Annotated in this window: 96 protein-coding genes and 1 tRNA gene; 38 read left to right on the plus strand and 59 right to left on the minus strand. The window is 72.3% G+C overall.

The window, feature by feature from the left end:
* Positions 1 to 87 precede the first annotated feature (87 nt).
* The 3 genes from ACFWRT_RS29070 (at position 88) to ACFWRT_RS29080 (ending at position 2734) form a co-directional block, all read left to right on the plus strand.
* Positions 88 to 723: a class F sortase gene (locus ACFWRT_RS29070; RefSeq protein ID WP_380952009.1), complete on the plus strand. Its 636-nt coding sequence runs from the start codon at positions 88 to 90 to the stop codon at positions 721 to 723.
* 137 nt (positions 724 to 860) lie between these two features.
* On the plus strand, positions 861 to 1850 hold the full coding sequence (gene sph, locus ACFWRT_RS29075; RefSeq protein WP_380951900.1) for a sphingomyelin phosphodiesterase: 990 nt from the start codon (positions 861 to 863) through the stop codon (positions 1848 to 1850).
* 53 nt (positions 1851 to 1903) lie between these two features.
* The gene (locus ACFWRT_RS29080; RefSeq protein WP_380951901.1) at positions 1904 to 2734 is read left to right on the plus strand and encodes an N-formylglutamate amidohydrolase; all 831 of its coding nucleotides are present in this window, start codon (positions 1904 to 1906) and stop codon (positions 2732 to 2734) included.
* A gap of 65 nt (positions 2735 to 2799) precedes the next feature.
* Here ACFWRT_RS29080 and rbsD read toward each other — a convergent pair whose 3' ends face one another.
* From rbsD to ACFWRT_RS29125, 9 genes are all read right to left on the minus strand, one after another.
* Positions 2800 to 3189 carry a D-ribose pyranase gene (gene rbsD / locus ACFWRT_RS29085; protein WP_380951903.1) on the minus strand — a complete coding sequence of 130 codons (390 nt, stop codon included), beginning with the start codon at positions 3187 to 3189 and terminating at the stop codon, positions 2800 to 2802.
* The gene (locus tag ACFWRT_RS29090) at positions 3186 to 4148 is read right to left on the minus strand and encodes a ribokinase (protein WP_380951904.1); all 963 of its coding nucleotides are present in this window, start codon (positions 4146 to 4148) and stop codon (positions 3186 to 3188) included. The genes rbsD and ACFWRT_RS29090 overlap by 4 nt, the downstream gene beginning before the upstream one ends.
* 53 nt (positions 4149 to 4201) lie before the next feature.
* Positions 4202 to 6157, minus strand: coding sequence for an ABC transporter permease/substrate-binding protein (locus tag ACFWRT_RS29095; protein ID WP_380951905.1), 1956 nt, complete (start codon positions 6155 to 6157; stop codon positions 4202 to 4204).
* Positions 6147 to 7787 carry a sugar ABC transporter ATP-binding protein gene (locus tag ACFWRT_RS29100; RefSeq protein ID WP_380951906.1) on the minus strand — a complete coding sequence of 547 codons (1641 nt, stop codon included), beginning with the start codon at positions 7785 to 7787 and terminating at the stop codon, positions 6147 to 6149. The genes ACFWRT_RS29095 and ACFWRT_RS29100 overlap by 11 nt, the downstream gene beginning before the upstream one ends.
* Complete coding sequence (locus tag ACFWRT_RS29105) at positions 7784 to 8800, minus strand: LacI family DNA-binding transcriptional regulator (protein ID WP_380951907.1); 1017 nt, start codon at positions 8798 to 8800, stop codon at positions 7784 to 7786. The genes ACFWRT_RS29100 and ACFWRT_RS29105 overlap by 4 nt, the downstream gene beginning before the upstream one ends.
* A 181-nt stretch (positions 8801 to 8981) precedes the next feature.
* Positions 8982 to 9701 (minus strand): SGNH/GDSL hydrolase family protein, encoded by a 720-nt coding sequence (locus ACFWRT_RS29110; protein ID WP_380951908.1) that lies wholly within the window; start codon positions 9699 to 9701, stop codon positions 8982 to 8984.
* The gene (locus ACFWRT_RS29115; RefSeq protein WP_380951909.1) at positions 9698 to 10201 is read right to left on the minus strand and encodes a cupin domain-containing protein; all 504 of its coding nucleotides are present in this window, start codon (positions 10199 to 10201) and stop codon (positions 9698 to 9700) included. Before ACFWRT_RS29115 ends, ACFWRT_RS29110 begins: the two co-directional genes overlap by 4 nt.
* A gap of 94 nt (positions 10202 to 10295) precedes the next feature.
* Entirely contained in the window at positions 10296 to 11129 is an 834-nt protein-coding gene (locus ACFWRT_RS29120) for an AraC family transcriptional regulator (protein WP_380951910.1), read from the minus strand.
* A 116-nt stretch (positions 11130 to 11245) separates the two neighbouring features.
* Positions 11246 to 11333 (minus strand) — tRNA-Leu (locus ACFWRT_RS29125).
* Positions 11334 to 11496: 163 nt separating this feature from the next.
* On the opposite strand from ACFWRT_RS29125, the gene ACFWRT_RS29130 reads away from it, so the two are divergent.
* On the plus strand, positions 11497 to 12804 hold the full coding sequence (locus ACFWRT_RS29130) for a DUF2254 domain-containing protein (RefSeq protein WP_380951911.1): 1308 nt from the start codon (positions 11497 to 11499) through the stop codon (positions 12802 to 12804).
* A gap of 30 nt (positions 12805 to 12834) precedes the next feature.
* Here ACFWRT_RS29130 and ACFWRT_RS29135 read toward each other — a convergent pair whose 3' ends face one another.
* The 16 genes from ACFWRT_RS29135 to ACFWRT_RS29210 form a co-directional block, all read right to left on the minus strand.
* Positions 12835 to 13935 carry a sugar phosphate isomerase/epimerase family protein gene (locus ACFWRT_RS29135; protein ID WP_380951912.1) on the minus strand — a complete coding sequence of 367 codons (1101 nt, stop codon included), beginning with the start codon at positions 13933 to 13935 and terminating at the stop codon, positions 12835 to 12837.
* A 75-nt stretch (positions 13936 to 14010) separates the two neighbouring features.
* A complete protein-coding gene (locus tag ACFWRT_RS29140; RefSeq protein ID WP_380951913.1) occupies positions 14011 to 15432 on the minus strand; it encodes a nucleotide pyrophosphatase/phosphodiesterase family protein in 1422 nt (473 codons plus the stop codon).
* Entirely contained in the window at positions 15429 to 16604 is a 1176-nt protein-coding gene (gene eboE / locus ACFWRT_RS29145) for a metabolite traffic protein EboE (RefSeq protein ID WP_380951915.1), read from the minus strand. The genes ACFWRT_RS29140 and eboE overlap by 4 nt, the downstream gene beginning before the upstream one ends.
* 7 nt (positions 16605 to 16611) lie before the next feature.
* Positions 16612 to 17460 carry a TatD family hydrolase gene (locus ACFWRT_RS29150; protein WP_380951917.1) on the minus strand — a complete coding sequence of 283 codons (849 nt, stop codon included), beginning with the start codon at positions 17458 to 17460 and terminating at the stop codon, positions 16612 to 16614.
* Positions 17460 to 18098: an EboA domain-containing protein gene (locus ACFWRT_RS29155; protein WP_380951918.1), complete on the minus strand. Its 639-nt coding sequence runs from the start codon at positions 18096 to 18098 to the stop codon at positions 17460 to 17462. The genes ACFWRT_RS29150 and ACFWRT_RS29155 overlap by 1 nt, the downstream gene beginning before the upstream one ends.
* Positions 18092 to 18967, minus strand: coding sequence for a sugar phosphate isomerase/epimerase family protein (locus ACFWRT_RS29160; protein WP_380951920.1), 876 nt, complete (start codon positions 18965 to 18967; stop codon positions 18092 to 18094). Before ACFWRT_RS29160 ends, ACFWRT_RS29155 begins: the two co-directional genes overlap by 7 nt.
* The gene (locus ACFWRT_RS29165) at positions 18964 to 20298 is read right to left on the minus strand and encodes an SCO3242 family prenyltransferase (protein ID WP_380951921.1); all 1335 of its coding nucleotides are present in this window, start codon (positions 20296 to 20298) and stop codon (positions 18964 to 18966) included. The genes ACFWRT_RS29160 and ACFWRT_RS29165 overlap by 4 nt, the downstream gene beginning before the upstream one ends.
* Positions 20295 to 21467 (minus strand): inositol-3-phosphate synthase, encoded by a 1173-nt coding sequence (locus ACFWRT_RS29170; RefSeq protein WP_380951922.1) that lies wholly within the window; start codon positions 21465 to 21467, stop codon positions 20295 to 20297. Before ACFWRT_RS29170 ends, ACFWRT_RS29165 begins: the two co-directional genes overlap by 4 nt.
* 92 nt (positions 21468 to 21559) lie before the next feature.
* The gene (locus tag ACFWRT_RS29175; RefSeq protein ID WP_380951923.1) at positions 21560 to 25279 is read right to left on the minus strand and encodes a ThuA domain-containing protein; all 3720 of its coding nucleotides are present in this window, start codon (positions 25277 to 25279) and stop codon (positions 21560 to 21562) included.
* A gap of 296 nt (positions 25280 to 25575) precedes the next feature.
* Positions 25576 to 26580, minus strand: coding sequence for a sugar phosphate isomerase/epimerase family protein (locus ACFWRT_RS29180; RefSeq protein WP_380951924.1), 1005 nt, complete (start codon positions 26578 to 26580; stop codon positions 25576 to 25578).
* 14 nt (positions 26581 to 26594) lie between these two features.
* Complete coding sequence (locus ACFWRT_RS29185; RefSeq protein WP_380951925.1) at positions 26595 to 27845, minus strand: Gfo/Idh/MocA family protein; 1251 nt, start codon at positions 27843 to 27845, stop codon at positions 26595 to 26597.
* 71 nt (positions 27846 to 27916) lie between these two features.
* A complete protein-coding gene (locus ACFWRT_RS29190; protein ID WP_380951927.1) occupies positions 27917 to 28954 on the minus strand; it encodes a substrate-binding domain-containing protein in 1038 nt (345 codons plus the stop codon).
* A gap of 82 nt (positions 28955 to 29036) precedes the next feature.
* On the minus strand, positions 29037 to 30089 hold the full coding sequence (locus tag ACFWRT_RS29195) for an ABC transporter permease (RefSeq protein ID WP_380951928.1): 1053 nt from the start codon (positions 30087 to 30089) through the stop codon (positions 29037 to 29039).
* Complete coding sequence (locus ACFWRT_RS29200; RefSeq protein WP_380951930.1) at positions 30086 to 31609, minus strand: sugar ABC transporter ATP-binding protein; 1524 nt, start codon at positions 31607 to 31609, stop codon at positions 30086 to 30088. The genes ACFWRT_RS29195 and ACFWRT_RS29200 overlap by 4 nt, the downstream gene beginning before the upstream one ends.
* A gap of 339 nt (positions 31610 to 31948) precedes the next feature.
* Positions 31949 to 33130: an ROK family transcriptional regulator gene (locus tag ACFWRT_RS29205; protein ID WP_018513416.1), complete on the minus strand. Its 1182-nt coding sequence runs from the start codon at positions 33128 to 33130 to the stop codon at positions 31949 to 31951.
* A gap of 148 nt (positions 33131 to 33278) precedes the next feature.
* Complete coding sequence (locus ACFWRT_RS29210) at positions 33279 to 34256, minus strand: beta-ketoacyl-ACP synthase III (protein WP_380951931.1); 978 nt, start codon at positions 34254 to 34256, stop codon at positions 33279 to 33281.
* Between the two features lie 294 nt (positions 34257 to 34550).
* Between ACFWRT_RS29210 and fdhD the strand changes: the two genes are divergently transcribed.
* On the plus strand, positions 34551 to 35393 hold the full coding sequence (gene fdhD / locus ACFWRT_RS29215) for a formate dehydrogenase accessory sulfurtransferase FdhD (RefSeq protein ID WP_380951932.1): 843 nt from the start codon (positions 34551 to 34553) through the stop codon (positions 35391 to 35393).
* Between the two features lie 26 nt (positions 35394 to 35419).
* On the opposite strand, the gene ACFWRT_RS29220 is transcribed toward fdhD, so the two are convergent.
* From ACFWRT_RS29220 to ACFWRT_RS29230, 3 genes are all read right to left on the minus strand, one after another.
* Positions 35420 to 35635, minus strand: a complete 216-nt coding sequence (locus ACFWRT_RS29220; protein ID WP_380951933.1) for a helix-hairpin-helix domain-containing protein — start codon at positions 35633 to 35635, stop codon at positions 35420 to 35422.
* Between the two features lie 54 nt (positions 35636 to 35689).
* Complete coding sequence (locus ACFWRT_RS29225; protein WP_380951934.1) at positions 35690 to 36793, minus strand: bile acid:sodium symporter family protein; 1104 nt, start codon at positions 36791 to 36793, stop codon at positions 35690 to 35692.
* Positions 36794 to 36936: 143 nt separating this feature from the next.
* Positions 36937 to 38028 (minus strand): hypothetical protein, encoded by a 1092-nt coding sequence (locus ACFWRT_RS29230; RefSeq protein ID WP_380951935.1) that lies wholly within the window; start codon positions 38026 to 38028, stop codon positions 36937 to 36939.
* A gap of 324 nt (positions 38029 to 38352) precedes the next feature.
* On the opposite strand from ACFWRT_RS29230, the gene ACFWRT_RS29235 reads away from it, so the two are divergent.
* The 4 genes from ACFWRT_RS29235 (at position 38353) to ACFWRT_RS29250 (ending at position 42842) form a co-directional block, all read left to right on the plus strand.
* Positions 38353 to 39234 (plus strand): LysR family transcriptional regulator, encoded by an 882-nt coding sequence (locus ACFWRT_RS29235; RefSeq protein WP_380951936.1) that lies wholly within the window; start codon positions 38353 to 38355, stop codon positions 39232 to 39234.
* A 285-nt stretch (positions 39235 to 39519) separates the two neighbouring features.
* The gene (locus ACFWRT_RS29240) at positions 39520 to 41319 is read left to right on the plus strand and encodes an AMP-dependent synthetase/ligase (RefSeq protein ID WP_380952010.1); all 1800 of its coding nucleotides are present in this window, start codon (positions 39520 to 39522) and stop codon (positions 41317 to 41319) included.
* A gap of 125 nt (positions 41320 to 41444) precedes the next feature.
* The gene (locus ACFWRT_RS29245) at positions 41445 to 42281 is read left to right on the plus strand and encodes an aldo/keto reductase (RefSeq protein WP_380951937.1); all 837 of its coding nucleotides are present in this window, start codon (positions 41445 to 41447) and stop codon (positions 42279 to 42281) included.
* A 90-nt stretch (positions 42282 to 42371) separates the two neighbouring features.
* Positions 42372 to 42842: an RICIN domain-containing protein gene (locus tag ACFWRT_RS29250; protein WP_380951938.1), complete on the plus strand. Its 471-nt coding sequence runs from the start codon at positions 42372 to 42374 to the stop codon at positions 42840 to 42842.
* Between the two features lie 116 nt (positions 42843 to 42958).
* Here the strand turns inward: ACFWRT_RS29250 and ACFWRT_RS29255 are convergent, their stop codons facing one another.
* Complete coding sequence (locus ACFWRT_RS29255) at positions 42959 to 43900, minus strand: class I SAM-dependent methyltransferase (RefSeq protein WP_380951939.1); 942 nt, start codon at positions 43898 to 43900, stop codon at positions 42959 to 42961.
* A 210-nt stretch (positions 43901 to 44110) separates the two neighbouring features.
* On the opposite strand from ACFWRT_RS29255, the gene ACFWRT_RS29260 reads away from it, so the two are divergent.
* Positions 44111 to 45073: a LysR family transcriptional regulator gene (locus ACFWRT_RS29260; RefSeq protein ID WP_380951941.1), complete on the plus strand. Its 963-nt coding sequence runs from the start codon at positions 44111 to 44113 to the stop codon at positions 45071 to 45073.
* A gap of 42 nt (positions 45074 to 45115) precedes the next feature.
* Here the strand turns inward: ACFWRT_RS29260 and ACFWRT_RS29265 are convergent, their stop codons facing one another.
* Positions 45116 to 45421: a 4a-hydroxytetrahydrobiopterin dehydratase gene (locus tag ACFWRT_RS29265; RefSeq protein ID WP_380951942.1), complete on the minus strand. Its 306-nt coding sequence runs from the start codon at positions 45419 to 45421 to the stop codon at positions 45116 to 45118.
* 64 nt (positions 45422 to 45485) lie between these two features.
* Between ACFWRT_RS29265 and ACFWRT_RS29270 the strand changes: the two genes are divergently transcribed.
* Positions 45486 to 46325 (plus strand): helix-turn-helix domain-containing protein, encoded by an 840-nt coding sequence (locus ACFWRT_RS29270; RefSeq protein ID WP_380951943.1) that lies wholly within the window; start codon positions 45486 to 45488, stop codon positions 46323 to 46325.
* Between the two features lie 67 nt (positions 46326 to 46392).
* On the opposite strand, the gene secD is transcribed toward ACFWRT_RS29270, so the two are convergent.
* The 4 genes from secD to ligA form a co-directional block, all read right to left on the minus strand.
* Positions 46393 to 48771, minus strand: coding sequence for a protein translocase subunit SecD (gene secD, locus ACFWRT_RS29275; RefSeq protein WP_380951944.1), 2379 nt, complete (start codon positions 48769 to 48771; stop codon positions 46393 to 46395).
* A gap of 35 nt (positions 48772 to 48806) precedes the next feature.
* Positions 48807 to 49451 carry a hypothetical protein gene (locus tag ACFWRT_RS29280; RefSeq protein ID WP_380951945.1) on the minus strand — a complete coding sequence of 215 codons (645 nt, stop codon included), beginning with the start codon at positions 49449 to 49451 and terminating at the stop codon, positions 48807 to 48809.
* 35 nt (positions 49452 to 49486) lie between these two features.
* The gene (locus ACFWRT_RS29285; protein WP_380952011.1) at positions 49487 to 50293 is read right to left on the minus strand and encodes a rod shape-determining protein; all 807 of its coding nucleotides are present in this window, start codon (positions 50291 to 50293) and stop codon (positions 49487 to 49489) included.
* Between the two features lie 421 nt (positions 50294 to 50714).
* Positions 50715 to 53006, minus strand: coding sequence for an NAD-dependent DNA ligase LigA (gene ligA, locus ACFWRT_RS29290; protein ID WP_380951946.1), 2292 nt, complete (start codon positions 53004 to 53006; stop codon positions 50715 to 50717).
* Between the two features lie 255 nt (positions 53007 to 53261).
* On the opposite strand from ligA, the gene ACFWRT_RS29295 reads away from it, so the two are divergent.
* The 3 genes from ACFWRT_RS29295 (at position 53262) to ACFWRT_RS29305 (ending at position 56003) form a co-directional block, all read left to right on the plus strand.
* Positions 53262 to 54200: a DUF1996 domain-containing protein gene (locus tag ACFWRT_RS29295; protein WP_380951948.1), complete on the plus strand. Its 939-nt coding sequence runs from the start codon at positions 53262 to 53264 to the stop codon at positions 54198 to 54200.
* An 84-nt stretch (positions 54201 to 54284) separates the two neighbouring features.
* On the plus strand, positions 54285 to 54920 hold the full coding sequence (locus ACFWRT_RS29300) for a DUF305 domain-containing protein (RefSeq protein ID WP_380951949.1): 636 nt from the start codon (positions 54285 to 54287) through the stop codon (positions 54918 to 54920).
* Positions 54921 to 54953: 33 nt separating this feature from the next.
* Positions 54954 to 56003: a LacI family DNA-binding transcriptional regulator gene (locus ACFWRT_RS29305; RefSeq protein ID WP_380951950.1), complete on the plus strand. Its 1050-nt coding sequence runs from the start codon at positions 54954 to 54956 to the stop codon at positions 56001 to 56003.
* A gap of 112 nt (positions 56004 to 56115) precedes the next feature.
* On the opposite strand, the gene ACFWRT_RS29310 is transcribed toward ACFWRT_RS29305, so the two are convergent.
* Positions 56116 to 58347 (minus strand): phage holin family protein, encoded by a 2232-nt coding sequence (locus tag ACFWRT_RS29310; RefSeq protein ID WP_380952012.1) that lies wholly within the window; start codon positions 58345 to 58347, stop codon positions 56116 to 56118.
* A gap of 283 nt (positions 58348 to 58630) precedes the next feature.
* Between ACFWRT_RS29310 and ACFWRT_RS29315 the strand changes: the two genes are divergently transcribed.
* Together ACFWRT_RS29315 and ACFWRT_RS29320 are read left to right on the plus strand one after the other, a co-directional pair.
* The gene (locus ACFWRT_RS29315; protein WP_380951952.1) at positions 58631 to 59413 is read left to right on the plus strand and encodes an MBL fold metallo-hydrolase; all 783 of its coding nucleotides are present in this window, start codon (positions 58631 to 58633) and stop codon (positions 59411 to 59413) included.
* The gene (locus ACFWRT_RS29320) at positions 59410 to 60063 is read left to right on the plus strand and encodes a DedA family protein (RefSeq protein WP_380951953.1); all 654 of its coding nucleotides are present in this window, start codon (positions 59410 to 59412) and stop codon (positions 60061 to 60063) included. Before ACFWRT_RS29315 ends, ACFWRT_RS29320 begins: the two co-directional genes overlap by 4 nt.
* Positions 60064 to 60091: 28 nt before the next feature.
* Here the strand turns inward: ACFWRT_RS29320 and ACFWRT_RS29325 are convergent, their stop codons facing one another.
* A complete protein-coding gene (locus ACFWRT_RS29325; protein WP_380951955.1) occupies positions 60092 to 61297 on the minus strand; it encodes an aminotransferase class I/II-fold pyridoxal phosphate-dependent enzyme in 1206 nt (401 codons plus the stop codon).
* Between the two features lie 191 nt (positions 61298 to 61488).
* Between ACFWRT_RS29325 and ACFWRT_RS29330 the strand changes: the two genes are divergently transcribed.
* The 3 genes from ACFWRT_RS29330 (at position 61489) to ACFWRT_RS29340 (ending at position 64382) form a co-directional block, all read left to right on the plus strand.
* Positions 61489 to 63003, plus strand: coding sequence for a bifunctional phosphatase PAP2/diacylglycerol kinase family protein (locus tag ACFWRT_RS29330; protein ID WP_380951956.1), 1515 nt, complete (start codon positions 61489 to 61491; stop codon positions 63001 to 63003).
* 118 nt (positions 63004 to 63121) lie between these two features.
* A complete protein-coding gene (locus ACFWRT_RS29335; protein ID WP_380952013.1) occupies positions 63122 to 63931 on the plus strand; it encodes a class I SAM-dependent methyltransferase in 810 nt (269 codons plus the stop codon).
* Between the two features lie 97 nt (positions 63932 to 64028).
* On the plus strand, positions 64029 to 64382 hold the full coding sequence (locus tag ACFWRT_RS29340) for a VOC family protein (RefSeq protein ID WP_109980288.1): 354 nt from the start codon (positions 64029 to 64031) through the stop codon (positions 64380 to 64382).
* Between the two features lie 91 nt (positions 64383 to 64473).
* Here the strand turns inward: ACFWRT_RS29340 and ACFWRT_RS29345 are convergent, their stop codons facing one another.
* From ACFWRT_RS29345 to ACFWRT_RS29385, 9 genes are all read right to left on the minus strand, one after another.
* Entirely contained in the window at positions 64474 to 65370 is an 897-nt protein-coding gene (locus ACFWRT_RS29345; RefSeq protein WP_380951957.1) for an arginase family protein, read from the minus strand.
* A gap of 41 nt (positions 65371 to 65411) precedes the next feature.
* A complete protein-coding gene (locus ACFWRT_RS29350; RefSeq protein WP_380951959.1) occupies positions 65412 to 66035 on the minus strand; it encodes a GNAT family N-acetyltransferase in 624 nt (207 codons plus the stop codon).
* Positions 66036 to 66117: 82 nt separating this feature from the next.
* The gene (locus ACFWRT_RS29355) at positions 66118 to 66357 is read right to left on the minus strand and encodes a LapA family protein (protein WP_380951960.1); all 240 of its coding nucleotides are present in this window, start codon (positions 66355 to 66357) and stop codon (positions 66118 to 66120) included.
* A gap of 108 nt (positions 66358 to 66465) precedes the next feature.
* On the minus strand, positions 66466 to 68223 hold the full coding sequence (locus ACFWRT_RS29360; RefSeq protein ID WP_380952014.1) for a CocE/NonD family hydrolase: 1758 nt from the start codon (positions 68221 to 68223) through the stop codon (positions 66466 to 66468).
* A gap of 108 nt (positions 68224 to 68331) precedes the next feature.
* Positions 68332 to 69378 carry a S66 peptidase family protein gene (locus ACFWRT_RS29365; RefSeq protein WP_380951961.1) on the minus strand — a complete coding sequence of 349 codons (1047 nt, stop codon included), beginning with the start codon at positions 69376 to 69378 and terminating at the stop codon, positions 68332 to 68334.
* A complete protein-coding gene (locus tag ACFWRT_RS29370; protein ID WP_380951962.1) occupies positions 69375 to 71390 on the minus strand; it encodes a prolyl oligopeptidase family serine peptidase in 2016 nt (671 codons plus the stop codon). The genes ACFWRT_RS29365 and ACFWRT_RS29370 overlap by 4 nt, the downstream gene beginning before the upstream one ends.
* Before the next feature lie 53 nt (positions 71391 to 71443).
* Positions 71444 to 72802, minus strand: coding sequence for a M20/M25/M40 family metallo-hydrolase (locus ACFWRT_RS29375; protein WP_380951963.1), 1359 nt, complete (start codon positions 72800 to 72802; stop codon positions 71444 to 71446).
* A complete protein-coding gene (locus tag ACFWRT_RS29380; protein ID WP_380951965.1) occupies positions 72795 to 73628 on the minus strand; it encodes a M55 family metallopeptidase in 834 nt (277 codons plus the stop codon). Before ACFWRT_RS29380 ends, ACFWRT_RS29375 begins: the two co-directional genes overlap by 8 nt.
* Positions 73629 to 73680: 52 nt before the next feature.
* Positions 73681 to 74373: a TetR/AcrR family transcriptional regulator gene (locus ACFWRT_RS29385; protein WP_380951966.1), complete on the minus strand. Its 693-nt coding sequence runs from the start codon at positions 74371 to 74373 to the stop codon at positions 73681 to 73683.
* A 150-nt stretch (positions 74374 to 74523) separates the two neighbouring features.
* Between ACFWRT_RS29385 and ACFWRT_RS29390 the strand changes: the two genes are divergently transcribed.
* Positions 74524 to 75285 carry an SDR family NAD(P)-dependent oxidoreductase gene (locus ACFWRT_RS29390; protein WP_380951967.1) on the plus strand — a complete coding sequence of 254 codons (762 nt, stop codon included), beginning with the start codon at positions 74524 to 74526 and terminating at the stop codon, positions 75283 to 75285.
* A gap of 84 nt (positions 75286 to 75369) precedes the next feature.
* On the opposite strand, the gene ACFWRT_RS29395 is transcribed toward ACFWRT_RS29390, so the two are convergent.
* Positions 75370 to 76371: an aldo/keto reductase gene (locus ACFWRT_RS29395; RefSeq protein WP_380951968.1), complete on the minus strand. Its 1002-nt coding sequence runs from the start codon at positions 76369 to 76371 to the stop codon at positions 75370 to 75372.
* A 112-nt stretch (positions 76372 to 76483) separates the two neighbouring features.
* On the opposite strand from ACFWRT_RS29395, the gene ACFWRT_RS29400 reads away from it, so the two are divergent.
* The gene (locus ACFWRT_RS29400) at positions 76484 to 77395 is read left to right on the plus strand and encodes a LysR family transcriptional regulator (protein WP_380951969.1); all 912 of its coding nucleotides are present in this window, start codon (positions 76484 to 76486) and stop codon (positions 77393 to 77395) included.
* A gap of 52 nt (positions 77396 to 77447) precedes the next feature.
* On the opposite strand, the gene ACFWRT_RS29405 is transcribed toward ACFWRT_RS29400, so the two are convergent.
* Positions 77448 to 79850, minus strand: coding sequence for an MFS transporter (locus tag ACFWRT_RS29405; RefSeq protein ID WP_380951970.1), 2403 nt, complete (start codon positions 79848 to 79850; stop codon positions 77448 to 77450).
* A gap of 221 nt (positions 79851 to 80071) precedes the next feature.
* Positions 80072 to 80515: an SRPBCC family protein gene (locus ACFWRT_RS29410; RefSeq protein ID WP_380951972.1), complete on the minus strand. Its 444-nt coding sequence runs from the start codon at positions 80513 to 80515 to the stop codon at positions 80072 to 80074.
* Between the two features lie 149 nt (positions 80516 to 80664).
* On the opposite strand from ACFWRT_RS29410, the gene ACFWRT_RS29415 reads away from it, so the two are divergent.
* Positions 80665 to 81699 carry an Rv2578c family radical SAM protein gene (locus tag ACFWRT_RS29415; protein WP_380951973.1) on the plus strand — a complete coding sequence of 345 codons (1035 nt, stop codon included), beginning with the start codon at positions 80665 to 80667 and terminating at the stop codon, positions 81697 to 81699.
* Between the two features lie 154 nt (positions 81700 to 81853).
* Positions 81854 to 83446 (plus strand): alpha/beta hydrolase, encoded by a 1593-nt coding sequence (locus ACFWRT_RS29420; RefSeq protein WP_380951974.1) that lies wholly within the window; start codon positions 81854 to 81856, stop codon positions 83444 to 83446.
* 16 nt (positions 83447 to 83462) lie between these two features.
* Here ACFWRT_RS29420 and ACFWRT_RS29425 read toward each other — a convergent pair whose 3' ends face one another.
* Positions 83463 to 84029, minus strand: a complete 567-nt coding sequence (locus ACFWRT_RS29425) for an adenylosuccinate lyase (protein ID WP_380951976.1) — start codon at positions 84027 to 84029, stop codon at positions 83463 to 83465.
* 361 nt (positions 84030 to 84390) lie between these two features.
* On the opposite strand from ACFWRT_RS29425, the gene ACFWRT_RS29430 reads away from it, so the two are divergent.
* Together ACFWRT_RS29430 and ACFWRT_RS29435 are read left to right on the plus strand one after the other, a co-directional pair.
* Positions 84391 to 86172: a 3-hydroxyacyl-CoA dehydrogenase family protein gene (locus ACFWRT_RS29430; protein ID WP_380952015.1), complete on the plus strand. Its 1782-nt coding sequence runs from the start codon at positions 84391 to 84393 to the stop codon at positions 86170 to 86172.
* A 91-nt stretch (positions 86173 to 86263) separates the two neighbouring features.
* Positions 86264 to 87079, plus strand: a complete 816-nt coding sequence (locus ACFWRT_RS29435; RefSeq protein WP_380951977.1) for a TetR family transcriptional regulator — start codon at positions 86264 to 86266, stop codon at positions 87077 to 87079.
* On the opposite strand, the gene ACFWRT_RS29440 is transcribed toward ACFWRT_RS29435, so the two are convergent.
* On the minus strand, positions 87066 to 87857 hold the full coding sequence (locus ACFWRT_RS29440) for a restriction endonuclease (protein WP_380951978.1): 792 nt from the start codon (positions 87855 to 87857) through the stop codon (positions 87066 to 87068). The two genes, ACFWRT_RS29435 and ACFWRT_RS29440, sit on opposite strands and share 14 nt — an antisense overlap.
* 133 nt (positions 87858 to 87990) lie before the next feature.
* Here ACFWRT_RS29440 and ACFWRT_RS29445 point away from each other — a divergent pair, with 133 nt between their 5' ends.
* The 8 genes from ACFWRT_RS29445 to pssA all read left to right on the plus strand — a co-directional run bounded on the left by ACFWRT_RS29445 (position 87991) and on the right by pssA (position 96920).
* Positions 87991 to 88797, plus strand: coding sequence for a GNAT family N-acetyltransferase (locus ACFWRT_RS29445; RefSeq protein ID WP_380951979.1), 807 nt, complete (start codon positions 87991 to 87993; stop codon positions 88795 to 88797).
* 356 nt (positions 88798 to 89153) lie between these two features.
* Positions 89154 to 90491: a crotonyl-CoA carboxylase/reductase gene (ccrA, locus tag ACFWRT_RS29450; RefSeq protein ID WP_380951980.1), complete on the plus strand. Its 1338-nt coding sequence runs from the start codon at positions 89154 to 89156 to the stop codon at positions 90489 to 90491.
* Positions 90492 to 90500: 9 nt separating this feature from the next.
* Positions 90501 to 92513 carry a protein meaA gene (locus tag ACFWRT_RS29455; protein WP_380951981.1) on the plus strand — a complete coding sequence of 671 codons (2013 nt, stop codon included), beginning with the start codon at positions 90501 to 90503 and terminating at the stop codon, positions 92511 to 92513.
* Complete coding sequence (locus tag ACFWRT_RS29460; RefSeq protein WP_380951982.1) at positions 92510 to 93484, plus strand: HpcH/HpaI aldolase/citrate lyase family protein; 975 nt, start codon at positions 92510 to 92512, stop codon at positions 93482 to 93484. The genes ACFWRT_RS29455 and ACFWRT_RS29460 overlap by 4 nt, the downstream gene beginning before the upstream one ends.
* Before the next feature lie 2 nt (positions 93485 to 93486).
* Complete coding sequence (locus ACFWRT_RS29465) at positions 93487 to 93990, plus strand: MaoC family dehydratase (protein ID WP_380951983.1); 504 nt, start codon at positions 93487 to 93489, stop codon at positions 93988 to 93990.
* A gap of 49 nt (positions 93991 to 94039) precedes the next feature.
* On the plus strand, positions 94040 to 95245 hold the full coding sequence (locus ACFWRT_RS29470) for an acyl-CoA dehydrogenase family protein (protein WP_380951984.1): 1206 nt from the start codon (positions 94040 to 94042) through the stop codon (positions 95243 to 95245).
* Positions 95246 to 95425: 180 nt separating this feature from the next.
* The gene (locus ACFWRT_RS29475; protein ID WP_093693814.1) at positions 95426 to 96073 is read left to right on the plus strand and encodes a phosphatidylserine decarboxylase; all 648 of its coding nucleotides are present in this window, start codon (positions 95426 to 95428) and stop codon (positions 96071 to 96073) included.
* Positions 96060 to 96920, plus strand: coding sequence for a CDP-diacylglycerol--serine O-phosphatidyltransferase (gene pssA / locus ACFWRT_RS29480; protein WP_380951985.1), 861 nt, complete (start codon positions 96060 to 96062; stop codon positions 96918 to 96920). The genes ACFWRT_RS29475 and pssA overlap by 14 nt, the downstream gene beginning before the upstream one ends.
* A gap of 105 nt (positions 96921 to 97025) precedes the next feature.
* Here the strand turns inward: pssA and ACFWRT_RS29485 are convergent, their stop codons facing one another.
* Genes ACFWRT_RS29485 through ACFWRT_RS29495 form a run of 3 tightly spaced genes read right to left on the minus strand, consistent with a single transcriptional unit; the run spans position 97026 to position 99632 of the window.
* Positions 97026 to 97772, minus strand: a complete 747-nt coding sequence (locus ACFWRT_RS29485) for a PIG-L deacetylase family protein (protein ID WP_380951986.1) — start codon at positions 97770 to 97772, stop codon at positions 97026 to 97028.
* A gap of 22 nt (positions 97773 to 97794) precedes the next feature.
* Positions 97795 to 98424, minus strand: a complete 630-nt coding sequence (locus ACFWRT_RS29490; RefSeq protein ID WP_380951987.1) for a DUF1796 family putative cysteine peptidase — start codon at positions 98422 to 98424, stop codon at positions 97795 to 97797.
* Positions 98425 to 98435: 11 nt separating this feature from the next.
* Positions 98436 to 99632 carry a methyltransferase domain-containing protein gene (locus ACFWRT_RS29495; protein ID WP_380951988.1) on the minus strand — a complete coding sequence of 399 codons (1197 nt, stop codon included), beginning with the start codon at positions 99630 to 99632 and terminating at the stop codon, positions 98436 to 98438.
* A 431-nt stretch (positions 99633 to 100063) separates the two neighbouring features.
* On the opposite strand from ACFWRT_RS29495, the gene ACFWRT_RS29500 reads away from it, so the two are divergent.
* From ACFWRT_RS29500 to ACFWRT_RS29510, 3 genes are all read left to right on the plus strand, one after another.
* On the plus strand, positions 100064 to 100903 hold the full coding sequence (locus ACFWRT_RS29500) for a hypothetical protein (RefSeq protein WP_380951989.1): 840 nt from the start codon (positions 100064 to 100066) through the stop codon (positions 100901 to 100903).
* Positions 100904 to 100958: 55 nt separating this feature from the next.
* Positions 100959 to 103124, plus strand: coding sequence for a bifunctional serine/threonine-protein kinase/ABC transporter substrate-binding protein (locus ACFWRT_RS29505; protein WP_380951990.1), 2166 nt, complete (start codon positions 100959 to 100961; stop codon positions 103122 to 103124).
* A gap of 185 nt (positions 103125 to 103309) precedes the next feature.
* Positions 103310 to 105676 (plus strand): discoidin domain-containing protein, encoded by a 2367-nt coding sequence (locus ACFWRT_RS29510; protein WP_380951991.1) that lies wholly within the window; start codon positions 103310 to 103312, stop codon positions 105674 to 105676.
* A 67-nt stretch (positions 105677 to 105743) separates the two neighbouring features.
* On the opposite strand, the gene ACFWRT_RS29515 is transcribed toward ACFWRT_RS29510, so the two are convergent.
* Genes ACFWRT_RS29515 through ACFWRT_RS29535 form a run of 5 tightly spaced genes read right to left on the minus strand, consistent with a single transcriptional unit; the run spans position 105744 to position 110634 of the window.
* Complete coding sequence (locus tag ACFWRT_RS29515; protein WP_380951992.1) at positions 105744 to 106994, minus strand: ABC transporter substrate-binding protein; 1251 nt, start codon at positions 106992 to 106994, stop codon at positions 105744 to 105746.
* The gene (locus tag ACFWRT_RS29520; RefSeq protein ID WP_380951993.1) at positions 106991 to 108151 is read right to left on the minus strand and encodes a branched-chain amino acid ABC transporter permease; all 1161 of its coding nucleotides are present in this window, start codon (positions 108149 to 108151) and stop codon (positions 106991 to 106993) included. The genes ACFWRT_RS29515 and ACFWRT_RS29520 overlap by 4 nt, the downstream gene beginning before the upstream one ends.
* Positions 108144 to 109034: a branched-chain amino acid ABC transporter permease gene (locus ACFWRT_RS29525; protein ID WP_380951994.1), complete on the minus strand. Its 891-nt coding sequence runs from the start codon at positions 109032 to 109034 to the stop codon at positions 108144 to 108146. Before ACFWRT_RS29525 ends, ACFWRT_RS29520 begins: the two co-directional genes overlap by 8 nt.
* A complete protein-coding gene (locus ACFWRT_RS29530) occupies positions 109031 to 109849 on the minus strand; it encodes an ABC transporter ATP-binding protein (RefSeq protein ID WP_380951995.1) in 819 nt (272 codons plus the stop codon). The genes ACFWRT_RS29525 and ACFWRT_RS29530 overlap by 4 nt, the downstream gene beginning before the upstream one ends.
* Complete coding sequence (locus tag ACFWRT_RS29535) at positions 109837 to 110634, minus strand: ABC transporter ATP-binding protein (protein WP_380951996.1); 798 nt, start codon at positions 110632 to 110634, stop codon at positions 109837 to 109839. The genes ACFWRT_RS29530 and ACFWRT_RS29535 overlap by 13 nt, the downstream gene beginning before the upstream one ends.
* 274 nt (positions 110635 to 110908) lie before the next feature.
* Between ACFWRT_RS29535 and ACFWRT_RS29540 the strand changes: the two genes are divergently transcribed.
* Positions 110909 to 111637 (plus strand): PucR family transcriptional regulator, encoded by a 729-nt coding sequence (locus tag ACFWRT_RS29540; RefSeq protein WP_380951997.1) that lies wholly within the window; start codon positions 110909 to 110911, stop codon positions 111635 to 111637.
* 133 nt (positions 111638 to 111770) lie between these two features.
* Here ACFWRT_RS29540 and ACFWRT_RS29545 read toward each other — a convergent pair whose 3' ends face one another.
* The gene (locus ACFWRT_RS29545; protein WP_380952016.1) at positions 111771 to 112886 is read right to left on the minus strand and encodes a glycerate kinase; all 1116 of its coding nucleotides are present in this window, start codon (positions 112884 to 112886) and stop codon (positions 111771 to 111773) included.
* 135 nt (positions 112887 to 113021) lie between these two features.
* Here ACFWRT_RS29545 and ACFWRT_RS29550 point away from each other — a divergent pair, with 135 nt between their 5' ends.
* A complete protein-coding gene (locus tag ACFWRT_RS29550; protein ID WP_380951998.1) occupies positions 113022 to 113519 on the plus strand; it encodes an NUDIX domain-containing protein in 498 nt (165 codons plus the stop codon).
* Positions 113520 to 113611: the final 92 nt, after the last annotated feature.

Here is a 113611-nt window from a genome sequence, read left to right on the forward strand (position 1 = left end):
GCCCCCCGCGCCCCGGCGCGGGGGGGGGGCCGGGCCCCCCCCCGCCCCGGCGCCCCCCCACGCCCGGTGCTCGCCCCTGGAGCCACCATGCACACCCCCCGCCTCTCCCGCAGGCCCCGAACGGCCGCCCTGCTGACCGCACTTGTCACCTGCGCGGCCCTGACGGCCTGCGCGGGACCGGCACCGTCGGCCGCCGCACCGCAGACGACGGCGTCCGCTCCGGCGTCGTCGTCACCGGCCCCCACGCCCAAGCACGGACAGCCGTCCTCCACAGAGGAATCGGCCGCCCCCACCCAGGTCACGATCCCCTCCCTCAAGATCAGCAGCTCGCTCATGCGCCTGGGACTCAACGCGGACGGCACGGTCGAGGTCCCGCCCGCGGAGAAGGGCATGACGGCAGGCTGGTACACGGGCGGAGCCGTACCCGGCCGTCCGGGGCCGGCCGTCCTGATCGGCCACAACGACACCCGCTTCGGCCGGGCGGTCTTCCACGACCTCAGGGACATCCGCGAGGGCGCCGAGGTTCTCGTCCGGGCCGGTGACGGGAGGCCGCTGAGTTTCACCGTCACGGGCAAGGAGACGGTCAGCAAGAACGCGTTCCCGACCGAGCGGGTCTACGGCGCCACCAAGGGCAGCACGCTGCGGCTGGTGACCTGCGACGGAGCGTTCGACGCGGAGGGCCACCCGGTCGACAACCTCATCGTCTACGCCGAGCCGAGCTGAGGCGCACCGGCCTTCGGCCGATTCCTGATGGCATTCGCCCGGACAGACTCACGGCATCCGATGTCTACCCGTGGGTAACTCCCGCTGCTTTGATGGGTGCCACCCGGTCCGCCCCCACTCATTCAGCAGGAGACCTCGTGCCGCACTCCACGTTCCGCCGCCTTTCCGGCGTGGCCCTCTCCGCCGCGCTCGCCGCCGTCCCGCTGGCCGTGCACACGCCCCAGGCCGCGGCGGCGACCACCGCCGACACCCCGTCGCTGCGGGTGCTCTCGTACAACGCGTTCATCTTCAGCAAGAGCCTGTACCCCAACTGGGGCCAGGACCACCGGGCGGCGGAGATCCCGAAGACCTCGTTCTTCCGGGGCAACGACGTGGTCGTGATCCAGGAGGCCTTCGACAACGGCGCCTCCGACGCCCTGCTGCGGAACTCCGCCGCCCAGTACCCGTACCAGACCCCGGTGGTCGGCCGGAGCAAGAGTGGCTGGGACGCCACGAGCGGCTCGTACTCGGCGACGACCCCGGAGGACGGTGGCGTCACGATCCTGAGCAAGTGGCCGATCATCCGCAAGGAGCAGTACGTCTTCAAGGATGCCTGCGGCGGCGACTGGTGGTCCAACAAGGGCTTCGCCTATACGGTGTTGAACGTCAACGACGCCCGCGTCCACGTCGTCGGCACCCACGCCCAGTCGACCGACCCCGGCTGTTCGGCGGGCGAGGCCGCCCGGATGCGCAGTCTCCAGTTCAAGGCGATGGACGCCTTCCTGGACGCCAAGAAGATCCCGGCCACCGAACAGGTCATCGTGGCGGGCGACTTCAACGTGGACGGGCACTCCGCCGAGTACGCCTCCTTCCTCAAGGACGCGGACCTGACAGCGGCCGACACCAAGACGGGCCACCCGTACTCCTTCGACACCCGCGACAACTCGATCGCCGCCGAGCGCTACCCGAACGACCCCCGCGAGGACCTGGACCACGTCCTGCACCGCGCCGGTCATGTGAAGCCGTCGGGCTGGAAGAACGATGTGATCAAGGAGCAGAGCGCTCCCTGGACGGTCTCCAGCTGGGGCAAGAACTACACGTACACGAACCTCTCCGACCACTACCCGGTGATCGGCTCCGCCAACTGACGCCGGGGATGAAACGATCGGGGCCCCCGCCCCGGCCGTGAAGGACCCGCTCCATGAGCACCGCCCCCCAGCCGTCGTTCCATCTCCTCCCCGGAAGCCCCGAATCGCCGGTACTGCTGCACATACCGCACGGATCCCGGACGATCCCCGAGGAGGTACGCGACGGGATCCTGCTGGACGACGGTGCTCTGGAGCGGGAACTCGACCACATCACCGACGCCCACACAGCCGAACTGGCCTGCCTGGCCGCCGAGTTCTCGCCCGTCCGGCCCTGGTGCCACGTCAACGCCCTCTCCCGCCTGGTCGTCGACCCCGAACGCTTCCCGGACGACCGCGAGGAGATGCGCGCCGTGGGCATGGGCGCGGTCTACACGCACACCACCCATCGCGAACGCCTGCGCGCCCCGGACCTCGACCAACACCCGCTGCTGGAGCGCTACTTCCACCCGTACGCCCGGGCGGTGACGGAGGCGGTCGACACCCGGATCGCCGCCACGGGCCGCGCGGTGATCGTCGACGTCCACTCGTACCCGACGGAGCCGCTCCCGTACGAACTCCACGGCACGGGCCCGCGCCCGCCCGTCTGCCTGGGCACCGACCCGTTCCACACCCCACCGGAGCTACGAGTCCTGGCGGAGACGGCGTTCGCCGGTTTCGGCGGGACGGGCGTCGACAGCCCGTTCGCCGGTACGTACGTCCCGCTGAAGCACTACGGCACGGACCGCCGGGTCACGGCCCTGATGATCGAGATCCGCCGCGACACGTACATGACCGAGCCGGGCGGGCCTGCGGGACCAGGACTCGACACACTGGCGGAGGCGCTGGCGGAGCTGGTGGAGGCGCTCAGCCGGCCTTCTTCCGACCCCGGCACCCGGTGGACTTGAGTATCTCCGGACATCGCCGGGCCATCCAACGGCTGGGGCCGCTCCTGGCGATCGAGGCCGGCCCGTCAGAAGAACACCCCGCACCGCAGCAGCGCGTTCGCGTACGGCCGGGCCTCCCCCGTCCGTACGACCAGGCGGGCCGCCGTCGTGCGGGCCTTCAGGTCGTCGTGCGGGATCAGTTCCAGTTGCGGGAAGCGGGTGTCCAGGAGGCGGGTGGCCTCCGGGTTGGCGTCGCGTACCTCCAGGGCCGCTGTCGCTCCCTCCACCACCAGCTCGTCGAGCAGGCCCTCCAGCACCTCCGCGAACGACGGGGTGCCGGCGCGGAAGGCGAGGTCGACCACGCGGGGGCCGGGTGGGATCGGCATGCCCGCGTCGCAGATCAACACGGTGTCGCCGTGGCCCAGTTCGGCGATGGCTCCGGCCAGGTGGCGGTTGAGGATGCCGGACTTCTTCACAGCGCGTCGACCTCCTCCAGCGTCGGGAAGGACGCCTGGGCACCCCGCGACGTGACGGCCGCCGCCCCCACCCGTACCGCGAACGCCGCCGCCTCCCGCAGGTCGTCGCCCCGGCCCAGGCGCCAGGCCAGGGCGGCGGTGAACGCGTCCCCGGCCCCCGTCGTGTCGACGGCCTCGACCTTCGGGCTGACGAGGTGGTCCAGGGAGTCCGTACGGCTGTCGGCCACCAGCGCGCCCGCGGCGCCCAGGGTGATGACGACCGAGCGCGGGCCCAGCGCGAGCAGGGCCGGGGCCCAGTCGTGCGGGGCCTCGCCCGCGGCCTCGCCGAGGATGTAGCGCGCCTCGTGCTCGTTGACCACCAGCGGGTCGCAGGCGGCCAGCACCTCGTCGGGCAGCGGGGCGGGCGGGGACGGGTTGAGCACGAGGCGGGACCCGGGAGCCAGGCCGTGCGCCGTCTCCGCGACCGTGTCCAGGGGGATCTCCAGTTGTACGGAGACCACCCGGGCGGCCGCCAGCAGCGGGGCCGCCGCCCGTACGTCTTCGGGGGTCAGGCGGCCGTTGGCGCCCGGGGACACCACGATGCTGTTGTCGCCCGAGGGGTCCACGGTGATCAGCGCGACGCCGGTCGGGGCGCCGCCGACCAGGACGCCGTCGGTGTCCACGCCCGCCGTGCGCTGACTCTCCAGCAACAGCCGCCCGTGGTCGTCGTCGCCGACCCGGGCGAGCAGCGCCGTACGGGATCCCAACCGGGCTGCCGCGACAGCCTGGTTGGCACCTTTGCCGCCCGGATGGACGGCCAGGTCGGAGCCGAGCACCGTCTCACCGGGGGCGGGGCGGCGTTCGACGCCGATCACCAGGTCGGCGTTGGCCGAGCCGACGACCAGGAGGTCGTAACGGTCGTCGCTGGGTGCGTCGCCGGGGACGTTTTCGGGGGCGTTGTCGGGCGGGTTGTCGGGCATTTCTCTGCTTCCTGACTTTCGACGGTCGGGCGGGCGGGGCGAAAGGGGCGGGGTCAGGAGAAGTCGGCGACGTTCTCGCGGGTGACCACCTTGACCGGCACCTTCACCGTCTTCTCGACCCGCTCGCCCTTCGCCGCCTTCACGGCGTTCTGGACCGCGATCCTGCCCAGCTCGCTGGGCTGCTGGGCCACCGACGCGTACAGCGTCCCGGCCTCGACCGCCTTCAGGCCGTCCGGAGTGCCGTCGAAGCCGACGACCGAAACGGACTTGCCGGCCTTGCTGCCGAGCGCCTTGACCGCGCCGAGCGCCATCTCGTCGTTCTCCGCGAAGACGCCGGTGATGCCCGGGTGGGACTGGACCAGGTTGGTCATGACGTCCAGGCCCTTGGTGCGGTCGAAGTCCGCGGGCTGCTTGGCGACCACCTTGATGTCCGGGTACGCCTTGAGCCCTTCGGCGAAGCCCGCTCCCCGCTCGCGGCTGGCCGAAGTGCCCGCCGTGCCCTGGAGGATGACGATGCTGCCCTTGCCACCGAGCTTGTCGCCGAGCGCGTCGGCGGCGAGCTTTCCGCCCGCCACGTTGTCGGAGGCGACGAGGGTGGCGGCGTCCGCCTTGTTCACGCCGCGGTCGGCGGCGATCACCGGGATGTCGGCCTTGTTGGCGCTGCGGACACCCGGGCCGACGGCGTCCGAGTCCACGGGGTTGACGATGATGGACGAGACGCCCGAACTGGTGAAGTTCTGGAGCTGGTTGGCCTGCTGGGAGGCGTCGTTCTGGGCGTCGGTGACGGTGAGGTCGATGCCCGCCTTCTCGGCCTCGGCCTGGGCGCCGTCCTTCATCTGCACGAAGAAGGGGTTGTTCAGCGTCGAGAGGGACATGCCGACCTTCGTCGTGCCCCCGGACGAACCGGAGTTGAAGTAGGATACCCCGCCGACGACGATCGCCACGGCGAGCGCCGCTCCGGCGAACCTGAACGCTCCCCTGCGCCCGGAACCCGGTGCGCCGGGCGCCGTTCCGGCCGAGGAGGCCGCACCCGAACCGGCCTTGCGGCGCAGGGTGTCGAGCAGGACGGCGAGCGCGATCACGACGCCGATGACGACCTGCTGCCAGAACGCGGAGACCGAGAGGAGGTTGAGGCCGTTACGGAGGACGGCGAGGATGAGCGCGCCGATCAGGGTGCCGGACGCCTTGCCGACCCCGCCGGCCAGGCTGGCGCCGCCGATGACGACGGCCGCGATGGCGTCGAGTTCGTACCCCTGGGCGGCCTGCGGCTGCGCGGAGACGAGGCGCGAGGCCAGGACGATGCCCGCGACGGCGGCGAAGAGGCCGGACAGCGCGTAGATGACGATCTTCTGGCGCTTGACGCGGAGACCGGAGAGCCGAGCGGCCTCCTCGTTGCCGCCGATCGCGTACATCGAGCGGCCGATGAAGGTACGGCCGAGGATGAGCGCGGTGATCAGGCCCATCGCGATCATCACGAGGACCGGTACGGGGAGCCAGCCGCCGAGCGTGTCGCCGAGCCGGGACACGGAGTCGGGGAACGCGATCGGGCTGCCCTGCGAGATGACGAGCGAGAGGCCTCGGGCGATCGAGAGCATGGCCAACGTCGCGATGAACGGCGGGAGTTTGCCGTACGAGACGAGGGCGCCGTTCACGAAGCCGCACGCGATGCCCGTGGCGATCGCGAGGACCACCGCGAGGACGACCGGGACGCTGGCGGACGTCGCCGACCAGGCCAGGACCGTCGCGGACAGGGCCGCCACCGAACCGACGGACAGGTCGATGCCCGCCGAGACGATGACGAAGGTGACACCGAACGCGAGGATCGCGGTGACGGCCGCCTGGACGCCGACGTTCAGCAGGTTCTGGGTGGTCAGGAAGTCGCCGGAGAGCAGCGACATCGCCACCACCAGGACGACCAGGGCGCTGAGGGCGCCGTTGTCGAGCAGGACGCGGCGTATCACGGAGGTGCCACCCGCGCCCGTGTCACTCTTGAGTGTCTCAGTGGCCACGGGGGCCCTCCTTTTCGGTCTTGGGTGCGGGGTCGGTCTTGGGTGCGGGGTCGGTCTTGGGTGCGGGGTCGGTCTTCGCTGCGGGGTGGTTCTTCGGTTCGGGGTGGTCGTGCGTCGCCGCCGTGCCGACCGCGAGGGCCATGACGGTGTCCTGGGTGGCCTCGGCGGCGGGGAGTTCGCCGGCGATGCGACCCTGGGCCATGACCAGCACCCGGTCGCTCATGCCGAGGACCTCGGGCAGGTCGCTGGAGATCATCAGGACGGCGTGGCCGGATGCGGTGAGCTCGTTGATGAGCTGGTAGATCTCGACCTTGGCGCCGACGTCGATGCCCCGGGTGGGCTCGTCCAGGATGAGCACCCGGGTGTCGGCCAGCAGCCACTTGCCGATGACGACCTTCTGCTGGTTGCCGCCGGAGAGCGTGCGGACGTGCTGGCCGAGGCCGGACATGCGGACGCCGAGCTGCTGGGCGATGCGGGCGGCCGCCGTACGCTGCCCCTTCAGGTCCACAAGCCCGGAGCGGGTCGCGGAACGCAGGGTGACCAGGCCGAGGTTCTCCTGCACGGAGGCGTCCAGGACGAGGCCCTGGCCCTTGCGGTCCTCCGGTACGAGGCCTATCCCGGCGCCCATCGCGGCGGGCACGTCGTGCCGGGTGAGGCGTTCGCCGCGTACGTCGACGGTGCCCGCGTCGTACGGGTCGGCGCCGAAGACCGCGCGCGCCACCTCCGTACGACCGGCGCCGACGAGTCCGGCGAGGCCGACGACCTCACCGGCGTGCACGTCGAAGCTGATGTCGTGGAAGACCCCGTCCCGGGTGAGCCCCTGGACGGACAGCAACACCTCGCCCGTGTCGGGGCGTTCGCGCGGGTACTGCTGCTCGATGCTGCGGCCGACCATGAGCTGGACGAGCTCGTCCTCGGGGGTGGAGGCGGGCACCTGGTCGACGCTGCGGCCGTCGCGGAGAACGGTCACGCGGTCACCGAGCGCGGCGATCTCCTCCAGGTGGTGGGTGATGAAGACGATCCCGACGCCGTCCGTGCGCAACTGCCGGACGATCGCGAAGAGTTTGTCGACCTCTCCGGAGGTGAGCACGGCGGTCGGCTCGTCCATGATCAGGACGCGTGCGTCGAGGCTGAGTGCCTTGGCGATCTCGACCATCTGGAGCCGGGCGATGCCCAGTTCGCGGACCTTGGCTTCGGGTCGCACGTCGACGCCGACGCGGCGCAGCAGCTTCTCCGCGTCCGCCCGCATGCGCCGGTGGTCGATGAGACCGAGGCGGCGCGGCTGGCGGCCGAGGAAGATGTTCTCGGCCACGGTCAGATCGGGTACCAGGTTGAATTCCTGGTAGATGGTGGCGATGCCGAGCCGCTCGGCGTCCTGCGCGCCTGTGATGCGCACCTCGCGGCCCTCGGCGAGGATCCGGCCGCGGTCGGGACGGTAGGCGCCGGAGAGCATCTTGATGAGGGTGCTCTTTCCGGCCCCGTTCTCGCCGAGCAGGACGTGGACCTCGCCTCTGCGCAGGTCGAAGTCGACGTTGTCGAGAGCGACGACGCCGGGGAAGGTCTTGCGCAGACCCTCGATGCGCAGCAACTCGTCAGGGGATTGCACCAGTTGCTTCTCCGGTGCGGTCACCGGTCGCTCCTCTGGTCGGTCGCGTCCTGTCCGCATGAGCGGCGTACGACGAGACGGGCGGGCAGGGTGACGGACTGCGGGGTCCGTCCCTCGATCAGGTCGGCCAGCGCGCGTACGGCGGCGCGGGCCAGGTCCGCGGTCGGCTGGGCGATGGCGGTGATCGGCGGGTCCGTGTGGACGAACCACGGGATGTCGTCGAAGGCGGCGAGCGCGATGTCGTCGGGGACCCGCAGTCCGCGGGCCCGGATCGCGTCCAGCGCGCCGAGCGCCATCAGGTTGTCGGCGGCGAAGACGACCTCGGGCGGCTCGGCCAACGCGAGGAACCCCTCGGTCGCCCGCCGCCCGCTGGCGGCCTGGAAGTCGCCCTGCCCGATATAGGCGTCGGGCAACGCGAGCCCCAGCCCGCGCATCGCCTCCCGGAACGCCTCGACGCGCTCGTTGCCGGTGGTGGTCGCCGCGGGCCCGGCGATGATCGCGAGCCTGCGGTGGCCGAGTCCGTGCAGGTGGGCCACCAGGTCCTTGACCGCCCCCGTACCGTCGGCCCGGACGACGGGGACGTCGATGCCGGGGATCCAGCGGTCCACGAAGACCATCGGCGTACCGCTCAGGGCGACCTCCCGCATCAGCGGGGAACCGCCGTCGGCGGGCGAGACGAGCAGCCCGTCGATCCTGCGGTCGATGAGCGTGCGGATGTGGTGGTCCTGGAGCTCGGGCCGCTCGTCGGCGTTGCCGATGATGACGCTGTAGCCGAGCGCGCGGGCCTCCTCCTCGACGAAGCGGGCCAGCTCGGTGAAGTACGGATTGAGTACGTCGCTGATGACCAGGCCGAGGGTGCGGGTCTGCGCGGTGCGCAGCGAGCGGGCCACGGCATTGGGCCGGTAGCCGAGGGCGTCGACGGCGGCGAGGACGCGGGTGCGCGCCTCTTCGCTGACGGACGGATGGCTGTTCAGCACCCGCGAGACCGTGGCGACGGAGACCCCCGCCTGGGCCGCGACATCTTTGATGCTCGCCATGTCCGGACCACCTCCTTGTGGTTTCCGTACACCTCGAAACCAGGGGCGGACCGCTCGCACGACGCCGTGGAATCGATTACAAGGACGATTGGAATCGATTACATGACTGAAAACAAGACCCTCCTCCGTGTCCGAGACCGGATCGTGACACGGAGGAGGGTGCGCAGGCCGCCGGACCCGCTTACGGGCTCCGGGTCGGCAGCCAGGTGTTGATGACCTCGGCGACCAGGGCGGCGCCGCGGCTGTTCTGGTGGATGTGGTCGGTCGTGAGCACGAGACCTCGGCGCCGCGAGACCGTGTCGAGGCTGTGGCCCGGCACGGCGGTCCGGAGGAGGACGCCGAGGCCGGCCGCCGGCGTCGGTTCCCGGTACGGGATGGGCGGCGGGTCAGCTTGCCGTAGCGCCTTGACCTGGCGTTCGTGGAGCGGGAGGTAGCTCGCGTCGTGGGCGGTGGCGACCTCGGCGATCATCCGGCTGTACGCCTGCGATGCCCGCGCCGGCGCTCCGTCGAGTTCTTGGCCGAGAACCGGGAGCGACAGCAGACCGATCGTCGCGTCGGTCTCCGTCCGCAGCCGTTCGACAACGGCTCCCAGACACTGCTGGAACCAGCCGGCCGACGGACGCTCGGGGAGGTGCTTGCGCTTCATGGTCCGCTCGACGGGGTGGCCGGGGAGGCTCGCGCGGGCGTCGTTGGTCCCGATCAGCACGGTGATCACGTCGGGCGGGTCCGCGGCGACGGGATCGAGGCGCCGCAGGAGGTTGTAGGCGAAGTCTCCGTTGGTGCCGAAGCGGGTGAGCCGCACGTCGCCCGGAGGGCGGCGCCGTTCGAGAAGGTCCAGGTAGTCGACGCTGAGCTGCGCGCGGGTGAGGCTGTCGCCGAGGCACGCGACACGTGTCGTCACAGCGCTTGCGGGCCGGGCGTGCCGACGTGGTCGGTGGGGCGGGCGTCGGTCCGGCGGCGGTTGTCGCTCCGGGGACGGTTGTCGCTGCGGGGACGGTGGTCGGTGCCGAGGCCGGCGGTGACGGTCAAGATGGACGCCGGTCCCGCCATGTCGACCACGTGCCATGCCCCGGCCGGGTTGACGGTGGCCTCGCCCGGCCCGAGGACGACGCGCTCGGCAACTCCGTCCACGTCGCGGGTGACGGTCACGGACCCGGTGAGGCAGACGACCAGTTCGTCACCGGCCGGGTGGCGCTCCCAGTGGTCGCCGGGGCCGTCGCCGTCGAAGATGGCCACCATCCGGCCCTCGGCGCCGTCCGCCGCGACGGCGGCGCTGTAGGCCTGGAGCACCTCCGGGTCCCAGGCGAAGCCCTCGACGGGTTTCGCCCGTGATCCCAGCCCGAGGTGCACGGGGGTGGTCCGCAGGTCGATGGCGTTGCGTTCGTCGTTGATGAGTCTCATGCCGACGATCGTCACAGGACGGCGTCCGGGCGGTCTTGAAGGAAAGGGAACGGGAAGCGGCTCGACGGGTGGCCGGTCGAGCCGGCCGAAACGACTACCCGGTCCCGAGGAGGACTTCGCCGCGCCGCCAGGCCGTCGGCGACCGACCCGTGAACTCGCGCCAGTCCCTTACGAGATGGGCCTGGTCGGCGTAGCCGGAGACGGTCGCCACATCGGCCCACGGGGGCGCATCGTGCGCCGTCGCCAGCCCGTGCGCGTGCTCGAAGCGCAGAACGCGGGCGAAGGTCTTCGGTGTCAGGCCCACCTCATCGCGGAACCGCTCGGTGAGGTACCGGCGGCTCCAGCCCAGTTCCGTGGCGACCGCCCCGACCTGGACGCGGCCCTGCGCCGCGACGAGGCGGCGCCATGCCTCGGCCACCTCGGGACGCACCCGGGACAGGGGGGCTCCATCGGCACGGCCGACGGCTCGCAGGAGCAGCTCGTCCAGCACGGCGAATCGCGCGGCCCATGTCGGGGCCACCCTGAGCCGGTCGACCAGCTCGACGCCGAGCACTCCGAGAAGCTCGTCGAGCGGGACCAGCCGGTGCGCGAGCGCGGCGGCGGGCATCCCGTAGACGGCGCGGGCACCGAGAGGTGTCAGCGACACCTGCACGCCGTGCTGGCGTCCGTCGTGGTGGATCGCGACGGACCGGCTCATCAGACCGCCGGCCACACTGCCGAACCGGGTGACCGGTGACCCGTCGTCGACGCCCGCCCCGATTCCCAGGGGGTCGGACAGGCTGATCACCGCGGTGAGCACCCGGCCCGGCGGCCCGCAGTGCACCCCCGCCGGGAAGCCGCGCAGGTCGAACCCGACGTACGAGCGGACGTACCGCCGCAAGGCGGGCGCCGGACGTGCGTCGATCCTGGTCGCCGTAAGGTCCCGCACACTCGCAGTGTACGAAACAACGCAGTGCACGAAACGCCAGAGTCGACCGAAAACGACGAAGCCGGTCGGAGCGACAAAGTGCTCGCTCCGACCGGCTCCTTCAGGTCAGTTGACCATGGTGTCCGAGGGGGGACTTGAACCCCCACGCCCGATAAAGGGCACTAGCACCTCAAGCTAGCGCGTCTGCCATTCCGCCACCCGGACAAGGTGTCTGTCGTTCGCGGTGTGTTCCCCGCGGCGACATGGAAAACAATACCAGGGGTTCGACGCGCCCTTCACCCGCATATCCGGTGGTCAGTGCGGTGCGGCGGGCCGGTCGGCCTCGGCATCCACGGTCCGTGGAGGCCACGGGGCTACCTTCGCGTCCATGAGTGATCGCGGCTACCGCCGGCCCCGTGCGCTGTCTCCCCTGCGCGAGCATCTGCGCGACACCTTCTGGTCCGCCCCGACCATGGGGTTCGTCTGTGTGTTCGTGCTGTGGCTGGCCGCGTCCGCCGTGGACGAGGAGATCGTCGCGGTTCTCCAGCGGGAGGAGGCCTACGACGAGCTGGGCAGCCTGATGTCCTTCGTCCAGGACGCGAAGACGATCGTCACCACGATCAGCTCGGCGATGATGACCTTCATCGGTGTCGTGTTCAGCATCTCCCTGGTCGCGGTGCAGATGGCCAGCGGGCAGCTCACGCCACGGGTGGTGCGGATCTTCGTCCGGAGCCGGATCAGCAAGGTCACGCTGACGGTGTTCCTCGCGACGTTCCTGTTCTCACTGCTGGTCCTGACCTCGTACGAGAGCGAGGCGGACCCGCGTCTGGTGGTCTCGGTCCCGTTGCTCCAGAGCATGCTCACGCTGGTGCTCGTCGGCCTGAGTCTGCTGCTGTTCGTCGTCTACGTCAGCGCCACGCTGCGGCTCATGCAGGTCGGACCGGTCGTGGACAAGATCGCGCGCGACTCGTTCCGGGTGCTCGGCCGGATGCCCAGGGGGCCGGGCGGGCCCGAGGGGCTGGGGCAGGAGACCGGGCGGGCGGTGCACGAAGGGCGGGCCGGGGTGTTGCGGGACGTGAATACGGCGCGGCTCGTCCGGGCCGCGCGGCGGCAGGACGTGGTGCTGCGGCTGATCCCCCGGATCGGGGACTTCGTGGTGCCGGGGACTCCCCTGCTCGCCGTCCACGGCGGCGCCGCCGTACCGCCGCGTCGTCTGCTGCGGTACACGGTCTCCGTCGGCGTGGAGCGCACCCTGCACCAGGATCTGGCCTTCGGGTTGCGGCAACTTGCCGACATCGCGCTGCGGGCCCTGTCGACGTCCGTGAACGATCCGACCACCGCCGTCCAGTGCCTGGACCGGATCGTGCAGTTCCTCGCGGCCGTGGTGCGCCTGCCGCTCGGGACCGTCCACCACCGGGACCGGTCGGGGAAGGTGCGGCTGGTGCAGGAGGGGCCGGCGTGGGAGGACCTGGTGGACCTCGGCTTCGAGGAGATCCGGTGGTGTGTGGCCGGCAGCCCTCAGGTGTCGCGCCGGCTGCTGGCGGGGTTGGACGATCTGTTGCTGCTGGCGCCGGAGGAGCGGAGGCCGCCGCTGGTACGGCACCGGGCCCTGCTCGTCCAGGCTGTGGAGCGGGCCGTTCCGGTGGCGGCCGACCGGGAGTTCGCCCTGCTGCCGGACCGGCAGGGCATCGGGTAGCCCCGGCCGGTCCGGCATGCGCGGGGAGTGTCAGTCGCCGCAGCGGCCCTCGCGCAGGGAGTGCAGGTGCTCGCTCGACTTCCGGGCGAAGGCGAGCGACTCGACCGGGTTGTCGTGCTCGGCCTGCCAGTGGTGGTAGCTCCGGCCGTGGTGGGTCCGGTCGGTCACCTTGGACAGGAACGTCTTGTAGTCGATGTCCCCGTCACCGACGTCCGACATGCGGTAGCCGTCGCGCGTCGTGTCGTCGCGGACACCGTCCTTGACGTGGAAGAGGGGGTAGCGGTTCGGGTGCTTGAGGACGTACTTCAGCGGGTCGAGCGGGGCCCTGGTGCCGTCCACGCGCTTGCTGAAGCGGAACTGGGCGCAGTACGCCCAGTAGATGTCCATCTCCAGGTAGACCAGGTCGGGATCGGTCTCGGCGAGCAGGACGTCGTAGAGGCGCACCTTCGGCTTGTCGGTGGCGAAGGAGAACTCCTCGGCGTGGTTGTGCTGGTAGAACTTCATGCCGCGCTTACGGGCGGCCGCCCCGTACGTGTTGAAGTCGTCGGCCGCCCGCTTCCAGCCGTCGACCGTGGAGCCGTAGCGGAAGGGGCCCGACGCCGTGCCGATGTGCTTGAGGCCGAGGGCCTGGGCGTCGTCGAGGACCTTCTCCAGGTTCTGGGCGAAGGTGTAGGCGCCGGGGTTGTTGTCGTCGTAGTAGCCGACGTGGCTGCCGATCGGGTTGAGGCCGTGGTCCTTGGCCAGCCGCTTGAGCTGGGCCAGGGAGATGGGGCCTGCGGAGCCCTGGGTGTAGCCCGCGAGCTCGATCTCGTCGTAGCCGTACTTCTCCAGCTCGGCGAAGACGGGGGCGAAGCCGAGCGTGGAGATCTTGTCGCGGAGGCTGTAGAGCTGGATGCCGAGGCGGCCGGGGGGCAGGACGGGCTTGCCCTTGCCGTGGCCGTGGTCATGTCCGTGGCCGTGGTCATGTCCGTGGCCGTGACCCTTGCCGGGTCCCTGGGCGTGGTCCCGGCCGGCGGCCTGGGCGCTCGCCGTGCCGATGATGGTGGCGGCGGTGGCTCCGGCGGCGACACCGAGGATGTTGCGGCGGCTCAGTCTGCGGGCGAGTTCGGTGTCCTTGGAGGTGCGGCTCATGTTCGCGTGGCTCCCTTGGATGACGTGACGGGACATGGGGTGAGTGGTGCGGTGCCGGGTGCGTGACGGGGATTGTCAGTGCAGTCCGGCAAGCTGGAGGAGCAGGGACTTCACCTCGGTGGCCCTGACCCGGTCGGTGAACGCGTGGGGGGTGGAGCAGAGGATGAGCGGACCTTCGTCGTCGCTCTCGGGGAGGCGGCCGTGGCTGCCGCGAATAGGTGAGGGGTCCAGGGGGACGACCGCCATGCGGTAGCGCATCCCGAGCTTCTTGCGGGCGACCGCCGAGACGGCCTTGAGCCGTACGTAGGGGTCCTGGGGATCCATGAAGAGCTCGACGGGGTCGTAGCCGGGCTTGCGGTGGATCTCGACGAGCTGGGCGAAGTCGGGGGCGCGGGCGTCGTCGAGCCAGTAGTAGTACGTGAACCAGGCGTCCTTCTCCGCCACGGCGACCAGCTCGCCCGAGCGGGGGTGGTCCAGGTGGTGCGCCTTCTTGCCCTCGTCGTCCAGGAGCTGGTCGATGCCGGGCAGGTCGGCCAGGGCTGCCCGGACCGCCTCCAGGTCCTCGGGGCGGCGTACGTAGATGTGGGCGAGCTGGTGGTCCGCGACGGCGAAGGCGCGCGAGGCCATCGTGTCCAGGTACTCCATGCCGTCCTGCGTGTGCACCTCCAGCAGGCCGGCCCGGCGCAGCGCCCGGTTGATGTCGACGGGGCGGCTGACGCGGGTGATGCCGTATTCGGAGAGCGCGACGACCGTACGGCCTTCGGCGCGGGCGTCTGCCAGCAGCGGGGCGATGGCCCGGTCCAGGTCGGCGGCGGCCTGGTGGGAGCGGGGGTCGTCGGGGCCGTAGCGCTGGAGGTCGTAGTCGAGGTGGGGCAGGTAGCAGAGGGCGAGGTCGGGGGTGCGGGTGGCGATGATGTGGCGGGTGGCGTCGATGATCCACTGGGAGGAGACCAGGTCGGCGCCCGGCCCCCAGAAGTGGAAGAGCGGGAACGTGCCGAGTTTGTCGGTCAGCTCGTCGTGCAGGGCGGGGGGCCGGGTGTAGCAGTCGGGTTCCTTGCGGCCGTCGGCGTAGTAGACGGGGCGCGGGGTGACGGTCCAGTCGGTGTCGGCGCCCATGGCGTACCACCAGCAGATGTTGGCGACGGTGTAGCCGGGGTGCGCGCGGCGGGCCGCGTCCCAGAGCTTGTCGCCGTCGACGAGCCCGTTGTGCTGGCGCCAGAGCAGGACGTCGCCGAGCTCGCGGAAGTACCAGCCGTTGGCGACGATGCCGTGTTCGGCGGGCATGGCGCCGGTGAGGAAGGTGGACTGGGCGGCGCAGGTGACGGCGGGCAGGACGGTGGAGAGGGGGGCCCGCGCGCCCTGTTTGCCGAGCGCCGTGAGGTTCGGCATGTGGGCGAGGAGCTGCGGGGTGAGGCCGACGACGTCGAGGACGAGGAGGGGGGTGGGGCCCCCGCGGTCGGCCGTGCCCGTGGTCGTTCCAGGGGCGTCGTTGCTCATGGCAGCTCCTTGAGGCCGAGGTCGACCAGGAGGTCGCGGGCGAGGGTGAGTTCGGCGGCGATGCCGTCGGCGAGTTGCGTACGGGTGCGGGGACGTAGCTCGGCGGGCAGCGCCTGCCAGGTGTACGTCTCCACCTCCAGGTGCCGGGCCAGCGGCACCGGTCCCCCGACGAGCCGGGCGAGCGTGGCGCGGAGCACGGGGAGCGTGGAGGTGAGCGGGAGCGCGGGCGGCGCGTGCAGCGGTACGTGGAAGTGGGCCCGCCAGGGGGTGGAGTCCGGGAGTGCGCCGCCGACGACGGCCTCGTCCAGGTCGTCGGTGCCACGCAGCCCGGCGGCCGTGCTCGTACGGGTCTGGTGCAGGAAGCGCGGCTCGGCGAAGGCGGCCAGCGCGGTGCGGACCTCGGGGAGGTGGGGGTGTTCGGCGTGCAGGGCGGCGGAGAGCTGGGACTTGACCACCGGGATGCCGGCCGCCGCCAAAGCGTCGAGCGCGGTGTCCGGGTCCTCGAAGGAGGTGGCCAGGTGGCAGGTGTCGACGCAGATGCCGATGCGCTCGTGGCCGATGTCGGTGAGCGGGGCGATGGCGTCGGCGGTGGTCTCCACCGTGCAGCCCGGCTCGGGTTCGAGGCCGATGCGGATCGACTTCCCGGTCAGCTCGGCGAGGGCGTCCAGGCGCTGGGCGAGCGTGGTGAGGGCGGCGCGTGCGGTGCGGGCGGCGGCGGGGTCGGTGTCGTACGGGGTGCGCCAGGCCAGCGGGAGGGTGGAGATGGTGCCTTCGGTGACGTCCTCGGGGAGCAGGGCGGCCAGGAGGCGGGCCAGGTCGGTGGTGTGGGCGAGGCGGTCGGGCTCGGTCCAGTCCGGGCGGTAGACCCGGTACTTGACCTCGTCGGCGCCGAACCCCTCGTACGGGAAGCCGTTGAGGGTGGCCACTTCGAGGCCCCGGCCGTCGAGCTCGGCGCGGAGCGCGCGGAGTTCGGCGGGGTCGTTGATCAGGGCCCGGGCGGCGTCCCGGGCGAGCCAGAGGCCGATGCCGAGCCGGTCCCGGCCGAGGCGGCGGCGTACGGGTTCGCAGTGGTCGCGGAGCTGGGCGCGGACGCCGTCCAGGGTTTCGGCGGGGTGGACGTTGGTGCAGTAGGAGAGGTGGACGACCGAGCCGTCCGGGTGGCGGAAGCGCATGGCCGCCTCACTCCCCGCCGCGCAGGATGGAGTTCCCCTCGTGGAGCGTGTCGGGGGCGGGAACGTCGAGGTCGAGGCGGCCGCTCTGTCCGTAGAAGTCGACGGGGTTGCGCCACAGGACCTGGTCGACGTCGTCCTCGGTGAATCCGGCCTTCAGCATCGCGTCGGCGACCTTGCGGGTCTTGAGCGGGTCGCTCTTCCCCCAGTCGGCGGCGGAGTTGACGAGGACCTTCTCGGTGCCGTGGTTCCGGAGGATCGTGACCATGCGGTCCTCGTCCATCTTGGTGTCCGGGTAGATGGAGAACCCGGCCCAGCAGCCGCTGTCAGTGGCGGCCTTTACGGTGGTCTCGTTGAGGTGGTCGAGCAGGACGAGCTCCGGGGGGAGGTTCGATTCGCGGATGACGTCGATGGTGCGGTGCAGACCGGCGAGCTTGTCGCGGTGCGGGGTGTGGACGAGAGCCGGGAGGCCGTGGTCGGCGGCGAGCTGGAGCTGGGCGGCGAGGGCGTGGTCCTCGGCCGGGGTCATGGAGTCGTAGCCGATCTCGCCGACGGCGACGACGGAGTCCTTGACCAAGTAGCGGGGCAGCGCGTCCAGGACGGGGGTGCAGCGGGGGTCGTTCGCCTCCTTGGGGTTGAGGGCGAGCGTGCAGTGGTGCGCGATGCCGTACTGAGAGGCGCGGAAGGGCTCCCAGCCGAGGAGGGCGTCGAAGTAGTCGAAGAAGCTGGCGGGCGAGGTGCGGGGCTGGCCGAGCCAGAAGGAGGGTTCGACGAGGGCGCGGACGCCCGCGTCGTACATCGCCTGATAGTCGTCCGTGGTCCGGGACGTCATGTGGATGTGGGGGTCGAAGATGCGCATCAGGACTCCTCCGTGGGGGCGGCGGGGGCGAGCTCGGTGAGGGCGAGTGCGGTGCGCAGGTCGGGCGGGACGTCACGGCCGGCGGCGGTCCGCTCGGCGGCGAAGTCGCTGAGCATGCGGGCGAGTTCGGCGTCACCTCGGGCCCGCTCGTCGAGCCGGGCGACGGCGGTCAGCGGCACGCCCGTGAAGAGGCACTTCAGTACGGCGTGGCGCCAGGCGTGCGGATCGAGGTGCGTCGCGGCGTACGGGCCGACGGCGGCGGCCACCAGCCGGGTGTCGTTGGTGCGCAGGGCGTCCTCGACGAGCGGGAGGGCGGTGGAGCCGAGGTCCAGGCGGTGCAGGGTGAGGAGGACGGCGCGGCGTTCGGCGGCGGTGCCCTGGTCGTAGAGCCGGGTGACGGAGGAGAGCGGGGCGCGGGCCTCGATGAGCAGGAGGGAGCGTACGGAGTCGGCGTGGGCCGGTCCGCAGTGGCGGCCGGCGGTGGCGTAGCGGAGTTCCCAGGGAGGGGAGGCGTACGGGGAGGCCTCGGCCGCGACGTCCTCTGTTGCCGCGTGCGCGGCTTCGGTCAGGGCCGCGTCGAGCCAGGCGCGGGGGGTGGCGTCGAGTTCGGCGTCGAGTTCCTTGCGGGACCTCAGCACGGTGCGCCGCCCTTCTTGTTGATCGCACCCTTGGCCATCGCATCGCGCAGGAAGGCGATGGAGGTGCGGGCGAGTTCGGGGCCCGCGTGGGAGTGGCGGGGCAGTTCGACGACGGTGAGGCCCTGGTAGTCGGCGGCGGCGAGCGCGGCGAGCACGGGCGGGAAGTCGATCTCACCGTCCCCGAACGGGAGGTGCTCGTGGACCCCGCGCCGCATGTCCTCGATCTGGACGTGCCGGAGCCAGGGCGCGGAGTCGATGACGCACTGCACGGGCGAGGCCTCCTCCAGGCACTGGCAGTGGCCGATGTCGAGCGTGAGGCCGAGGGGGCCGGGGTCGCCGAGGAGGGCGCGCAGGTGGTGGAAGTCGGCGAGGGTGGCGAGGAGGTGACCGGGTTCGGGCTCGATGGCGAGGGGGATGCCCGACCGGTGGGCGGCGTCGAGTACGGGGGTGATCGCTTCGGTCAGGCGCTTCCAGGCGGTGTCCGTGGAGGTGTCCGGCGGGGTGATGCCGCTGAAGCAGTGGACGGCGTGCGCGCCGAGGTCGGCGGCCACGTCCACGGCACGGACGAGCAGTGCGGTGCGCGCGGCCCGGGCGTCGGGGTCCGGGTCGAGGAGGGAGGGGCCGTGCTTGCGGCGCGGGTCCAGGACATAGCGGGCGCCGGTCTCCACGGTGACCCGGAGCCCGAGGGAGGTGAGCCGGTGGGCGACCTCGCGGGTGCGTTCGGCGAGGTCCGGGGCCAGGGGGTCCAGGTGCATGTGGTCGAGCGTCAGGCCGACGCCCTCGTAGCCGAGGTCGGCGAGGAGCCCGAGGGCGTCGTCGAGGCGGAGGTCGGTGAGCCCGTTGGTGCCGTAGCCGAGGTGGAGGGTCATGTGGGGCTCACCTTCCGGGCGAGGGAGCGGGCAAGGGGGACGAGCGCCATGACCACGAGACCGGAGCCAGGTGCCCCGGCGCGGGTGGCGAGCGCCGCCTGGAGCGGGATCATGGCCCGGATCCCGCCGCCCACCGCCCGCTGGGTCAGGGGCGGCGACGGGTTGAGGGCGGCGTGCAGGAGGGGTGGCCCGGCGGTACGGAGGTAGGCGCCGGCGAAGGCGGTGAGCAGGAGGGGGGTGAGGGCGGGGGTGGTGGGCCGGTCCGGGGCGGGGCCGGTGAAGTGCTGGTGGCCCTCTCGGTACTCCCCCGGGCCGGTCGTGCCGAGGCCGCTGCCGCCGAACCCAGGCGTGGCCGGCTCTCCCGGTCGCCGCCCCCGGTGGGCCGCGAGCACGAGCGCGCCCAGCGTGGCCGTCGTGGCAAGGACCGCGAGCGGGACGGCGGTGGACCCGCCCTGTGCCTCGTGGCGGGACACGGCGGTGACGCCGTAGGTGTGCGCCCCGAGCACCAGGGCTGCGGGGAGCGCGGCGGCCAGGGAGCCCAGCGCCGGGTGGGGCTGGGCGGCAACGTTGTCCGGGGCGGCGGTCAGCGGTACGGCCCCGCCGCGCACCGGACGCGCGGTGCGCGGTCCGGGCCCCGGTCCCCTCCCGGCATGCGCCATGGCCGGCCTCTCCCCCGCCCCCGACACCGACACCGACGCCGACGCCGACACCGACGCCGTGGCCGTGGCCGTCGCCCCCAGCAGCAGGTCCAGGGAGCGCGCCGCGGCCATCGCCGCCGGTCCCGCCTTCGTGTGTTTGAGGTGGAGGTCGTAGGCCCAGACCGTGGCGGCCAGACCCGTGGCGACCGCCAGGGCCGGGCGGCCGGCCCGCGCCGCGAGGGCCAGGCCCGCCGCCGTCAGGACCCCGGCCGCGCCCAGGGCGGCCGGGGGGCTGATGCGGCCCGACGGGATCGGCCGGTGCGGGCGGTCCACCGCGTCCTCCTCGCGGTCCGCCCAGTCGTTGAGCGCCATCCCGGCCTCGTACAGGCAGAGGGAGGCGCCGATCGCCAGTGCGGTGCCCCGGCCGGGACTGCGGCCCACCGCCGCGGCCCCGGCCAGTGCGTCACCCGGCACGGAGAACAGCGCGGAGACCCGGAACAGCTCGGTCCAGGCCCGCACCGTGTCCCCTCTCCCGCGACCGGGGGACGGGCGGTGCCTGTCCGGTGCGGGCGCAGTCCCACCCGTACCGGACAGGCCGTCTTGGAGGGCGTGGCCCCCGGCGTGGCCCCGGGCCCCCGAGGGCACGCGCAAGCCCGCCCCGAGCAGCGGCAGAGCCCGCAGCCGCCACCTCACGCCTGGCCCCGCAGCCGCTCGGCGAAGGCCAGCAGCGAGGCGTACTGCTCGGCGAGCGCGGCCGACGTGCCGCCGTCCGGGTCCTTGAAGTAGAAGCCCAGCTCCGGCCGGGGGCCGCTGAGCCCCACCTCGTGCGAGCGGGCCAGCAGCCGGGCCAGGTCCAGGACGAGCGGGGCGGCCAGGGCCGAGTCGCAGCCCTGCCAGATGGTCTGGAGGACCATCCGGGAGCCGAGGAAGCCGTCGAAGGCGATGTGGTCCCAGGCCGTCTTCCAGTCCCCCATCGCGGGCACGTCGTCGATGTGGACCTCGCCCTCGGGAGCGGTGCCGAACGTGTCGGCCAGGACACGTTCCTTGCCCGCGTTCTTGGCGGCGGCCGCCGCCGGGTCGGCCAGCGCCGCCCCGTCCCCGCCGCCCAGCAGGTTCGACCCGGACCAGGCCCGTACGGGCAGGGCGCGCTGGAGGAACATCGGGGCGAGCACGGAGCGGAGCAGCGTCTGGCCGGTCTTGCCGTCGCGTCCGGCGTGGGGAAGTCCGCAGTCGGCGACGGCTTCGGCGAGCGCGGGGGCCCGCAGCCCAGTGGAGGGGGTGAAGTTGGCGTAGGAGCAGCCGGCCCGGAGGGCGGCGGCCGCGTAGAGGGAGCTGGCGGGGAGCCGGGGGTCGTCGGGGCCGGGGGCCGGTTCGGTGGAGGAGACGTTGATGACGACCGTGCGGGCCAGGTCGTGGCGGTGGGCGAAGTCGGTGAGGTCGGCGGCGAACGCGGCGATGAGTTCCTGGTCGGTGCGGGTGTCGCCGCGGAGCGGTCCGCCGGGGCGTATCTCGGCGTCGGCCGCGTCGAGTTCGGCGCGGACGGCGGTGGGGAGGCGGTACGGCAGCACGCCGCCCTCGGCGAGCGCCTCGGCGCGTTTGGCGAGCGGGCAGTCCAGGGTGTCGTGGCCGCCGAAGACCAGCGAGGTCAGGGGCGGCAGGCCGCTGTCGGCGAAGGGAGGCGTCTCGGTGACCATGCCGGTGGGCGGGTGGAGGCCCGCCGCTATCGCCGCGCATCCCGCGGTCGCGGTGGTGGCGACGGAGCCGCGTGCTCCGATGAACCAGACGCCGGTACGGCGGCCGGGGCTGTCGGCGGTACGGCGTGGACGCTCGTCACGGCCTTCACGATCGGCATGTGCGGTCACGGGCTGCCTCCCTGGGGGATGAAGAGGTGGAGGACGGCGGGCGGGGAAGGGGTCGGTGCCTCCCCCGCCCGTCGTCGGCAGAGGTGGCCGCCCTACGTCGAGGGCAGCTCCTTCAGCTGGATGTTGCGGAAGGACACCTGGTCGCCGGCTCCATGGTTCTGGAGGCCGATGTAGCCGTCCTTCAGGCTGCGGGCCGGGTCGGTGTTGGTGAAGTCGTTGATCTTCGCTCCGTTGAGGAAGAGCTGCAGACGTTCGCCCTGGACCCTGATCTCGTAGCTGTTCCACTGGCCCGGCGGCCGCAGGACGCGGTCACGGGCCTTGATGTTCGCCGACTTGAATCCGTAGACGGCACCGGTGGTGCGGTCGGCGGCATCGGTGGCGTCGATCTGGATCTCGTAGCCATTGTTGACCGCCGACCAGGGGTCGTCGGACTCCGGGAAGCCCACGAAGACACCGGAGTTGTCGTCGCCGGCCATCTTCCAGTCGAGCTTGAGCGAGTACGCCTTCAGCTCCTTGGCCTGGTAGGTGAGCAGGCCCATGCCGCCCTCGGAGTGCAGGGCGCCGTCACTGACGGAGAACTTCCCCGGACCCGCCTGCTTCCAGCCTTCCAGCGTCTTGCCGTTGAAGATCGGCCGGTAGTCCTTGTTCGGCTTGCAGTCGGCCTTGACCTGGCCGGTGGCGTAACGCAGGCCGCCCGACAGGTGCTGGCGGAAGGCGCTCTCGGCGTAGGACTCCTTGGTGTGGCCGAGGCCGGTGTAGAAGGAGCGGCCGCCCTGGTAGGTCTGGCACCAGGAGATCGGGTGGTCGCCCTTCATGTTTCCACCGGTGTAGGTGGTCTCGTCCAAGGTGGCCAACACCTTCGCCTTGTCACGGGGGTTGGTGCGGTAGTTGTACCACTCGTCGGTGCGCTCCCACTCCTCGTCCAGGTGCGCGGTGGCCGGATGGTCGTGGTCCTCGACGCGGACGGTGGCGGGCTGGATCTGCGGGTGCGAGTCGAAGTAGGCGCCGACGAGGCCGCCATAGAACTCCCAGTCGTACTCGGTGTCGGCGGCCGCGTGGATGCCGACGTAACCGCCGCCGGTGGCCACGTAGTTCTCGAACGCCTTCTGCTGGTCGGTGTTGAGGACGTCACCGGTGGTGGAGAGGAAGGCGACGGCGTCGTAGCGGGCGAGGTTGCTGGTGGTGAACTGGGCGGCGGACTCGGTGGAGTCGACCGTGATGTTGGTGTCCTTGCCGATCTCCTTCAGTGCGGCGATGCCGGCCGGGATGGAGTCGTGGCGGAAGCCGGCGGTCTTGGAGAAGACCAGGACGCGCTTGGCGGTCCTGTCGACCGGGCTGTTCGACAGTTCGAAGTCGTCGACGTCGTAGAGCGCGCCGTCACCGCCCTTGAAGACGAGGAAGAGTTCGGTCTGCTTCTTCGGTGCTCCGCGCAGCGGGATGTCGATGTCCTGGAAGGTGTCCCAGCTCCCGGTCACCGGGACCGGGCCCGAGCCGAGGAGCTTGCCGGTGGGCGATCCGGTGCGCACCTCCAGGAAGCCGCCCGAACCGGCCGACGAGATACGGGCGGTGAGCTTGGTGGTGCCACCGAGGACGTAGGTCTTGAAGGAGATCCAGTCGTCGTTGTGGATGTCCCCGACGGTCTTTCCGCCGTGCGCGCTCGACTTGCTCGGCGTGGTGACGCCGGAGGAGTCGTCGAAGTGCTCGGCCTGGCGGTGCTTGGGCTGGAGACGCGAGGTGTCCTTGCCGGTCAGCTTGGCCTGGCCGCCACCGCCGTTGTCGGTGTAGGAGGCTGAAATGCCGCCGTAGATATTGGCGTTGGGGTCGTGGCCGCCTTCCATGGCGGTCTTGATGGTGCCTTCGCAGCCGTGCTCGGTGGTGATGTCGTGGCCGTGACTGTCGTGGCCGAGGGTGAACTTGACCTCGACCTTGGTGCAGTCGATGGTGCCGTCCTCCGGGTCGCTGACGTTCACCTTGAACGGCACGGAGTCACCGAACTCGAAGAGCTGCCCGTCCTCGGGGAGCAGCAGCTCCACGGTCGGGGCGGTGTTGCCGACGGTGATGTGGACGCTGGCGGAGCCGGTGCGGCCGGTGGGGTCCTCGGCGGTGAGCGTCGCGACGTACGTACCGTTCTTCTTGTACGTGTACGTCGGGTTCGCGGCCTTGGAGGTGCCGCCGTCACCGAAGTCCCAGGCGTACGTGAGCGGGTCGTCGTCGCCGTCCGACGTACCGGCCGAGGAGAACTTCACCTTCAGCGGTGCGGTGCCGGAGGTCTTGTCCGCCGAGGCCTCCGCGATGGGTGAGCGGCCTCCGGTGGCGTTCTCGATGCGGTAGAGCGCGGAGTTCTCGTCGCCGCCGAACCAGGCGAGGCCGTAGTCCAGGACGTACAGGGCCCCGTCCGGGCCGAAGGCCATGTCCATGATCTGCGTACCGGACCACGGCACGTCGTTGATGGACTGGACGGCGCCGTCCGCGTCCTGCTCGATGCGCTTGATCCAGCGGCGGCCGAACTCACCGGCGAAGAAGTCGCCGTCGTACGCCTCGGGGAACTTGACCGGGGAGTCGAGGTCCGCGTCGTAGCGGTAGACCGGTCCGCCCATCGGGGACTCGGAGCCGGTGCCGAACTCGGGCAGCGAGCCGCCGTCGTACGGGATCCAGGCGGCCTCGGCCGGCGGCAGGTCGACGAGGCCGGTGTTGTGCGGCGACTCGTTCTTCAGGTTCGCGCAGTCGAAGGCGGCACCGGAGGTCTTGGTGGCGAAGTCGTAGTCGATGTACGGCTCGTTCTCGCCGACGCAGTACGGCCAGCCGAAGTTGCCGGCCTTCGTCACCCGCGCGAACTCCACCTTGCCGGACGGCCCGCGCTTCGGGTCGGCCGCACCGGCGTCGGGGCCGTAGTCACCGACGTACACGATGCCGGTGGCCTGGTCGACGGAGAAGCGGAACGGGTTGCGGAAGCCCATCGCGTAGATCTCGGGGCGCGTCCTGTCCGTCCCGGGCTCGAAGAGGTTGCCCTCGGGGACGGTGTACGAGCCGTCCTCGGCGACCTTGATGCGCAGGATCTTGCCGCGGAGGTCGTTGGTGTTGCCGGAGGTCCGCTGGGCGTCGAACGCCGGGTTGCGGTCGGCGCGTTCGTCGATCGGCGTGTAGCCGTCGGAGGCGAAGGGGTTGGTGTCGTCGCCGGTGGAGAGGTAGAGGTTGCCGTCCTTGTCGAAGTCGATGTCACCGCCGACGTGGCAGCAGATGCCGCGCGAGGTGGGGACGTCCAGGACCTTCTTCTCACTGGCGGTGTCGAGCGTGCCGTCCTCGTTGAGCACGAAGCGGGAGAGCCGGTTGACGCCGTCGAACTTCGCGAAGTCGGCCGCCGTCCCGGTCTCGGGGGCATCGCCTGCCGGGGTGTCCAACGGGGGTGCGTAGAACAGGTAGATGGCCCGGTTCTCCGCGAAGTCCGGGTCGACGCCGACGCCTTGGAGGCCCTCCTCGTCGTGCGTGTACACGGGGAGGGTGCCGGAGACCTTGGTGTTGCCGGCGCTGTCGGTGATCCGCAGCTCGCCGCCGCGCGAGGTGTGCAGCACGCTGCGGTCGGGGAGGACGGCGAGCGACATGGGCTCGCCGGTCTCCTCCGCGCCCTTGGCGAGGGTGACCTGCTGGAAGTCCTCCGCCACGGGCTCCTCGTGGCCCGGGTGACCGGGGTGGGCGGTGGCGCCGGGGGCGGAGCCGAGGGTCAGGGTCGCGGCGGCGAGGAGGCCGCCGGTGAACAGCGCGAGCGATTTGCGGACGCGGGTCCGGGCCAGGAGCCGCTTTCTGGTTCGGTGCACTGAGGTCCTCCGGAGAGTGCCGGTTGTACGGGCGGGTGTAGCCGTGCCGTGCCGCGCGGGGACTGCCGCGCGTGTGTCACCGGGAATGGGAGTGACCCCAGTGATGCGAGTGACCCCGGTGACGCGAGTCATGTCGTGTACACGTGGTGGACGGTAGACCTGTTCGTCCGTGACGGAAAGCCCTTGTGCAAGGGTTGAATCGAACTTCTGCTTCCGCCAGGACAAAGGAGATTCCGGGCAGCGCGAGGCAGCCCCGGGCACTTCAGGGAGCACCCGGGACCGCTCTGCCGCAGCTCCTACTCGCCGCCGCCGAAGGCCGCGTCGAACGAGGCCGACGGCGGGTCGAAGTCGAACCTCTTGAGGCTGGCAAGCGCTTCCGGAGCACCGGTCAGCCGGTCCATGCCCGCGTCCTCCCACTCCACCGAGATGGGGCCCTCGTAGCCGATGGACCGCAGCATCCGGAACACGTCCTCCCAGGGCACGTCACCGTGGCCGGCGGAGACGAAGTCCCAGCCGCGCCGGGGGTCGCCCCACGGCAGGTGCGAGCCGAGGCGGCCGTTGCGGCCGTCGAGGCGCTTGCGGGCCTCCTTGCAGTCCACGTGGTAGATCCGGTCCCGGAAGTCGTAGAGGAAGCCCACCGGGTCGAGGTCCTGCCAGACGAAGTGGCTCGGGTCGAAGTTCAGCCCGAACGCGGGCCGGTGGTCGACCGCTTCCAGCGCGCGTTTGGTGGTCCAGTAGTCGTACGCGATCTCGCTCGGGTGCACCTCGTGGGCGAAGCGCACCCCCTCCGCGTCGAAGACGTCCAGGACCGGGTTCCAGCGCTCGGCGAAGTCCTCGTAGCCCCGCTCGATCATGTGCGGCGGGACCGGCGGGAACATGGCGACCAGGTGCCAGATCGAGGAGCCGGTGAACCCGATGACCGTGTCGACGCCGAAGGCGGCGGCGGCACGGGCGGTGTCCGCGATCTCGGCCGCCGCACGCTGCCGTACGCCTTCGGCCTCTCCGTCGCCCCAGATGCGGGCGGGCAGGATGCCCTGGTGGCGTTCGTCGATCGGGCTGTCGCAGACGGCCTGGCCGACCAGGTGGTTGGAGATGGCGAAGCACTTCAGCCCGTACCTGTCGAGCAGTTGGTGCCTGCTGTCCAGGTAGCCGGGGTCGGAGAGTGCCTTGTCGACTTCGAAGTGGTCTCCCCAGCAGGCGAGTTCGAGACCGTCGTAGCCGAAGTCCCGGGCGTGCTTGCAGACCTCCTCCAGCGGGAGGTCGGCCCACTGGCCGGTGAACAGGGTGAAGGGGCGGGGCATGGGGCGACTACCTCCTAGGACGAGGGGACCGGGGTGTGTACGGAGTTCTTGGCGGCGCTCTCCTCGACGGCGGCGAGCACCCGCTGGACCTGGAGGCCGTCCGCGAACGAGGGCCGGGGCGTCAGGCCTTCGGCGATCGTGCGGACCACGTCACGGGCCTGGTGGACGAAGGTGTGCTCGTACCCGAGGGCGTGGCCCGGCGGCCACCAGGCCTCCAGGTAGGGGTGTTCGGGTTCGGTGACCAGGATGCGGCGGAAGCCGGCGGTGGCGGCGGGCTCGGTGTGGTCGTGGAAGGACAGCTCGTTGAGCCGCTCCAGGTCGAAGGCGAGCGAGCCCAGCTCCCCGTTGATCTCCAGCCGCAGCGCGTTCTTGCGGCCCGCAGCCATCCGGGTCGCCTCGAAGGAGGCCAGCGCCCCGGAGGCGAGGCGCCCGGTGAAGATCGCCGCGTCGTCCACGGTCACCTCACCGCGCGCCACCGCGTCCGCACCGCCGGAGAGCCCGGCCGACGCACCCGAGAGCAGGGGCCGCTCCCGTACGAAGGTCTCGGCCACGGCCGACACCCCGGTCAGCAGCTCCCCCGCCAGGTACTGGGCGAGGTCGACGATGTGCGCGCCCAGGTCGCCCAGCGCGCCCGATCCGGCGTGCTCACGCTTGAGCCGCCAGGTGAGCGGGGAGGCCGGGTCGACCAGCCAGTCCTGGAGGTAGCTGGCGCGTACGTGGCGCAGGGCGCCGAGGCGGCCGTCCGCGATGAGCTGACGGGCGAAGGTGATGGCGGGCACCTTGCGGTAGTTGAAGCCCACCATCGCGACCTGGCCCCGGGCCTGCGCCGCCTCGGCGGCGCGGACCATCGCCTCCGCCTCGGCGACCGTGTTGGCGAGCGGCTTCTCGCACAGCACGTGCTTGCCCGCCTCCAGGGCGGCGATGGCGATCTCCGCATGGCTGTCGCCGGGCGTGCAGATGTCGATCAGCTGCACGTCGTCCCGGGCGATCAGCGCCCGCCAGTCGGTCTCCGCGGCCGCCCAGCCGTGCCGGGCGGCGGCGGCGTCGACCGCCGCACGGTCGCGTCCGCAGATCGCGGCGAGAGCGGGCCGCACCGGCAGGTCGAAGACGTGTCCGGCGGTGCGCCACCCCTGGGAGTGGGCGGCGCCCATGAACGCGTACCCGACCATGCCGACCCCGAGCGTCCCCCGCACCTGCTGCGGGGGCGGTGTCGCGGTCACGGTCCCGGTCTGCGGTTCCGTCTCCTGCTCTTGACTACGGGCCATGCGGACTTCCTCCTCGTCGGTGTGCGGTAACGGGCCGGGGGACGCGCTCGCCGCGCCCCCCGGAGTCCCGGTCAGTTGAAGCCCGTCGGCAGGTACTGGTCGATGTTGTCCTTGGTGACGACCGCGGAGTACAGGGTCAGCGAGGTCGGGATCTCCATCTCGGAGAGGCCGCTGACGCCCTTGGACTGGCCGAGCGCGCGGGCCAGGTCGATCGCGGAGGCGGCCATCGTCGGCGGGTAGAGGACGGTCGCCTTGATGACCGAGTTGTCGGCCTTGATGGCGTCCATCGCGGACTTGGCGCCGGCGCCGCCGACCATGATGAACTCGTCGCGGCCCGCCTGCTGGATGGCGCGGAGCGCGCCGACGCCCTGGTCGTCGTCGTGGTTCCACAGGGCGTCGAACTGCTTCTGCGCCTGAAGGAGTTGGGCCATCTTCGCCTGGCCCGACTCGACGGTGAACTCGGCGGCCTGACGGGCCACCAGCTTGATGTTGGAGTAGTTCTTCAGCGCGTCGGCGAAGCCCTGGCTGCGCTGCTTGGTCAGCTCCAGGTTGTCGATGCCGGCGAGCTCGACGACCTTGGCGTTCGCCTTGTCCTTGAGCTGTTCGCCGATGTAGTGACCGGCGTTGAGGCCCATGCCGTAGTTGTCACCGCCGACCCAGCAGCGGTACGCCTGCGGGGAGGCGAAGATGCGGTCCAGGTTGACGACGGGGATGCCCGCCTTCATGGCCTCCAGGCCGACCTGGGTGAGCGCCTTGCCGTCGGCGGGAAGGATGACGAGGACGTCGACCTTCTTGTTGATCAGGGTCTTGACCTGCCCGATCTGGGCGGCGGTGTCGTTGGAGCCCTCGGTGATCTCCAGCGTGACCTCGCTGTACTTCTCCGCCCGCGACTTGGCGTTCACGTTGATGGCGTTGAGCCAGCCGTGGTCGGCCTGCGGTCCGGCGAAGCCGATGGTGACGGGCTTGCCGGGCTTGTCGTCGGCGGCGGGCTGGCTGTTGCCGGCCGGCTCCGCGCTCTTCGGCTCGTTGCTGGTGCAGGCGGTGAGGAGGGCGCCCGTGGAGACGGCTGCGGCTCCGAACAGCAGCCCTCTGCGGCTGGTTTCTGGCATGGCGGTTGGACCCTTCATCCGGTGGGTGAGGTGCGACGTGCGGCTCAGGACGGGTAAGTGCGTTACGTGAAGCGGGAGTTGCTCAGGTCTCGCCGCCGCGCAGGGTGCGGCGCTGGACGAGGACGGCGGCGACGATGATGGCGCCCTTGGCGATCTGCTGGACGTCGCTCTGGAGGTTGTTGAGCGCGAAGATGTTGGTGATCGTGGTGAAGATCAGGACGCCGAGGACGGAGCCGACGATGGTGCCGCGGCCGCCGCTGAGCAGGGTGCCGCCGATGATCGCGGCGGCGATGGCGTCGAGCTCGTACAGGTTGCCGTTGGTGTTCTGGCCGGAACCCGCGAGCACGATCAGCATGAAGGCGGCGATGCCGCAGCAGAGCCCGGAGAGCACGTAGAGGTAGAGGCGCTGACGGCGGACGTCGATCCCGGCGAGCCGGGCCGCCTCCGCGTTGCCGCCCACGGCGACCGTGCGGCGGCCGAAGGTGGTGCGGTTGAGGATCAGCCAGCCGATGACGGTGACGGCGGCGAACATGATGACCAGCGGCGGGATCCCGAGGATGTAGGAGTCCGGCAGGCCGAGGCTGAGGACCGGGTCGACGGTGACGATCTGGGTCTTGCCGTCGGTGATCATGAGGGCGAGGCCGCGCGCCGAGGCGAGCATGGCGAGCGTCGCGATGAACGGGACCATCCCGCCGTACGCGATGAGCACGCCGTTCACCAGTCCGGCGACCAGGCCCACGATCACGGCGGTGAAGGCGATGCCCGCGAAGCCGTACTCCTGGGTGGCGAGCGTGGTCGCCCAGACCGAGGCGAGGGCGACCATCGCGCCGACGGAGAGGTCGATGCCGCCGCTGGTGATGACGAAGGTCATGCCGACGGTGACGACCCCGATGACGGAGGCCTGGGTCAGGATCAGCTGGAGGTTCCCGCTGTCCAGGAACGCGTCCGGTTCGGTGATGCCGCCGACCAGGACGAGGGCGGCGAGGACGCCGAGCAGGGACAGGATCCGGACGTCGAGCCGAAGACCGAGGCCGGGCTTCCGGCCACCGGTCTTCACCGGGGGCGGGTCGGCGGGGCCGGTGAGGACCCCCTTGTCCGGCCCGTTGTGCTGCGCCGACGGGGCGGGCTGTGTCATGGCGTCGGGCTCCCTTCCATCACGAGGTCGAGTACGCGGTGCTCGTCGAGCTCCTGGGCGGGGGCCGTGTGGACGACCTGTCCCTCCCGGAGCACCAGCACCCGGTCGGCGAGGCCCAGGACTTCGGGCACTTCGCTGGAGACGAGCAGGACGGCGAGGCCTTCGTCGGCCAGCCGGCGGATCACGGCGTAGAGCTCGGCGCGGGCGCCGACGTCGACACCGCGGGTGGGTTCGTCCAGCAGCAGGACCCGGCAGCCGCGCAGCAGCCAGCGGGCGAGGACGGCCTTCTGCTGGTTGCCGCCGGAGAGGGTGCGGATCGGTGTGTCCGGGTTGTCCGGCCGCAGGGAGAGTTCGCGGGTGGCCTGCTGCGCGGACCGCCGCTCGCCGCCCCGGTCGATCCAGCCGACCCGGGCGAACCGGGAGAGGGAGGAGACGGAGACGTTACGGGTCACGGACTCGGTCATCAGCAGGGCCTGGGCCTTGCGCTCCTCGGGGGCGAGGCCGATCCCGGCGGCGACGGCGGCGCGGACGCTGCCGGGCCTGAGCTGCTTGCCGTCGACGGTGACGGTCCCGGTGCTCGCCTTGCGGGCGCCGTAGATCGTCTCCAGGATCTCCGAGCGGCCGGAGCCGACGAGACCGGCGAGGCCGACGATCTCGCCGGGCCGCAGTTCGAGGTCGACGGGCGCGAACTCGCCCTTGCGGGACAGGTTTTGGACCCGCAGGACGGGTTCGGTGGTGTTCGCGGCCGCCTCGTCCGGGCGCGGCGGGAAGACGTACTCGACGTCGCGGCCGGTCATCATGGCAACGATGTCGCGTGTCGGGGTGTCGGCGGCGGGAAGCCCGACCGCGACCGCCCGGCCGTCCTTCAGCACGGTGACCCGGTCGCCGATGCGGCGGATCTCCTCCAGCCGGTGCGAGATGTAGACGACGGCGACCCCGTCGGCGGTCAGGCTGTCGACGATCCGGAAGAGGTTGTCGACCTCGTCGGGGTCGAGCGCGGCGGAGGGCTCGTCCATCACGATGAGCCGTACGTCGTGGGAGAGCGCCCGCGCCATGGAGACGATCTGCTGCTGGGCGGCGGAGAGCGAGCCGACCGGGCGGGCGGGATCGATCTCCGGGTGGCCGAGGCGGGCCAGCAGCGCCTTCGCCGCGAGACGTCCCTCCCCCGTACGGACGATGAAGCCCGCGCTGGTCGGCTCGTGGCCGAGGAAGACGTTCTCGGCGACCGACAGCCCTTCCACCAGGTCGAGTTCCTGGTAGATCGTGGCAATTCCCAGGCGCATGGCGGCGATCGGGGACTTGAGGCGGACGGGCTCGCCGCGCCAGGTGATCTCGCCGTCGTCGGGCTGGTGGGCCCCGGCGAGCACCTTGATGAGGGTGGACTTGCCCGCGCCGTTCTGGCCGAGGAGGCAGTGGACCTCGCCGGCCTGGACCTCCAGGTCGACGCCGTCCAGGGCGCGTACGCCGGGGAAGGACTTGGTGATGCCGGACATGGTGAGCAGGGGTGGTTCTGGTGCCATGACGAAATCCCCTCGGCGAATGGGGTCTCCCCCGGCCTCGGCGGGTGCCGGGCGTTCGGGGAGGGCCGGTGAGCGGGCAGGGCGCAGGGCTGGAGGTGCCGTGGAGCCGGCGGCATCGCGAGCGGCTGCTGACGGGGGGTACGTACGTGAGGCGTACCTGACCAGTGCGGTGGTGCGTACGGAACGGGCGAGTCGTGCGTACGGAACGGGAAGCGGTGGGTGCGTACGGGGTCGGGGCGAGCAGCGGTACGGGCGGCGAGCGGTGGTGCGTACGGGGTCGGCGAGCGGTGGTGCGTACGGGGTCGGCCGCGGCGTCGGCGCCGCTCACCGGCCTCGCGGTCAGGCCGGTGAGAAGAGGTGGTCGCTGATGAGGCGGGCCGCGCCGATCACTCCGGCGGTGGGGCCCAGCTCGCCCAGCACGATGGGGAGATTGCCGGTGGCCAGGGGCAGGGACTGCCGGTAGACCTGGGTGCGGACACTGGCGAGGAGGTTGTGACCGAGGCCGGTGACCCCGCCGCCGATCACCACCAGACCGGGATTGAAGAAGCTGACCAGGCTCGCGATGACCTGGCCGAGCCGGTTGCCGCCTTCGCGGATCAGGTCGAGTGCCGCCGCGTCCCCGGCCGCCGCGGCGGCGGCCACGTCGGCGGCGGTGAGGCGTCCGGCCGCCTCCAGCCGGACCGCGAGCTCGGGTGAGCGGCCCTCACGGGCGGCGTCCTCCGCGTCACGGGCCAGGGCGGCCCCGCTGAAGTGGGCCTCCAGGCAGCCCTTGTTGCCGCAGGCGCAGGCCCGGCCGTCCGGTTCCACCTGGATGTGTCCGATGTCCCCGGCGCTGCCCGTCGTACCGCGGTAGACCTCACCGCCGACGACGATCCCGCAGCCGATACCCGTACCGATCTTGACGCACAGGAAGTCGCCCACGGAGCGGGCGACGCCCGCGTGCTGCTCCCCCATCGCCATGAGGTTCACGTCGTTGTCGACCATGACGGGGCAGCCCAGATCCTGGCTGAGCGCCTCGCGGACCGGGAACCCGTCCCAGCCGGGCATGATCGGCGGCGCGACCGGCACGCCCTCGGGGAAGCGGACGGGGCCGGGGACCCCGATGCCCGCTCCGTCGAACCCCTCGGCGAGGCCGGAGGCCCGGAGCTTGGCCGCCATCGCCAGGACCTGCTCGAAGACCGCGACCGGGCCCTCGCGCACGTCCATCGGCTGGTTCAGGTGGCCCAGGACCTCCAACTCCGCGTTGGTGACGGCCACATCGATGGAGGTGGCGCCGATGTCGACCCCGAGGAAGCGCAGTTCGGGGGCGAGCCGGATGTTGTGCGAGCGGCGCCCGCCACGGGATGCGGCGAGCCCGTCGGCCACGACCAGGCCGGTCTCCAGCAGCCGGTCGACCTCGACGGCCAGCTTGGAGCGCGAGAGGTCGACCTGATCACCCAACTGGGCACGGGAGTTGGGGCCCCCGTCGCGCAGCAGCCGGAGCAGCCGTGCCTGATGCGCGTTCGCGGGTCGTGCCGTCATACGTCTCACGCGTCCCTCCCCGCCACATCCGGCCAGTCCGTCGGGCTTTCGAGGGGAACGTAGCAGCGCTTTCCCGGAGTGGGAAGAAGTTGCGCAGGAATCGGCCCCAACTTTCTCCACACTCAGGACAAAGCCTGCGCGGCCGCGCTCAGGGGCAGCGGATGACCTGTCCGGCGTACGAGAGGTTTCCGCCGAAACCGAAGAGCAGCACGGGCGCGCCGGAGGCGATCTCGCCGCGCTCCACGAGCTTGGAGAGCGCCATCGGGATGGAGGCGGCGGAGGTGTTGCCGGAGTCGACCACGTCCCGCGCGATGACCGCGTTGACCGCGCCGATCTTCCGGGCCACCGGCTCGATGATCCGCAGGTTGGCCTGGTGCAGGACGACGGCGGCCAGATCCTCCGGGGCGATACCCGCCTTCTCGCAGACCTTCCGGGCGATGGGGGGAAGCTGGGTGGTGGCCCAGCGGTAGACGGACTGGCCCTCCTGCGCGAAGCGCGGCGGCGTCCCCTCGATCCGTACGGCGTTGCCCATCTCCGGCACCGATCCCCACAGCACCGGACCGATCCCGGGGCCGCCCGGGGTGTCGGGGGCGGACGGGCTGTCGGAGGCGGACGGGTCGGCGGTGACGACGGCGGCGCCCGCGCCGTCGCCGAGCAGGACGCAGGTGGTGCGGTCCGTCCAGTCGGCGATGTCGGCCATCTTGTCGGCGCCGATGACCAGGGCCCGGGTCGCCGCACCGGCCCGGATCGTGTGGTCGGCGACGGCCAGGGCGTGGGTGAAGCCGGAGCAGACCACGTTGATGTCCATCACGGCGGGTGACCCCATGCCGAGCCGCGCCGCGACCCGCGCCGCCATGCTCGGGGAACGGTCGATGGCGGTGGAGGTGGCCACCAGGACCAGATCGATGTCGGAGGGCTGGAGGCCGGCGGCGGCCAGCGCCTTGGCACCGGCGTGCGCGGCCAGCTCGTCGACCGGCTCGTCGGGGCCGCCCACGTGCCGGGTCTTGATGCCGACCCGGCTCGTGATCCACTCGTCGCTCGTGTCGACCATGGCCGCCAGATCGTCGTTGGTGAGCACCTTGGCGGGCTGATAGTGGCCGAGCGCCACGACACGTGAGCCGGTCATACGGGTTCCCATCGTCACTTCGGGCAGGAAACATCCAGTCTTGGTGGCTACCGTCCGGTACGAGGGCACGTGATCCCACAGGAATCCGGCCCACACGTTGGAGCATTGACAACAGCCTCACCTGCGTGCTCGCCCCGACCGTCCGTTCGGGTGACCGGGCGGTGACGGGTCCGACGCGTGTGCAGGACAATGACAGGGCCAGGCTCCGGCCCGACCCACGGCCGGACGCTCCGCACACCGGAAGCTCCGGCTACACCGGAAGCTCTACACACCGACAGAATCGGGTTCAGCCTCATGGGACGGGTCACCGAGCGCCGCCGCACTCTCCGTATCCGGGACGGGGCCGTCTCCTCCCGCGCCGACACGCTCGTCGCGGAGGAGCCCCTGGAGATCCGGCTGAATGGAAAGCCGCTGGCCATCACGATGCGCACGCCCGGTGACGACTTCGCACTGGCCGCCGGGTTCCTGGTGAGCGAGGGCGTGATCGCCGAGGGCGACGAGGTCCAGTCGATCGTCTACTGCGCCGGGGCGACCGCCGACGGCGTGAACACGTACAACGTGGTGGACGTGAAGCTCGCGCCCGGTGTCGTGGTCCCCGACATCTCGCTGGAGCGGAACGTCTACACCACCTCCTCGTGCGGCCTGTGCGGCAAGGCCAGCCTGGACGCGGTCCGCACGACCACCCGCCACCCCGTCGGTGACACGCCCCCGGTGCGCGTCACACCGGAGCTGCTCGCCGCCCTGCCGGACCGGCTGCGGGCCGCGCAGAAGGTGTTCGACCGGACCGGGGGGCTGCACGCGGCTGCGCTCTTCTCGGAGGAGGGAGAGCTTTGGGACGTACGGGAGGACGTGGGCCGGCACAACGCGGTGGACAAGCTGGTGGGCCGGGCGCTGACGGACGGGCGGCTGCCACTGTCACGGGCGATACTGCTGGTCTCGGGGCGGGCCTCGTTCGAGCTGGCGCAGAAGGCGGTGATGGCCGGGATCCCGGTGCTCGCGGCGGTCTCGGCGCCGTCCTCGCTGGCGGTGGACCTGGCGGCGGAGAGCGGGCTGACCCTGGTGGGGTTCCTGCGGGGGCCTTCGATGAACGTGTACGCGGGCGAGCACCGGATCGCGCTGGAGGCGGGGGTCCTCTGAGCGGCGGGCCAGGACCGGCCCGTGGGTCACTCCCCCGCGAACGACAGTCCCTCGGCCGCCAAGCCCTCGCGCAGCACCCTGATGGCCTTCGGGCCGACCCCGTGCAGCGCCAGCACCTCCGCCGCCGTCACGTCGGTGAGCTGGGCGAGCCGGGTGTAGCCGGCGTGCCGCAGAGCACTGCGGGCCGGGTTGCCCGCCCCGTGCGGGAAGTCGTCCTCGGGCTCGGCGGGCCGGTCGGCCATGGTGGTCCTCCAGGTCAGCGACGGTGGGCGGCGGCGGTCGGCGGCGGTCGGCGGCTATGAACTCACCGTAGCCGCCGGGTGTGACAACGGCCCGGCACCGGTCTCGTCCGGGTGCCGCACCGGCTCCAGGTCAAGCTCCGGGTCCGGCTCCAGGTCCGGCTCCGGGTCCGGCTCCGAGTCCGGCTCCAGGTCCCGCGAGCGCCGCTTGGCGATGACCGCGCAGACCATCAGCTGCATCTGGTGGAAGAGCATCAGCGGCAGCACGGCGAGGCTCGCGTGCGCCCCGAACAGCACGCTCGCCATCGGCAGCCCCGCCGCCAGGCTCTTCTTCGACCCGGCGAACTGGATGGCGATCCGGTCCTCCCGGCCGAATCCGAGCCGCCGTGCCCCGTACCAGGTCAGCGTGAGCATCCCGGCCAGCAGGACCGCCTCGGCCGCGAGCAGGGCGCCGAGCCGGGCCGGGGTGACCTGGCTCCAGACACCGGCGACCATGCCCTCGCTGAACGCGGTGTAGACGACCAGCAGGATCGAGCCGCGGTCCACCAGGCCGAGGACCTTCTTGTGCCGGGCCAGGAATCCGCCCACCCAGCGGCGCAGGAGCTGTCCGGCGAGGAACGGCACGAGAAGCTGGAGCACGATCTTCAGCAGTGAGTCCGCCGAGAACCCGCCACCGGCGGAGCCGAGCAGCAGCGCGGCCAGCAGCGGCGTGAGGAAGATCCCGGCGAGGCTGGAGAAGGAACCGGCACAGATCGCGGCGGGCACGTTGCCCCGGGCGATCGACGTGAACGCGATCGAGGACTGGATCGTCGACGGCACCAGGCACAGGAAGAGGAAGCCCGCCTGCAGCTCCGGCGTCAGGACGAACGGCACCAGCCCCTCACTCGCCAGCCCCAGCAGCGGAAAGACGAGGAACGTGCAGGCCAGGACGGTGAGGTGGAGCCGCCAGTGCTTCAGCCCGTCGAGCGCCTCGGCCGTGGAGAGCCGGGCCCCGTAGAGGAAGAAGAGCAAGGCGACCGCCCCGGCGGAGGCACCGCCCGCCACGTCGGCCGCCGCGCCGCGCGCGGGCAGCAGCGCGGCGAGGACGACCGTGCCGACCAGCGCCAGGATGTAGGCGTCGACCGGCAGCCAGGACGGCGGGGTGAGGGGGCGGCGGCTCATGTGCTCCGGGACTCCACGTGGTTCTTCGGCTCGATGGCGTGCTCCTGCCATCCTGCCCGGAGCACGGCGATCGGGAATCCCTCACACCGTTCTGACTGCCATCACGGAACGCGATAAACCTCCGGGACCCGCTACGGCCACCCTCAGGAGCGGCTGGCGGTCGCGCAATCGTCGTCCTTGACCGTCGTGCCGTCACCCATGTCGAGCGGCTTGCTGCGGTCGTACGGGTCGATCCGGCGGTCCTGGTCGGTGTGCTGGTCCTCGGCGGTGCCGAACGGCGGCTCGAAGTAGCCGGTCGGGGCGGAGCAGCCGCCGTTGGTCATGTCGAGCGTGTAGGAGACGAGCGACATCGTGCCCGGTTCCGTGATGACCTCGGCCGGATCGTCCCAGCTCATCACCGTCTCGCGCCGCACGATCGTGCGGACGACCTCGCCGTCCTCTCCGCTGTCGGCAGCCGGGGTCACCGGGTACACGAAAGTGACGTCCGCCGTCACCTCGACCGCCCCGCGCTTCCCCTCGCGGTACGTGAGCCGGCCGCGCGTCTTGACCACGTCACCGACCGGCCGGGCCTGCTCCGGCCGGAAGCGGCTGAACAGGAGCAGGGGATCGGTCGTGTCCGTGGGCGTCTTCGACGAAAGGGCGGTACGGACATACTCCTGGACATCCTTCTGGTGCGGGTTCAGCAAATCGATCGCCTCCGAGGGCCGCTCGCCGCGCAGCACTCCCGGGTCGAGCCCCGCGGCCACCAGGAAGTCCCGGCTCTGCCGCAGCGCTCGCTCGACCTCAGCGGCCTTCATCCAGCCGGTCGCCCGGGCCGGCGGCACCGTGATCCCCGCCGCTCCGTCCGCCCAGCGCGCGGCGGGCGAGCCCCGGAAGGGTTCGGCGAGGGTGGGGCGTCGATCGTGCTCCGCGCCGGGCGCTTCCGCCGGGCGTTCCGACTCGGCCGCCAGCGGCGTTCCGTCCTGGGCGCTGTCATCGCCGACGAACCGACCGACCGCCTGCTGCGGGAAGAGCGCCACGACCAGGAGGGCCACGGCCGCCACCATGCCGGTCACGTACCACCCGGTCCTGCGCCGGGGCCGGGCGGGTGTGTACGTACGCCAGCCCTCGGCCGGTCCGGGATTCTCCCGCAGCCGCCGTCCCACCTCACGGGCGCGCGCCGACGGCTCCACCGGGGCCCCGGCCGCACCCGTCACCGATTCCTGGAGGAACCGCTCCCACTCCTCGTCGGACACGGACGACCCGTCCTGCCCGCCCTGCCCCCCGGCCCCGTTCACTCCGCGCTCCCGTTCCTCGCGTACGCATGTATGCGCGTAGGCGTGTCTTCGCCGACGTCCGACGGCCCGATCCCCCCGGCCGTCCCGTCAGTTGGCTGGCATCGGCTCATCGAGAGCCGCCCGCATGATCGCATATGCATGCCCCCGTCCCGCCGTCCACCCGTCCACCCGTCCACCCGTCCCCCTGTCCCCGCGTCCCGCCGGCCGGCGGGCCGTCTGCCGGGCCGCGCGCCGACCGCCGGCGCGGGCGTGACGGGTGGCGGCAGAACCTAACGTGGGGCCGTGGACACCTCCTACGACCCCGCCCAGCTCCGTACCTTCCTCGCGGTCGCCCAGACCTTGAGCTTCACCCAGGCCGCCCGCCGCCTCGGAATCCGGCAGTCCACCGTCAGCCAGCACGTCCGGCGGCTGGAGGAGGCGATCGGGCGGCAGTTGTTCGCCCGGGACACCCACCGGGTCGACCTGACCGAGGACGGCGAGGCGATGCTCGGCTTCGCCCGGACGATCCTCGCGGCGCACGAACGGGCCGCGGCCTTCTTCGCGGGCACCCGGCTGCGCGGCCGGCTCCGCTTCGGGGCCTGTGAGGACTTCGTGCTGACCCGGCTGCCGGAGATCCTGGAGTCCTTCCGGCGCGACCATCCGGAGGTCGAACTGGAACTCACCGTGGAGCTGTCCGGGACCCTGCACCGGCAACTGGAGGCGGGCCGGCTGGACCTGGTGCTGGCCAAGCGGAGGACGGGCGGCACACACGGCGAGCTGGTGTGGCAGGACGCGCTGGACTGGATCGGCGCCCCGCATCTGCGGATCGATCCGGAACGCCCGGTGCCGCTCGTCGTCTTCCCGCCGCCGGGCATCACCCGGGCCCGCGCCCTGGAGGTGCTGGAGGAGCACGGGCGGGCCTGGCGGATCGCCTGTACGAGTACGAGCCTGAGCGCCCTGGTGGCGGCGGCGCGGGCGGGTCTCGGCGTGATGGTGCACTCGCGGGGGCTGATCCCGCCCGGGCTCGTGCCGGTTCCGGCGCGGGCGGGGCTGCCGGAGCCGGGCGGCGTCGACTTCGTCCTGCTGCACGGGGACCGCCCGGGCGCGGTGCGGGAGGCGGCGGACGCGCTGGCGGCGGCGATCCTGGCAGGCGGGGACCGGCTGCACCGGGGCGGCGGAGGATGACCCGCACCGACCCGGTAGCGGTGCATAACCCCTCGTACCTCCAGAGACCGGGAGTGATCACCACGGTCGGATTCGGTGGAGATTTGGCCGCGAGCCGCTTACGCCTCCGTCAGAAGTGCGCCCGAGCCTTGCCCATCTGGCCGGATTTCGACGGTTGACCTCCGCGAATGCCATGTTTTACGGGGGGTTCGGACCCTCCCGCCGGGCCCCCGGTTGGGGTAGCGTCGCGGCGCTGTGCGGAGCGCCACGAGGAGCAGGTCATTGCGTGAATTCACTGTCCCACCCCTGGCCGCGCCGCCTCAAGTGGGCGGTCTGGCCGACGCGGTCTTCGACTACGCGGAGGACGATCCGCAGCGGGTCGCGTTCGGCCGCAAGGACGCGGGCGGACAGTGGCGGGACGTGACCTCGGAGGCGTTCCGCGACGAGGTGCTGGCTCTGGCGAAAGGGCTGATCGCGCACGGGATCCGGTTCGGGGACCGGGTCGCCCTGATGTCCCGTACGCGGTACGAGTGGACGCTCTTCGACTTCGCGGTCTGGTCGGTCGGGGCCCAGTCGGTGCCCGTCTACCCGACCTCCTCCGCCGAGCAGGTCCACTGGATGCTGCACGACGCCGAGGTGGTGGCGGTGATGGTCGAGCACGAGGACCACGCGATGACCGTCGGCTCGGTGATCGACCGGCTGCCGCACCTCAAGCGGCTCTGGCAGTTGGACGCCGGGGCGGTGGACGAGCTGGTCGGCGCGGGCGGGGCGGTCGACGACGAGGTGGTGCACCGGCACCGGCGCGCGGTGACGCCCGAGTCCGTGGCGACGGTGATCTACACCTCGGGGACGACGGGCCGCCCCAAGGGATGTGTGATCACGCACGCGGGCTTCATGTTCGAGAGCGACACGATGGTCGCCCGCTGGGAGCCGGTGTTCCACTCCAAGCCCGGCGACGAGGCGGCCACCCTGCTCTTCCTTCCGCTGGCGCACGTCTTCGGCCGCATGGTGGAGATCGCGGCGGTACGGGGACGGGTCAGACTCGGCCACCAGCCGGAGCTGTCGGCGAACGCCCTGATGCCGGACCTGGTGACGTTCCGGCCCACCTTCATCCTGGCGGTGCCGTACATCTTCGAGAGGGTCTTCAACGGCGCCCGGCGCAAGGCCGAGGCGGAGGGCCGGGCCGGGCCGTTCGACAAGGCCGTGGACATCGCGGTCAAGTACGCCGAGGCGCTGGAGCAGAAGGCGTTCGGCCTCGGTCCGGGGCCGTCGGCCGGGTTGCGGGTGCAGCACCAGTTCTTCGACAAGGTCGTCTACAAGAAGGTCCGCGACGCGATGGGCGGCCGGGTGCGGCACGCGATGTCGGGCGGCTCGGGCATGAACCGCCGGCTCGGCCTGTTCTTCGCGGGCGCCGGGGTGAGCGTCTTCGAGGGGTACGGGCTGACCGAGTCCACGGCGGCGGCGACCGCCAACCCGCCCGAGCGCACCCGGTACGGCACGGTCGGGCTGCCCATCCCCGGCACGTCGGTGCACATCGCGGACGACGGCGAGGTGTGGCTGCACGGTCCCAACGTCTTCTCCGGCTATCTGAACAATCCGGTGGCGACCCGGGCCGCGCTGGAGGACGGCTGGCTGGCCACCGGTGACCTCGGTTCGCTGGACGAGGACGGCTATCTGACGATCACCGGGCGGAAGAAGGAGATCCTGGTGACCTCCGGCGGCAAGAGCGTCTCGCCGGCCGGCCTGGAGGAGCGGGTGCGGGCCCATCCGCTGGTCGCCCAGTGCATCGTCGTCGGCAACGACCGCCCGTACATCGCGGCCCTGGTCACCGTCGACCAGGAGTCCGTCGACCACTGGCTCACCATGCAGGGCCGTACGCCGCTCGCCCCCGCCGAGCTGGTGCGCGACCCGGACCTGGAGATGGAGGTCCGCCGGGCGGTGGTGGCCGCCAACACGGCGGTGTCGCAGGCCGAGTCGATCCGTACGTTCCGGATCCTGGCCCACCCCTTCACCGAGGAGCACGGGCTGCTGACGCCCTCGCTGAAGCTGAAGCGCAAGGCGATCGAGACGGCGTACGGGGTCGAGGTCGACGCTCTCTACCACTGACCACCCGCACACATTCCGGATCATGAAGGGATCATGAAGCTTTTGGATCTTGAGGTGGGAATGCCTGGGCGCGCCCGTTCGTTGTCCCCGGGAGTACCGACCGACAACGTTAGGATCGACCGCTCGTGAGCCAGGTCCCCTCCATCACCCTCAACAACGGCCTCGAAATGCCGCAGCTCGGTTTCGGTGTCTGGCAGGTGCCGGACGACGAGGCGGCGAAGGCGGTCACGAAGGCCATCGAGTCCGGGTACCGGTCCATCGACACCGCCGCGATCTACAAGAACGAGAAGGGCACCGGCCGGGCCATCGCCGCCTCCGGTGTCCCCCGTGACGAGCTCTTCGTCACCACGAAGCTGTGGAACAGCGAGCAGGGCCACGACAGCACGCTGCGCGCCTTCGACGCCTCGCTGGACCAGCTCGGCCTGGACTACGTCGACCTGTATCTCATCCACTGGCCGGTCCCGGCCAAGGACGCGTACACCGACACCTACCGGGCGTTCGAGAAGATCTACGCCGACGGCCGCGCCAAGGCGATCGGCGTGTCGAACTTCCACCCCGAGCACCTGAAGCGGCTGCTGGACGAGACCTCCGTGGTCCCCGTCCTCAACCAGATCGAGCTGCACCCCCAGCTCCAGCAGGCCGAGGCCCGCGCCTTCCACGCCGAGCACGGCATCGCCACCGAGGCCTGGTCGCCGCTGGGCCAGGGCAAGGGCCTCCTGGAGGTGCCCACGGTCGTGGCCATCGCCCAGAAGCACGGCCGCACCCCCGCCCAGGCCGTCCTGCGCTGGCACCTCCAGACCGGCAACATCGTGATCCCGAAGTCCGTGACCCCGTCGCGGATCGAGGAGAATCTCGATGTCTTCGGCTTCGAGCTGGACGCCGACGACCTCGCCGCCTTCGCGGCGCTGGACGAGGGCAAGCGGCTCGGGCCGGACCCGGCGGAGTTCAACCTCGGCGCCTGAGCGTCAGGTTCGTCCGGCGCCCCCACCACGACCGCGGTGGGGGCGCCGCCGGTCGGTCGACAGCCCAGCGTTTTCGGGGGAGAGAGCAAGATGAGCAGCGATCCGGCGCCCGTCGTCGAGGCGGGCACGTACCGCCTGCGCAATGTCGGCAGCGGCCTGGTGCTGGAGGTGTACGGCGCGGCCAAGGGCAGTGGCGCCCGGGTGCAGCAGGGCAAGGACGACGGGTCGGCCGCCCAGCAGTGGCAGCTGTCCCCGGTGCACGAGGGCGCGGCCCTCTACCACCTGGTCAACGCGCACAGCGGGAAGCGGCTGGACGTGGCGAACGCCCACACGGAGAACGGTGTCCGCATCCAGCAGTGGAAGGCGAACAACTTCGGCGCCCAGGAGTGGCTGATCGAGCAGCATCTGGAGACGCCGGGGACGGTGACGCTGGTGAGCTTCATCAGCGGGCTCGCCATGGAGGTCGCCGACTGTTCGACCGAGGAGGGCGGGACGGTCCAGCAGTGGGAGGACACCGACTCCCCCTTCCAGTGGTGGCGGTTGGAGCCGGTGGCGTCCTGACGAAGCCGGTGCCGTCCTGACGGCGGCGCCGGGGTGTCACTCCTGACGGCCCCCGGGGGTCTCAGCCCTGACGGGTGCCCCGGGGGGTGTCAGCCCTGATGGGTGCCCCCGGGGTGTCAGTCGCGGCGGCCGAGGTGGACCGTGCGGGCGGTGAGCAGGTAGACGTCCGACCGGTGGTGGACCCCTGCCGGGTCCTCGGGGTCCAGGAGCTGTTCCAGTACGGCGCGGTCGTCGGCGTCGAGCAGTTCGCCGAAGACCTCGTACTCCCGGGTGAGCTTGGTGATCACATGCTCGCGGGCGGGCGCGGAGAGCGGGGCCGGCAGGTCCAGCAGGAAGCTGCGCGTTCCCTGCGGGGTCAGCCCGACCGCCGCGATCAGGGCGCTCCAGTCCTCGGTCTCCCGCCGGGCGTCCGGGAGTTCGGTCCGCATCCGGTCGAACCGGGCGGCGGAGGCCGCGTCCATCCGGGCCTCCAGTCCGGGCCGCCCGATGCCGAGGTCCCGGGGCAGCCGCCGGGTGGGGAGCCCGCCCTCCAGCAGCGCCACGGTCCCAGCGGGGCGCAGGAGCCCGGCGAAGCCGGCGAGGGCGGCGCGCTGGTCGCCCATGTGGTGCAGGGAGTTACCGGCCCAGATGAGATCGGCCTCACCCAACCGGTCGGCGTCCTGAGGGAGTTCGGCTTCCAGCGTCCGTACGCGGTCGCTCAGGCCGAGACGCCGGGCGCGGGCTTCCGTCCGCTCCAGGAGAGCGGGCGTGGGGTCCACGGCGACGACTTCCGCCTCGGGGAAGACCTCGGCCAGCAGACAGGTGACGACGCCGGGGCCGCTGCCGATGTCCAGCACCCGGCGCACCGTCGGCGCGGTCGGCAGGGCGGCGATCCAGCGGGCCGCCTCCTCGTACGGGCCGCTGTTGAGTTCGGCCTCCTGCTCCAGCATCGGGCCCATGACGTTCCAGTCGAACTCCGTGTCCGCGCCCGCGGCGCCCGATCCGTGGAGGTGCGTATGGGCGTGCGTGTGGGCGTGCGCGTGCGCGTCGTGGTGGCCGTGTCCGGCGTGGCTGCTCATGGTGTCACCCTCGCCGGAGGACGGCGTCCGAGCAAGTTCTGTTGCCGCTCCGGCAAGTTTCCGCGCCCCCTTGCCCCGCCGAACCGGAGCTGAATCCTCCGCCGCCCCCGGGTCGGCGGAACGGGCCGGCGGGACAGCCCGGAGACATCGCCCTAACCGAAGCGTGACCGACGTATTGCCCGGGCGGGCCGGGGGCCATAACTTGCCTTTATGGAGCTGGAGTTGCGCCATCTGAGAACCGTCCGTGCCATCGCCGACACCGGCAGCCTCACCAAGGCCGCCGCCACGCTGGGCCTCGCCCAGCCCGCTCTCAGCGCCCAGTTGCGGCGGATCGAGAAGGCCCTGGGCGGCACGCTCTTCGAGCGTGACCACACGGGTGCCCGCGCCACTCCGCTCGGCGAGCTGGTGCTGGAGCGGGCCCGGATCGTGCTGCCCGCGGTGAGCGAGCTCCAGGCGGAGGCGGTGCGGTTCGCCAACGCCACGGGGCCGCTGGAACGGTTCCGGCTCGGCGGTACGCACGGCCCGCTGCTCGGCGGTCTGGTCGACCGGATCGCCACGGCGCACCCGGCGGCCCCGGTCTCCACGTACACCGCGTGGTCCGTGGACGAGATCGCCGGCCTGACGATCGACGGGCGCCTGGACTTCGCGCTGATCGGCACGTGCGGCGAGAGCCCGCCGCCGCTGGCCGAGCGGCTGGTCTGGGAGGTGGTGGGGGTGGACCCGGTCTTCGTGATGCTGCCGGAGGACCATCCGCTGGCCGACGAGGAGGAGCTGGACCTCGCCTCACTGGCGGACCAGTGCTGGGCGGACGTTCCGGGGGACGGCTGTTTCGCCGACTGCTTCGCCACCGCCTGCGCGCGCGCCGGATTCACCCCGGTGTCGGTGTACGAGACGGACACCTCGTCCGTCGTCCATCTGGTGCAGGTGGGACGGGCGATCGGGCTGTGCCGGGCGACGTTCCCGCCGGTCCCCGGCGTGGTGACCCGGCCGCTCGCCGGTGCGCCGCTCAGCTGGCGGCACCTGCTGGGCTGGCACCCGCACTCCCCCGCGGCGGACGCCGCGGCGGTGACGGTGGCCGGGCAGACCCGCGCGGCGTACGCGGAGGCCGTGTCCCGCAGCCCCGTCTACGCACGGTGGCTCGCCGGGAATCCGCGGTTCGGGCTGGTGAGCTGAGCGTTGGGGGCCGGTGAGCCGGCCCCGCCCCCGCCGTACCCGCTATTCCGCGCCGTGGGCCGGTGCGGCGGCCGCGACCCGGGTGGCCAGCTCCAGGTCCTTCTCGGTGACCTTGCCGCCCGCGTCGTGCGTATGGACGGACAGGGCCACGGTGTTGTACCCGAGCGTCAGATCGGAGTGGTGGTTCAGCTCCTCCTGGATCCGCGCGATGTGCACGGTCAGCGCGGCGGCGGCGAAATGCGACGGCAGCCGGTAGGTCCGGGTGATCCGGTCCCCTTCCAGCGCCCAGCCGGGCAGGGACTCCAGCCGGTGTTCGGTCTCGGTCTTCGACAGCGGTTCGGCGGACATGGAGCGGCTCCCGTGGGTCTCGGATGTCGGCGTGCGAACGGACACTCGACGTTACGGTCTTCCCATGACGACTGTCTTCCCCGACACGGGGGTGGGGCCACTGCTGCGCGACTGGCGGGAGCGGCGACGTATCAGCCAACTGGACCTTGCGCTGCGCGCCGACTCCTCGGCCCGCCACATCTCCTTCATCGAGACCGGCCGCTCGCGCCCCAGCGAGGACATGGTCCTGCGCCTGGCCGAGCAGTTGGACATCCCCGTCCGGGAACGCAACGCCCTGCTGGTGGTGGCCGGTTACGCCCCCCGCTACCCGCAGACCCCGCTCGACGACCCCGCGATGGCCTCGGTGCGCGACGGCCTGGACCGGCTGCTCGCGGGGTACGAGCCGTATCCGGCGCTCGTCGTCGACGGCCGTTACGACGTGGTGGCGGTGAACCGGGGCATCGCCCTGATCATGGAGGGGGTCGCCGAGGAGCTCCTCACCCCGCCGCTCAACGCCATGCGGATCACGCTCCACCCGGCGGGGCTCGCGCCACGCATCCTGAACCTTCGGGAGTGGCGGGCGGACCTGCTGGCGCAGATGGAGCGCCAGATCGCACTCGTACGGTCGCCGGAGCTGCGGACGCTGTACGAGGAGGTGGCCGCCTACCCCGTGCCGGAACGGGCGGACCGGGCGGACCGGGCGGACCGGGGTGGGAACGGCACGGGCGGCGAGTGGACCCGGGAGCGTACGCCCTCCTTCGCGCTGCCTCTGGTGATCGAGCACGGGGGCCAGGTGCTGTCGTTCATCGCCTCGATCGCGACGTTCAACACCCCGATGGACGTGACCGTGGCGGAGCTGGCCATCGAGACGTTCCTGCCCGCCGACCGCGAGACCGCCGCCTATCTGCGCGAGCGCCTGCCGTAACCGTCCGCCCCTGCCCCGGCTCTCCGGGCAGGGGCAGGGGCGGACGGGCGTTTCCTCGCGTACGGGGTCAGACGCGGGCCCCGTTGTCGAGCGGGTCGTGCCGGGGTGCGCGGGCGCGCCGGGAGCTCTTGCCCGGTACGGGCGGGGGTGCGGTGGTGGTGCGTTCCAGGAGCAGGGCGCCCGGTACGGCGGTGAACACCGAGGACCAGGTGCCCACGACGATGCCGATGAGCAGGGCGAGCGCGAAGTCGGCCAGCGAGTCGCCGCCCAGGACCGCGAGGGCGACCAGGATGAACAGGGCGCCCATCCCGGTGTTCACCGTACGGGGGACGGTCTGGAGCACCGCCCGGCGCGCGATGGTGGCCAGGGGTGCCTTCCGGTTTCCGGCCCACAGCTCCCGTACCCGGTCGAAGACCACCACCGAGTCGTTGACCGAGTAGCCGATGACGGTGAGCAGGGCGGCCAGGAAGATGCCGTCCACGGGCCGCCCCAGCCAGGCGAAGGCGCCCACGACGATGATCACGTCGTGCACCATGGCGACCACCGACCCCACGGCGAACGTCCAGCGGAACCGGACCGCCAGATAGGCGAGCTGCACGAGCACGGCGACGCCCAGGGCGATCAGCGCGTTGCGCCGCAGCTCGTCGCCGAGGCTCGGGCCGATCAGCTCGTCCCGTACCTTCGTGGTCTCACCGCCCTCGGTGGCCAGCGCGGTCCGCAGGGCGTACTCCCCGTCGTTGTCCAGCTTTCCGGTACGTACGGAGATGTCACCGTCGCCCGCCGTGGTGACCTCTGCGTCGCCGAACCCGGCGTCGGCGAGCGTGGAGCGGGCGGTCTCGACGTCGACGGCCCGGCTGGTGGAGTACTCGACCAGCCGTCCCCCGGTGAACTCCACCCCGAGGTCCACCCCGCGCACCACGATTCCGGCCACGGCCACGGCGACCAGGACGGTGGAGACGACGAGCCACTGGACCGGCTTCCGGAAGAGCTGGGGGTCCTTGCGGGTCAGCCAGGTCCGTACGCTGCCGGGGCGTGCGATGCCGTTGACGCCCCGGTAGTCGCTGACGAAGCGCGAGCCCGCCGCGATCTCGGTGAGCGCGCGGGCGATGACCAGCGCGGAGAACATCGAGGCGATGACCCCGATGGCGAGGGTGACGCCGAAGCCCTTGACCGGGCCCGACCCCAGGAAGAACAGCAGCCCGGCCGCGATCAGCGTGGTGATGTTCGAGTCGGCGACGGCGCTGAACGCCTTCTGGAACCCGGTGGTCAGCGCCGAGCGGAGAGAACGCGTCGGCCGGTCCTGGCACTCCTCTCTGGCCCGTTCGAAGACCAGGACGTTCGCGTCGACCGCCATCCCGATCGCCAGGACGAACCCGGCGAGGCCGGGGAGCGTGAGGGTGACGCCGAGGCCGACGAGTGCGGCGTACGAGATCACGCCGTACGCGGCGAGCGCGACGGCGGCCAGCGCGCCGAAGAGGCGGTAGACGAGGGTGATGAAGAGCGCGGTGGCGGCGGCGCCGATCAGGGCTGCCTGGGCGCTGGCGTCGATGGCGGCGGCGCCGAGCGTCGGGCCGACGGTCCGCTGCTCGACGATCTCGACGGGGACGGGCAGGGCGCCGCCCTTGATGAGCAGGGCCAGGTCGCGGGCCTCCTTCGCGGTGAAGGAACCGGTGATCTGGGTGCCACCGGAGGGCAGTCCGGCCTGGCAGCCGACCGAGGGGTCGACCTGGGGCGAGGAGATGACCTTCTCGTCCAGGACGATGGCGACGCGCCGCCGCTCGTCCCCTGCGGGGTGGCAGGCGGCCTCACCGGTCAGCTTCGTCCAGTCCTTGCCGGCGTCCTTGTGGAAGTCCAGCTTCACGGTCCAGCCGGCCGCCTGCTGAGCCTCGAAGAAGGCGGTGGCGTCCTTGACGCCCGCGCCGGAGAGGCGGGTGGGACCGAGGTCGAGCCGCGTCCCCTGCTCGTCGGGGAGGAGCAGCCGGCCGGTGCTCTTCTCGGGGTTGGCGGCGGGGTCGGGGTCGGAGCCGGGCTCGGATCCGGACTCGGGCTCGGGCTTGGACTCGGGCTTGGACTCGGGGTCCGTGCCGGGTGGCGCGGCGCCCTGGACGGCGTGGAAGCTGAGCTGGGCCGTGCGGCCGATGACGGCGGCGGCCTGGCGCGGGTCCTGGACATCGGGCAGTTCGACGATGATGCGGTCCTCGCCGGAGCGCGTGAGGACGGGTTCGGCGACCCCGAGGGAGTCGATGCGCTGGCGCAGGACCTCCAGGGTGCGGTCGGTGGTCTCCCGGTCCGCCGCGACGGTGGCGGAGTCCTTGGCCTGGAGCACCATACGGGTGCCGCCCTGGAGGTCGAGGCCGAGTCTGGGTGACATGGTCAGCGTGATGAAGACGGAGACGAGCAGCACGGCGGCAGCCAGAACCGCTCGCACCGTGGTGGCGCGAGTCATGGGAATCCTCCGGTGGGGCGTCGGCCGCCCTCACCTCAGCGAGGACGCGACGCCGGATCGGCAGAACAGCGGGACCGGTGGCCGGTCGGGGGACCGGCTGTCGTGCCGTTCGGAGGGCCTCGGACACCGGGCTGGGCGCCCCGGCGGCCGGACGGCGTCGAGCAGTGGGCCGCGGTGGGGACGTCGATGCGTCCGCGGGGCAGGAGCGGGCCGGGCGGACGCGGCAGCAGACCTTCGTACGAGGGTGGGGGCGCGTGGCCCGTCAGGTGGGCCCGGCTGATGCCGGCCCGGGGTGCCGGGGAGGCCGGGTCCGGGGACGTCGACCGTTCGTGGAGGAGGGTGGGGACGTGCGGGCCGGTGGGGCCGGTCCGGATGGTGGGCCGGTGGGGGCCGGGCTGCTGGTCGCGGGCGTGACGGCCACCGGGGCCGACGGCGGTCGGGGCCGGGCGGGTGCGCCGGAGGTCGTGGTGCGGGCCGTTGCCGGGGTGGGCGGTGCGGTCGCTCTGCGGGGCGGGGGCCCGGGTGTTCGGCGGGTGCGCGGCGGTGGCCGCGAGGCTGCCCAGGGCGCCGGCGGGGAGCGCGGCCCCCGCGGTGGGCGCGCCGCCGAGCACGGTGAGGACGGCGAGCACCAGCGCGGCCAGCACGCTCCGGGTCCGGTGCGCCGGTCCCGGCCGCACCATGGGCACGTTCCCCCGGGGCGGCCCCGGGTGCGGGGTCACCGTGCTCGGCCGGGCAGGGCGGAGGCGGACGCCGCGTGGCGGAGCACGGAGCTGAGGATCCGTCCGGCACCGCGCACGACGGTGGTCGACGGGTCCTCGGCCAGCCGCACGGGCGTGCCGAGGCACCGGGCGAGGCGGTCGGTGACGTCGGGGCGCAGAGCCCCGCCGCCGGCGAGCACCGGGCCCTTGCGCAGGGCGCCGCGGATCGCGCCGTGCCGGTCCTGCCGCCACATGGACTTCACCATGTCGAGGACCGTACCGACCAGGGTGGCGGGCAGCGTCGCCGGGTCCAGGTCGCTGAGCCCGGTCTCGGCCTGCCGGGCGTCGGCGGTCCGGCCGCCGACGAGGAGGGTGACCTCGGTGAGCTCGGCGCCCATGTCGACGACGAGCAGCGGCCCGGCGTCGCGCGGCCCGGCGTACGCGGCGGCGGCCCGGGCGCTGCTGAGGACGAGGACGCGCGTCGGTCCCAGACCGGCGAGGAGCTCCCGCGCGGCGTTGCGGTGGACGGCGCCGGCGAGGACGGGGTGGCTGAGGACGATCACGCTGTCCGTGCGGTCGGGGCCGAGGGCCGCGTCGGCGATGCGGCTGATGAGCCGCCCGCAGGACTCGGGGTCGACGATGCGCCCGCGCCGGACGGGCCGCCCGACACTCCCGTCGAGGGCGAGGCCGGGGCCGGGGTCGGGGCCGTCGAGGAGGTTGCCGCTGCCGCCGCCGAGGAGCTGGTCGGTGACCAGGCCGTGCCCGGGTACCCAGGCCCGGGTGCGGGAGCTGCCGAGGTCCAGGGCGAGTCCCCGGGCGGCCACGGTCCTGCCGCCGAGCCGGCGGTGTCCGTGGCGCACCCGGAGCGCCCCGGGCTCGCGCCCGGTTCCGGTCCCCTCGGCCCCGCTTCCGTCACGAAGCGGTCCGGCATCCTCGCCGGAAGGGCGGGGTCCCTCGCCGAGCGGCCAGCGCTCGTCGCCGGACCGGCCGGTCCCGCGCGTGGCCGGAGGGTCATGATGCGGAGCGTCGAGGTGCTCGCTGCCGGACCGGCCCGGCGGCGGGACGGCACGACCGCGTCGCTGTCCGTCGTACGGAGAACGCATCGCCCCTCACCCCCGGCCGGCCGTCCGCAGCCGCCCACGCACCCATCGGCCCGCTGATAGCGAGGCATGGTCAAGCCCTCACTATGCAATACCGGGTGAGGGAAAGCCACTTCCTCCCGAATCGAAGGCGCCCCGACCGGCCTCAGACCTCGACGACCTCGACCACCTCCTCGGCCTCCGCAGCCTCCACGGCTTCCACGACCTCCACAGCGTCAGCGACTTGCGCTGCGGGCGCGGCCGCCGTCGCCGCACCCTCCACCGCCAGGACAGCCACAGCCGCCGTCTCCACGCCGGTCACCGCAACGATCTCCACAGCCACACCGGCCTCGGGAACCTCCCCCGAATCCCCCCGATCCCCCGTCAGGAAGCCGGCGATCAGCTCCGCGAACTCCTCCGGCGCCATGATCCTGACCCCCAGCTCCGCCGCCTTGGTCCGCTTCGACCCGGCCTTCTCCCCCGCGACCAGCAGGCTGGTGCGCGCGGAGACGCTGGAGGAGGACTTCCCGCCCGCCCGCTCGATCAGCTCGTTCATCTGGTTGCGCGACAGCTTCTCCAGCGCCCCGGTCATGGCCCCCGTGACCACCACCTTCATCCCCGCCAGCGGCAGCTCCGCACCGGTCCCGCCGCCACCCTCCTCCTCCGTACCGGGCTCGGGCGGCGGGGTGGCCCCCGGCTCCGTCATCGTCACCCCGGCCCGGACGAGCTTCTCGATCAGCGGGGCCAGCTCCGCCAGCTCGGCGACGACCGCCGCGGCCTTCTCCTTGCCGATGCCGTCGACCCGCTGGAGCGACTCGGCGTCGGCGGCGACGATGTGGTCCATGGTCGCGAAGTACCGCGCGATCCTGCGGGACATGGAGCGCCCCGTCCCCCGGACACCCAGGGCGCAGAAGACCCGGGACAGCGGGCGCGAGCGGGCGGTCTCGATGGCGGCCAGGAGATTGTCGGTGGAGGTCTCGCCCATCCGGTCCAGGGCGAGCAGTTGCTCCCGCTCCAGGGTGAACAGGTCGGCGAAGTCCGCGACGAGGCCCGCGTCGACGAGCTGGACGACCCGGGTGGACCCGAGGCCCTCGATGTCGAGCTGGTCGCGGCCGGCGGCGTACGACACGGAGGCGACCAGGCGGCAGTCGCGGCCGCGGGTGCAGCGCCAGCGCTGCTCGCTCGTGTCGATCTCGGAACCGCACTGCGGGCAGCTCGCCGGGAACTCGATCGGCGTCTCGTCGCCGGTGCGCAGGTGGGCCACGGGGGCCTCGATGCGCGGGATGATGTCGCCCGCCTTGTAGACCATGACCTGGTCGCCCAGGCGCAGATCGCGGCGGGTGATGTCGGCCGGGTTGTGCAGGGTGGCGTAGCCGACGGTGGATCCGTCGATCTCGACGGGCTCCAGGACGGCACGCGGCGCGATGATCCCGGTGCGCCCCACGTTCCACTCGACGGAGAGCAGGCGGGTGATCTTCTCCACGGCGGGGAGCTTGTGGGCGATGGCCCAGCGCGGCGCCCGGGTGCCGGAACCGGCCTCGCGCCGGTCGGCCGCGAGGTCCGCCTTGATCACGATGCCGTCGATGCCGAACGGCAACTCGGCGCGCAGGGCGGCTATCGCGGCCACCCGCGCCTGCACCTCCTCCACGGTGGTCACCCGGACCGGCGCCACCACGGTGGCCGCGGCCGTGTGCACGCCGAGCCCGGCCACGTACGCGAGGAGCTCGCTGTGGGACAGCTCGGTGAGGGTCTCGGCGAGCTCCCCGGAGCCGGCGAGCGGCAGGGCTCCGTAGGCGAAGAAGGTCGTCTCCACGCGGTACGCCCGGTCCTTGGCGCGCAGGGTGCCCGCCGCCCCGTTGCGCGGGTTGGCGAAGGGTGCGCCGCCGTGCCCCGTGCGGATCGCGTTGCCCTGGTCGAACTGCTCGTTCGTCATGAGGATTTCGCCGCGCACCTCGATGGTGACCGGTGCGGCCAGCCGCTCGGGCAGGCCGACGACGGCGGGGGCCGCATGCGAGACGTCCTCGCCCGCCGCGCCGTCGCCGCGGGTGATCAGCCGCTCCAGGCGGCCCTCCTGGTAGCGGGCGGCGACCGCGAGGCCGTCGAGCTTCGGCTCCACGCTCCAGGCGGCGACCGGTCTGCCGATCCGCCGCTCCAGCGAGGCGGTCCAGGTGGCGAACTGCTCGGCGGAGAACACGTTGTCCAACGAGAGCATCGGCTCCGTGTGCGGAACGTCCCCGACGGCGGCTCCGCCCGCCACCTTGCCGGTCGGTGATGACTCGTGTATCCCGTCGGGATGATCCGCCTCGTACGCGGCGATCCCCCGCGCCAGCCGGTCGTACGCGTCGTCGTCGAGCGTGCTCTCGCCCGTGGCGTAGTACGCGGCGGCGGCCTGGGAGGCCTCTTCGACCGCGGCGGCGTAGGCGGCGGCATCGGCGAGCACAGCGGCTGAGTTCGTCATGGTGACCATCCTGCCGCCCGCCACTGACAACGCCCTTGGCAGCACCTCCCCGTGGCGGCGCGGAACTGCAGACTCCGCCAGCCGCAGGGAGAGCGCTCTCCCATTGAGCATCCCTCAAGTGGCTTCAATACAGAGCTTGTTGCAGTGCTTGCGCGCTCCCTTGACATGCACAGTCAGCACTTCTACGTTCCCCACCAGAGAGCGCTCTCTAGCTGACGATCAAGGAACCTCCCCCCACTTCCGAACAGGAGTGCCGTGCTCTTCTCTCATCGACGCAGCAGCGAACACCGCCGCCAACGCTCCCCCCGGTCCTGGCGCTACCGAGTCGCCGGGCTGGCCGCCGCGGCCCTCGCCCTCTCCCTCGTCCAGGCCAACGTCGGCAACGCCGCGGCCGACCGCGCGGCCGCCGAGGTCGATCCCCGGGCCGCCGCCGACGTGGTCCGGGTGGCCGAGTTCCTGGCCGAGTGCCCGTACACCCACCGGGCCCCCGACGACCCGATCGTCTTCCCCGGCCTGCCGGGCGCCTCCCACATGCACAGCTTCTTCGGCAACGACACCACCAACGGGAACTCCGACCTCGCCTCCCTGGAGAAGGGCCGCACCACCTGCTCGCCCGACACCGACCTCTCCTCGTACTGGGTGCCCACCCTGTACGACGGCGACCGGGAGGTGGAGCCCACCGGGACCACCTTCTACTACCTGGGAGAAGGGGTCCGCGACGACGTCATCCGGCAGATCAAGCCCTTCCCCAAGGGCCTGCGCATCGTGGCCGGCAACGCGAAGGCGACCGGGCCGCAGGACAACACCATCGCCCGCTGGTCGTGCCTGCACGCCGGTCACGTCAACCCCTCGCAGAACTTCGTGAACTGTCCGGCCGGCACGATGCTGGAGTCCTACCTGGACTTCCCGCAGTGCTGGAACGGCAAGGATCTCGACTCGGCCGACCACAAGAGCCACATGTCCTACCCCGTGGCCGGCGCGTGCCCCTCCACCCACCCGGTGCCGGTGCCCAAGCTCCGCCAGGTGCTGCGCTACCCGGTCAGCGGCGACCCGGCCCGCTTCCGGCTGGCGTCGGGCCCCGGCTACACGATGCACGGCGACTTCTTCAACGTATGGCCGGAGGAGGAGCTGGCGCAGCGCGTACGCGACTGCATCAACGCCATCGTGAAGTGCGGCTTCGACGGCACTCCCTGATCCGACGTCACCCCACCCCCCACCGGTGTCCGCCCCGGGGCCCAGGCTCCGGGGCGGCGCCCTCCGCCCGTTCCAGGACACCCCATGACACGTCCCACCCCCGCCAGGCCCCCTACCGCGCTCGCCCTGCTGGCCCTGCCGGCCGTGCTGGCCCTCACCACAGCGGCCGGCTGCTCCACCGCGACGGAGCCCGCGCCCCGCCCCTCCGCCGCCGTACGGACCACCGCGCCCGCCCCCGCCCCCTCCGCCTCGGCCTCCGGCACCCCCACCGACGCCGCCTGGGTCCAGTTGATGACCCCGATGAACGAGAAGGCGGTGGCCCTGCTCACCCTCGCCGTCGACCGGGCCGCCGAACCCCGGGTGCGCGCCTTCGCGGCCCGGCTGCGCGGCGGCCAGGAGGCCGAACTCCGCCGCCTGCGGCCCCTGCTGGCCCGGATGGGGCTTCCCCGCACCGATGTGCACGCGGGCCACGCCATGCCCGGCATGGTGACGGAGCGCGACCTCGCGGCGGCGAAGGCGGCCGAGGGACCCGCGTTCGACCGGCTCTTCGTGACCCGGATCCGCGACCATCTGCGCCACTCCGCCCAGGTGTCGCGGTCCGAGATCACCGCGGGCGCCAGAGCCGACGCCAAGCGGCTGGCCGCCGCCCTCGTCACCGCGCGCGAGGCCGCGCTCACCGAGCTGGAAGCGCTCCCCGGCGCTACCCGGGCCCTCGACTGACCGGCGCCCTGGGCTGCGGGTATAAAGGGCTGCATGACAGCCGAAGTGGAGCCGCCCGTACGCCCGACCTTGGAGGACGTGGCGGCCGTGGCCGGTGTCTCGCGGGCCACGGTCTCCCGGGTGATCAACGGAGCCACCACGGTGGACCCCGCCCTGCGCACCGTGGTCGAGGAGGCGGTGGCGACGACCGGATACGTGCCCAACCGGGCCGCGCGCTCGCTGGTGACCCGGCGGACCGACTCGGTGGCCCTGGTGATCTCGGAGCGGGAACGGCGGCCGGTCTCCGAGCCGTTCGCCGGCCGGATGTTCTCCGACCCCTACTTCGGCCGGGTCGTCAGCGGGCTCCTCGAAGTGCTGCGTCCGGCGGGCATCCAGATGGTGCTGATGCTGGCGGACGACGAGGCGTCCCGGACCCAGTTGCTCTCCTACCTGCGCCACGGCCATGTCGACGGGGTCGTCCTGGTCACCTCGCACGCGGACGACCCGCTGCCCCATCTGCTCCAGGAGACCCGGCTGCCCGCCGTTCTCGCCGGCCGCCCCCCGCGTCCGTCGTCGCTGGCCTATGTGGAGGTCGACCAGCAGGCCGGGGCGCGGCTCGCGGCCGACCATCTGGCCGCGCTCGGGCGGCGCCTTATCGGGACCATCTCCGGTCCGCAGGACAGGCCCGCGGGGCAGGTCCGGCTGGCCGGCTTCCTGAATGCCCTCGCCGCACACGGGATCGAGGATGTGGCCTGCGCCGAGGGGGACTTCACGCATCTGGGCGGGGCGGCGGCGATGCGTCGGCTGCTGGCGGAACAGCCCGGCCTGGACGGGGTGTTCATCGCCTCGGACCTGATGGCGCTGGGCGCGCTCCCGGTGTTGCAGCGGGCCGGGCGCGACGTGCCGTCCGATGTGGCCGTGGTCGGTTTCGACGACAGCAGCGCGGCGGCCGCCTGCGATCCGCCGCTCACCACCGTGCGGCAGCCGGTGGAGGAGATGGCGGCGGAGATGGCCCGGCTGCTGCTGAAGCAGATCGGCGGGCCGGGCGGCCCGTCGCCCTCCATGGTCTTCCCGCCGACGCTGGTACGGCGGCAGTCGGCCTGACCCCGGTGGTCGCGCACTCAGCCAGGCAGCGCGCACTCAGCCCGGGGTCGCGCGCTCAGCCAGGCACCGCGCACTCAGCCCCGGGTCGCGTGCTCAGCGCGGCACCGCCCACTCAGCCCGGTGTCTCCGGCAGCGGGATCTCGCGGAGCACCGGCGCCGTGCGACGCACGTCCGGCCCCGGGACACCAGCCGGCCCCTGACCGTCGACGGTCCCTCCCACCGGACCATCCACCGGGCCCTCCGCCGAGAACGGCTCGTCCGCCCGGACGGCTCCCGTGAAGCCCTCCATGCTCACCGGTACCTGAGGCCCGGAGAACTCCAACAGCCAGCGGTTCAGCACCCGGTGCACCGCCTCGGCCCCCACCAGCCCGCCGCCCGGCGGGGTCGGCGCGCCCTCCGCCGCCTCGGCGGCCACGATGTCCAGCGGGTCCGTCATGCCGCGCGGCCAGAGCAGGAACGGCCGGGACTGCTCACCGCCCAGCCCGCCGTGCGAGCCGATCTGCTCCTCGAAGGCGTGCACGGTGCCCGTCTCGGGGTCGTACATGGAGTTGACCATGATGTCGGCGACGTGCGGGAAGGTGTCGGTGCGCCGTACGGCGGCGGCCGCGCCGGTGCCGAAGACGGCGAGCGGCCCCTCGCCGTCGGCCAGTTCGGCGACGGGGACCTCGGTCCCGCCCGGTCCCATCACCACGGAGCCGTGTTCCTCGCTGCGGACGAGGAGGAAGCCGATCCCGGGGTGGTTGGCGAGCGTGGAGAGGAGGGCCGGGTTGCGGCGGTCGATCTGCTCGCGTGAGGCGCGCCCCTCCAGGTCGGGGAAGGAGACCAGGCCGAGGTTGCCGGAGGCCAGCACGATGGGTTCGGAGTGCTTGGCCGCCTGCTCGGCCTCCGGTTCCACCGCCACGGGCGGGCGGTGCAGGGCGATCCGGACCGCGTCGCGTGCCTCGGACGCGCTGTGCGTGCCACGGGCCCGGCGCGGCACGGGGAGCCCGCAGCCGGCCCGTACGAGGTCCTTGAGCGTGAGCCCGTACCGTGCGGCGAACGTCTCGCCGGGGCTCTGGCCGTGGTCGGAGAGGAGCACGATCCGGTACGTACGCGGGGTGTGGTCGGCGATCTTGGCGATGAGCGCGAGCGAGCGGTCGAGGCGCTGGAGGACCTTCCCGGCGTCGCGGCTGTGCGGTCCGGAGTGGTGGGCGACCTCGTCGTAGGCGACCAGGTCGGCGTAGACGGCGGTGCGTCCGGCGAACATGTCGCCGATGACGGCGGAGACGACGACATCGCGTTCGACGACGGTGGCGAAGGCCCGGATGAAGGGGTAGAGGCCGCCGCGCTTGACCCGGGGGGTGACCTTGCGGGCGCGGGCCCGGGTCGACTGGCCGATCTCGCGGCCGACCTCGGCGGCGAAGGAGAGGGCGGTGCGGACGGCGTTGGCCGGGTCGGAGAAGTAGGCGAAGTACCCGGAGCGGGAGCGTCGGCCCTTGCCGAGCCGGGCGGCCATGGAGAGGACCAGGGCGAGCTGTCCGGCGCCGCCGCTGAAGAGGTTGCCGCGGCTGGCGCCGTCGATGGTGAGCAGGCCGCCGTCCCGGGTGCGGGCTATGGCGCGGCGCTGCATCTCCAGGGCGCTGGCGGGGCGGCTGGAGACCATGACGGTGCCGGTCTCCTTCTCGTACCAGCGGAAGGCGGGGATGTCGTGGTTGGAGCCGTGCAGGATGGCGAGCTGGCTGGCGCCGGTCTGGCTGGACCAGTCGGTGCGCCAGGGGGTGAGGCGGTGTCCGGAGGAGTCGGCGAGCCAGCCGGCGACGGTCGGCATGAGCCCGCCGGCGGCGGCCTGCACCAGGACGTCGTGGCCGACGCCGTCGAGCTGGAGGAAGAGCGTGCCGGGCGGTGCGTCGCGGTCGGGTCCCACGATGTCCGGGGAACCGCGCCGGCGGCGCCGGTCGGCGAGGCGGGAGAGCCTGCGGCGGTAGGCCTCGTCGTCGCGGACGGCGAGCGCGGTGGAGGTGGCGGAGGCGACGGCGGACATCACGGCGGCGACGAGGACGGCGGTCTCCGGGGCGGCCTCACCGCGCCCGTCCGGGATGAGGCGCACCGCGACCAGCAGCAGCGAGCCGTTGAGGAAGAAGACCAGCGCGCCCATGACGAGCGCGGGCACGATGAGCAGGGCCCGGACCAGGACGGGCCACACCAGCGCGGAGAGCAGGCCGAACGCCCCCGCGCCCCAGGCCGCCGTGAAGGCGGTACGGGTGATGGTGTCGCCGTCGTCGGACTGGAGCTGGAAGTCGGGCAGGATCCCGGCGAGCGCGAGCATGGTGAGCGTGGAGACCGCCCAGACCGCGACGACCCGCATCAGCGCGCCGCCCGCCCTACGCCATCGCGCCGTACGCCGCCCCGGCGCACGCCGTCTTCGCTCGTCCACGCCGGTCCACCTCATGCCTTCTCCGCTGCGGACCCGTCGGTCAAGCCCGCTCCCCAGCTTTTCACAGCGTCGGGCCCGGTCAGGGGGTGGTCGTGGCGAGGTGCCGGGGGCGCATAGGCTCGTGGTGGCGGCGCTCTTCGTACAGGTGTGGGCGGGGCGCTCCGGGGCAGCGGGTCACGGAAGGCCGAGCGGCGGCCGAGCGAGGAGGCGGGACGTGCCGGTGGAGGTCACCTGGTGGGGTCATGCCACCTGCACGATCGAGGACTCCGGGGTGCGGGTGCTGACCGACCCCCTGTTCGTACGGCGCTTCGCGCATCTGCGCCGCCGCCGGGGCGAGGTCCCGCCGCCGCAGGCCGCGCAGGCCGAGGTGGTGCTGGTCTCGCATCTGCACTCCGACCACCTGCATCTGCCGTCGCTGTCCCGGCTGGCCCCCGGCACCCGGCTCATCGTGCCGAGCGGCGCGGTCGCGGCCGTACCCGGGCTGCGCGTGCTGCTCCGGAAGCGGCGGCTGACCGTCACCGAGGTGCGGGCGGGAGATGAGGTCCGCGTCGGCGAGGTGCGGGTACGGGCGGTTCCGGCGCTCCACGACGGGCGGCGGCTGCCGGTCGGGCCGCACAAGGTGCCCGCGCTCGGTTACGTCGTCGAGGGCGAGGCGCGGACGTACTTCGCCGGGGACACCGGGCTCTACGACGAGATGGCCAAGGCGGTGGGCGCGGTGGATGTGGCGCTGCTGCCGGTGGGCGGCTGGGGCCCGTATCTCGGGCACGGCCATCTGGACCCGTCCCGCGCCGCCGAGGCGCTGACCCTGCTGGAGCCGCGCTCGGCAGTGCCGGTGCATTTCGGCACGTACTGGCCGATCGGGCTGGACGGGGTGCGGCCGCACGAGTTCCACGGGCCGGGCGACGAGTTCGTCCGGCAGGCGGGCATCCGGGCGCCCGAGGTGGCGGTGCACCTGCTGTCGCACGGCGAGCGGGTCCGGCCGGAGGCCCGCCGGTGATCCCGGAGCTCGAAACGGTGGTGGGGGCGCTGCCCACCGAGTCGACCCAGCAGGCCGTGGGCTACCCGACGCTGTTCCTCCTGGTGGCGCTGGGCTCGCTGGTGCCGGTGATCCCGACGGGGGCGCTGGTGAGTTCGGCGGCGGTGGTGGCGTTCCACCAGGCGTCGCCCCTCTCGCTGCTCCTCGTGTTCGCGGTGGCGTCGGGGGCGGCGTTCCTGGGCGATATCTGTCTGTACTGGCTCGGGCAGCGGGGGGTGCGCTCGGAGCACGGGTCGAAGTGGCTGGCGGCGCTCACCCGCCGTGCGGCGCCGGAGCGGCTGGCGCAGGCGCAGGAGAAGCTGGAGGAGCACGGCGGGACGGTACTGATCCTGTCCCGGCTGGTGCCGGCCGGGCGGATCCCGGTGATGCTGGCCTGCCTGCTGGGGAAGATGCCGCTGAAGACGTTCGCCCGGGGCGATGTGCCGGCGTGTCTGGCGTGGGCGGCGACCTACCAGCTGATCGGGATCCTGGGCGGTTCGCTCTTCCCGGAGCCGTGGCAGGGCGTGGTGGCGGCGGTGGCGCTGACCGTGGTGATCAGCGCGGCTCCGGCGGTGTGGCGGAAGCTGCGGGCGCGGTTCGGGCACGGGGGGACGGGCGACGCGACGGGCTGAGGTCTCCGCCTTCCCGCGAGGGCACACCTCACCGCAGCTCGCCGAAGACCGCCGCGAACCGGTCCAGCGCCCGCTGGACATGCGGCAGCTCCAGCGGCTCCGCCGCCGTGAGGGACTCCCGCTGCTCCTCGGGGGTGGCCCCCAGCAGCGGTCCGGTTCCCAGCCGTACGCGCAGCGCTCCCAGCTCGTCGCCGAAGCGGTGGCCGCCCGGGGTCGGGGCGCCGAGCCGGTCGGTGAGGTGCTCCTCCAGTTCCATCGAGTCCGTGACGTCCAGCTCGGCCAGCCGGGAGCGGAGCGGCCCGAGGTCCGCGTACAGGTGGCGGCCTGCCTGCGGGGGCCGGGCCAGGGCTCCGGAGGAGAGGACCGCACGGTGGGCGGCGGCGGCCACGTGGGCCTGGAGCCCGGCGGCCTGCCGGATCCGCTCCCGTACGGCCTCCGGCTCGGCGAGGGCGTGGGCGGCGGCGGGCGCGAGCGGGCCGGCGACCAGGGCGCCCAGCGCGGTCAGGACGTCCAGCGTGCGGGCCCGGCGTACGGCTCCCCGCGCGGTCGCCGGGAAGCGGGCGACGGCGACCGGCCAGGCGGCGGGGGTGAAGGCGCCGCAGAGGTCGCTGATGACGGTGACGTCGTCGGGGCACATCTCGGCGGGGCTGAGCAGGACGGTGTCGCGGGGCCGGTGCACGGTGTCGCGCCAGGTCTCGTCGCTGATGATGTGCATGCCCTCGCCGACCGCCGCCTCGCAGGCCTCCCGCACCAGCTCGGGCGGGGCGACGGTGGCGGTGGGGTCGTCGGCGACGGAGAGCACCAGCAGCTTCGGCCGGCCGCCCTCGGCCCGTACCCGGCGCACGGTCTCCAGCAGGGCGTACGGGTCCGGGATGCCGCCGCACTCGGCGGGCGTCGGCACCTGGTAGGCGGGCCGGCCGAGCAGCCGGGCCTGCGGCATCCAGGTGGCCGGGCAGGGGCGGGGCATGAGGACGTCGCCCCCGTGCGCGGCGATCAGGGCGAGAAGGAGCGGCTGGTCGCCGGGGGCGGCCACGATGTTCTCGGGCCCGCCGTGGAGCCCGCGCCGGTCCCAGTAGCCGCAGGCCGCCTCGCGCAGGGTGCGGCCGCCGCCGGGCGGCTCGGGGCGGGTGCGGTCGGCCGCGGCGGCGAGGACGGCGGCCAGTTCGGGGAGGACCGGGAGGCCGGGGTCCGGGGCGGGCGGGCCGTAGCGGACGGGCCCGTGGTCCTCGTGCATTCCGGCCTCCTCCGCTTTCCACGGCTCCGGGGCACTCTCCGGACCCTTTATACGGAGATTCGGAGCCGGCCGCCCGCCCACGTGCGCAGCCGGGCGAGCCTTGGGCCGTTGTGCCGGTGGCCGGCGTCGCGTGGTGAGGCTCTCAGCGCGCCTGCTGGTTCATCGGCGGACGGCCGGGTATTCGCTGAGCCATGTCGCCCATGTCGTCATCGCACCTCTCGAACACCTCCTCCGTCACCAAACGGTGGCGCGGCTGGCTGCAGGGACGGGATCTCGCCGTCTTCCACAGCGTCGCGGACCGCCACTGGCCCGGCGCGGATCCGCTCCTGCCCCAGCTCAGCCGGAGCGCCAACCACGGGCTCCTCTGGTTCGGGACGGCGGTCGGCATCGCGGCCCTCGGCTCCAGTGCGCGGTCCCGCCGGGCCGCCCTGCGCGGGGTCGCGTCGCTGGCCGTCGCCTCGGCGGCTATCAACACCGTCGGCAAGGGCGCGGTCCGCCGGCAGCGGCCGATACTCGATCAGGTGCCGGTCATGCGGCAGCTCAAGCGGCAGCCGGTGACCACCTCCTTCCCCTCCGGCCACGCGGCCTCGGCCGCGGCCTTCGCCACCGGGGTCGCCCTGGAGTCGAAGGGCTGGGGCGCCGTCGTCGCCCCCGTGGCGGTCGCGGTGGCCGCCTCCCGCGTCTACACGGGGGTCCACTATCCGAGCGATGTCCTGGCCGGGGCCGCACTCGGCGTAGGAGCCGCGTTCGCCCTGCGCGGGGTCGTCCCGACCCGGGGCCAGCTCCCGGCGCCCGGCCGCCCGCCCGGTGAGGCGCCCGCCCTGCCCGCCGGCAAAGGGCTCGTGGTGGTGGTGAACCAGGCCTCCGGCACGGCCACCGCGACCGCGTCGCTGGTGCGCCAGGCGCTGCCGCTGGCGGAGGTCGTGGAGTGCGCGCCCGCCGACCTGTCCACCGCCATGGAGAAGGCGGCGGGCCGGGGCCGGGCCCTGGGGGTCTGCGGGGGCGACGGCACGGTGAATCTGGCGGCCTCCGTCGCGGCGACGCACGGGATGCCGCTGGCCGTCTTCCCCGGCGGGACCCTCAACCACTTCGCCTACGACCTGGGCATCGAGACGGTCCAGGAAGCGGCGGCGGCGCTCACGGCGGGCGATGCCATACGGGTCGACCTCGGCCGGTTCCGCCCCGGCCCGAACGGGCCCGACGGGGCGGACGGCTACTTCCTCAACGCCTTCAGCCTGGGCGCCTATCCGGAGCTCGTACGGACCCGGGAGCACTGGTCGTCCCGGATCGGCGGCTGGCCGGCCGGGGTGCTCGCCGCCCTCCACGTCCTGCGCGGCCAGCGCCCGCTGGAGGCCGAACTCCAGGGCCGCAGGCGCCCGTTGTGGCTGCTCTTCGTCGGCAACGGCCTCTTCCAGCGGGTCGGCCCGGCGCCCGGCCGACGCCACAATCTGGCGGACGGGCTGCTGGACGTGCGGGTGGTGCACGGCGGCCGGGGCCCGGGGCTCCGGATGCTGGCGGCGGCGGTGGCCGGACCTCTGACCCGCTCCCCCGCACACGCGGCGGTGCGGCGGCGCCGGGTGCGGATCGCCGGGCTGGCACCGGGGACGCCGTACGCGTACGACGGTGAAGTGGCCCACTCCGGAACCGAGTTGCTGATCGACAAGCTGCCGGAGGCCCTGACGGTCTACTGCCCGATGCCGGTGTAGCCATCACGCGTTGTCCGTATCTCAAGACATCCATCTCACCATCCGACATGGCGGCGTACGGTGGTCGCAGCGCGCAACCGCCGTACCGAGAGAGGACGCCGCCATGCCGGACGCTGCCCTGCCGAAAGAGACCGCCGTCTACACCCACGGCCACCACGAGTCGGTGCTGCGTTCGCACCGCTGGCGGACCGCCGCCAACTCGGCGGCCTACCTGCTCGGTGAACTCCGGCCCGGCATGGCGGTGCTGGATGTGGGCTGCGGACCCGGCACCATCACCGCGGACCTGGCCGCCCTGGTCGCGCCGGGCCGGGTGACCGCCGTCGACACCGGCCCCGGCATCCTGGAGCAGGCGGCCGCCGTGGCCGCCGAACGCGGTCTGGACAACGTCGAGTTCGCGGTCGCCGACGTCCACGCCCTGGACTTCCCCGACGACTCCTTCGACGTCGTCCACGCCCACCAGGTCCTCCAGCATGTGGGCGACCCGGTCCAGGCGCTGCGCGAGATGCGGCGCGTCTGCCGGCCCGGCGGAGTGGTGGCGGCGCGCGACAGCGACTACGCGGCGATGGCCTGGTACCCCGAGACGCCGGGGCTGGCGGAGTGGCAGGAGGTGTACCGCCGGGTGGCCCGCGCCAACGGGGGCGAGCCGGACGCCGGACGGATGCTCCTCTCCTGGGCGCGGCAGGCCGGGTTCACCGACATCACCCCCACCGCCGCCGCCTGGTGTTTCGCCACCCCGGAGACCCGCGCCTGGTGGAGCGGGCTGTGGGCGGACCGTACGACGGCCTCGGTCTACGCCGAACTGGCCGTACAGGGCGGCCATGCGAGCACCGAACAGCTGACGGCCATCGCGGCCACGTGGCGCGGCTGGGGCGAGGAGGTCGACGGCTGCTTCATGGTCCCGCACGGCGAGGTGCTCTGCCGGGGGTGAGCAGGATTCCGGCGGACCGGAGCGGAGCGGGCCGGAGCGGGCGGGATCGGACCGGAATCGATCACGCGCGTGGCGGACGCCAACTACCCTCGTACGCATGGAGATCCTCGGAACCACGCTGCGTATCTGCGTCGACGACCTGGAGGCCTCGGTCGCCTTCTACCAGGGCCTGACCGGCACCCCGGCCCAGCGCTTCGAGCGCGGCGGGGTGTCGGTCGCCGCGATCGGCTGCTTCCTGCTGATGAGCGGGCCCGAGTCGGAGCTGGAGGTGCTGCGGAAGGTGAGCGCGACCATCGCCGTGAAGGACGTCGACGAGGCGAACGCGGCGCTGACCCGGGCGGGCGCCCGGATCGTGGCGGGGCCGGTGCCGACCCCGGCGGGCCGCAATCTGATCGCGCTGCACCCGGACGGCTCGGTCTTCGAGTACGTGGACCGGAACGTGACGGTCTGACCCACCGGCCCGGGGCAGCCGCCTCAGGCCGGTGCATCAAGCCGGTGCCTTCGGGCCGGTGCCTTCGGGCAGCCGCGTCAGGCCGGTGCGCTCAGGCCGGTGCGAGCGCTCCGACGACCAGGTCGGCGAGCAGGGCGCCCGCGGTGCCGTCCGGGTCGAGGTCCGGGTCGTAGATGGTGACGTTGAGCCCGACGCAGCGCCGCGATGAGACCAACGCCCGCAGCAGCGGAGCGAGTTCGTCGGGCATGAGCCCGCCGTCGTCGGGACTGTCGACGGCGGGCATGACGCTCGGGTCGAGGACGTCGGCGTCCAGGTGGACCCAGTAGCCGTCGAGTGCGGGGATCTCCAGGCTCTCGACGGTGGCCCGGGCCAGCTCGGCGGCGCCCCACGCGCGGATCTGGCCGACGGTCGCGTGGGGGATCTTCAGCGCGGCCAGCTCGGCCTGGTCCTCGTCCTCGTCCCGCATGCCGAAGAGGCGGACGTCCTCGTCCTTGAGGTAGGGCCGGAGCCCTTCGAGGTCGCTGAGGTCCGCCTGGCCGCGCCCGGTGGCGATGGCCAGCTCCTCCCCGCCCGCGGCCCCGACGTGGGGGCTGTTGCCCACGTGCCGGAAGTCGGCGGAACCGTCGACGGCCGCGAGCCCGTACCGGCCGAGGCGGCGCAGGGCGAGGGCCGCGCCGAGCTGGATGGAGCAGTCACCGCCGAGGACCAGGGCGAACTCCCCCGCCCGTACGTGTCCTTCGATGCGGTCGGCGAGGGTGCGGGTGTACCGGGCGATGGCGGCGGCGTTGAAGACCCCGTCGCCCGCCTGCCAGTCGCCTCGGTCGTAGCGGGGCGGCACCACGACTCCGCCTTCCAGCGCGCCGATCCGCTGCACGATCCGCTGCTCGCGCAGGGCGCCCGCCAGCTTGTAGCAGCCGGGTACGGTGCCGGGGGCAGGGGGCCGGAGGCCCAGGTTGGAGGGGGCGTCGAGGACCACGATGGTACGCATGCGGTCCATCCTCGCCGCCGCTCCACGCGCCCTCAAGGGGGTTACGAGCCCTGGGCGGCCTGGGCGTCCGGTGCCGTGATCGCCCAGCGTTCGTGGTCGCGCCAGGCGCCGTCGATGTGGAGGAAGTCGGGCGAGAACCCCTCCAGGCGGAATCCGGCCCGCCGAACCAGGGCGATGGAGGCCGCGTTGCCGGGCTGGATGTTGGCCTCCAGGCGGTGCAGGCCGAGCGGCCCGAAGGCCAGGTCCATGACGAGGCCGAGCGCCTCGCCCATCAGGCCGCGCCCGGCCGCGTGGGCGAAGGCCCCGTAACCGAGGGCGCCGCAGCGGAAGCCGCCGAGGACGATGTTGTTGATGTTGATGAATCCGGCGATGGGCCCGCCCGGAACCCCCTCGCTACCCTCGCCGTCCGCCCCACTCCCGCCGCGCTCCACGACCAGGAACCCCTCGCGCGCCGGGTCGCGGGCGAGCGCTCCGGCGTACGCGGCGTAGGTGTCGGTCCGCTCCGGCGGGAAGAGCCAGGGGCGGTGGTGGGCGCGGCTCTCCCGGGCGCGGGCGGTGAACTCCGCCGCGTCGGCCTCGGTGAAGCGCCGCAGGGCCGTGCGCGGGCCTTCGGCGAGGTAAGGGGCGGTCGGCGTCGGCGTCGGGTGACCGTTCGGATCGGGCATCGTCCCAGCGTACGACGGGTACGAGCGGCCGTCGGGGGGCGCTCCCGTGGGCCGCCCGGGCGTCACCTGCTTTTCCGAGGCGTCACTTGCCCTTCCGGCGGAACAGGTAGCCGCCGGAGACCAGACCGATCAGGAACATCGCGAGCAGGGCCAGCCAGAGGGGCATGGTCACTTCGGGGATCAGCACCCGGATGGTGACCTTCTGGGTGTTCACGCAGATGAACACGATGGCCAGAACGACCAGCACCGCGACGGCGATGCGCCCCGGGGTCCACAGCCCGGCTCCGCGCCTGCCGTCACTCGTCACATCCTTGGGACTCATGGTCCGGTCCTTCCGCCGCCGCCCCCCGGGGTTCCCCAGCATGGGGCGTCGCCGGACCCGGGGGGCGGTGATGTTCGGCCGTTCGGGTGAACGCGGGCACGGGGGCGGTCAGCCGGCCGGGACCACCGGGAGCTCCAGCACACCGGTGTCCTCGGGGGCGCTGACCACGGTGACGGGCTTGATGCCCCGGTTGCCGAAGTACGCGGTGTCGCTGGCGGCGATCACGAACTCCAGACGGTGCCCCTTCTCGTACCGGTGGACGATGCCGGGCAGCTCCACCGTGAAGGGCCGGGTGACGTCGGGGACCCTGACCGGTGAGACGAGGCGGTTCACCAGCTTCCTGGTGCCGTCGGGGGCGACGTCGTACACCTTGGCGAAGAGGACGAGCTTGTCGGAGGCGTCCCCGCTGTTCTGGACGCGCTCCGCCTTCGGCGAGAGAACCTTCAGGGTGGCCTTCGGGGCGCCGACCACGTCGAGGGGTGCGGTGAGCGGGGTGCTGCGCCAGCCGAGGTAGGTGCCCTTGGTGTCGTACGGTTCGGGGTCGGGCAGTCCGATCAGCGGGGCGATCGAGCTCTCCGAATGGCTGCTCGGGACCAGCCAGTTGGTGTAGTGGCGGCTGCCCCGGGCCACCTTGGAGCGGTTGTCGACGAGTTTGCCGTCGCCGGAGAGGTACATCTTCTGCGACAGGGCCGGCAGTTCGGCCGCCGTGCCGTAACCGTCCTGCCAGGAGCGGTAGTAGGAGAACGCGGGTCCGGTGTCGGTGTCCGTCTTCTTCTGGAGGTACCGGTCGAACCAGGCGAGCACCCGCCGGCCCACGTAACTGGTCTCCAGATCGCCTTCGCTCAGGTCGAGTTCGCCGGGGACCAGGCCGCCGCTGTGGCCCCAGGACTGCCAGATCATCTTGGCGGTGGTGCCCTGTGCCTTGAGGGTCTTGTAGGTGGCGGTGGCCTCGTTGAGGTTGAAGAGGCTGTCGGCCTGGCCCTGGATGATGAGGGTGGGGGCCTTGACGCGGTCCAGGTAGGAGACGGGCGAGACGCTGCGGGCGTAGGCGAGCATCGCGTCGGCCTTGTCGGCCGGGTAGCGGCCCGAGTTGAGGAGGCGGATGGTCTCGCAGGCCTGGGCGGCGAAGTGCAGGCAGTCGAGCCGGTTGAAGCGGGAGGGGTCCAGGCTCGGGTTGAGGAGCGGCTGGCCCTCGCCGATCAGGTAGAACCCGTTGGTCCACTGCCATTTGAAGACGCCGGGGGTGTCGGAGGTGACGCCGGTGCGCGCGCCGGTGTTGTTGGGGGCGAGCGCGTAGGCGAGGTCGTTCCAGGTGATGAGGGGGACGAGGGCGTCGACGCGGGGGTCGGTGGAGGCGGTGGCGAGCTGGATGGCGCCGCCGTAGGAGCCGCCGATCATGCCGACACGCGGGTCGCCCTCGCCGTCCTGGACGACGTAGTCGGCACGGGTGCCGTCGTCGGCCGCCCGGGTGCCACCGAGGAAGTCGAGGAGCCCGCTCGCGGCCTTTCCGTCGATGGCGGGGTCGTCCAGGGTGATCAGGCAGCCGGACTTGCCGAAGCCGAGGCCGGAGTAGACGAGGCCGACATAGCCCTGGGCGGCGACGGCCTTGCCGATGGCGTCGGTCGACCCGTCGGACTTGGAGCCGCCGAAGCCGTTGGTGGCGAGGACGGCGGGGGCGGGGCTCTCCGCGTCGACGCCGGCGGGGCGGTAGAGATCGGCGTCGACCACACAGGAGCGGCCGCCCGCCTGGACGGTGAACTTCAGCGGGGTGACCGTGTACGGGGCGGCTTCGGCGTGGGCCGGGCCGGAGAGGACGAGGGGGGCGGCGAGGGCAGCGCCCGCGACCGCGACGAGCGGGTGGCGCAAGCGGAGAACAGCACCTGACACGAAGACCTCCACACCGAGGACACCTTACCGACCGGTAAGTATTGGGCCGCGCTCATGCTGTGACACGTGTCATAGCCGTGTCAACGCTCAGGACAGCGGTTGTTGACGGACCTTCACACAAGGATGCCCGGATGGTGCACCTGAAGTGCCCCGGGGCTGGAGGAGTGCGGGGGTCTCGACGGTCAGCGTGCAACGGCCGCCGTCCGCAGGGGCGTCGAGCACCGCGGGCACCCCCAGCGGCACCGTCAGCGCGGTCGGACCGTGACCGAACCCCAGCTCCTCGATCACGGGTATCCCCAGCGGGCCGAACCGGTCGGCCAGCACGGCGCGGATCTTCTCGTACGGTCCGCACTCCTGCCAGGAGCCGCAGACCACCCCGGACAGCCCCTCCAGGGCGCCGGAGCGCAGCAGCCGGGTGAGGATGCCGTCGAGGCGGTAGGGCTCCTCCCCCGTGTCCTCGATGACGAGGAGGCCGCCCCGGGCGCCGGTCCGGGCGTGCGGGGTGCCGGCGGTGGCGGCGAGCAGGCTGACGCAGCCCCCGTACAGGATGCCCCGGGCCTGCCCGGGGACCAGGGCGGCGGCCGTGTCCAGGCCGAGGGTCAGGACCGTCTCCGGCTCGAAGAGGGTGGCGCGCAGGTGTTCCCGGGTGGCCGCGTCCTTCAGGAACGCCTCGGTGGCCACCATCGGGCCGTGCAGGGTGGCGAACCCGGCCCGCAGGGCGAACGCCTCGTGCAGCACGGTGATGTCGCTGTAGCCGACGAACACCTTGGGCCCGGCCGCCCGGATCGCCGCCCAGTCGAGCAGGTCCACCATCCGGTGCGCGCCGTACCCGCCCCGGGCGCAGAACACCGCCTCCACGGACGGATCGCACCAGGCCGCCTGGAGATCGGCCGCCCGGTCCGCGTCCCTACCCGCCAGGTAGTCCAACTCCGGATGCACGTCACGGACATGGGGGAACACGACAGGTTCCAGGCCCCAGCCGCGCAGTACCCCGAGCCCCGCCTCCAGCCGGTCGGCTGGGACCGGGCCGCTGGGTGCGACGACGGCGACGCGCGCGCCGGGGCGCAGCCGGGGCGGCCGGGTCAAGGGGGCCGGCCGCGAAGGAGAGGCCACCCGGGAAGGCTCTGCCGTCACTTCCTCAGCTCCAGCGGCGGCACATCGCCCCGGTCGATACCGAAAGTCTGTACGTAGAGGGAGAGTTCGGCCTCCAGCGCCCGGATCAGGGTCTCCGCCCGCCGGAACCCGTGCCCCTCCCCCTCGAAGGCGATGTACGCGTGCGGCACCCCACGCCCCGCGACGGCGGCCAGGAACCGGTCGCACTGGGCGGGCGGGCAGACCTGGTCGTCCAGCCCCTGGAGCAGCAGGAACGGGGCGGTGAGCCGGTCGGTGCCGTTGATCGGCGCGCGGTCGCGGTAGCGCTCGGGCACCTCGGCGGCCGGTCCGATCAGGGACTCCAGGTACTGCGACTCGAAGTCGTGCGTGCCCTCCGTCGACCAGCCCTCCAGGTCCAGGACCGGGTAGAGGATCGTGCCGCAGGCGTAGCGGTCGGTGGAGATGAGCGAGGCCGCGGTGGTCCAGCCGCCCGCGCTGCCGCCCCGGACCGCGAGCCGTCCGGGGTCGGCCGCCCCCTCGGCGACCAGGGCGTCGGCGACGGCCGCGCAGTCCGCCACGTCGACAACTCCCCACTGTTCGCGGAGCCGTTCGCGGTAGCGGCGGCCGTAACCGGTGGAGCCGCCGTAGTTGACGACGGCGACCCCGATGCCGCGCGAGGTGAAGTAGGCGATCTCCAGGTCCAGGACGAGCGGTGCGTGCCCGGTGGGTCCGCCGTGCGCCGCGACGAGGTACGGGGGCAGTTCGCCTTCGGGCGCGGTGCGTTCGGGGTGGTGCGGCGGGTAGATGTGGGCGTGGATCTCGCGGCCGTCGGGGCCCGTGAAGGTCCGGTCCTGGGATGCGGGGAGGTAGGCCGGGTCGACGGCGTCGTGGTGGGCCGATCCGATGACGCGGGTGCGCCCGGTCACCGTGTCCAGCTCCACGACCTCGTAGCCGGTGCGCGGGCTCGCCGCGACGCCGATGACCCGGCTGCCGTGCACGGCGAGGGTGTCGGCCCAGGTGGTCCGGTGCCCGGGGACGTCGGCGAGTTCGCCGGTCTCCGGGTCGAGGATGCCGAGGCGCTGGGAGCCCCGGCCGTGCAGGACGGCGATGAGCCCGTTCTCCAGCGGATGGAACCAGCGCAACCCGATCTTCCACAGCGGCCCGCCGAACTCCTCGCCCCGGGGCGGCAGAAGACGGCTGCTGGGCACCGCTCCTCCGGCCACGGCGTCGGGGCGGATGCGCTGGAGCTCCCACCAGCCGGCGAGGTCGGAGACGAACAGGAGGCTGCCGTCGCGGTCCCACTCGATCTGGCACACCGACTCGTCGACATCGCCCACCAGGGGCCTTACGCCGGTGAATTCACCGCTCTCCGTGATCTCCGCCAGCATCACCACCGTGCCGTCCCACGGCATCCGGGGATGGTCCCAGGCGATCCAGGCGGCCCGCCGCCCGTCGTGCGAGACACGGGGCCCGGTGACGAACCGGTGCTGCCCGTCGGAGAGTTCGCGTACGGCTGAGCGGTCATCGGCGGCCGAGCCGTCCAGCGGTACGGCGGCGAGCACCCGGGTCACGTCGGTGGGCCCGGGCCCGGTGAACTCCTCCAGCACGCACCACACTTCGCCCTGTTCGCCCCGGTCCAGGCGCACCTGCGGGTCCACCCAGCGCAGCCCGCCGCCGACGTCCGAGAGCGGGGTGAGCGGCCACGGCGCGTCCGGCCCGTCGGGGGCGTAGGCGTACAGCCGCTGGTCGGCGAAGTGGACGAAGACGACGAGCGGCCCGCCCTCCGCGCGCACCGTACCGGCCCAGGGCTGTCCGCCGTACTCGATCACCCGGCTGCGCGGGTTCCACGGGGCGGGCAGCACGGGCTCCGTGGTGCCGTCCGGGCGGCGGCGCACCAGGGCGCGGCGGCCGCCCTCGGCCGGGCGCGGCTCGGTCCACCACACCTCGTCGCCGACAGTTCCGAGGTGGTCGGGGCGGCCGTCGTGCGAAGCGGCGAGGGCCGCGTCGATCGGCGACGGCCAGGAGCCGTACGGGGCTTCGGGCACGGTGTTCACGGTGGAGGTCCCCCCAGGGTCCGGTCGAACGATACGGGTCAGGACACTGCTGGTCAGGCGGTGCGCAGATAGTGGTCGAGGACACGGACGCCGAAGTGGAGGGCGTCCACGGGGACGCGCTCGTCGACACCGTGGAAGAGCGCCTGGTAGTCGATCCCCGGCGGCAGCTTGAGCGGCGAGAAGCCGTAGCCGGTGATGCCCAGCTTGGCGAACTGCTTGGCGTCGGTGCCGCCCGACATGCAGTACGGCACGGTGTGCGCGCCCGGGTCGAACGTCTCGACGGCGGCGCGGAGTTTGGCGTACGTGGGTGAGTCGACCGGAGCCTGGAGCGCCTGCTCGCGGTGGTAGAACTCCCAGGAGACGAGGGGGCCGGTGAGGCGGTCCAGGGTCTCGTGGAACTCGTCCTCGCCGCCGGGGACGAAGCGTCCGTCGATGAAGGCGGTGGCGTGGCCCGGGATGACGTTGACCTTGTAACCGGCGCCCAGCATCGTCGGGTTGCTGCTGTTGCGGACGGTGTTCTGGACGAGCGTGGCGGCCGGGCCGAGCTTGGCGAGGAGCTCGGGGACGTCGAAGGCGGGGTCGTCCAGGTCGGCGGAGATGCCGTGCAGGGCGGCGATCTCGGTGATGGCGGCGCGGACGGTCGGGGTGAGGCGGACGGGCCACTCGTGCTCGCCGATCCGGGCGACGGCGGCGGCGACGGCGGTCACCGCGTTCTCCCGGTTGACCTTGGAGCCGTGTCCGGCCCGGCCCTCGGCGGTCAGCTTCAGCCAGCCGGTGCCGCGCTCACCCGCCGCGATCGGGTAGAGGGAGAGGCCCTGCCCGGCGTGGAAGGTGAACGCCCCGGACTCGCTGATCCCTTCCGTACACCCCTCGAAGAGTTCCGGGTGCTGGTCGGCGAGGAAGCCGGAGCCGTCGACGGCACTGTCCTCCTCGTCGGCGGTGTAGGCGATGACGATGTCGCGCGGCGGCCGGAACCCTTCGCGGGCCCACCCCCGTACGACGGAGAGGATCATCGCGTCCATGTTCTTCATGTCGACGGCCCCGCGCCCCCACACCACCCCGTCGCGGACCTCGCCGGAGAACGGGTGCACGGTCCAGTCGGCGGGTTCGGCGGGCACCACGTCCAGGTGGCCGTGGACGAGCAGCGCGTCGGCCGACGGGTCGGTGCCGGGGATGCGGGCGACGACGTTGGTCCGGCCGGGGGTGCGCTCCAGCATCACCGGTTCGAGACCGGCCCCGGCCAGCCGCTCGGCGACGTACTCGGCCGCCGGGCGCTCCTGGCAGTCGCCGCCGCCCCGGTTGGTGGTGTCGATCCGGATCAGCTCGGAGGTGAAGGTCACCACCTCGTCGAGCGCCTGCCGGCCCACGGGCCCGAGCGGGCCGGGGGCGGTGGGGACGGGGGCGTCAGCCATACTGCTCCTCCACGGCGGACGACACGATCGTCGTCACGGCCTTGAACGTGCGGATACCTTCGTACATCGTCGCGCTGGTGTAGGCGACGCGCCTCTCACCGCTGGGCGCCACGCCGGGCACCACGGTCGCGGCGGCCGCCAGATGCTCGGCGTCGAACTCCAGCTCCACGGTGTAGGTCCCGCCGGTCACGGGGGTCTGACGGACGGACAGCGCGGCGGCTTCGCGCGCAGCCGTCCGGATGTCCGCCGCCGTACGGGCGGGGGTGCGGCACACCGCCGCGTACCGCGATACGTAGTCCTTGACGGCGACCTTGCGGGCCCCCGGCGCGTACCCCTCGGCGTCCACGCAGGTCAGGTCGTCGCCGGTGACGAGGACGACGGGGACGCCGTACTCGGCGGCCACGTGCGCGTTGAGCAGTCCCTCGCTCGCCCGGGCGCCGTCGAGCCAGACGCCGGTGATGGAGTTGGCGAGGTAGGTGTGGGCGAGGACCCCCTCCGTACCGGCCCCGGTGTGGTAGCCGACGAAGGCGATGCCGTCCACGTCGCCGTGCTGGATGCCCTCCACCATGGAGAGCGACTTGTGCCTGCCGGTGAGCATCTGGACCCGGTCGTCCAGTTGCTCCAGGAGCAGGTTCCGCATCGACCAGTGAGCCTCGTTGACGAGGACCTCGTCGGCGCCGCCGTCGTAGAAGCCGAGGGCGGCCGCGTTCACGTCGGAGGTGAACATCGGCCGGCAGCGCTCCCACTGCGGGGTGCCCGGCAGCACGTCGGCCGGCCAGGTCACTCCGGTGGCGCCCTCCATGTCGGCGCTGATGAGGATCTTCATGCCGCCACACCGTACGCCCCGGCGGCGGGCTGGGCCAGGGAGGGTGCCCTTGTCACCCCTCCGGTGCGCCGAAGGTCCCTCCGGTGGGCTCTGCGGCGGGGGCGGCCGGGGCGGCGGGGCCGGTGGAGGCGGTAAGGGCTGCGGGGGCGGCCAGGCCGTCCCAGGCGGCCATGGCGCCGGCCACCGCCTGCTGGAGTCCGGGCAGGGCGACGCCGTCGCGGGACTGGATGGACAGGCCGTTGAGCACGGCACTGTAGAAGTGCGCGATGGCCGCCGCGTCCGCGTCGGGCCGTACGTCACCGTCCTCGATGCCCCGTTCCACCCGTCGGCGGATCAGGTCCCGGACCTCCGTGCGCATCCGGGCGAGGTGCGCGGCGACCGAGGAGTTCTCCTGTACGGGGACGGGGGCGGCGAGCACGGTGAGGCAGCCGGCCGGGGTGGCCGGGTCGGCGTAGGCGGCGGCGTTGTCCTGGAGCATCGCGGCCACGGCCGCGCGGGCGGTGGGCTGCTCGTCGAGGGCCCGGCGGGTGTACCGGCCCTCGGTCGCCGTGTAGAGGGTGACGGCCTCCCTGAAGAGCTTCTCCTTGGAGCCGTAGGCCGCGTAGACGCTGGGCGAGTTGATGCCCATGGCGGCGGTCAGATCGCTCATCGACGTGGCCTGGTAGCCGCGTTCCCAGAACACCCCGAGCGCCTTGCGCAGCGCTTCGTCGCGGTCGAAGGCGCGTGGTCTGCCTCTGCCTGCCATGCCCGGCCACCTTTCTGTGTCGTACGTCAAATATATCCCTTGACCTGCCGAAGAGGCCCGTGCATGATTTCTGTGTCAGTCGGCACAGAAACATTGGCGCTCCGCCCGGCGGTGCTCCGCCCTCCCCCCTTTCGCGTCAGGAGACTTCGCATGTCCGCAACGTTCCACGGCAAGGTCGCGCTCGTCACCGGAGCCGGCTCCGGCATCGGCCGCCGCAGCGCCCGTGCCTTCGCCGAGCGGGGCGCCACGGTCGTCGTCGCCGATCTCCACGCCGAGAACGCCGCGCACACCGTCGAGCTGATCGAGCGGGAGGGCGGCACCGCGAGCGCCGTCACGGTCGACGTGACCGACGCCGAATCCGTGCGCGCGATGGTCGGCACCACGGTCGCCCGCCACGGCGGCCTGCACATCGCTCACAACAACGCCGGCGTCTTCGCCGCGCTCGGCCCCGCCGGCGACATCGACGAGAAGCAGTGGCACATCCAGCTCGCGGTCAACCTCACCGGCGTCATGCTGTCCATGAAGTACGAGATCCAGCACATGCGCGAGCACGGCGGCGGCGCCATCGTGAACGCCGCCTCCAACATCGGCTACCACCTGCGCTACCCCGGCACCGGCGCGTACGCGGCCTCCAAGGCCGCCGTGTCGACCCTCACCCGGGCCGCCGCGCTCGACCACATCAAGGACGGCATCCGTATCAACGCGGTCAGCCCCGGCGCCTCCGACACCCCGATGACCTTCCTGCCCGGCGAGAGCGAGGCCGACCGCGCCGCCCGGCTGAACGGCACCATCCCGCTCGGCCGCCTCGCCGGGACCGATGAGATCGTCGCCTCGGTGCTCTGGCTGGCCTCGGAGGACTCCAGCTTCGTCGTCGGCCACGACCTGGTGACCGACGGCGGGGCCAGCGCCTGAGCCGTACGGCGCCGTCGGATGAGCCGGTGCCGGATCGACGGAGTGGGCGTCGCGCCCTGAGCCCACCCCGCCGGGCCGTGTGTGTCAGCCCGTCCCGGTCTCGGCCAGCAGCTCCTCGATCCGGGTCAGCTCCTCCTCGGTGAACTCCAGGTTCCGCACGACCTCCACGCTGTTCTCCAACTGGGTGACGCTGCTCGCGCCGACCACGGCCGAGGTGAGACGGCCGCCGCGCAGCACCCATGCCAGGGCGAGTTGGGCGAGGGACTGCCCGCGCTCCTTCGCGACGGCGTCCAGGGCGCGCAACCGCTCCACGAGCTGGGGCGTGAGGGCGTCGGACGTCAGGAACGGGCTGTCGCCCGCCGCCCGGGAGCCGGCCGGGATGCCGTGCAGATAGCGGTCGGTGAGGATGCCCTGCTCCAGCGGGGAGTAGGCGATGGAGCCGACGCCCAGCTCGTCCAGCACGGTGAGCAGCCCGTCCTCGGGGCGGCGGTCCAGCATCGAGTAGCGGGGCTGGTGGATGAGCAGGGGCGTGCCGAGGTCCTTGAGGATCGCGGCGGCCTCGCGGGTCTGCTCGGCGGAGTAGTTGGAGAGGCCGACGTAGAGGGCCTTGCCCTGGCGTACGGCGGTGTCGAGCGCGCCCATGGTCTCTTCGAGCGGGGTGTCGGGGTCGGGGCGGTGGGAGTAGAAGATGTCGACATACTCCACGCCCAGGCGCTTGAGGCTCTGGTCCAGGGAGGAGCGCAGGTACTTCCGCGAGCCCCACTCCCCGTACGGGCCGTCCCACATGTGGTAGCCGGCCTTGGTGGAGATGACGATCTCGTCGCGCAGCGTGGCGAAGTCGCCGGCGAGCGCACGGCCCAGGGTGAGTTCGGCGGAGCCGGGCGGCGGGCCGTAGTTGTTGGCCAGGTCGAAGTGGGTGATGCCCAGGTCGAAGGCGCGGCGCAGGATGCGGCCCTGCTCGTCGGGGGTACGGTCCCCGCCGAAGTTGTGCCAGAGGCCGAGGGAGAGCGCGGGCAGCAGGAGGCCGCTGCGGCCGGTGCGCCGGTAGGGCATGGCGGAGTAGCGGTCGGCGGACGGCAGATACATAGGAGAGGACTCCGCGGGGAGGGGGCCGGGGGACGGCCTCCAGGCTTTCGCAGATCGATCCAGCAGTCCAACAGGAGATTCCGCTCGGATTCATCACCTAGAGTCCTCAATCGTGGAACTGCGTCAGTTGGAGCACTTCGTCGCCGTCGCCGAGGAGCAGCACTTCACCCGCGCCGCCGAGCGCCTCGCCGTCTCCCAGTCCGGGCTCTCCGCATCCGTACGGGCCCTGGAGCAGGAGCTGCGGACCCCGTTGTTCTCCCGCACCACGCGGACGGTCCGGCTCACCGAGGCGGGGCGGGCGCTGCTGGTGGAGGCCGAGCGCACACTGGCGGGGGCGCGGGCGGCGCGGGACGCGGTCGATGCCGTACGGGGGCTGCTGCGCGGGACGCTGACGGTGGGCGTCGAGCAGTGCGTGGCGGGGGTGAGCCCGGCCCGGCTGCTGGCCGCGTTCCACCGGGAGCACCCGCAGATGGAGCTGCGGCTGCGCCAGGAGGGGACGAGCAGTCTGCTGGACGGGGTGGCCGGAGGGCGCCTGGACCTCGCGTTCGCGGCCACCGTCAGCCCGGCGGAGTGGCGCGGGGAGCTGATGCCGCTGGCGCGGGAGGAGATGGTGGTGCTGTGCGCGGCGGGGCACCGGTTCGCCGGGCGGGCCCGGGTGGGGTGGGAGGAGCTGCCGGGTGAGTCGTTCATCGACTTCCACCCGGACTGGGGGCCTCGGCGTGCGGCGGACGAGGCGTTCGCGGCGGCGGGGGCCCGGCGGACGGTGGGCCTGGAGGTCAACGACGTGCACAGCCTGCTGGAGCTGGTGCAGGAGGGGCTGGGGATCGCGGTGGTGCCGCACCACTTCTCCCGTAAGCCGGAGGCGGCCCGGCTGGTGGCGGTGGAGGTGGCGCCGGCGGGCGGGCGGCAGGCGGTGTACGAGAGCGTGGTGGTGCTTCCGGCGGCGCGGAGCCTGAGCCCGGGGGCGCGGGCGCTGATGCGGCTGGTGCGGGAGGACGCGGTGCGGGAGGCGGGGGTGGGCTGAGCCCGTCAGGAGCCCGTACCGGACTCGTGGGCTCAGCTCACCCCCGTACGCCTCAGTCCTCGTGGCCCAGTTGGAGGTCCCGTTCCGTGCGGCCGCCGCCCGCCACCTGGAGCACCGTCGCGACCGGCGGGTACCCGGCGGCGATCACCGTGTACTCCCCCGACGACAGGTCCACGAACCGGAAAGACCCGTCGGGCCCGGTCGTGAGGGTGTCCACCACGTTGCCCGCCGCGTCCAGCAGGGTGACCCGGGCGTCCTCCACCGGCCGGCCGCCGGTGGCCCGGACGATGCCGCGCAGCACGGCCCCGCCCGCCAGCTCGATGTCCTGCCGGGTCTCGCGGGCCGCCTGGACGCTGACCGGGAGGGCGGCGGGGCGGTAAGCGGGGGCGCTGGCGGCGAGGGTGTACTCGCCGGCGACGAGCTCGCTGATGACGTAGCCGCCCTCGCGCCCGGTGCGGGTGGAGGCGACGACCTCGCCGCGTACGTCGGTGAGGGTGACGGCCGCGTCCCGCACCGGCACCCCGTCGGCCGTCAGGACGGACCCGGCGAGCCGTCCGGCGCCGCCGAGGACCACGTCCAGCTCGACGGGGCGGTCGCCCACGGTGACGCTGACGGCCTGCGGCTGGTGGCCGCCCGCCGCGGCGATGAGGACGTAGCCCCCGGCGCCCGGGACGCTCAGCGCATAGCGCCCGTCCTCGCCGCTGGCCCCGCGCCCGACCTGCCGCCCCTGGACGTCGATGAGCGTGAGGGCGGCCCGCGCCACCTTCGTACCGTCCGGGTGCTGGACGCTGCCGCGGACGGGCACGCCGGAGAGCCTGGCAGGTTCGGCGCGGGCGGCGGGGATCGGCGAGGGCTCGGTGGCCGCTTCGGGACTGTGGTGGGACACCAGCGGTTTCTCCTTGAGGAAGAAGGCGAGGACCAGGCCGAGGACGAGCACCGGCACGAGGTAGAGGAAGATGCGCGGCATCGCGTCCACGTACGCCTGGATGTAGGCGTCGCGCAGCGCGGGCTCCATCGCGTGGACGAGCTGCGGGGTGATCGACTCCGGCGGAGGCAGCTCGACGCCGGTCGGCAGGCGGACGCCGAGCGAGTCGGAGAGCCGCCCGGCGAAGAGCGTGCCGAAGATGGCGGCGCCTACGCTGCCGCCGATCTGCCGGAAGTAGTTGTTGGCGCTGGTGGCGGTGCCGAGGTCGGCGGGGCGTACGGAGTTCTGCACGGCGAGCACCAGCACCGACATGACCAGGCCGATGCCGGTGCCGAGGACGGCCTGCCAGAGGCTGTACTCCAGTCGGGATGTGCCCCGCTCCAGACCCGAGAGCAGCCACATGCCGACGACCGAGACGGCGCCGCCGGCGATGGGATAGATCCGGTAGCGGCCGGTACGGGTGATGAGCTGGCCGGAGACGATGGAGCCGCCGACGATGCCGAGCATCATCGGGAGCATCAGGAGCCCGGACTCGGTGGCGCTGGCGCCGTCCACCATCTGGAGGTAGGTGGGCAGATAGCTGGCGGCGCCGAAGAGGGCGATGCCGATGACGGCGCCGATGAGGCCGGTGATGTTGAAGATCGAGTCGCGGAACAGCCGCAAGGGGATGATGGGTTCGGCCGCGCGGTGCTCGACGGCGACGAAGAGGAGCGTCGTGACGACGGCCCCCGTCGACAGGCCCAGGATCGTGCGCGAGTTCCAGGCGTACTCCGTTCCGCCCCAACTGGTCACCAGGACCAGGCAGGTGGAGGCGGCGGCCAGCAACACCGCGCCCAGGACGTCGAGTCGGGGCCGTACGGCGGGCTTCGGAAGCTTGAGCACGACGGCGATCACGGCGAACGTGACCAGTCCGAAGGGCACGTTGATGTAGAAGCACCAGCGCCAGGAGGCGTGGTCGGTGAAGAAGCCGCCGAGCAGCGGTCCGGCCACCGAGGCGAGGCCGAAGACCGCGCCGATGAGGCCCATGTAGCGGCCGCGTTCCCGGGGCGGGACGATGTCCGCGATGATCGCCTGTACGCCGATCATGAGACCGCCGCCGCCGACGCCCTGGATCGCGCGGAAGGCGATCAGCTCGTCCATGGTCCGCGACCAGCCGGCCAGCGCGGAGCCGATGACGAAGACGACGATCGCGAACTGGAAGACGCCCTTGCGGCCGAAGAGGTCGCCGAGCTTCCCGTAGAGCGGCAGGACGATGGTGGAGGCGAGGAGGTAGGCGGTCACCGCCCAGGACATCTTCTCCAGGCCGTGCAGCTCACCGACGATCCTGGGCAGGGCGGTGGCGACGATCATCTGGTCGAGCGCCGCGAGCAGCAGGGTGAGCATCAGCCCGAGGAAGACCATGCGCACCCGGCGGGGGCTGATCTCCTCGGCCGCCGGGTGCGGCCGGGCGTCGGCCCGTGGCGGCGGATCCCCTACGGCGGCCGCCGTACGGTCCGGCTCGTCCTTCACCAGCGTGATACCGCCCACCACGTAACGCTCCCCTTCGTCGCACCTGCGCCGCCCTTTCTCGCATCGCGTGGCAAGGCGGGGCAAACGGGATGAGGGGGGCGCAGGGCGCGCACGAAGGGCTTATGCGCCGGTGGGAGCCGCTACGGCGCACAACCGGCCGCCCCGGAAAACCACCCGTTCCGGTGAGGCCGGGCGACCGGCGGGAGCCGGGCCGTTCGCGGGCCCGGCGTCCGTCAAGGGACCTACTTCTCGACCTCGGTGGCGAGGTTCTGGAGCAGCTCGTCGTAGATCCGGCCGAGGCCCTTGGGGGCGAAGGTCCGCTCGAAGAAGCCGCCGATGCCGCCGGCTCCGTCCCAGACGGTGGTGACGACGGCCTTGGACTTCCCCTCACCGGCCGGGGTGACGGTCCAGGTGGTGACCATGGAGGAGTTGCGGTCCTTCTCGACGAGCTGCCCGTCGGTCGGCTCGGTGACCTCCAGCAGGCAGTCGCGGACGCGCTTGCTGGTCGCCTGGAGCTTCCAGTGGACGAGGGTGCCCTCGCCGTCGCCGCCCTCCCGGACCTCGTACTCGCTGTAGTGCGGGGTCAGCACCTTGCCGCGGACGTCCTTGTAGTCGGCCAGCGCGTCGAACACCGCCTCTGCGTCCGCCGCGATGATCCGCTCCGTGGTGGCCTCGACCTGCGCCATGGCTGTTCCTCCAGCAGTCCGTAATTCCGGGGGGTGAGCTGAGCCAACCACCTCGGGTGCGCCGTTCAAAATCGGGCCCGGCGGACCGGTCCGCACGATCAAGGGAACAAGTGTTCTATTCTGTGGCCAGTGCTACCGAGGAGGCGTCCATGCGCTGGGATAATCTGGTCGAAAACCGCCCCATGACCGGCAACAGCGCGCTCTTCGCCGCGGACGCGGTGACCACGCGCACCTTCGACACCCCGGAATTCCGGGGCATCACGTTCCACGAGATCCGGGCCCGTTCGATCCTGAACCGGGTGCCCGGGGCCTCGCGGATGCCGTTCGAATGGACGGTGAACCCCTACCGGGGCTGCTCGCACGCCTGCGTGTACTGCTTCGCCCGCAAGACGCACAGCTATCTGGACCTGGACACCGGCATCGGGTTCGACTCCCAGATCGTCGTCAAGATCAACGCCGCCGAGCTGCTCCAGCGGGAGCTGGCCTCCCGGCACTGGCAGGGCGAGCACATCGCGATGGGCACCAATGTCGACTGCTACCAGCGGGCGGAGGGCCGCTACCGGCTCATGCCCGGCATCATCACCGCCCTGCGGGACCGGGCGAACCCCTTCTCGATCCTGACGAAGGGCACCCTGATCCTGCGGGACCTGGAGCTGCTGCGGCAGGCCGCCGAGGTCACCGAGGTCGGCGTCTCGGTCTCCGTCGGCTTCACCGACCGCGAGCTGTGGCGCACGGTCGAACCCGGCACCCCCTCCCCCGGGCGCCGCCTCGACGTCGTCCACGCCCTCACCGAGAACGGGATCGGCTGCTCGGTCCTGATGGCCCCGGTCATCCCGTTCCTCGGCGACAGCCCGGAGCAGCTACGCGCCACCGTCTCGGCCATCGCGGCGGCCGGGGCGACCTCGGTGACCCCGCTGGTCCTGCATCTGCGCCCCGGTGCGCGCGAGTGGTACCTGCGGTGGCTCGGCCTCCACCATCCGCATCTGGTGCCACGGTACGAACGGATGTACGCGGACGGGGCGTACGCCCCCACCTGGTACCAGCGCCGGATCACCCGTCAGGTGCACGAACTGGCGGACGAGTTCGGAATCGGCCCGGCGCACCGGGGCGAGGCCCGCCGGATCACCCCGGAACGGACACCTCAGGAGCCGGAGCCGGGACCCACCCAGCTCACCCTGCTCTGACATCCCGAGGAGAACCTGACGCCTCCCGCAGACCCGATCGCGTGACCGTACGGGTCAACTCCGCGCGGAAACGGCCCCCAGCCCGTGGATCTCGGGGACCATGCGGCGGGGACCGGCCGACCGCCGCCGCGTCCCCTCCACCTCGGGAGGCCCCATGACGAAACGTGCAGGAATTCTGTTCGCCGCCGGTGCGACGGTCGCCGGCCTGCTGGCCGCCGCTCCGGCCCCGGCCGCCGCCTCACAGGCGGGCGCGCCGCCCGCCCCGAAGCTCGCGTGGACCGACTGTCCGACGGAGAACCATCCGACGCTCCAGTGCGCCAAGGTCCGCGCGCCGCTGGACCACACCGACCCCGCCGGCCGCCAGGTCACCCTCGCCCTGTCCCGGATCCCGCACACCGCGAAGACCTTCCAGGGCCCGCTGCTGGTCAACCCGGGCGGGCCGGGCGGCAGCGGCCTGTCGATGGCCGGGTTCGTGGCCTCGGCGCTGCCGAAGAAGGTGGCGTCCCAGTACGACGTGATCGGGTTCGACCCGCGCGGCGTCGGGAAGAGCAGCCCGCGCCTGGACTGTCTGCCCGGCCACTCCGACCCGGTGCGCCCGGACTCGGTGCCCGCCTCCTACCGGGACGAGCGGATCAACCGCGACCGGGCCGCCGCCTTCGCCCGCGCCTGCGGCGAGAAGCACGGCGACGTGCTGCCGTACATGGACACCGTCAGCGCCGCCAAGGATCTCGATGTGATCCGCCGGGCGCTGGGCTCGGAGCGCATCAACTACTTCGGCTACTCGTACGGCACCTACCTCGGCGCGGTCTACGCGAAGCTGCACCCGGAGCGGGTGCGGCGCCTGGTCCTGGACTCGGTCGTCGGCCCCGACGACGTCTGGTACCAGGGCAACCTCAACCAGGACTACGCCTTCGACGACCGCCACAAGGCGTTCGCGGCCTGGGTGGCGAAGCACGACACGACGTACGGGCTCGGCACGGACCCGGCGGAGGTCGAGGCCGCCTGGTACCGGATGCGGGCGGCCGTCGCGGCGGAGCCGGTGGACGGCAAGGTCGGGTCGAGCGAGCTGGAGGACACCTTCCTGCCCGGCGGGTACTACAACGGCTACTGGCCCTACCTCGCCGAGGCGTTCGCCGCGTACGTGAACGACCAGGACACCGGGGCGCTGGCCGAGGCGTACGAGAACTTCGGCGCGACCGGCACGGGCGGCGGCAACAGCTACTCCGTCTACACCGCCGTCCAGTGCCGCGACGCCGGCTGGCCCCGGCACTGGTCCACCTGGCGCAACGACACCCGCCGGATCCACGACAAGGCGCCCTTCATGGCGTGGAACAACACCTGGTACAACGCGCCGTGTGCCGACTGGCCGGTGGCGCCGCTCACCCCGGTCCAGGTGACCAACGACCGCATCCCGGCGGCCCTGATCCTCCAGGCGACGGGCGACGCCGCGACCCCGTACGCGGGAGCGGTCTCCATGCACCGCAAGCTGAAGGGGTCCAGCTTCGTGGTCGAGGAGGGCGGCGGCAACCACGGCATCACGCTCAGCGGCAACGCCTGCCTCGACAAGCACCTGACGGCCTATCTGACCGACGGGACCGTCCCGCGCGGCCGGGGCGAGGGCGAGGCGGACGCGGTCTGCGCGGCGCTCCCCGACCCGAAGCCGCTGCCGGCGGCGAAGGCGGCGGCCCAGTCGGTGGACAACAGCGCGGGCAGCCGCCTGCACGGACTGCTGGGGCCGCGCCACTGATAAAACCTCCCGGCCCTTACCGCAGCCGTCCCAGCGCCTGCGCCGCCGCCGTCCCCAGGCGCGGGTGCGGGAGGGCCGCCGTGAGGACCGGGCGGGCCCGCCGGTCGCCGAGCTGGCCGAGGCCCTCGACGCAGGCGAGCGCCACCGGCCAGTGCGGGTCGCCCGGGGCCAGGAGGCGGTGGAGGGTGGCGACCAGGGCGGGGACCGCCTCCGGGGCCCGCAGGATGGTGAGCAGCCGCACCGGGTGCACGGCGTACGCGGTGCGCAGGGTGTTGGTGGCGAGCGTGGCGGCGGCCCGGGGCGTGCGGGGGTCGTTCAGCTCGGCCAGGGCGTGGCAGGCGGAGACGCAGCGCTCGGGGTCGCGGTGGTTGAGCAGGAGCACCAGCGCCTCGAAGGCCCGCCGGTCGCCCGCGCAGCCGAGCCGGAAGGCGGCGATCTCGCGGGCCCACAGCGGGCGCCCGGGCTCCACCAGGACCCGGGCCAGCACCTCGTTGTCGTCGGTCGCCACGAGCAGGTCGTACGCGGCCGACCCGGCCGCCTCGCCCCGTAACCGGTCCACGAGCGAACGGAGTTCCTCATCCATAACGCTCAGCGTATCCATGGACACGCTGCGTGTGGGGCGGGCCGGAGGAGTCGATGTGGTCCAGCACACAAAGACCCAGGGGTGGCGCGCTCGTTACCGGCCGGTTAATCTCATCTGAGCGGGAACACACTCCCCGCGACTCCGGTGGCCTGGTGACGCAGCCACCCGGAGTGCTTGTCGGTTCGGCAGTTTTCCAGTGCGACGCGACTCCGGGACAGAGTCGCTCACCCCTGACGGCCGGGCGTGCTTCCAGCGCCCCGCCACCGCGCTTCACGACACGCATCCGCGCATGCCCACGCGCCGCTCCCTCATCGCCGCGCGCGCCTGCTCCCACAGTCGTCACTCACCCTGGAGTCCCGTGATGGACACCCCGCTCTCCACCATCGCCGTCGTCGGCCTCGGCACCATGGGCACCGGCATCGCCGAGGTCCTGGCTCTCGCCGGCCGCGAAGTCATCGGTATCGACATCAGCGAGGCGGCCGCCCGCCAGGCCGTCACCTCCCTCGAAGCCTCCACCGCACGGGCCGTCGGGCGCGGGCGGATCACCGAGCAGGAGCGGGCCGACGCGCTCGCCCGGTTCCGTACCCACGACACCCTCCAGGCCGCCGCCGAGGCGGAGCTGGTCATCGAGGTCGTGCCGGAGACGTACGAGATCAAGCAGCAGGTGTTCCGGGAGCTGGACGCCGTCGTCTCCCCCACCGCGATCCTCGCCACCGGGACGAACGCCCTGTCGGTGACCCGGCTCGCCGCCGAGTCGCAGCGCCCCGAGCGGGTGCTCGGCCTGCACTTCTTCAACCCGGCGCCCGCGATGAAGCTGGTCGAGGTGGTCTCCTCGGTGCTGACCGCGCCGCCGGCCGTCGAGGCGGTCACCAAGCTGGCGCGCGAGCTCGGCAAGGAGCCGGTCGCGGTCGGCGACCGGCCCGGGTTCGTCGCGGACGGGCTGCTTTTCGGCTATCTGAACCAGGCCGCCGCGATGTACGAGGCGAACTACGCCTCCCGCGAGGACATCGACGCCGCGATGAAGCTCGGCTGCGGACTGCCCATGGGGCCCCTCGCCCTGCTGGACCTGATCGGGATCGACACCGCCCGCACCGTCCTGGAGGCCATGTACGCCGCCTCCCACGACCGCCTCCACGCCCCCGCCCCCGTCCTCGGCCAGCTCAGCGAGGCGGGCCTGACCGGGCGCAAGGCCGGGCGCGGCTTCTACACGTACGACGCCCCGGGCGGCCAGGCCGTCGTGCCCGACGCGCTGACCCCCTCCGCCGGGGCGGCGGCCGGTGACGGGCGTTCCATCGCCTCCGTCGGGGTCGCCGGCTCCGGAACCATGGCCTCCGGCATCGCGGAGGTCTTCGCCAAGGCCGGGTACACCGTGGTCCTGGCGGCACGCGGTCAGGAGAAGGCGGACCTCGCCAAGGCCCGGATTGCGAAGTCGCTGGAGCGGTCGGTCAGCAAGGGGCGGCTCACCGCCGAGGCGCGGGACGAGACGCTCGGCCGGATCACGGCCGCCGGGTCGCTGGACGCGTTCGCCGAGGTCGACCTCGCCGTGGAGGCGGTCGCCGAGGACCTGGAGATCAAGCGGCAGCTCTTCGCCACCCTGGACAAGGTCTGCCGCCCCGGCGCGGTCCTCGCCACCACCACCTCCTCCCTGCCGGTCATCGCCATCGCCCGGGCGACCGGGCGGCCCGAGGACGTCATCGGGATGCACTTCTTCAACCCGGCGCCCGCGATGAAGCTGGTCGAGGTCGTCCGTACGGTCCTGACCGCCGACGACGTGCACGCCACGGTCCGCGCGGTCTGCACGAAGATCCGCAAGCACCCGGTGGACTGCGGGGACCGGGCCGGGTTCATCGTGAACGCGCTGCTCTTCCCGTACCTCAACAACGCGATCAAGATGGTCGAGGAGCACTACGCCTCCCTCGACGACATCGACGCGGCGATGAAGCTGGGCGGCGGCTACCCGATGGGCCCGTTCGAACTGCTGGACGTCGTCGGGCTGGACGTCTCGCTCGCCATCGAGAAGGTGCTGCACAAGGAGTTCCGTGACCCGGGGCTCGCTCCGGCACCGCTGCTGGAGCACCTGGTGGCCGCGGGCTGCCTCGGCCGCAAGACGGGCCGGGGCTTCCGCGAATATGCCCGTCGCTGATCCGGGAGCCGGGTGGGGCGGGCTGCTGGGACCCTCCGGCTCCCCGCCCCCGAAGGCGCGCTCTCCTGCACGGATGCGTTACGTTCATGCCATGTCCCAGCCCGCCAAGTCACCCCGTGCCACCGCCGCGTCCGACGCCCCGGAGACCCCCGCGGGAACGCGCGCGGCCGCCCAGCGGCTCAAGATGCGCCGCGAACTGGCCGCAGCCGCGATGGAGCTCTTCGCCACGAAGGGGTACGAGGCGACGACCGTCGACGAGATCGCGGGCGCCGCGGGCGTGGCCCGGCGGACCTTCTTCCGGCACTTCCGCTCCAAGGAAGAGGCCATCTTCCCGGACCACGACGACACCCTCGTCAGGGCCGAGGCCGTCCTGAACGCCGCACCCGCGCACGAGCACCCCCTCGACACGGTCTGCCGCGGCATCAAGGAAGTCATGAAGATGTACGCGGCCAAGCCCGCCGTCTCCGTGGCCCGCTACAAACTGACCCGCGAGGTACCGACCCTCCGCGAGGCCGAGATCGCGTCGGTGGCCCGCTACGAGCGGCTGTTCACCCGCTATCTGCTGGGCCACTTCGACGAGCGCGACCACCACGTGGGCAACGACGACCCGCTGCTGGCGGAGGTGGCCGCGTCCGCCGTGGTCACCGCGCACAACCACGTGCTGCGGCGCTGGCTCCGGGCGGACGGCCAGGGCGATGTGGAGGCCCAGCTCGACCGGGCCTTCGCCATCGTGCGCGACACCTTCGGCACCGGCATCGGGGCCGGCCGCACCGCCCCGTCCGAGCCCGCCGCCACCCCGGCGGCGACGGTGGCCGCGGAGGGCGAAGTGCTCGTCGCGGTGGCGCGTACGGACGCCCCGCTGGACGAGGTCATGCGGACGATCCAGCAGGCGCTCAAGGAGCGCTGACCCCGACGGCCGGCTCCTCGGCGAAGACCCACGGCGGCGGTGCGCCGCCCTCGCTCCAGGCGGCCAGCTCCTCGGGGCCGTAGCAGAGGATGGCGCACTGCTCGGCGTAGTCGAGCGCGGGTTCGGTGAAGCCGCCGGTGCTCACGACCAGCGCGATGTCCGCCTCGTGGACGGCGTAGCAGGTGCCGCCGAAGCGCTGGAGGTCCTGGGATCCGGCCCGGTTGTCCGGCCCGTACCGCTTGCACTGGACGACGAGGCGGCGTCCGTCCGGTGTGGTGCCCACGACGTCGGCGCCCAGGTCCCCCGCGCCGCCCACCACCTCGGCGTCCGCGCAGCCGTCGCGCCGGCAGAGTTCGGCCACGGCCTCCTCGAAGGCGTACGGGTCCAGTTGGGCGTAGTCGACCGGGTGGGCGGCCGACGGGGGCTCGGGATACGCGGCTCCGGCGGCGCCCAGGGGCTCCGGGCGCGCGGCCTCGGAGGCGGCGTCCAACTCGGCGATTCCGGCGTCGACGATCCCGTACGCGGCATCCGTGACGGTCTCCGCGATCCGCCGGGCCCGTCGGCGGCGGCGCAGCACCAGAAGGGCCGCGACGAGGAGCAGGGCGATCACGAGCCCGGCGGCGACCGGGTTGTCGGCGGTACTCCGCCAGGCGGCCCGCAGGGCCACCCCGCCGCCCGCGAGGACCAGCGCGATCAGGGCGAAGCCGAAGGTGGTGCGGCGGATGTCGAAGGGGCCCCGGCGCTCGTGGACGCTTCTTCTGCGGATCGGTATGCCCATCGGTGTCCCACCCCTGCTTCCTGACCACTTCAAGATCACTTGGTTCCGCACATCTGCCCCGCGCCGGTCTTCCAACGCGCGCGAAGGCCGAAAACCGCTGGTCCGCCGGTCGCCACTGTGCTGAGGTGCGCGGATGCGATCATCTGAGAACGTCATCGAGACACGTGACCTGTTCGACCGGGAGATGCGGGAGCACGCCCGCCCCGACGGGCCCGGCGTACGCGTCGAGCGCGCCGGCCCCGTCGTCCGCCAGGTGGGCGGCGCCGACGACTGGAACGGGGTGGTGTGGTCGGACTCGGAGCTGGACGCGGCCGGGGCCGACGCCGCCATCGCGGAGCAGATCGAGCACTGCGCGGCGCTCGGCCTGCCGGATTTCGAGTGGAAGCTGTACGCCCACGACCGCCCCGCCGACCTGGGCGACCGGCTGCGGGCGGCCGGGTTCGAGCCGGAGGAGCCGGAGACCCTGCTGGTGGCGCCGACCGGGCTGCTGGGCGGGCGGGTCGAGCTGCCGGAGGGGCTCACGCTGGTGCCGGTGACGGACGCGGCGGGGGCCGAGCTGATGGCCCGGGCCCATGAGCGGGCGTTCGGAACGGACGGGGCCCGCCTCCTCCACCAGGTGGTGCGACGGCTGGAGGAGGCGCCCGAGGACTTCGTGGCGGTGATGGCGGTGGACGCCGACGGGGAGCCGGTCTGCTCCGGGCGGATGGAGCTGTACCCGGGGACGGGCTTCGCGGGGCTCTGGGGCGGCGGGACGGTGACCGCCTGGCGCGGGAAGGGCGTCTACCGGGCGCTGGTGGCGTACCGGGCCCGGATCGCCGCCGAGCGCGGCTACCGCCACCTCCAGGTCGACGCGACCGACATGTCCGCGCCGATCCTGCGTCGGCTCGGCTTCACGGAGCTGGGGACGACGACGCCGTATGTGTACCGACCGGTGCGGTAACCGCCCGCCAGCAGGACAGAACGTCTCGTAACGCCCATCGTGTTGCTCATGCGTGCCTACGAGATGACAAGTGAGAGAAATTGTTGGCACTGGGTGCCTTGTCAGGTGTCACGGAGTGCCATACGTTGAAGGTGTCCGGGCGGCCGGCGTGCTGGGATCTCACGTACGCCGGCTGTCCCCGCAACCACCGTGCTGCGCGCCCGGACGCCTGCGTCACAGGCACCCTTCTGCTCCACCCGAGCAAAGCCGAAGCTCCACCCGCCGAACCGACGGCAAACACCTCCACACCGCACCGCTCCCCTGCCAGCAGGGCCCCTCAAGCGTTCCCTCGACGCCGCATCACCGGAGGCAACACCGTGAAGGAAATCCTGGACGCGATTCAGTCGCAGGACAGCACCGCCGCGGACTTCGCGGCCCTGTCCCTCCCCGAGTCCTACCGCGCGATCACCGTGCACAAGGACGAGGCGGAGATGTTCGCCGGGCTCGAGTCCCGCGACAAGGACCCCCGCAAGTCGCTCCACCTGGACGAGGTCCCGGTCCCCGAACTCGGCCCCGGCGAGGCCCTCGTCGCCGTGATGGCCAGCTCGGTGAATTACAACTCCGTCTGGACCTCCATCTTCGAGCCGGTGTCCACCTTCGGCTTCCTGGAGCGGTACGGGCGGCTCAGCGAGCTCACCAAGCGCCACGACCTGCCGTACCACGTCATCGGCTCGGACCTGGCGGGCGTCGTCCTGCGCACCGGTCCCGGCGTGAACGCCTGGAACCCGGGCGACGAGGTCGTCGCGCACTGCCTCTCCGTCGAGCTGGAGTCCTCCGACGGCCACAACGACACGATGCTCGACCCCGAGCAGCGCATCTGGGGCTTCGAGACCAACTTCGGCGGCCTGGCGGAGATCGCGCTCGTCAAGTCCAACCAGTTGATGCCCAAGCCCCAGCACCTCAGCTGGGAGGAGGCCGCCTCTCCCGGCCTGGTCAACTCCACCGCGTACCGCCAGCTCGTCTCGCGCAACGGCGCCGGCATGAAGCAGGGCGACAACGTGCTGATCTGGGGCGCCAGCGGCGGCCTCGGCTCCTACGCCACGCAGTTCGCGCTGGCCGGCGGCGCCAACCCGATCTGTGTCGTCTCCAGCCCCGAGAAGGCCGACATCTGCCGGTCGATGGGCGCCGAGGCGGTCATCGACCGCAACGCCGAGGGCTACAAGTTCTGGAAGGACGAGCGCACCCAGGACCCCAAGGAGTGGAAGCGCTTCGGCAAGCGCATCCGCGAGTTCACCGGCGGCGAGGACATCGACATCGTCTTCGAGCACCCGGGCCGCGAGACCTTCGGCGCCTCGGTCTACGTCACCCGCAAGGGCGGCACGATCACCACCTGCGCCTCCACCTCGGGCTACATGCACGAGTACGACAACCGCTACCTGTGGATGTCCCTCAAGCGGATCATCGGCTCGCACTTCGCCAACTACCGCGAGGCGTGGGAGGCCAACCGCCTGATCGCCAAGGGCAAGATCCACCCGACGCTCTCCAAGGTCTACTCCCTGGAGGACACCGGCCAGGCCGCCCACGACGTCCACCGCAACGCCCACCAGGGCAAGGTCGGCGTCCTGGCCCTGGCCCCCCGCGAGGGTCTGGGCGTCCGCAACCAGGAAATGCGCGAGCAGCACATCGACGCCATCAACCGCTTCCGCAACGTCTGAGGTTCTCCCATGACCGAACGTCAGAAGGACCGGCCCTGGCTCATGCGGACGTACGCGGGTCACTCGACCGCCGAGGCGTCCAACGAGCTGTACCGCCGCAACCTCGCCAAGGGCCAGACGGGTCTCTCGGTCGCCTTCGATCTGCCGACGCAGACCGGATACGACCCGGACCACATTCTCGCCCGCGGCGAGGTGGGCCGTGTCGGTGTGCCCGTCTCGCACCTCGGTGACATGCGCCGGCTGTTCCAGGACATCCCCCTGGAGCAGATGAACACCTCGATGACGATCAACGCGACCGCCATGTGGCTGCTGGCGCTCTACCAGGTGGTCGCGGAGGAGCAGGGGGCCGACCCCCACAAGCTCCAGGGGACCACGCAGAACGACATCGTGAAGGAGTACCTCTCGCGCGGGACGCACGTCTTCCCGCCGGTGCCCTCGCTGCGGCTGACCACGGACATGATCACGTACACGGTCAACCGCATCCCCAAGTGGAACCCGATCAACATCTGCAGCTACCACCTCCAGGAGGCGGGGGCCACCCCGGTCCAGGAGATCGCGTACGCCATGTCGACCGCCATCGCGGTGCTCGACGCGGTCCGCGGCTCGGGCCAGGTGCCCGAGGAGAAGTTCGGTGACGTGGTCGCCCGGATCTCGTTCTTCGTGAACGCGGGCGTCCGCTTCATCGAGGAGATGTGCAAGATGCGCGCCTTCAGCCGCATCTGGGACCGCGTCACGCGTGAGCGGTACGGCATCACCGACGCCAAGCAGCGCCGCTTCCGCTACGGGGTCCAGGTCAACTCCCTCGGCCTGACCGAGGCACAGCCGGAGAACAACGTCCAGCGCATCGTCCTGGAGATGCTGGCCGTCACCCTCTCCAAGGACGCCCGCGCCCGCGCCGTACAACTCCCGGCCTGGAACGAGGCGCTGGGCCTGCCCCGGCCCTGGGACCAGCAGTGGTCCCTGCGGATCCAGCAGGTGCTGGCGCACGAGAGCGATCTGCTGGAGTACGAGGACATCTTCGCCGGTTCGCACGTCATCGAGGCCAAGGTGGAGTCCCTGGTCGAGGAGTCGCTCGCGGAGATCGACCGGATCCAGCAGATGGGCGGCGCGATGGCGGCCGTCGAGTCCGGCTACCTCAAGTCCGAGCTGGTCTCCTCGCACGCGGCGCGGCGGGCCCGGATCGAGGGCGGCCAGGAGAAGATCGTCGGCGTCAACATCTACGAGACGACCGAGCCCAACCCGCTCACCTCCGACCTCGACGGCGCGATCATGACCGTCGACCCGGCGAACGAGGCCCGGGTCGTCGCCGCCCTCCACGAGTGGCGGGACAACCGCGACGAGGCCCGGGCGACGGAGGCCCTGGCCGCGCTCAAGAAGGCCGCCGCGGGCACCGAGAACATGATGGAAGCCACCGTCGAGTGCGCCCGCGCGGGCGTCACCACCGGCGAGTGGTCCTGGGCGCTGCGGGACGTCTTCGGCGAGTTCCGCGCGCCCACCGGGGTCTCATCGGCCCCGGTCGCGGTCACCGCCGAGCCGGGCAGCACGCTCGCGCTGGTCCGCGAGAAGGTCACCCGGACCGCCGGAGACCTGGGTGTCGGGCGACTGCGTCTGCTGGTCGGCAAGCCGGGCCTGGACGGGCACTCCAACGGGGCCGAGCAGATCGCCGTACGGGCGCGGGACGCCGGGTTCGAGGTGGTCTACCAGGGGATCCGGCTGACCCCCGAGCAGATCACCGACGCGGCGCTCGCCGAGGACGTGCACTGCGTGGGGCTCTCCATCCTCTCCGGCTCGCACGCGGAGCTGGTGCCCGACGTCCTGCACCGGCTGCGCGAGGCCGGGGCGCCGGACATCCCGGTGATCGCGGGCGGCATCATCCCGCCGGCCGACGCCGCGGCGCTCATCGAAGCCGGTGTGGCCGCCGTCTTCACCCCGAAGGACTTCGGTATCACGGAGATCATCGGCCGTATCGTCGACGAGATCCGGAAAGCGAACAAGCTCGACCCTCTGGAGGTCTCCGCATGACCACGCCCACCACCCCCGTGAACCGGCTGCGCCCCCGGCGTTCGTGTCTGGCCGTGCCGGGCTCCAACCCGCGCTTCCTGGAGAAGGCCCAGGGCCTCCCGGCCGACCAGGTCTTCCTCGACCTGGAGGACGCCTGCGCGCCGCTCGCCAAGGAGGGCGCCCGCCACACCATCGTGGACGCGCTGAACAACGGTGACTGGAGCGGCAAGACCCGGGTCGTGCGGGTCAACGACTGGACGACGCACTGGACGTACCGGGACGTCATCACGGTCGTCGAGGGCGCGGGCCCGAACCTCGACTGCATCATGCTGCCGAAGGTCCAGGACGCCCAGCAGGTCGTGGCGCTGGACCTGCTGTTGACCCAGATCGAGAAGACGATGGGCTTCGAGGTCGGGAGGATCGGCATCGAGGCGCAGATCGAGAACGCCAAGGGCCTGGTGAACATCGACGAGATCGCCGCCGCGTCGCCGCGCCTGGAGACGCTGATCTTCGGCCCGGCCGACTTCATGGCGTCGATCAACATGAAGACCCTGGTGGTCGGCCAGCAGCCGCCCGGCTACCCGGCGGACGCGTACCACTACATCCTGATGCGCATCCTGATGGCGGCCCGTACGCACGACCTCCAGGCGATCGACGGCCCGTTCCTCCAGATCCGTGACGTGGACGCCTACCGCGAGGTGGCCGGCCGTGCCGCCGCCCTCGGGTTCGACGGCAAGTGGGTGCTGCACCCCGGCCAGGTGGACGCGGCCAACGAGGTGTTCTCGCCCTCGCAGGAGGACTACGACCACGCCGAGCTGATCCTCGACGCCTACGACTGGTGCACCTCCGAGGAGGGCGGCAAGAAGGGCTCCGCGATGCTCGGCGACGAGATGATCGACGAGGCCAGCCGCAAGATGGCGCTGGTCATCGCGGGCAAGGGCCGGGCCGCCGGAATGCAGCGCACCTCCAAGTTCGAAGCCCCGGAGGCCTGATCATGCAGTTCGGACGCACTTTTGAGGAGTTCGAGGTCGGTGCCGTCTACAAGCACTGGCCCGGAAAGACGGTCACGGAATACGACGACCACCTCTTCTGCCTGCTGACCATGAATCACCACCCGCTGCACATGGACAGCAACTACGCCGAGCAGACGACCGACTTCGGGAAGAACGTCGTGGTCGGCAACTACATCTACTCGCTGCTGCTCGGCATGTCGGTGCCGGACGTCTCCGGAAAGGCCATCGCCAACCTGGAGGTCGAATCGCTCAAGCACATCGCGCCGACCTTCCACGGGGACACGATCTACGGCGAGACGACGGTCCTGGACAAGACCCCGTCGAAGTCCAAGAACGACCGCGGGATCGTGTACGTGGAGACCAAGGGCTACAAGCAGGACGGCACCGTGGTCTGCGTGTTCCGGCGCAAGGTGATGGTCCCCACCGAGACGTACATCAAGGAGCGCGGCGGAGAGCAGCCCGGCCGCCCGACACCCGCCAAGTAACCGTGTGAAGCCTTAAGGCCATCCGCGTGAAGCCACAGGAGAAGCAGCCATGACGCGACTCGCCCAGACCGCCGGTCTGAACGACATCCAGCGGGAAATCCTTTCCACGGTCCGGGATTTCGTCGACAAGGAGATCATTCCGGTCGCGACCCAGCTGGAGCACCGCGACGAGTACCCCACGGAGATCGTGGAGGGGCTCAAGGAACTCGGCCTGTTCGGGCTGATGATCCCCGAGGAGTACGGGGGTCTGGGAGAGTCGCTGCTCACCTACGCGCTGTGCGTGGAGGAGATCGCCCGCGGCTGGATGAGCGTGTCCGGCATCATCAACACGCATTTCATCGTGGCCTACATGCTCAAGCAGCACGGCACCCAGGAGCAGAGGGACACGTTCCTGCCGCGCATGGCGCTCGGTGAGGTGCGGGGCGCGTTCTCGATGTCGGAGCCGGCGCTCGGCTCCGATGTCTCGGCGATCACGTCGAAGGGCGTCAGGGACGGCGACGAGTATGTTCTCAACGGCCAGAAGATGTGGCTGACGAACGGCGGAACGTCGACGCTCGTCGCCGTTCTGGCCCGAAGTGACGAAGGCCACCCCGAGGGCACCGCGCCCCACAAGTCGATGACGACCTTCCTGATCGAGAAGGAGCCGGGCTTCGGAGAGGTCCGGCCCGGCCTGACCATCCCCGGGAAGATCGACAAGATGGGCTACAAGGGCGTCGACACGACCGAGCTCATCATGGACGACCTGCGCATTCCGGCCAATCGTGTCCTGGGCGGCACGACCGGCCGAGGCTTTTACCAAATGATGGACGGTGTCGAGGTCGGCCGGGTGAATGTCGCGGCGCGTGGTTGCGGTGTCGCTCAGCGTGCATTCGAGCTGGGTGTTTCGTACGCTCAGCAGCGCCACACCTTCGGCAAGCCGATCGCGCAGCACCAGGCGATCCAGTTCAAATTGGCTGAAATGGCCACCAAGGTCGAAGCCGCCCATGCGATGATGGTGAACGCAGCTCGCAAAAAGGACTCCGGGGAGCGCAACGACCTGGAGGCAGGGATGGCGAAGTACCTCGCCTCCGAGTACTGCAAGGAAGTCGTCGAGGACGCCTTCCGTATCCACGGCGGCTACGGCTTCTCCAAGGAGTACGAGATCGAGCGCCTCTACCGCGAGGCGCCGATGCTGCTGATCGGTGAAGGTACCGCCGAGATCCAGAAAATGATCATTGGCCGGCGACTCCTGGAGGAGTACCGATTCCAGGGCTGATTGTCCGATTCAGGGTGATTTGGTGGCGAAGAACATCACACCAGGTCACCCTCGACGGGCGGCGTTCGACAGTCCGACTCGGCTGCTGGCTTGCCCAGTTGCGCCCGGCAACCGATAGCATCTTCGGAAAGCCGCCGTCCCCCGTTGCCAGCGCGGCATCATCCGCTACGAAGGTCATTCATGCCCGACAGCCCTACCTCCGCAAACCGCGGCGGGGTCCGCATCGCCCGCGGAGCATCGCCGTGGCTCCTCCCGACCGTCGCCACCGCGGCCCTCAGCCTGGCCCGCGCCCGCAAGTCCGGGCGCTGGGCGGCAGTGGCCGTGCCCACCACCGCGCTCGCGGCGGGCATGCTGTGGTTCTTCCGTGACCCCGAGCGCGAGATCGCCGAAGGCCGGGTCATCTCCCCGGCCGACGGTGTGGTGCAGAGCATCATGCCGTGGAAGGACGGGCGCACCCGGGTCGCGATCTTCATGAGCCCGCTCAACGTCCACGTCAACCGCGCGCCGCTGGCGGGCACCGTGACGTCGGTCGAGCACATCCCGGGCGGGTTCGTTCCGGCGTTCAACAAGGAGAGCGAGAACAACGAGCGCGTTGTCTGGCACTTCGACACCGAGCTCGGCGACATCGAGATGGTGCAGATCGCGGGAGCGGTCGCCCGTCGGATCGTGCCGTACCTCCCCCAGGGCACGAAGGTGGAGCAGGGCGAGCGCATCGGCCTGATCCGCTTCGGCTCGCGCGTCGACATCTACCTTCCGGAAGGTATCGATGTCGCGGTCGAGGTCGGCCAGGCCACTACCGCGGGGGTGACTCGAATTGACCGTAGTTGATCCCAATACCCAGGCCGACTGGGTTCCGGAAGCCGAGGATGCGGGCGAGACCGACGCTGAGGACATGCCGCTGTCGATGCGGCTGTCGATAGCGGACACGCTCACCCTCGGTAACGCCACGTGCGGATTCATGGCGGTGTACTTCACCACCACCGGAATCCTCATCCCGCACCTCACGGGCAGCGAGGAGACGGGCATGGCCCGCCACTCGGCGGCCACCGCGGTCATCCTCATGCTGATGGCGGCGATCTTCGACCTCTTCGACGGGCTCGTGGCACGCAAGCTGCGCTCCTCGCCGATGGGGGCCGAGCTGGACAACCTCTCCGACCTCATCAGCTTCGGGCTCGCCCCGGCCTACTTCGTGCTCGTGTACGGGATGGTCGCGGACGACGCCCATCAGCGGGTGTCGGCGTTGGCGGCGATCGTCGTGCTGCTCGCGGTGGTGCTCAGGCTGGCCAGATTCTCCTGTGTGACCTTGAAGGACGGCATGTTCCAGGGCATGCCGAGCCCCTTCGGAGCGCTGACGGTCGTCTCGATCGTGCTCCTGGAGCTGCCCTTCGTCCCGACGCTGCTGGCGATCATCGGGGTGGCGTGGCTGATGGTGAGCCGGGTCGAGTACCCCAAGCCGCGGGGCATCCTCGCGGTGGCGATGCTCAGCTGGATCGTCGGCGCGATGGGGCTGCTGGCGGCGTGGGCGTTCGACGCGCCGGGCGGTCAGTTGCTGCTCCAGACCGGCTGTGCGCTGCAGGTCGTGCTCGGTGCGGTGATCCCGCTCTTCGCCACGGCGCGACGGGTCAACACGTTCCGTGACAACCGGCGCGAGGCGCGGGCGGCGCAGCACCCGTAGCGGTACGGACACAGCGTTACGGATACAGCGGTACGGACACGGACAGGGCGAAGGCCCGGATGCTTCCCGGCATCCGGGCCTTCGTGCGTTTCCGGGATGCTCGCGTCAGGCGGTGCCGTGGGGCTCCAGGCTCCAGATCAGTTCGGCGCGCAGGGGGCCGGTGCGGGCGAGGAAGGTGCCGTGGTCGGGGGCAAGGGCGGCGAGCTGGGAGGCGTGGCTGAGGACGGCCGCGCGTTTGGCCGCCCACTGCTCGTCGGAGAGCACCAGCTCGTGTTCGACGGTGACCCGGTGGCGGCGGGTGAGCGCCTGGTAGGCGGTCCCCCACTTCTGGCTGGCGGCCAGCGCCCCGGACGCCTCGGGCGTGCCCCACTCCGGCAGGTGCCCGGTGTAGGGCAGGTCGGCGTAGACCCAGGGGGCGGGGGCGCCGGCCGCCGTGAGGGCGCGTTCGGCGCGGAGGCGTACGGCCTCGTGGTCGGGCTGGTTGGTGCCGAGCGGGAGAAGGACCCGGGTGGTGGGGGCGAGGGTGCCCAGGAGGGCGTCCAGGGCGTCCGGGCCCTCGCCCTCGGTGACGTACGGGCCGTCGGGGTGGTCGATCAGGACCTGCTCGGCGCCCAGCAGCTCGCAGGCGCGGGCGTCCTCGGCGCTGCGGACCCGGTGGGCCTCGGCGGCGGTGGTGAAGCCGCAGACGCTGTCCCACCAGGAGACGGGGGCGCCGGGCGGCGGGGGCCCACCGTGGACGGTGACGACGGCGAGGGGGCCGGGCAGGGTGGGCAGGAGCCCGGCGAGGGAGAGCGCGGCGTCGTCGAAGTGCGGGGAGACGACGAGGGTGCGCCAGGGGGGCGGTACGGGCACGGTTCCTCCGGAGGGAAGCGGGTCAGGGTGCGGCGGAGGCCCTGGGGATGTCCAGGGCGGCGAGAGCGGCGTCCCAGGCCGTGTCGCTGCCCTCCCAGCGGCCGGGCTGGGCGGCGACGGTGGACCAGGTGACCCCGGGCGGGAGGGCGGCGGTGGTGGTGTCCTCCGGGGGCGTACGGCGGAGCCAGAGCAGGTCAAAGGCGTGGTCCGGGTAGCGGGAGCGCAGGAGGGCGTGCAGGGCCGCCAGGTCGCCCGGGCCGCTCTCGTCGAACGCGTCGTGGTGGACGTACAGGACGCGGGAGCGGGAGGCCGTCAGGGCCCGCCAGCGGTCGGCGAGGTACGCGAACTTCTCCCGGACCGCCGGATGCTGCTCCGCGATGAGGGCCGGGGTCAGCGGGGTGCCGTCCGGGGCGTGGAAGTCGTGGAAGAAGCGGATGTCCGAGCCCCGGTCCCGTACGCAGAGGCCGTTGCTGAAGGGTTCGCTGAGGCCCGGGCGGAGCACGTTGGCGAAGTCGTTCTCGATGATCTCCCGTACGGCGACGAGGTCGAGGTCGAGCCAGTCGAAGAAGTGGGCCCGGTCCTGGCCGGTGATGCGGCGGAGCTGGTAGGTGGACTCGCAGTGGTAGCCGAGCCCGACGCAGACGTCGTACATGGCGGACTCCGTCAGGCGCCGGTGCGGCGCAGCAGGACGCCGACGCTGCCGCGTTTGCTGAGGTAGGCGCGGCCGCCGCAGACGGTCTCCAGCGCGGGGGCGACGAGCGGGGTCGCGTCGCCGGCCCGCTCCCAGTGCGGGGTGCTCTCCAGCCAGGGGGTGAGCCGGGTGGCGAGCGTCTCGGGTTCCAGGGCGACGAAGACCAGGTCGGCCGGGAGCCGGTCCAGGAGGGCGAGGTCCTGGCCGTAGTAGAGCATCTCGATCAGGAGGTAGGCCGCCCCGGGCAGCTCCGGCCGGGCGGCCAGCTCCTCCAGGGAGGCGGGGTGGACCTGGGCGGTGTCGCCGACGGCCTCGGTCAGCCGGCGGCGGAAGACGGGGTTGGGTTCGGTCGCGTGGACGGTGAAGCCCTTCTCCGCGAGCCGGGTGGTGAGCGCCCCTTCGCAGGCGCCGACCTCGACGAGGGGACCGCCGCCGGGCGGACAGTGCTCCGCGATCCAGGCGACGGTGCGGTCCAGCCGCTCCCCCTCGTACGCGGAGGTGGCGAACTCCCACGGGTCGGGCACGGTGGCCGCGTCCTCGTCGAGGCTGGCGAGGAGCGCGAACAGCCGCTCTCGCTCCTCCGCCGACCCGGCGGCGAAGAACCGCTCGGTGGCATGGACCCGGCCGGTCCGGATCACGTACTCGGCGGAGTCGGTGCGCAGCAGATGGCCGCAGTGCCGGTTGACGAAGGCGAGCTTGGCCTCGGCCTCGGTGCGGTCCAGCGGCAGGTCGAGGTCGCTGATGAACTGGAGGTACGGGGAGTGGCCGACGGCGTGCAGGACGGCCGGCCCGCCCGGCAGAGGCACGGTGGCGACGGCAGCGGCGGCGTCCCGGCCGAGTCGGCCCCTGCTGCGGCGGGTGTCGGCGGGCGAGTGGGTCCAGAGCCGGGCCTCCGCTCCCCGGGCCGCGGCCTCGACCAGCGCGGCCAGCGCCTGCGGCCCCGGTGAGGCCGCGCTCTCGTCGACGGGCCGGATGTGCCGGGCGACGGCGGCGAGGCGCTCGGTGAGCGGCAGGTCCGCCGGGAGCACCAGGTGTTCGGCGGTGTCGCCGAGCAGGACGTGGATCTCGCGGCTCTGCTCCTGCCGGCCGGCGGGCCCGGAGTCGGTGAGCACGGAGAGGAAGTCGAGTACGGCGTCCTCGGCCCTGAGTACGGCCACGATGTCGATCAAGGGATGGATCTCCTCAGCGGGACGCGGGAAAGCGGCGGATACGCGGACCTGAACGGAGCGGGCCGCGACGCGGCGGCCCCTCGTCCGGAGTCGAGCCAACCACCTCCACCCCAGGTGGTCCAGACCAATTTTCCGCCGAACACGGAATCCGTGCAGGGTGGTTACGCGGCGTCCGAGCGCCCGCTGCCGCCCCTGCCGTACGGGGGTTCCGCCCGCCTGCCATGGCCTGATTTCAGCCACCCGGGGCCCGCTCATACCACGTCGCGCCGCGCCGCACCAGAGGCGAACCCCTCCCGGTGGCTGAGAAGTTCCGGCAGGGGGATGAGTACCGGGTTCCCGTCAACCCGGCGCGCCGGGCTTCTAGAATCACGTCGCATCCGACGCCCCGACGACTCGGGCGGGGCGCGGGGCAGGGGGACGACGGGGGTCCGATGATGACGGAGCACAGGCGCCGCGGGGCACGTGTGGTGGCGGTCGCGGCGGCGGGGGTCCTGCTGGCGGGCTGCGGGAGTTCGGGGGCGAAGTCCGGGGAGGACCCGGATCCGAAGCCGTCCGCGTCGGCGCGGCCGGCCGGTGGGTCCACGGAGCCGTCCGGGTCGCCGGAGCCGCAGGGGACCAAGGAGCCGGGTGCTCTGCCGAGCGCGTACGAGTTCACTCCGGACCCGGCCCGGGTGCCGAGGACGGCGGCACAGGCCCGCAGGCTGACGCGTAACGCCGCGCTCGGGGAGGCCGACTGGACGGCGGGCATGGTGCGCGGGACGCCGTACGAGACCGCCGGGACCTGGACCGTACTGGCCGATTCCTGTGTCTGGAGCCGGAGCGCGCTGCCCGACGGAGTGCTCGACTCCTTCACCCGGCGGCTCGACATCCCGGCACAGGACGGCAAGGGGCGGGTGCGGGGGTCGGTGACCGTGACGGTGCACAGGACCGTCGGGGGCGCCGACCGGGAGATCAAGGACACCGTCCAGGAGAGCTTCCGCTGCCCGGCGCAGGAGCTGGGCGGCGGGCAGCGGCTGAGCGGGCTGATGTCGTTGCAGTTCGACCAGAAGGACGTGCGCAACGCGGACGCCTCGCTCTTCGAGGCGGGCAAGTACACCGGTCCCGGTTCGGGCGGCACCCAGGACTACGTCTGGTCCAAATCCCGGATCGGGCCGGTCACCACGGCCGTCTCGGTCAAGGGCGCGAAGGGCTACCAGAACTCCGACCTGCTGCGGATCGCCGCCGAGGGCGGCGCCAAGGTGCTCTACCGCGTCGAGCTGGAACTCAAGTAGGCCCGGAGCGCCTCCGGACGTACGACACGATCACGACGCAGGGACGTAACCGCTGATGGAACCGCTCCGCTCCACCGACCCGGCGCGGATCGCCGGGTACCGCATCCTCGGCCGGCTCGGCGCCGGGGGCATGGGCGTGGTGCTGCTGGGCCGGTCGCCCGGCGGCGCGCTGGTGGCCATCAAGCTGATCCGCGCCGAGTACGCGGACGACACCGGGTTCCGCACCCGGTTCCGGCGTGAGGTGGCGATCGCCCGGCAGGTGCGCAACCGGTGGGCGGTGCCGGTGGTCGACGCCGACACCGAGGCGGCGGCGCCCTGGCTGGCCACCGAGTTCGTGCCGGGTCCCGCCCTGAGCGAGGCCGTGGGCGGCGGGGCGCCGCTGCCCGAGCGCAGCGTTCGGGCGCTCGGCTCGATGCTGGCGGAGGCGCTGGAAGCCGTCCACGGGGCGGGGCTCGTCCACCGGGACGTGAAGCCCGGGAACGTCCTGCTCGGCCTCGACGGTCCCCGGCTGATCGACTTCGGGATCGCGCGGGCCCTGGACGACACGGTCCTCACAGCGACGGACGCGATCGTCGGATCGCCGGGCTTCCTCTCGCCGGAGCAGGCGCAGGGGCGGCGGATCGGCCCGCCGAGCGACCTCTTCTCGCTGGGCTGTGTCCTGGTGTACGCGGCGACCGGCGGGCGGCCGTTCGGCAGCGGCCCGGTCGAGGCGATGCTCTTCCGTACGGTGCACGACCTGGCGGATCTGGGTGCTCTGCCGCCGGGGCTGCGGCCGGTGGTGGAGGGGTGCCTGTCGAAGGAGCCGGAGGGGCGGCCGACCGCCGGGGACATCCGGCGGGCGTTCGCCGAGGACACGGCGGGCGGTAGCTGGCTGCCCGGCCCGGTGACCCACCTGATCGCCGAGCGCTCGGCACGGATGCTCGCCCTGCCCGACATCGAGGCGACCAGCCTGGACGCCGGTTCCACCGTGGAGACGGATGCCGGGACCCGGGACACCACCGCCGTCCCCGCCTCCCCCGGGCGCCGGCGCTTCCTCGCGTACGTCACCGGCGGCGCGGTCCTCGCGGCGGCGGGCGGGACCACCGCCTGGCTGGCCACGGGGTTCGGGGACGAGAAGGACCCGGACGGGAACGGCAAGGGGGACGGCGACAAGGCGGCGGCCGCCCGGCCGGAGCTGCACATCGGGCTGCAGGCCGACCTCAGCGGACCGTCGGCGGCGATCGGCAAGGGCCAGGAGCGGGCGGCCCTGCTGGCGGTCGAGGAGCACAACGCCCGCGAGGACGCGCCGTTCACGCTGCGCCTGGTCGCGGCCGACGACGGCGGCGTGGCGGCGCGGGCCACGGCGGCGGTGCGGCGGTTCGCCCAGGACCCGCTGCTGGTGGCGGCGATCGGGGCGACCGGCGCGGACGCGGCGCGCGAGGCGCTGGTGGCGTACGACGAGGCGGCGCTGCCGCTGCTCAGCGTGGTGGACGGCGACACGCGGAACCTGAACCGGATCTTCCTGTGCGCCCGGCCGCGCAACGACATGCAGATGCTGCCGGTGGCGCAGTTCCTGGGTGCGTACGAGATCGACGCCGTGGCGCTGGTGGACGACGGGACCGAGTACGGGCGCCAGACCACGCGCTTCCTGGACGCGGGGCTGCGGGGCAACGGCCGGACGGTCCTCCCGGAGACGGTGCGGGAGGGCACCCGCGACCTGGACGCCGAGGCGGAGCGGATCGTCGCGAAGAAGCCGGGGGCGGTGGTGTACGGCGGCGGGTGGCGGGATGCCGGCCGGTTCGCGCGGGCGCTGACGAAGGCGGGGTTCCTGGGGCCGAAGATCGGCACCCAGGCCGTGCACGATCCCCGGTTCCTGGCGGAGGCGGGCGAGGACGCGGCGGGGTGGCTCGTCGTGTCGACGGCCGCCGACCCCGCCTCCGTACCGTCGGTGCACCCCTTCGCCGCCGCGTACCGCAAGCGCTTCGACGGTGCGCCGCCGCTGCTGGCCGCCGAGGCGTACGACGCGGTCGGGCTGATCGCGGCCTGCGCGGAGGGGTTGGGCCGGGAGAGCGTGACGCGGCAGGACATGCTGCCCGTGCTGCGGACGACGCGGTACAAGGGCGTGTCCAAGAGCTATGCGTTCGAGCCCGCCAACGGGATGTACGCGGGCACCGGGGTCTTCATCTACCGCGTGGAGCGGGGGCATTTCCGGTACATCGGGATGGACGGCCGGGAGGTGTGATCACGTCGGCCTCGTCCGGGGCGGGTTGGTGCCTGCCTCGGGTTGAGAGCACGTCACATCCCGTCCCGAGTCGCTAATTTGAGCTTCCAGGGCGGTATTTTGCGCAGCGGCATAGACGTCCTTGCGGGATCTCTCCTAGCCTCAGGTCGTCCGCAGAGCCCCCGAGCCGCAAGGACGGACCTCCCGTGACCCCTCCCCCACCACCCCCACGCCGCGGCCGCATCCTGCGGCGCTCCCTCTCCGCCTCCCTGGCGCTGGCCCTCACCGCGCTGGCCGCCGCCACCTCGCTCGTGGTGGCCGGTGCGCCACCCGCCGCTGCCGCCGCCGTCCCCGCACCCTCCCCGTTGAACGTCCCCGGACGCGGGGCGACCGTTCCGTTCAAGGAGCAGGAGGCCGAGTACGCCGCGACCAACGGCACGCTCATCGGCCCGAACCGGCTCTACGGCTCGCTGCCCTCGGAGGCCTCGGGCCGCCAGGCCGTCACGCTCGACGCGGTCGGCGAGTACGTGGAGTTCACGCTCACCGCACCGGCGAACGCGATGACCTTCCGCTACTCGCTGCCGGACAACGCCGCCGGGACGGGCCGGGACGCCTCGATCGACGTGCGGGTCAACGGGACGCAGCTCAAGAGCGTGCCGGTGACCTCGAAGTACGGCTGGTACTACGGGGGTTACCCCTTCAACAACAACCCCGGCGACACCAACCCGCACCACTTCTACGACGAGACCCGGACCATGTTCGGCTCCACCCTGGCGGCCGGTACGAAGGTCCGCCTCCAGGTCTCCTCCACCGCCCAGTCCCCCACCTTCACCATCGACCTGGCCGACTTCGAGCAGGTCGCCGCGCCGATCGGCAGGCCCTCCGGGGCGCTGGACGTGGTGAGCGACTTCGGCGCCGACCCGAGCGGCGCGGCGGACTCCACGGCGAAGATCCAGGCGGCGGTGGACGCGGGCCGCACCCAGGGCCGGGAGGTGTACATCCCGCAGGGCACGTTCAAGGTCCAGGACCACATCATCGTCGACAAGGTGACGCTGCGCGGGGCGGGCCCCTGGTACAGCGTGCTGACCGGCCGGCACCCCACGGAGCGCCACAAGGCCGTCGGCGTATACGGCAAGTACGCCTCTCAGGGCGGCAGTTCGAACGTCACTTTGAAGGACTTCGCGATCTTCGGCGACATCCGCGAGCGGATCGACGACGACCAGGTGAACGCCATCGGCGGATCGCTCTCGGACTCGGTGGTCGACAACCTCTGGCTCCAGCACACCAAGTGCGGCGCCTGGCTGACCGGTCCGATGAACAACTTCACCATGAGGAACACCCGGATCCTGGACCAGACGGCCGACGGGGTGAACTTCCACTACGGCGTCACCAACTCCACCGTCACCAACACCTTCGTCCGCAACAGCGGTGATGACGGCCTCGCCATGTGGGCGGAGAACATCCCGAACGTGAACAACAAGTTCACGTTCAACACCGTCGTCCTGCCGATCCTGGCGAACAACATCGTGACGTACGGCGGCAAGGACATCACGATCTCCGACAACGTCATGGCGGACACCATCACCAACGGCGGCGGCCTGCACATCGCCAACCGTTACCCCGGGGTCAACTCCGTTCGTGGCACCGCTGTCTCGGGTACGCACACCGCAGCCCGCAACACCCTCATCCGGACCGGGAACAATGACTTCAACTGGCAGTTCGGGGTCGGGGCGGTCTGGTTCAGCGGTCTCAACGAACCGATCCAGGGCGCGACGGTCAACGTCACCGACACGGAGATCCTGGACAGCTCCTACGCCGCGATCCACCTCATCGAGGGAGCGAGCAACGGGCTGAACTTCAACCGGGTGAAGATCGACGGGGCCGGAACCTACGCGCTCCAGATCCAGTCGCCGGGCCGGGCCACGTTCACCGATGTCGTGGCCACGAACATCGCCCAGTCCAACCCGATCCACAACTGCGTCGGCGCGGGCTTCCAGATCACCCGGGGCTCCGGCAACTCCGGCTGGTACGCCGATCCGCCCGCCTGCACGGGCGTCTGGCCGGATCCGGTGTGGACCAACGGCGGGGTGCCGGGAGGCGGCGGCCCCGGCGGACCGACCGACCCGCCGGGCCCCACGGACCCGCCGGAGGAGACCGGCAATCTCGCGCAGGGGCGCCCGGTGAGTGCGAGCAGCCATGTCGACGTGTACGGCGCCGGGAACGCGGTGGACGGGAACCCGAACACGTACTGGGAGAGCCGTAACAACGCCTTCCCGCAGTCCCTGACCGTGGATCTGGGCTCGGCGAAGGCCGTGAAGCGGGTGGTGCTGAAGCTGCCTCCGGCGGCCGCCTGGGCCACGCGCACCCAGACCCTGAGCGTGCTGGGGTCCACCGACAACTCCACGTACAACACCCTGAAGGCGTCGGCGGGTTACACCTTCAACCCGTCGAGCGGCAACACGGCCACCGTCACCCTGCCCGGGACCTCGGCCCGCTATCTGCGGCTGGCGGTCACCGGCAACACCGGCTGGCCGGCCGCGCAGCTCTCGGAGGTGGAGGCGTACACGAGCTGAGCAGCCGTGCGGGGTCGGGCCTGGCCGCAGTTCCTCGCGGCCGGGCCCGACTCCGTTACTCAGTGCGTCACTTCACCGTGTAGGACTTCGCCGCATCGGAGACCGAGGCCGGGCTGATGACCTTCAGACCGCCGGGGACCGAGGCGTCCGGCTTCATGATGACGCTCTCCCGGGTGGACGGCGCCGCCGGGTCGGAGAAGTCGTGGGTGACCCCGAACTCGGTTCCGTACCCCTTGATCGTCAGCAGCGCCTTGTCGACGCCCTCCCGGGTGAGGTCCTTGTTGTCGCACGCCTTGTCCAGCGCCTCGCCGAAGATGGAGGCCGCCGTCCAGCCCGCGACGACGCCGTTGTCGAGGACGTCGTTCGGGTACTGCGAGGCGTACTCCTTCGCCAGCAGCGACGGGCCGTCGCCGGGGTCGCCGATGGGCAGGGTGGAGGAGGCGATGTAGTAGTCCTTCAGCAGGGCCGGGCCCGCCTGGGTCTTCAACAACTGCGGCGCGTAGGCGGAGTTGTTGCCGACGACGGGGATGTCGAAGCCGGTGGCGGCCGCGACGCCCACCAGCGAGGCCGCCTGGCGCGGGCCCGCGCTGACGACGACGGCCTTCACCCCGGCCTGCTTGAGGGCGGCGACCTGGGCCGTCATGTCGTTGTCGGTCGGCTTGATCTTCTGCTCGACGACCGTGAGCCCGGCCTCCTCGGCCGCGTGCTTCGAGCCGGCGAGCGCGTTCTCGCCGTAGTCGCCCTCGAAGTACACATGACCGATCTTGTCGCCCTTGGCGATCCGCTTCTCCTTGAGCAGGTGGTCGATCAGGTTGATGGTCTCGACGTCATAAGTGGCGCCGACGACGCGGATGTACGGGGAGCCGAGCAGGTTGGCCGACCAGGCCTGCGGCAGCACGAGCCCCTTGTCCTTGCCGTCGATGCGCTGCTCGACGGCGGCGACGAACGGGGAGCCGATGAACTGGGCGAAGCCGAGCACCTTCGGCTCCAGCTCGGTGTAGCCGGCGATCGCCTTCTGCGGGTCGTAGCCGTGGTCCCGTACGGTCAGTTCGATCTTCCGGTCGCAGATGCCGCCCTTGGCGTTGATCTGCTTCGCCCAGAGCTGCTGGGCCTGGGTGACGCTCTTGCCGAGCGAGGCGTAGACACCGGTCATGTCGGTGAGGACGCCGAGCGAGATCGTGGAGGAGGAGACACCCGGGCCGGTCTTGATCCCGGCCTTGTCCTGCTCGTCGCCCTTCCCCTCGGTCGCCTTGCCGCTGCACCCGACGAGGGTGACGGTGAGGGCCGCGACCACGGCCGTGAGCGCTCTGCGTTTCATTTCTTCTCCCCTGACTTCTTCGGACGGTTGACGCGCGGGAGTGCGATGCCGAGGCGGGCGAGGCCGCCGGGCAGGAACAGGACCACCGCGACCACCGCGGCGCCGTACAGGTAGCGGGACGCCTCACCGGGTGCCAGACCGCCCGTACCGGGGGCGGAGACCAGCGGGAGGGAGTCGCTGTAGTGCGTGAGCACCTGCGGGAGCAGGGAGACGAAGAAGGCGCCGACGACGGCCCCCGCGACGCTGCCGAGCCCGCCGATGACGATCATGGCGAGGTATTCGAGGGAGAGGATCATGCCGAAGTACTCGGGCACGGTCCGCTGGAAGACCAGCGCGAGCAGGACGCCCGCGAGACCGGCGTACATGGAGGACAGGACGAAGACCCCGGCCCGGTAGCGCGCCACCGGTACGCCCATGACACCGGCCGCGATCCGGTGGTCGCGGATGGCGTTCATCGCCCGGCCCGGCCTGCCGCGCAGGATGCCGCGGGCGAACAGGGCACTGAGCAGCAGGGCGGCCAGGCCCACGTACCAGAGCTTCTCCGAGGATCCGAACGGGACGGCGGCGACGACGACTTCGGTGTCGTCGAAGGTGATCCCGAAGAGGGAGAGCGGTGGTACGGCGCGCCCGTTGTAACCCCCGGTCAGGGAGCCCGCGTTGAACAGGACGTGCTGTCCGATGAAGATCAGCGCGAGGGTCGCGATGCCGAGGTAGGCGCCGCGCAGCCGACCGGCGATCGGGCTGAACAGCCCTCCGGCGGCGCCGGCGAGCAGGACGGCGAGGATCGCGGCCAGCCAGGTGGGCAGCCCGAGGCCGGTCAGGGTGTGGCCGTTCTCGGTGCTGGACTCCCCCGCCAGGATGCAGTAGCCGTACGCGCCGACGGCGAGGAAGAAGGCGTGTCCCATGGAGAGTTGGCCGGTGGCGCCGGTGAGCATGTTGAGCCCGATAGCACCGATCGCCGCCGCCATCGCGAACAGCCCGGCCTGGAGCCAGAAGCGGTCCAGGTGGAACGGGAGGGCCAGGAGCAGGACGGAGGCGATGAGGACGGCGTACGTACGGGGCCGGCGCAGCCGGTCGGTGAGGCTCGAAGCGCCAACCGGTGCGGGCGTGCGGGTGGTTGTCGCCTCGGGGACGGCTTCGGCGGTGGTGTCAGACACGGGCCAGCTCCTTCGTGCCGAAGAGTCCGGCCGGCCGGATGAGCAGGACCGCGACCATCACCAGATAGGGCGCCAGGTCGCCGATGCCCCGGCCGAGGAAGGAGAGGTCGCTCTGGTAGCCGGTGGCGAGCGACTCGGTGACGCCGACGATGAGCCCGCCGGCCAACGCCCCGGTGGTGGAGTCGAGTCCGCCGAGGATTGCCGCGGGGAACGCCTTGAGCGCGGCGAGGGAGGTGGCCCGTTCCAGGCCGGGGGTCGGGAAGACGGTGAGGAAGAGGGCGGCGACGGCGGCGAGGGCTCCGGCGACGGCCCAGGCGGCGAGCGAGACCCTGCCGAGCTTGATGCCCATGAGGGCGGCGGTCTGCGGGTTCTCGGCGGCGGCCCGCATGGAGACGCCCCACGAGGTGTAGCGGAAGGCCAGCAGGAAGACGGTGATGAGGAGCCCGGCGGCGAGGAACGCGGCGATCCGGGTCTGGGCGAGGGTGATGCCGCCGATGTTCACCACCTGGTTGCCCCACGGGTCGCCGAGCGCGAGGACGTCCGTGCCCATACGGCGGGTGAGTTCGGTGATGAGGAGGATGTCGACGCCGATGGTGACGATGGCCAGGACGCTGTGGTCGCTCCCCCGGTAGCGGCGCATCACGAAGAACTCGATGGCCGCCCCGACGGTCGCGGCCCCGGCGATCCCGACGAGCAGCGCGGGCCAGAACCCGATGTCGTCGTGGAGGACGGCGGTGACATAGCCGCCCGCCAACAGCAGTGAGGCGTGGGCAAAGTTGACGACCTCGGTGGCCTTGAAGATGACGACGAAGCCGAGCGCGATCAGTGCGTAGACCGAACCGATCGACAGGCCGCCGAGGAGGAGTTCGATGAACGTGGTCATTCCGGTGCTCCCAAGTAGGCCTGGACGACGGCCGGGTCGTTCTGGACCTCGGCGGGGGTGCCGCCCGCGATCCTGCGTCCGAAGTCGAGTACGGTCACCGCGTCCGCCAACCGCATGACCACCCCCATGTCGTGCTCGACCAGCACGATGGAGATGCCGAGACTGTCGCGGACGTTGGCGACGACGGCCGCGGTACGGCGGCGTTCGTCGGCGGTCATCCCCGCGATCGGCTCGTCGAGCAGCAGGACCCGGGGCTCCATGCACAGCGCCCGGCCCAGCTCGACGAGCTTCTGCTGCCCGTACGGCAGGGAGCCCGCCGGGCGTTCCAGCGCGGCTTCCAGACCGATGAACGCGGCGATCTCGCGGACCCGGTCCCGATGGCGCCGCTCCTCGCGGGCGGCGGACGGCAGCCTGAGGCCGGTGGCGAGGAAGCCGGAGCGGGTGAGCCGGTGGCGGCCGAGCAGCAGGCTGTCGGCGACGGTCGCGCGCGGCGGGAGCGCGATGTTCTGGAAGGTGCGGGCGACGCCGAGGGCGGCGATGGCGTGCGGCGCGCGTCCGGTGAGCTCGGTGGTGCCGAGGTGGACGGTGCCGGCGGAGGCGCGGTAGACGCCGGAGAGGACGTTGAAGCAGGTGGACTTGCCGGCGCCGTTGGGGCCGATGACGGCGTGGACGCTGCCGGGTTCCACGGTGAAGGAGACGGCGTCGAGGGCGGTGAGCCCGGCGAACCGTACGGTCACGTCGGAGACGGTGAGGGCGGCCGGTTCGGTGGTGGCGGCGCCGGTCGCGGGTGCCGGTGCGGTCGTCACGCGGACCACCTGCTCAGGGTGCGCCGGTTCTCGGAGGCCGCGTCCGCGTCGGCGGCGGCCTCCTCGTCGACCACGCCGAGATAGCGGCGGCGCACCTCGTCGGAGGCGGCCAGTTCGTCGGCGGGCCCGTGCAGGGCGACCTCGCCGACATCGAGGACGTACGCCGTCGAGGCCAGGCGCAGCGCGATGGCCGCGTTCTGCTCGACGAGCATGACGGAGGTGCCGCTCGCGTTGATCTCCTGCACGGTCTCCGCGATCCGGGCCGCCATCAGCGGGGCGAGGCCGAGCGAGGGCTCGTCCAGCAGGAGCAGCCGGGGCCCGGCCATCAAAGCGCGGCCCATCGCCAGCATCTGCTGCTCGCCGCCGGACAGGAGCCCGGCCCGCTGGTGCGCCCGGTCGGAGAGGACCGGGAACAGCTCGTGGACGCGGGCCAGGGCGGCGCTCGTCCGCTTGCGCCCGCCGCGCGCCCCGAGGGCGCCCGCGCGCAGGTTGTCGGCCACCGTCATCCGGGCGAAGACCTGCCGGCCCTCCGGTACCTGGACCACTCCCGCGGCCACCACCTGGGCGGGCCGCAGCCCCTCCAGGGGACGGCCGTCGAACCGGATGGTGCCGGTGCCCGTACCGCGGTGGAAGCCGAGGGTCCGCGACACGGCCCGCAGCAGCGTGGTCTTGCCCGCGCCGTTGCCGCCGAGTACGGCGGTGATCGCGCCGTCCGGCACATCGACGGAGATGTCGCGCAGCGCGCGGACCGGGCCGTAGCCGACGGACAGTGCGCGGATCTCTAGCGTTGCCATGCGTCCTCCTCCTTCCGCCTTCTCGTGTCGTGCTCATGGGTCGTGCTACTGGGTCGTGCTCATCTGTGGGGGGTGTGGCTTCGTGTGGTGCCACAGACCAGCACCGGGCGGAGCGCGCGTCCACGGGGCGGGGCGGAGTCGATGCGGGTGACCAGCGATCGAAGGGCCTCGTTGTGCACGCGCACAGAGGCGGTGACGGGCGGGGTCCCGCCCGCGCGGCCGGTGGCATCCTCGTCGGTCACCGGGGAGACCGGTCCAGCGGAGGGAGGCGGGGATGCGGCGGGAAACGGGGGCCGTGGCGCTGCTCGGCCCGCTGCTGGCCGGGTCCGCCCAGCCGCACCAGGTGCGGCGCGCGGCGCAGGGCCTCGGGCTGCCCGAGCGGGGGTCTTACGCGGTGGTGGTGCTGGCCGCGCCCACCGCCGGCCCGGAAACGGAAGCGGACACGGATGCGGATGCGGATGCGGACGGGGTGCGGTGGTGCTGGTGCGGGGAGGCGGGGGTCGTCCTGCTGGGCCCGGGAGGCCTCGCCGGACCGGTCGCGCGGCTCGGGGAGGCGGGGGCGGGGCCGGGTGGAGTGAGTCCGGTGGTGGGCGGTCTGGCGGAGCTGGGGCGCGCCCGTCGGCTGGCGGGGGCGGCGCTGCTGGCCTGCGGTCCGGGGGCGCGCGAGATCGTGGCGCTGGACGAGCGGTTGCCGACGGCCCTGGTGGCGAGCGTGCCGGAGCTGTCCGCCCGGCTGGTCGCGGAGGTGTTCGGCCCGCTGCTGGTGCTGGCTCCGGCGGAACGGGCGCTGCTGGTGGGGACGTTGGAGGCGTGGCTGGAGTGCGGGGGTTCGGTGGGGCGGGCCGCGGTGCGGCTGCGGTGCCACCGGAACACGGTGTTCAACCGGCTGCGGCGGCTGGAACGGCTGACCTCACGGTCGTTGTCGCACCCGCGCGAGCTGGTCGAGACGGTGCTGGCACTGGACGCGCTGCGGCTGCCGGCGGCGCGGGGTGAGCGACGGTGAGCCCCCGGCGCAGGAGGAGCCAGGGCCGGCCGTACGTTGTGTACGACCGGCCCTGATCCAGTTGCACGACCGGCCCCTGGTGCGGTTGCACGACGGCTCTGGTGCGGTTGTACGACCGGCCCTGATCCGACGCTCAGCTCAGGAAGTCCCGGGCGATCGACTCGGCCGCCCGCTCCAGCAGCGGCCCGGCCTGGGCCATCGAGACGGCCGGGTCCGGTTCCAGCTCGGCCAGGGCGTAGGCGCGCGCGATGCCCGCCCCGCTCAGGGCCTCCGGCGACAGCGCGAGCCGGCCGCAGACCGCGACGACCTCGATCCCGGCCTCCCGGGCGGCCGCGGCGACCCCCGCCGGGGCCTTGCCGTGCAGGGTCTGCTCGTCCAGCGAGCCCTCGCCCGTGATGACCAGCGTGGCGCGGGCGAGCGCCGGGGCGAAGCCGAGGACGTCGAGCATGACCTCGATGCCGGGCCGGAAGCGGGCGCCGAGGGCGACGAGCGCCCCGTAGCCGATACCTCCGGCCGCTCCCGCGCCGGGCAGGGCCGACGTCTCCGGCCCCAGGACGGAGGAGTAATGGCTCAGGGCCGCGTCGAGGACCGCGATGTCCTCCTCGCTCGCTCCCTTCTGCCGCCCGTACACCTCGGGGGCGCCCTTGGGCCCGGTCAGCGGGTTGTCCACATCGCTGGCCAGGACCAGGTCGACGTCCTTCAGACGCGGGTCGAGCCCGGAGAGGTCGGCCTCGGCCAGCTCGGCGAGCCCCCCGCCGCCGGGGCCGACGGGCTTGCCGTCCGCGTCCAGGAAGCGGGCCCCGAGCGCGGCGAGCATGCCCGCGCCGCCGTCCGTGGTGGCGCTGCCGCCGACCCCGAAAACGATGGTCGTCGCCCCGGCCTCCAGCGCGGCCGCCAGCAGTTCGCCCGAGCCGTACGTGGTGGCCGTGAGCGGGGCGAACACCCCGTCGGGCAGGTGCTGGAGGCCCGAGGCCTCGGCCATCTCCACCACGGCGGTGGACCCGCGCAGCGCGTACGCCGCCGTCACCGGGTCTCCGAGGGGTCCGGTCACCCGCGCCTCGCGGCGCTCGAACCCGGCGGCCACCGCGGCCGCGACCGTGCCGTCGCCGCCGTCCGCGACGGGCAGGGTCTCCACCCGCACGCCGGGCACGACGCGCCGCAGCCCGGCCGTCACCCGCTCCGCGACCTGTACGGCCGTGAGCGAGCCCTTGAACTTGTCCGCCGCGACGAGCACGCGGGCGGTCTCCACATCTGCTCCGTCCGTCACCTTGCATCCCTTGCCTTCGAACAGAGTCGCGCCGCCCCGACCCTATCCGCACACCCCCTGATCTGCCCATGGCCGTCCGGAACCGCCGCCGACCCGTCCCCCACTACGCTGTCGCCCGTGACGACTACCGATCCGCACTACGCCACGTACATCGCCGGGCTCCCCAAGGTCCTGGCCGGAGCCGCGTGCCTCTTCCGCGACGCCGAGGGCCGGGTCCTGCTCGTCGAGCCGAACTACCGCGAGGGCTGGGCGCTGCCCGGCGGGACGGTCGAGTCTCAGGCGGGCGAAGGCCCCCGGCAGGGCGCCCGGCGCGAGACGGTGGAGGAGATCGGGCTCGACGTGGCACCGGGCCGGCTGCTCGCCGTCGACTGGGTGCGTGGCCCTGGCCGGCCGCCGATCGTGGCGTACCTGTACGACGGCGGGGTGCTCGCCCCGGAGCAGCTCGCGGCGATCCGGCTCCAGGAGGAGGAGCTGCTCTCCTGGAAGCTGGTCGCCCGGGACGACCTGGGCGACCATCTGCTCGGAAAGCTGGAGGGTCGGGTGCGGGCGGCCTTGGGCGCGCTGGAGTCCGGCGAGGGCGTGGTGGAACTGGAGGACGGAGAACCGGTGGCGTAGGGGGGCGTCGGCCCTCCTGGGCCTCGGGCCCGGACCCCTCCTGGGCCTCAACCCCGGGTACCGGCTGGGCCTCAGGCCCGGGTCCCCCCTGG

The sequence above is a fragment of the Streptomyces cyaneofuscatus genome (assembly GCF_042718795.1).
Classification (GTDB): domain Bacteria; phylum Actinomycetota; class Actinomycetes; order Streptomycetales; family Streptomycetaceae; genus Streptomyces; species Streptomyces cyaneofuscatus_A.

Excerpts from the sequence above, each read along its gene's own strand:
- ACFWRT_RS29345 (WP_380951957.1), bottom strand. The coding sequence starts at position 65,370 with ATGCGTACCATCGTGGTCCTCGACGCCCCCTCCAACCTGGGCCTCCGG.
- eboE (WP_380951915.1), bottom strand. The coding sequence starts at position 16,604 with ATGCGCTTCCGCCACCCGGACGGCTCGGTCGTCCACCTCTCCTACTGC.
- ACFWRT_RS29260 (WP_380951941.1), top strand. The coding sequence starts at position 44,111 with ATGGAGCTGGAGTTGCGCCATCTGAGAACCGTCCGTGCCATCGCCGAC.
- ACFWRT_RS29385 (WP_380951966.1), bottom strand. The coding sequence starts at position 74,373 with ATGGCAGGCAGAGGCAGACCACGCGCCTTCGACCGCGACGAAGCGCTG.
- ACFWRT_RS29430 (WP_380952015.1), top strand. The coding sequence starts at position 84,391 with ATGGACACCCCGCTCTCCACCATCGCCGTCGTCGGCCTCGGCACCATG.
- ACFWRT_RS29280 (WP_380951945.1), bottom strand. The coding sequence starts at position 49,451 with ATGGTGCGGCCGGGACCGGCGCACCGGACCCGGAGCGTGCTGGCCGCG.
- ACFWRT_RS29070 (WP_380952009.1), top strand. The coding sequence starts at position 88 with ATGCACACCCCCCGCCTCTCCCGCAGGCCCCGAACGGCCGCCCTGCTG.
- ACFWRT_RS29380 (WP_380951965.1), bottom strand. The coding sequence starts at position 73,628 with ATGAAGATCCTCATCAGCGCCGACATGGAGGGCGCCACCGGAGTGACC.
- ACFWRT_RS29395 (WP_380951968.1), bottom strand. The coding sequence starts at position 76,371 with ATGTATCTGCCGTCCGCCGACCGCTACTCCGCCATGCCCTACCGGCGC.
- ACFWRT_RS29475 (WP_093693814.1), top strand. The coding sequence starts at position 95,426 with ATGCCCGACAGCCCTACCTCCGCAAACCGCGGCGGGGTCCGCATCGCC.
- ACFWRT_RS29460 (WP_380951982.1), top strand. The coding sequence starts at position 92,510 with ATGACCACGCCCACCACCCCCGTGAACCGGCTGCGCCCCCGGCGTTCG.
- ACFWRT_RS29470 (WP_380951984.1), top strand. The coding sequence starts at position 94,040 with ATGACGCGACTCGCCCAGACCGCCGGTCTGAACGACATCCAGCGGGAA.
- ACFWRT_RS29220 (WP_380951933.1), bottom strand. The coding sequence starts at position 35,635 with ATGGCCGACCGGCCCGCCGAGCCCGAGGACGACTTCCCGCACGGGGCG.
- ACFWRT_RS29180 (WP_380951924.1), bottom strand. The coding sequence starts at position 26,580 with ATGCCCCGCCCCTTCACCCTGTTCACCGGCCAGTGGGCCGACCTCCCG.
- ACFWRT_RS29160 (WP_380951920.1), bottom strand. The coding sequence starts at position 18,967 with ATGACCCTCCACCTCGGCTACGGCACCAACGGGCTCACCGACCTCCGC.
- ACFWRT_RS29490 (WP_380951987.1), bottom strand. The coding sequence starts at position 98,424 with ATGTACGACGTCTGCGTCGGGCTCGGCTACCACTGCGAGTCCACCTAC.
- ACFWRT_RS29435 (WP_380951977.1), top strand. The coding sequence starts at position 86,264 with ATGTCCCAGCCCGCCAAGTCACCCCGTGCCACCGCCGCGTCCGACGCC.
- ACFWRT_RS29265 (WP_380951942.1), bottom strand. The coding sequence starts at position 45,421 with ATGTCCGCCGAACCGCTGTCGAAGACCGAGACCGAACACCGGCTGGAG.
- ACFWRT_RS29115 (WP_380951909.1), bottom strand. The coding sequence starts at position 10,201 with ATGAGACTCATCAACGACGAACGCAACGCCATCGACCTGCGGACCACC.
- ACFWRT_RS29330 (WP_380951956.1), top strand. The coding sequence starts at position 61,489 with ATGTCGCCCATGTCGTCATCGCACCTCTCGAACACCTCCTCCGTCACC.
- ACFWRT_RS29250 (WP_380951938.1), top strand. The coding sequence starts at position 42,372 with ATGAGCAGCGATCCGGCGCCCGTCGTCGAGGCGGGCACGTACCGCCTG.
- ACFWRT_RS29410 (WP_380951972.1), bottom strand. The coding sequence starts at position 80,515 with ATGGCGCAGGTCGAGGCCACCACGGAGCGGATCATCGCGGCGGACGCA.
- ACFWRT_RS29540 (WP_380951997.1), top strand. The coding sequence starts at position 110,909 with ATGCGGCGGGAAACGGGGGCCGTGGCGCTGCTCGGCCCGCTGCTGGCC.
- ACFWRT_RS29105 (WP_380951907.1), bottom strand. The coding sequence starts at position 8,800 with ATGGCGAGCATCAAAGATGTCGCGGCCCAGGCGGGGGTCTCCGTCGCC.
- ACFWRT_RS29200 (WP_380951930.1), bottom strand. The coding sequence starts at position 31,609 with ATGGCACCAGAACCACCCCTGCTCACCATGTCCGGCATCACCAAGTCC.
- ACFWRT_RS29130 (WP_380951911.1), top strand. The coding sequence starts at position 11,497 with ATGAGTGATCGCGGCTACCGCCGGCCCCGTGCGCTGTCTCCCCTGCGC.
- ACFWRT_RS29535 (WP_380951996.1), bottom strand. The coding sequence starts at position 110,634 with ATGGCAACGCTAGAGATCCGCGCACTGTCCGTCGGCTACGGCCCGGTC.
- ACFWRT_RS29420 (WP_380951974.1), top strand. The coding sequence starts at position 81,854 with ATGACGAAACGTGCAGGAATTCTGTTCGCCGCCGGTGCGACGGTCGCC.
- ligA (WP_380951946.1), bottom strand. The coding sequence starts at position 53,006 with ATGACGAACTCAGCCGCTGTGCTCGCCGATGCCGCCGCCTACGCCGCC.
- ACFWRT_RS29300 (WP_380951949.1), top strand. The coding sequence starts at position 54,285 with ATGACACGTCCCACCCCCGCCAGGCCCCCTACCGCGCTCGCCCTGCTG.
- secD (WP_380951944.1), bottom strand. The coding sequence starts at position 48,771 with ATGACTCGCGCCACCACGGTGCGAGCGGTTCTGGCTGCCGCCGTGCTG.
- ACFWRT_RS29500 (WP_380951989.1), top strand. The coding sequence starts at position 100,064 with ATGATGACGGAGCACAGGCGCCGCGGGGCACGTGTGGTGGCGGTCGCG.
- ACFWRT_RS29135 (WP_380951912.1), bottom strand. The coding sequence starts at position 13,935 with ATGAGCCGCACCTCCAAGGACACCGAACTCGCCCGCAGACTGAGCCGC.
- ACFWRT_RS29325 (WP_380951955.1), bottom strand. The coding sequence starts at position 61,297 with ATGCACGAGGACCACGGGCCCGTCCGCTACGGCCCGCCCGCCCCGGAC.
- ACFWRT_RS29390 (WP_380951967.1), top strand. The coding sequence starts at position 74,524 with ATGTCCGCAACGTTCCACGGCAAGGTCGCGCTCGTCACCGGAGCCGGC.
- ACFWRT_RS29505 (WP_380951990.1), top strand. The coding sequence starts at position 100,959 with ATGGAACCGCTCCGCTCCACCGACCCGGCGCGGATCGCCGGGTACCGC.
- ACFWRT_RS29310 (WP_380952012.1), bottom strand. The coding sequence starts at position 58,347 with ATGCGGGTCGTCGCGGTCTGGGCGGTCTCCACGCTCACCATGCTCGCG.
- ACFWRT_RS29090 (WP_380951904.1), bottom strand. The coding sequence starts at position 4,148 with ATGCCCGACAACCCGCCCGACAACGCCCCCGAAAACGTCCCCGGCGAC.
- ACFWRT_RS29210 (WP_380951931.1), bottom strand. The coding sequence starts at position 34,256 with ATGACCGGCTCACGTGTCGTGGCGCTCGGCCACTATCAGCCCGCCAAG.
- fdhD (WP_380951932.1), top strand. The coding sequence starts at position 34,551 with ATGGGACGGGTCACCGAGCGCCGCCGCACTCTCCGTATCCGGGACGGG.
- ACFWRT_RS29425 (WP_380951976.1), bottom strand. The coding sequence starts at position 84,029 with ATGGATGAGGAACTCCGTTCGCTCGTGGACCGGTTACGGGGCGAGGCG.
- ACFWRT_RS29525 (WP_380951994.1), bottom strand. The coding sequence starts at position 109,034 with ATGACCACGTTCATCGAACTCCTCCTCGGCGGCCTGTCGATCGGTTCG.
- ACFWRT_RS29340 (WP_109980288.1), top strand. The coding sequence starts at position 64,029 with ATGGAGATCCTCGGAACCACGCTGCGTATCTGCGTCGACGACCTGGAG.
- ACFWRT_RS29305 (WP_380951950.1), top strand. The coding sequence starts at position 54,954 with ATGACAGCCGAAGTGGAGCCGCCCGTACGCCCGACCTTGGAGGACGTG.
- ACFWRT_RS29455 (WP_380951981.1), top strand. The coding sequence starts at position 90,501 with ATGACCGAACGTCAGAAGGACCGGCCCTGGCTCATGCGGACGTACGCG.
- ACFWRT_RS29465 (WP_380951983.1), top strand. The coding sequence starts at position 93,487 with ATGCAGTTCGGACGCACTTTTGAGGAGTTCGAGGTCGGTGCCGTCTAC.
- ACFWRT_RS29225 (WP_380951934.1), bottom strand. The coding sequence starts at position 36,793 with ATGAGCCGCCGCCCCCTCACCCCGCCGTCCTGGCTGCCGGTCGACGCC.
- ACFWRT_RS29080 (WP_380951901.1), top strand. The coding sequence starts at position 1,904 with ATGAGCACCGCCCCCCAGCCGTCGTTCCATCTCCTCCCCGGAAGCCCC.
- ACFWRT_RS29375 (WP_380951963.1), bottom strand. The coding sequence starts at position 72,802 with ATGGCTGACGCCCCCGTCCCCACCGCCCCCGGCCCGCTCGGGCCCGTG.
- ACFWRT_RS29440 (WP_380951978.1), bottom strand. The coding sequence starts at position 87,857 with ATGGGCATACCGATCCGCAGAAGAAGCGTCCACGAGCGCCGGGGCCCC.
- ACFWRT_RS29255 (WP_380951939.1), bottom strand. The coding sequence starts at position 43,900 with ATGAGCAGCCACGCCGGACACGGCCACCACGACGCGCACGCGCACGCC.
- ACFWRT_RS29355 (WP_380951960.1), bottom strand. The coding sequence starts at position 66,357 with ATGAGTCCCAAGGATGTGACGAGTGACGGCAGGCGCGGAGCCGGGCTG.
- ACFWRT_RS29515 (WP_380951992.1), bottom strand. The coding sequence starts at position 106,994 with ATGAAACGCAGAGCGCTCACGGCCGTGGTCGCGGCCCTCACCGTCACC.
- ACFWRT_RS29185 (WP_380951925.1), bottom strand. The coding sequence starts at position 27,845 with ATGGCCCGTAGTCAAGAGCAGGAGACGGAACCGCAGACCGGGACCGTG.
- ACFWRT_RS29205 (WP_018513416.1), bottom strand. The coding sequence starts at position 33,130 with ATGACGGCACGACCCGCGAACGCGCATCAGGCACGGCTGCTCCGGCTG.
- ACFWRT_RS29150 (WP_380951917.1), bottom strand. The coding sequence starts at position 17,460 with ATGCGCATCTTCGACCCCCACATCCACATGACGTCCCGGACCACGGAC.
- ACFWRT_RS29415 (WP_380951973.1), top strand. The coding sequence starts at position 80,665 with ATGCGCTGGGATAATCTGGTCGAAAACCGCCCCATGACCGGCAACAGC.
- ACFWRT_RS29270 (WP_380951943.1), top strand. The coding sequence starts at position 45,486 with ATGACGACTGTCTTCCCCGACACGGGGGTGGGGCCACTGCTGCGCGAC.
- ACFWRT_RS29140 (WP_380951913.1), bottom strand. The coding sequence starts at position 15,432 with ATGAGCAACGACGCCCCTGGAACGACCACGGGCACGGCCGACCGCGGG.
- ACFWRT_RS29350 (WP_380951959.1), bottom strand. The coding sequence starts at position 66,035 with ATGCCCGATCCGAACGGTCACCCGACGCCGACGCCGACCGCCCCTTAC.
- ACFWRT_RS29195 (WP_380951928.1), bottom strand. The coding sequence starts at position 30,089 with ATGACACAGCCCGCCCCGTCGGCGCAGCACAACGGGCCGGACAAGGGG.
- ACFWRT_RS29445 (WP_380951979.1), top strand. The coding sequence starts at position 87,991 with ATGCGATCATCTGAGAACGTCATCGAGACACGTGACCTGTTCGACCGG.
- ACFWRT_RS29190 (WP_380951927.1), bottom strand. The coding sequence starts at position 28,954 with ATGCCAGAAACCAGCCGCAGAGGGCTGCTGTTCGGAGCCGCAGCCGTC.